The organism is Streptomyces sp. NPDC003456 (assembly GCF_042878735.1).
Taxonomy (GTDB): Bacteria; Actinomycetota; Actinomycetes; order Streptomycetales; family Streptomycetaceae; genus Streptomyces.
Genome location: NZ_JBIAOK010000004.1, coordinates 674,615 through 789,347, shown reverse-complemented (window position 1 = coordinate 789,347; position 114,733 = coordinate 674,615). Strand labels below are relative to the sequence as shown.

The 114,733-nt window shown below is 71.2% G+C and carries 97 protein-coding genes, 1 tRNA gene and 3 pseudogenes (1 of these 101 only partly in view); 37 read left to right on the top strand and 64 right to left on the bottom strand.

What is annotated here, in order from left to right; genetic code table 11:
• The 3 genes from ACFYWG_RS19725 to ACFYWG_RS19715 all read left to right on the top strand — a co-directional run.
• Positions 1-1,522, top strand: partial view of a M4 family metallopeptidase gene (locus ACFYWG_RS19725; protein WP_383503526.1) — the 3' portion only. The gene continues 533 nt to the left of window position 1, outside the view; 1,522 of the gene's 2,055 nt are visible here — the last part of the coding sequence; the start codon falls outside the window, past its left edge; its stop codon occupies positions 1,520-1,522.
• Between the two features lie 208 nt (positions 1,523-1,730).
• On the top strand, positions 1,731-3,371 hold the full coding sequence (locus ACFYWG_RS19720; protein ID WP_385416289.1) for a M4 family metallopeptidase: 1,641 nt from the start codon (positions 1,731-1,733) through the stop codon (positions 3,369-3,371).
• A gap of 69 nt (positions 3,372-3,440) precedes the next feature.
• Positions 3,441-3,971 (top strand): DUF1990 family protein, encoded by a 531-nt coding sequence (locus ACFYWG_RS19715; RefSeq protein WP_376329591.1) that lies wholly within the window; start codon positions 3,441-3,443, stop codon positions 3,969-3,971.
• Positions 3,972-4,048: 77 nt separating this feature from the next.
• Here the strand turns inward: ACFYWG_RS19715 and ACFYWG_RS19710 are convergent, their stop codons facing one another.
• Positions 4,049-6,667, bottom strand: a complete 2,619-nt coding sequence (locus ACFYWG_RS19710; protein ID WP_376329588.1) for a glycosyltransferase family 1 protein — start codon at positions 6,665-6,667, stop codon at positions 4,049-4,051.
• A 787-nt stretch (positions 6,668-7,454) separates the two neighbouring features.
• Here ACFYWG_RS19710 and ACFYWG_RS19705 point away from each other — a divergent pair.
• From ACFYWG_RS19705 to glgB, 4 genes are all read left to right on the top strand, one after another.
• Complete coding sequence (locus ACFYWG_RS19705) at positions 7,455-9,575, top strand: alpha-1,4-glucan--maltose-1-phosphate maltosyltransferase (protein WP_389202488.1); 2,121 nt, start codon at positions 7,455-7,457, stop codon at positions 9,573-9,575.
• Positions 9,572-11,272 (top strand): maltose alpha-D-glucosyltransferase, encoded by a 1,701-nt coding sequence (treS, locus tag ACFYWG_RS19700; protein ID WP_383500245.1) that lies wholly within the window; start codon positions 9,572-9,574, stop codon positions 11,270-11,272. The genes ACFYWG_RS19705 and treS overlap by 4 nt, the downstream gene beginning before the upstream one ends.
• Positions 11,273-11,466: 194 nt before the next feature.
• A complete protein-coding gene (locus ACFYWG_RS19695; protein WP_383500242.1) occupies positions 11,467-12,909 on the top strand; it encodes a maltokinase in 1,443 nt (480 codons plus the stop codon).
• Between the two features lie 29 nt (positions 12,910-12,938).
• Positions 12,939-15,959 (top strand): 1,4-alpha-glucan branching enzyme, encoded by a 3,021-nt coding sequence (gene glgB / locus ACFYWG_RS19690; protein WP_389202485.1) that lies wholly within the window; start codon positions 12,939-12,941, stop codon positions 15,957-15,959.
• A gap of 66 nt (positions 15,960-16,025) precedes the next feature.
• Here the strand turns inward: glgB and ACFYWG_RS19685 are convergent, their stop codons facing one another.
• A complete protein-coding gene (locus tag ACFYWG_RS19685; RefSeq protein WP_389202483.1) occupies positions 16,026-18,257 on the bottom strand; it encodes a HelD family protein in 2,232 nt (743 codons plus the stop codon).
• 208 nt (positions 18,258-18,465) lie between these two features.
• Positions 18,466-20,136: a DHA2 family efflux MFS transporter permease subunit gene (locus tag ACFYWG_RS19680; protein WP_383500233.1), complete on the bottom strand. Its 1,671-nt coding sequence runs from the start codon at positions 20,134-20,136 to the stop codon at positions 18,466-18,468.
• Positions 20,137-20,269: 133 nt separating this feature from the next.
• On the opposite strand from ACFYWG_RS19680, the gene ACFYWG_RS19675 reads away from it, so the two are divergent.
• Positions 20,270-20,908 carry a TetR/AcrR family transcriptional regulator gene (locus ACFYWG_RS19675; RefSeq protein ID WP_389202480.1) on the top strand — a complete coding sequence of 213 codons (639 nt, stop codon included), beginning with the start codon at positions 20,270-20,272 and terminating at the stop codon, positions 20,906-20,908.
• 80 nt (positions 20,909-20,988) lie between these two features.
• Here ACFYWG_RS19675 and ACFYWG_RS19670 read toward each other — a convergent pair whose 3' ends face one another.
• Positions 20,989-22,422 carry a cation:dicarboxylate symporter family transporter gene (locus tag ACFYWG_RS19670; protein ID WP_383500227.1) on the bottom strand — a complete coding sequence of 478 codons (1,434 nt, stop codon included), beginning with the start codon at positions 22,420-22,422 and terminating at the stop codon, positions 20,989-20,991.
• A 186-nt stretch (positions 22,423-22,608) separates the two neighbouring features.
• On the opposite strand from ACFYWG_RS19670, the gene ACFYWG_RS19665 reads away from it, so the two are divergent.
• The 3 genes from ACFYWG_RS19665 to ACFYWG_RS19655 all read left to right on the top strand — a co-directional run bounded on the left by ACFYWG_RS19665 (position 22,609) and on the right by ACFYWG_RS19655 (position 26,238).
• Positions 22,609-24,276, top strand: coding sequence for an ATP-binding protein (locus ACFYWG_RS19665; protein ID WP_376333639.1), 1,668 nt, complete (start codon positions 22,609-22,611; stop codon positions 24,274-24,276).
• Positions 24,273-24,962: a response regulator gene (locus ACFYWG_RS19660; protein WP_383500222.1), complete on the top strand. Its 690-nt coding sequence runs from the start codon at positions 24,273-24,275 to the stop codon at positions 24,960-24,962. The genes ACFYWG_RS19665 and ACFYWG_RS19660 overlap by 4 nt, the downstream gene beginning before the upstream one ends.
• A 541-nt stretch (positions 24,963-25,503) precedes the next feature.
• Positions 25,504-26,238, top strand: coding sequence for a helix-turn-helix domain-containing protein (locus ACFYWG_RS19655; RefSeq protein ID WP_385416312.1), 735 nt, complete (start codon positions 25,504-25,506; stop codon positions 26,236-26,238).
• 73 nt (positions 26,239-26,311) lie between these two features.
• Here ACFYWG_RS19655 and ACFYWG_RS19650 read toward each other — a convergent pair whose 3' ends face one another.
• Entirely contained in the window at positions 26,312-27,337 is a 1,026-nt protein-coding gene (locus tag ACFYWG_RS19650; RefSeq protein WP_376333645.1) for an ATP-dependent 6-phosphofructokinase, read from the bottom strand.
• Positions 27,338-27,587: 250 nt separating this feature from the next.
• Here ACFYWG_RS19650 and pta point away from each other — a divergent pair, with 250 nt between their 5' ends.
• The 4 genes from pta (at position 27,588) to ACFYWG_RS19630 (ending at position 32,900) form a co-directional block, all read left to right on the top strand.
• A complete protein-coding gene (pta, locus tag ACFYWG_RS19645) occupies positions 27,588-29,678 on the top strand; it encodes a phosphate acetyltransferase (RefSeq protein ID WP_383500215.1) in 2,091 nt (696 codons plus the stop codon).
• Complete coding sequence (locus tag ACFYWG_RS19640; protein ID WP_389202476.1) at positions 29,675-30,889, top strand: acetate kinase; 1,215 nt, start codon at positions 29,675-29,677, stop codon at positions 30,887-30,889. Before pta ends, ACFYWG_RS19640 begins: the two co-directional genes overlap by 4 nt.
• Positions 30,890-30,963: 74 nt before the next feature.
• Positions 30,964-32,391 (top strand): pyruvate kinase, encoded by a 1,428-nt coding sequence (pyk, locus tag ACFYWG_RS19635; RefSeq protein ID WP_376333651.1) that lies wholly within the window; start codon positions 30,964-30,966, stop codon positions 32,389-32,391.
• Positions 32,392-32,543: 152 nt separating this feature from the next.
• Entirely contained in the window at positions 32,544-32,900 is a 357-nt protein-coding gene (locus ACFYWG_RS19630) for a hypothetical protein (RefSeq protein ID WP_389202474.1), read from the top strand.
• An 87-nt stretch (positions 32,901-32,987) separates the two neighbouring features.
• Here the strand turns inward: ACFYWG_RS19630 and ACFYWG_RS19625 are convergent, their stop codons facing one another.
• The 4 genes from ACFYWG_RS19625 to ACFYWG_RS19610 form a co-directional block, all read right to left on the bottom strand.
• Complete coding sequence (locus ACFYWG_RS19625; RefSeq protein WP_389202788.1) at positions 32,988-34,283, bottom strand: hypothetical protein; 1,296 nt, start codon at positions 34,281-34,283, stop codon at positions 32,988-32,990.
• Between the two features lie 91 nt (positions 34,284-34,374).
• Complete coding sequence (locus ACFYWG_RS19620) at positions 34,375-34,959, bottom strand: DUF6114 domain-containing protein (RefSeq protein ID WP_383500204.1); 585 nt, start codon at positions 34,957-34,959, stop codon at positions 34,375-34,377.
• A 187-nt stretch (positions 34,960-35,146) separates the two neighbouring features.
• Positions 35,147-35,785: a DUF6230 family protein gene (locus ACFYWG_RS19615; protein WP_376333657.1), complete on the bottom strand. Its 639-nt coding sequence runs from the start codon at positions 35,783-35,785 to the stop codon at positions 35,147-35,149.
• Between the two features lie 621 nt (positions 35,786-36,406).
• A complete protein-coding gene (locus tag ACFYWG_RS19610; protein ID WP_383500201.1) occupies positions 36,407-37,381 on the bottom strand; it encodes a tetratricopeptide repeat protein in 975 nt (324 codons plus the stop codon).
• 237 nt (positions 37,382-37,618) lie between these two features.
• Between ACFYWG_RS19610 and ACFYWG_RS19605 the strand changes: the two genes are divergently transcribed.
• Positions 37,619-38,230 (top strand): TetR/AcrR family transcriptional regulator, encoded by a 612-nt coding sequence (locus ACFYWG_RS19605; RefSeq protein ID WP_383500198.1) that lies wholly within the window; start codon positions 37,619-37,621, stop codon positions 38,228-38,230.
• A gap of 4 nt (positions 38,231-38,234) precedes the next feature.
• Here the strand turns inward: ACFYWG_RS19605 and ACFYWG_RS19600 are convergent, their stop codons facing one another.
• The 5 genes from ACFYWG_RS19600 to ACFYWG_RS19580 all read right to left on the bottom strand — a co-directional run bounded on the left by ACFYWG_RS19600 (position 38,235) and on the right by ACFYWG_RS19580 (position 41,733).
• Positions 38,235-39,935 carry a methylmalonyl-CoA mutase gene (locus ACFYWG_RS19600; protein ID WP_376333663.1) on the bottom strand — a complete coding sequence of 567 codons (1,701 nt, stop codon included), beginning with the start codon at positions 39,933-39,935 and terminating at the stop codon, positions 38,235-38,237.
• Positions 39,936-40,110: 175 nt separating this feature from the next.
• Positions 40,111-40,449, bottom strand: a complete 339-nt coding sequence (locus tag ACFYWG_RS19595; RefSeq protein ID WP_389202470.1) for a DUF3817 domain-containing protein — start codon at positions 40,447-40,449, stop codon at positions 40,111-40,113.
• Between the two features lie 43 nt (positions 40,450-40,492).
• Complete coding sequence (locus ACFYWG_RS19590; RefSeq protein WP_385416326.1) at positions 40,493-41,002, bottom strand: MarR family winged helix-turn-helix transcriptional regulator; 510 nt, start codon at positions 41,000-41,002, stop codon at positions 40,493-40,495.
• Positions 41,003-41,098: 96 nt separating this feature from the next.
• A complete protein-coding gene (locus tag ACFYWG_RS19585) occupies positions 41,099-41,392 on the bottom strand; it encodes an MTH1187 family thiamine-binding protein (RefSeq protein WP_376333667.1) in 294 nt (97 codons plus the stop codon).
• Positions 41,389-41,733, bottom strand: coding sequence for a DUF3817 domain-containing protein (locus ACFYWG_RS19580; RefSeq protein WP_376333669.1), 345 nt, complete (start codon positions 41,731-41,733; stop codon positions 41,389-41,391). The genes ACFYWG_RS19585 and ACFYWG_RS19580 overlap by 4 nt, the downstream gene beginning before the upstream one ends.
• Before the next feature lie 170 nt (positions 41,734-41,903).
• Here ACFYWG_RS19580 and ACFYWG_RS19575 point away from each other — a divergent pair, with 170 nt between their 5' ends.
• The 4 genes from ACFYWG_RS19575 to ACFYWG_RS19560 all read left to right on the top strand — a co-directional run bounded on the left by ACFYWG_RS19575 (position 41,904) and on the right by ACFYWG_RS19560 (position 44,578).
• Positions 41,904-42,536: an AIM24 family protein gene (locus tag ACFYWG_RS19575; RefSeq protein ID WP_376333700.1), complete on the top strand. Its 633-nt coding sequence runs from the start codon at positions 41,904-41,906 to the stop codon at positions 42,534-42,536.
• A 1-nt stretch (position 42,537) separates the two neighbouring features.
• Positions 42,538-43,188, top strand: coding sequence for an AIM24 family protein (locus ACFYWG_RS19570; protein WP_383500190.1), 651 nt, complete (start codon positions 42,538-42,540; stop codon positions 43,186-43,188).
• The gene (locus tag ACFYWG_RS19565) at positions 43,185-43,985 is read left to right on the top strand and encodes an AIM24 family protein (protein ID WP_376333673.1); all 801 of its coding nucleotides are present in this window, start codon (positions 43,185-43,187) and stop codon (positions 43,983-43,985) included. Before ACFYWG_RS19570 ends, ACFYWG_RS19565 begins: the two co-directional genes overlap by 4 nt.
• A gap of 116 nt (positions 43,986-44,101) precedes the next feature.
• Complete coding sequence (locus ACFYWG_RS19560) at positions 44,102-44,578, top strand: MarR family winged helix-turn-helix transcriptional regulator (protein ID WP_376333675.1); 477 nt, start codon at positions 44,102-44,104, stop codon at positions 44,576-44,578.
• On the opposite strand, the gene ACFYWG_RS19555 is transcribed toward ACFYWG_RS19560, so the two are convergent.
• Both ACFYWG_RS19555 and ACFYWG_RS19550 read right to left on the bottom strand, forming a co-directional pair.
• On the bottom strand, positions 44,532-46,010 hold the full coding sequence (locus ACFYWG_RS19555) for a sensor histidine kinase (RefSeq protein WP_389202466.1): 1,479 nt from the start codon (positions 46,008-46,010) through the stop codon (positions 44,532-44,534). The two genes, ACFYWG_RS19560 and ACFYWG_RS19555, sit on opposite strands and share 47 nt — an antisense overlap.
• Entirely contained in the window at positions 46,007-46,675 is a 669-nt protein-coding gene (locus tag ACFYWG_RS19550) for a response regulator transcription factor (protein WP_389202464.1), read from the bottom strand. Before ACFYWG_RS19550 ends, ACFYWG_RS19555 begins: the two co-directional genes overlap by 4 nt.
• 116 nt (positions 46,676-46,791) lie before the next feature.
• Here ACFYWG_RS19550 and ACFYWG_RS19545 point away from each other — a divergent pair, with 116 nt between their 5' ends.
• Positions 46,792-47,472, top strand: coding sequence for a PepSY domain-containing protein (locus tag ACFYWG_RS19545; RefSeq protein ID WP_389202462.1), 681 nt, complete (start codon positions 46,792-46,794; stop codon positions 47,470-47,472).
• A 368-nt stretch (positions 47,473-47,840) separates the two neighbouring features.
• Here ACFYWG_RS19545 and meaB read toward each other — a convergent pair whose 3' ends face one another.
• Complete coding sequence (meaB, locus tag ACFYWG_RS19540; RefSeq protein ID WP_376333683.1) at positions 47,841-48,797, bottom strand: methylmalonyl Co-A mutase-associated GTPase MeaB; 957 nt, start codon at positions 48,795-48,797, stop codon at positions 47,841-47,843.
• A gap of 36 nt (positions 48,798-48,833) precedes the next feature.
• Positions 48,834-50,033, bottom strand: coding sequence for an acetyl-CoA C-acetyltransferase (locus ACFYWG_RS19535; RefSeq protein ID WP_376333685.1), 1,200 nt, complete (start codon positions 50,031-50,033; stop codon positions 48,834-48,836).
• 148 nt (positions 50,034-50,181) lie between these two features.
• Between ACFYWG_RS19535 and mce the strand changes: the two genes are divergently transcribed.
• The 7 genes from mce to ACFYWG_RS19500 all read left to right on the top strand — a co-directional run bounded on the left by mce (position 50,182) and on the right by ACFYWG_RS19500 (position 60,155).
• Complete coding sequence (gene mce / locus ACFYWG_RS19530; RefSeq protein ID WP_376333687.1) at positions 50,182-50,622, top strand: methylmalonyl-CoA epimerase; 441 nt, start codon at positions 50,182-50,184, stop codon at positions 50,620-50,622.
• Between the two features lie 232 nt (positions 50,623-50,854).
• Positions 50,855-54,769, top strand: coding sequence for a polarized growth protein Scy (gene scy / locus ACFYWG_RS19525; protein WP_389202457.1), 3,915 nt, complete (start codon positions 50,855-50,857; stop codon positions 54,767-54,769).
• 209 nt (positions 54,770-54,978) lie between these two features.
• Entirely contained in the window at positions 54,979-55,914 is a 936-nt protein-coding gene (locus tag ACFYWG_RS19520; RefSeq protein WP_376333691.1) for a cellulose-binding protein, read from the top strand.
• An 86-nt stretch (positions 55,915-56,000) separates the two neighbouring features.
• Entirely contained in the window at positions 56,001-56,972 is a 972-nt protein-coding gene (locus ACFYWG_RS19515; RefSeq protein WP_383500170.1) for an ABC transporter ATP-binding protein, read from the top strand.
• A 2-nt stretch (positions 56,973-56,974) separates the two neighbouring features.
• The gene (locus ACFYWG_RS19510) at positions 56,975-57,745 is read left to right on the top strand and encodes an ABC transporter permease subunit (protein WP_383500167.1); all 771 of its coding nucleotides are present in this window, start codon (positions 56,975-56,977) and stop codon (positions 57,743-57,745) included.
• A gap of 122 nt (positions 57,746-57,867) precedes the next feature.
• Entirely contained in the window at positions 57,868-59,271 is a 1,404-nt protein-coding gene (locus ACFYWG_RS19505; protein ID WP_389202455.1) for an ATP-binding cassette domain-containing protein, read from the top strand.
• Positions 59,268-60,155, top strand: coding sequence for an ABC transporter permease (locus ACFYWG_RS19500; RefSeq protein ID WP_383500161.1), 888 nt, complete (start codon positions 59,268-59,270; stop codon positions 60,153-60,155). The genes ACFYWG_RS19505 and ACFYWG_RS19500 overlap by 4 nt, the downstream gene beginning before the upstream one ends.
• A 7-nt stretch (positions 60,156-60,162) precedes the next feature.
• Here ACFYWG_RS19500 and ACFYWG_RS19495 read toward each other — a convergent pair whose 3' ends face one another.
• Positions 60,163-60,492, bottom strand: a complete 330-nt coding sequence (locus tag ACFYWG_RS19495; RefSeq protein ID WP_389202452.1) for an ATP/GTP-binding protein — start codon at positions 60,490-60,492, stop codon at positions 60,163-60,165.
• A 398-nt stretch (positions 60,493-60,890) separates the two neighbouring features.
• Here ACFYWG_RS19495 and ACFYWG_RS19490 point away from each other — a divergent pair, with 398 nt between their 5' ends.
• On the top strand, positions 60,891-61,919 hold the full coding sequence (locus ACFYWG_RS19490; protein WP_385416736.1) for an LLM class flavin-dependent oxidoreductase: 1,029 nt from the start codon (positions 60,891-60,893) through the stop codon (positions 61,917-61,919).
• Between the two features lie 81 nt (positions 61,920-62,000).
• Here the strand turns inward: ACFYWG_RS19490 and ACFYWG_RS19485 are convergent, their stop codons facing one another.
• Positions 62,001-62,393, bottom strand: a complete 393-nt coding sequence (locus tag ACFYWG_RS19485; RefSeq protein ID WP_369193679.1) for an SCO5389 family protein — start codon at positions 62,391-62,393, stop codon at positions 62,001-62,003.
• 251 nt (positions 62,394-62,644) lie between these two features.
• Between ACFYWG_RS19485 and nucS the strand changes: the two genes are divergently transcribed.
• Complete coding sequence (gene nucS / locus ACFYWG_RS19480; RefSeq protein ID WP_376328502.1) at positions 62,645-63,316, top strand: endonuclease NucS; 672 nt, start codon at positions 62,645-62,647, stop codon at positions 63,314-63,316.
• An 89-nt stretch (positions 63,317-63,405) separates the two neighbouring features.
• On the opposite strand, the gene ACFYWG_RS19475 is transcribed toward nucS, so the two are convergent.
• The 3 genes from ACFYWG_RS19475 to ACFYWG_RS19465 all read right to left on the bottom strand — a co-directional run bounded on the left by ACFYWG_RS19475 (position 63,406) and on the right by ACFYWG_RS19465 (position 67,492).
• Positions 63,406-65,907: an ATP-binding protein gene (locus ACFYWG_RS19475; protein WP_389202449.1), complete on the bottom strand. Its 2,502-nt coding sequence runs from the start codon at positions 65,905-65,907 to the stop codon at positions 63,406-63,408.
• A 264-nt stretch (positions 65,908-66,171) separates the two neighbouring features.
• Positions 66,172-66,495 carry an STAS domain-containing protein gene (locus ACFYWG_RS19470; RefSeq protein ID WP_030246483.1) on the bottom strand — a complete coding sequence of 108 codons (324 nt, stop codon included), beginning with the start codon at positions 66,493-66,495 and terminating at the stop codon, positions 66,172-66,174.
• A 148-nt stretch (positions 66,496-66,643) separates the two neighbouring features.
• Positions 66,644-67,492 (bottom strand): 3-hydroxyacyl-CoA dehydrogenase family protein, encoded by an 849-nt coding sequence (locus tag ACFYWG_RS19465; RefSeq protein ID WP_376328507.1) that lies wholly within the window; start codon positions 67,490-67,492, stop codon positions 66,644-66,646.
• Positions 67,493-67,992: 500 nt separating this feature from the next.
• Here ACFYWG_RS19465 and ACFYWG_RS19460 point away from each other — a divergent pair, with 500 nt between their 5' ends.
• Complete coding sequence (locus ACFYWG_RS19460) at positions 67,993-68,565, top strand: cob(I)yrinic acid a,c-diamide adenosyltransferase (RefSeq protein WP_376328510.1); 573 nt, start codon at positions 67,993-67,995, stop codon at positions 68,563-68,565.
• A gap of 43 nt (positions 68,566-68,608) precedes the next feature.
• Here ACFYWG_RS19460 and ACFYWG_RS19455 read toward each other — a convergent pair whose 3' ends face one another.
• Together ACFYWG_RS19455 and ACFYWG_RS19450 are read right to left on the bottom strand one after the other, a co-directional pair.
• The gene (locus ACFYWG_RS19455) at positions 68,609-68,797 is read right to left on the bottom strand and encodes a DUF5708 family protein (RefSeq protein WP_383500150.1); all 189 of its coding nucleotides are present in this window, start codon (positions 68,795-68,797) and stop codon (positions 68,609-68,611) included.
• A complete protein-coding gene (locus tag ACFYWG_RS19450; protein WP_389202445.1) occupies positions 68,794-69,378 on the bottom strand; it encodes a hypothetical protein in 585 nt (194 codons plus the stop codon). The genes ACFYWG_RS19455 and ACFYWG_RS19450 overlap by 4 nt, the downstream gene beginning before the upstream one ends.
• Positions 69,379-69,530: 152 nt before the next feature.
• On the opposite strand from ACFYWG_RS19450, the gene ACFYWG_RS19445 reads away from it, so the two are divergent.
• The 3 genes from ACFYWG_RS19445 to ACFYWG_RS19435 all read left to right on the top strand — a co-directional run bounded on the left by ACFYWG_RS19445 (position 69,531) and on the right by ACFYWG_RS19435 (position 73,310).
• Positions 69,531-70,715: a sensor histidine kinase gene (locus ACFYWG_RS19445; RefSeq protein ID WP_383500144.1), complete on the top strand. Its 1,185-nt coding sequence runs from the start codon at positions 69,531-69,533 to the stop codon at positions 70,713-70,715.
• Positions 70,712-71,353 (top strand): response regulator, encoded by a 642-nt coding sequence (locus ACFYWG_RS19440; protein ID WP_376328519.1) that lies wholly within the window; start codon positions 70,712-70,714, stop codon positions 71,351-71,353. Before ACFYWG_RS19445 ends, ACFYWG_RS19440 begins: the two co-directional genes overlap by 4 nt.
• Before the next feature lie 133 nt (positions 71,354-71,486).
• Positions 71,487-73,310: a glycosyl hydrolase family 18 protein gene (locus ACFYWG_RS19435; protein WP_383500140.1), complete on the top strand. Its 1,824-nt coding sequence runs from the start codon at positions 71,487-71,489 to the stop codon at positions 73,308-73,310.
• Between the two features lie 99 nt (positions 73,311-73,409).
• Here ACFYWG_RS19435 and ACFYWG_RS19430 read toward each other — a convergent pair whose 3' ends face one another.
• The 27 genes from ACFYWG_RS19430 to ACFYWG_RS19300 form a co-directional block, all read right to left on the bottom strand.
• The gene (locus ACFYWG_RS19430) at positions 73,410-73,856 is read right to left on the bottom strand and encodes a DUF2550 domain-containing protein (RefSeq protein ID WP_389202442.1); all 447 of its coding nucleotides are present in this window, start codon (positions 73,854-73,856) and stop codon (positions 73,410-73,412) included.
• A 130-nt stretch (positions 73,857-73,986) separates the two neighbouring features.
• Positions 73,987-74,364 (bottom strand): F0F1 ATP synthase subunit epsilon, encoded by a 378-nt coding sequence (locus tag ACFYWG_RS19425; RefSeq protein ID WP_102908178.1) that lies wholly within the window; start codon positions 74,362-74,364, stop codon positions 73,987-73,989.
• Between the two features lie 130 nt (positions 74,365-74,494).
• Positions 74,495-75,943 (bottom strand): F0F1 ATP synthase subunit beta, encoded by a 1,449-nt coding sequence (gene atpD / locus ACFYWG_RS19420; protein WP_376328526.1) that lies wholly within the window; start codon positions 75,941-75,943, stop codon positions 74,495-74,497.
• Positions 75,944-75,946: 3 nt separating this feature from the next.
• A complete protein-coding gene (locus ACFYWG_RS19415) occupies positions 75,947-76,861 on the bottom strand; it encodes a F0F1 ATP synthase subunit gamma (protein WP_376328528.1) in 915 nt (304 codons plus the stop codon).
• A gap of 20 nt (positions 76,862-76,881) precedes the next feature.
• Positions 76,882-78,471: a F0F1 ATP synthase subunit alpha gene (gene atpA / locus ACFYWG_RS19410; protein WP_376328531.1), complete on the bottom strand. Its 1,590-nt coding sequence runs from the start codon at positions 78,469-78,471 to the stop codon at positions 76,882-76,884.
• A gap of 124 nt (positions 78,472-78,595) precedes the next feature.
• Positions 78,596-79,411, bottom strand: coding sequence for a F0F1 ATP synthase subunit delta (locus ACFYWG_RS19405; RefSeq protein ID WP_376328534.1), 816 nt, complete (start codon positions 79,409-79,411; stop codon positions 78,596-78,598).
• Complete coding sequence (locus tag ACFYWG_RS19400) at positions 79,408-79,950, bottom strand: F0F1 ATP synthase subunit B (protein WP_389202438.1); 543 nt, start codon at positions 79,948-79,950, stop codon at positions 79,408-79,410. The genes ACFYWG_RS19405 and ACFYWG_RS19400 overlap by 4 nt, the downstream gene beginning before the upstream one ends.
• A 41-nt stretch (positions 79,951-79,991) precedes the next feature.
• Positions 79,992-80,222 carry an ATP synthase F0 subunit C gene (gene atpE / locus ACFYWG_RS19395; RefSeq protein ID WP_009321656.1) on the bottom strand — a complete coding sequence of 77 codons (231 nt, stop codon included), beginning with the start codon at positions 80,220-80,222 and terminating at the stop codon, positions 79,992-79,994.
• A 73-nt stretch (positions 80,223-80,295) separates the two neighbouring features.
• On the bottom strand, positions 80,296-81,123 hold the full coding sequence (gene atpB, locus ACFYWG_RS19390) for a F0F1 ATP synthase subunit A (protein WP_389202436.1): 828 nt from the start codon (positions 81,121-81,123) through the stop codon (positions 80,296-80,298).
• 225 nt (positions 81,124-81,348) lie between these two features.
• Positions 81,349-81,786 carry a hypothetical protein gene (locus ACFYWG_RS19385; RefSeq protein ID WP_389202434.1) on the bottom strand — a complete coding sequence of 146 codons (438 nt, stop codon included), beginning with the start codon at positions 81,784-81,786 and terminating at the stop codon, positions 81,349-81,351.
• A 420-nt stretch (positions 81,787-82,206) separates the two neighbouring features.
• Positions 82,207-82,539, bottom strand: coding sequence for a hypothetical protein (locus ACFYWG_RS19380; RefSeq protein WP_389202432.1), 333 nt, complete (start codon positions 82,537-82,539; stop codon positions 82,207-82,209).
• Positions 82,540-82,851: 312 nt separating this feature from the next.
• Positions 82,852-84,237 (bottom strand): MraY family glycosyltransferase, encoded by a 1,386-nt coding sequence (locus ACFYWG_RS19375; protein WP_389202430.1) that lies wholly within the window; start codon positions 84,235-84,237, stop codon positions 82,852-82,854.
• Between the two features lie 129 nt (positions 84,238-84,366).
• A complete protein-coding gene (gene glyA / locus ACFYWG_RS19370) occupies positions 84,367-85,605 on the bottom strand; it encodes a serine hydroxymethyltransferase (RefSeq protein ID WP_389202428.1) in 1,239 nt (412 codons plus the stop codon).
• A 71-nt stretch (positions 85,606-85,676) separates the two neighbouring features.
• Positions 85,677-86,357 carry a protein-tyrosine-phosphatase gene (locus tag ACFYWG_RS19365; RefSeq protein WP_376328545.1) on the bottom strand — a complete coding sequence of 227 codons (681 nt, stop codon included), beginning with the start codon at positions 86,355-86,357 and terminating at the stop codon, positions 85,677-85,679.
• The gene (locus ACFYWG_RS19360; RefSeq protein ID WP_383500125.1) at positions 86,354-87,001 is read right to left on the bottom strand and encodes an L-threonylcarbamoyladenylate synthase; all 648 of its coding nucleotides are present in this window, start codon (positions 86,999-87,001) and stop codon (positions 86,354-86,356) included. Before ACFYWG_RS19360 ends, ACFYWG_RS19365 begins: the two co-directional genes overlap by 4 nt.
• 61 nt (positions 87,002-87,062) lie before the next feature.
• Positions 87,063-87,908, bottom strand: a complete 846-nt coding sequence (prmC, locus tag ACFYWG_RS19355; RefSeq protein ID WP_376328549.1) for a peptide chain release factor N(5)-glutamine methyltransferase — start codon at positions 87,906-87,908, stop codon at positions 87,063-87,065.
• A gap of 49 nt (positions 87,909-87,957) precedes the next feature.
• Positions 87,958-89,034: a peptide chain release factor 1 gene (gene prfA, locus ACFYWG_RS19350; protein ID WP_376328551.1), complete on the bottom strand. Its 1,077-nt coding sequence runs from the start codon at positions 89,032-89,034 to the stop codon at positions 87,958-87,960.
• A 105-nt stretch (positions 89,035-89,139) separates the two neighbouring features.
• Entirely contained in the window at positions 89,140-89,361 is a 222-nt protein-coding gene (gene rpmE, locus ACFYWG_RS19345; protein ID WP_333933958.1) for a 50S ribosomal protein L31, read from the bottom strand.
• 160 nt (positions 89,362-89,521) lie between these two features.
• Positions 89,522-90,658 (bottom strand): LCP family protein, encoded by a 1,137-nt coding sequence (locus ACFYWG_RS19340; protein ID WP_389202424.1) that lies wholly within the window; start codon positions 90,656-90,658, stop codon positions 89,522-89,524.
• Positions 90,659-90,863: 205 nt separating this feature from the next.
• Positions 90,864-92,645 (bottom strand): trypsin-like serine protease, encoded by a 1,782-nt coding sequence (locus ACFYWG_RS19335; protein WP_389202785.1) that lies wholly within the window; start codon positions 92,643-92,645, stop codon positions 90,864-90,866.
• Positions 92,646-92,773: 128 nt separating this feature from the next.
• Positions 92,774-94,816 carry a transcription termination factor Rho gene (rho, locus tag ACFYWG_RS19330; RefSeq protein ID WP_383500117.1) on the bottom strand — a complete coding sequence of 681 codons (2,043 nt, stop codon included), beginning with the start codon at positions 94,814-94,816 and terminating at the stop codon, positions 92,774-92,776.
• 400 nt (positions 94,817-95,216) lie between these two features.
• Positions 95,217-96,146, bottom strand: coding sequence for a homoserine kinase (thrB, locus tag ACFYWG_RS19325; protein ID WP_389202421.1), 930 nt, complete (start codon positions 96,144-96,146; stop codon positions 95,217-95,219).
• Positions 96,147-96,510: 364 nt separating this feature from the next.
• Positions 96,511-97,569, bottom strand: coding sequence for a threonine synthase (gene thrC, locus ACFYWG_RS19320; RefSeq protein ID WP_376328560.1), 1,059 nt, complete (start codon positions 97,567-97,569; stop codon positions 96,511-96,513).
• Between the two features lie 6 nt (positions 97,570-97,575).
• Positions 97,576-98,868: a homoserine dehydrogenase gene (locus ACFYWG_RS19315; RefSeq protein ID WP_333933964.1), complete on the bottom strand. Its 1,293-nt coding sequence runs from the start codon at positions 98,866-98,868 to the stop codon at positions 97,576-97,578.
• A gap of 152 nt (positions 98,869-99,020) precedes the next feature.
• Positions 99,021-100,412 carry a diaminopimelate decarboxylase gene (lysA, locus tag ACFYWG_RS19310; protein ID WP_376328563.1) on the bottom strand — a complete coding sequence of 464 codons (1,392 nt, stop codon included), beginning with the start codon at positions 100,410-100,412 and terminating at the stop codon, positions 99,021-99,023.
• Between the two features lie 25 nt (positions 100,413-100,437).
• Positions 100,438-101,655 (bottom strand): ArgS-related anticodon-binding protein NrtL, encoded by a 1,218-nt coding sequence (gene nrtL / locus ACFYWG_RS19305; protein WP_389202418.1) that lies wholly within the window; start codon positions 101,653-101,655, stop codon positions 100,438-100,440.
• Between the two features lie 223 nt (positions 101,656-101,878).
• Positions 101,879-102,466, bottom strand: coding sequence for a response regulator (locus ACFYWG_RS19300; protein ID WP_389202782.1), 588 nt, complete (start codon positions 102,464-102,466; stop codon positions 101,879-101,881).
• A 133-nt stretch (positions 102,467-102,599) separates the two neighbouring features.
• Between ACFYWG_RS19300 and ACFYWG_RS19295 the strand changes: the two genes are divergently transcribed.
• A tRNA-Arg gene (locus ACFYWG_RS19295) sits at positions 102,600-102,671 on the top strand.
• Between the two features lie 232 nt (positions 102,672-102,903).
• Here ACFYWG_RS19295 and ACFYWG_RS19290 read toward each other — a convergent pair.
• The 8 genes and pseudogenes from ACFYWG_RS19290 to ACFYWG_RS19255 form a co-directional block, all read right to left on the bottom strand.
• On the bottom strand, positions 102,904-104,310 hold the full coding sequence (locus tag ACFYWG_RS19290) for a tyrosine-type recombinase/integrase (RefSeq protein ID WP_389202416.1): 1,407 nt from the start codon (positions 104,308-104,310) through the stop codon (positions 102,904-102,906).
• Positions 104,307-104,501, bottom strand: a complete 195-nt coding sequence (locus ACFYWG_RS19285) for an AlpA family transcriptional regulator (protein ID WP_033314625.1) — start codon at positions 104,499-104,501, stop codon at positions 104,307-104,309. The genes ACFYWG_RS19290 and ACFYWG_RS19285 overlap by 4 nt, the downstream gene beginning before the upstream one ends.
• A pseudogene (locus tag ACFYWG_RS19280) lies at positions 104,477-105,775 on the bottom strand (replication initiator). Before ACFYWG_RS19280 ends, ACFYWG_RS19285 begins: the two are co-directional and overlap by 25 nt.
• A gap of 158 nt (positions 105,776-105,933) precedes the next feature.
• Complete coding sequence (locus tag ACFYWG_RS19275; protein ID WP_389202414.1) at positions 105,934-106,179, bottom strand: SpdD protein; 246 nt, start codon at positions 106,177-106,179, stop codon at positions 105,934-105,936.
• Positions 106,180-106,203: 24 nt separating this feature from the next.
• Positions 106,204-106,398, bottom strand: a complete 195-nt coding sequence (locus ACFYWG_RS19270; protein ID WP_389202412.1) for a hypothetical protein — start codon at positions 106,396-106,398, stop codon at positions 106,204-106,206.
• Between the two features lie 14 nt (positions 106,399-106,412).
• On the bottom strand, positions 106,413-106,604 hold the full coding sequence (locus ACFYWG_RS19265; protein WP_389202410.1) for a mobile element transfer protein: 192 nt from the start codon (positions 106,602-106,604) through the stop codon (positions 106,413-106,415).
• 11 nt (positions 106,605-106,615) lie between these two features.
• Positions 106,616-107,287, bottom strand: coding sequence for a DUF2637 domain-containing protein (locus ACFYWG_RS19260; RefSeq protein WP_389202407.1), 672 nt, complete (start codon positions 107,285-107,287; stop codon positions 106,616-106,618).
• 83 nt (positions 107,288-107,370) lie between these two features.
• Positions 107,371-108,100: pseudogene (locus tag ACFYWG_RS19255) on the bottom strand (FtsK/SpoIIIE domain-containing protein); the annotation flags it as partial.
• Here ACFYWG_RS19255 and ACFYWG_RS19250 point away from each other — a divergent pair.
• Both ACFYWG_RS19250 and ACFYWG_RS19245 read left to right on the top strand, forming a co-directional pair.
• A pseudogene (locus ACFYWG_RS19250) lies at positions 108,093-108,360 on the top strand (transposase); the annotation flags it as partial. The pseudogenes ACFYWG_RS19255 and ACFYWG_RS19250 overlap by 8 nt on opposite strands.
• 118 nt (positions 108,361-108,478) lie before the next feature.
• On the top strand, positions 108,479-109,018 hold the full coding sequence (locus ACFYWG_RS19245) for a hypothetical protein (protein WP_389202405.1): 540 nt from the start codon (positions 108,479-108,481) through the stop codon (positions 109,016-109,018).
• 50 nt (positions 109,019-109,068) lie between these two features.
• Here the strand turns inward: ACFYWG_RS19245 and ACFYWG_RS19240 are convergent, their stop codons facing one another.
• The 4 genes from ACFYWG_RS19240 to ACFYWG_RS19225 all read right to left on the bottom strand — a co-directional run bounded on the left by ACFYWG_RS19240 (position 109,069) and on the right by ACFYWG_RS19225 (position 114,646).
• Positions 109,069-109,215 carry an excalibur calcium-binding domain-containing protein gene (locus ACFYWG_RS19240; protein ID WP_389202403.1) on the bottom strand — a complete coding sequence of 49 codons (147 nt, stop codon included), beginning with the start codon at positions 109,213-109,215 and terminating at the stop codon, positions 109,069-109,071.
• A 571-nt stretch (positions 109,216-109,786) separates the two neighbouring features.
• Positions 109,787-112,612, bottom strand: a complete 2,826-nt coding sequence (locus tag ACFYWG_RS19235) for a hypothetical protein (protein ID WP_389202401.1) — start codon at positions 112,610-112,612, stop codon at positions 109,787-109,789.
• Between the two features lie 83 nt (positions 112,613-112,695).
• Entirely contained in the window at positions 112,696-113,412 is a 717-nt protein-coding gene (locus ACFYWG_RS19230) for a hypothetical protein (RefSeq protein WP_389202399.1), read from the bottom strand.
• Positions 113,413-114,250: 838 nt separating this feature from the next.
• Positions 114,251-114,646 (bottom strand): hypothetical protein, encoded by a 396-nt coding sequence (locus tag ACFYWG_RS19225; protein ID WP_389202397.1) that lies wholly within the window; start codon positions 114,644-114,646, stop codon positions 114,251-114,253.
• Between the last annotated feature and the right edge of the window lie 87 nt (positions 114,647-114,733).

Below are 114,733 nucleotides of genomic sequence, written 5' to 3'. Positions count from 1 at the left end.
CATCAACCGCGAGCCCCGCAAGGTCGTCTGGGCCGCGAGCGGCAAGCCGGTCGTGGCCTACGAGACGGTCGTCGGCGGCTTCCAGCACGACGGCACACCGCAGGAACTGCACGTCGTCACCGACGCCACCACCGGCGAGAAGCTGTACGAGTGGGAGGCGATCGAGACCGGCACCGGCAACACGGTGTACTCCGGCACGGTCGACCTCACCACCACCCAGTCCGGGTCGACGTACAACCTCACCGACGGCGCCCGCGGCGGCCACAAGACGTACAACCTCAACCGCGGCACCTCCGGCACCGGCACCCTCTTCTCCGGCCCGGACGACGTCTGGGGCAACGGCAGCCCCTCCAACCTGGAGTCCGCCGGCGCCGACGCCCACTACGGCGCCGCGCTCACCTGGGACTACTACAAGAACGTGCACGGGCGCTCCGGCATCCGCGGCGACGGCGTGGGCGCGTACTCGCGCGTCCACTACGGCAACAACTACGTCAACGCGTTCTGGTCGGACAGCTGCTTCTGCATGACCTACGGCGACGGCTCCGGCAACGCCAACCCGCTGACGTCGATCGACGTGGCCGCGCACGAGATGACCCACGGCCTCACGTCGAACACGGCCAAGCTCGTCTACTCCGGCGAGTCCGGCGGCCTGAACGAGGCGACCTCCGACATCTTCGGTTCGACCGTCGAGTTCCACGCCAAGAACTCCTCCGACGTCGGTGACTACCTCATCGGCGAGGAGATCAACATCAACGGCGACGGCACGCCGCTGCGCTACATGGACAAGCCCAGCAAGGACGGCTCGTCCAAGGACGCCTGGTACTCGGGCATCGGCTCGATCGACGTGCACTACTCCTCGGGCCCGGCGAACCACTTCTTCTACCTGCTGAGCGAGGGCAGCGGCACCAAGACGATCAACGGTGTCACGTACGACTCGCCCACCTCGGACGGCCTTCCGGTCACCGGCATCGGCCGGGACAAGGCGGAGAAGATCTGGTTCCGCGCGCTCACCACGAAGTTCACCTCGAACACCAACTACGCGGGCGCCCGCACCGGCACCCTCGCGGCCACCGGTGAGCTGTACGGCGCGGACAGCGCCGAGTACAAGGCGGTCCAGGACGCGTGGGCGGGCGTCAACGTCGGCACCCGCTCCGGCGGCGGGGGCGGCGGGGGCACCTCGTTCGAGAACACCGCCGACGTGGCGATACCGGACCGCGGCTCGGCGGTGACCTCCTCGATCACCGTCTCCGGCCGGACGGGCAACGCGCCGTCCAACCTCCAGGTCGCCGTGGACATCGTCCACACCTACATCGGTGACCTCAAGGTCGACCTGGTCGCCCCCGACGGAACGGCGTACACCCTCAAGGGCTACGGCACCGGCGGCAGTGCGGACAACATCAACACCACCTACACGGTGAACGCCTCCTCCGAAGCGGCCGACGGCGTCTGGAAGCTGCGGGTGCAGGACAACGCGGCCGCCGACACCGGCTACATCAACAGCTGGAAGCTGACCTTCCCGTAAAGCGGCAGGTCACCTGCCTCGAGTCAGGGCGTCGCCCCGGTGGGTTCGAATCCCCCGGGGCGGCGCCCGCTTTCCGTGCGGAGGCGATCAGGCGCCGTCGATTTCCGGCCAACATCACCTGTCACTCCTGACATGTACGCGTCTTGAATGCCACTCTTCCCCCACCCACCGCACAGCACCGCAGCTTCCCCCACCACTAGGAGCCTGTGTGTCCACCCCTCGTCCCACCCGTCGCAGGCGCGCCACGCTGGCCATCGCCACCGCCGTCGCCTCCGGCGCCCTCCTCACCACCGGCCTCACCTCGGGCAGCAGCGTCGCGGCCGACTCCCCCGGCACGCCCGCCGCCGCGCCCGTCCTGCTCTCGGCGCCCGCCCGCGCCGCGCTCGTCCAGGAGCAGCAGGCCGGCGCCTCGCGGACCGCCGACGCGATAGGCCTCGGCTCCCAGGAGGAACTCGTCGTCAAGGACGTCGTGAAGGACGCCGACGGCACCGTCCACACCCGCTACGAGCGCACCTACGCGGGCCTGCCGGTCCTCGGCGGCGACCTCGTGGTGCACACCTCGAAGTCCGGCGCCGCCAAGGGCGTCACCCGGGCGACGAAGGCCGCCGTCGAGGTCGCCTCGCTCAAGCCCGCGATCGCCGCCGCCAAGGCCGAGAAGCAGGCCGTGGCCCGCGCCGAGGCGGCCGGCTCGGAGAAGACCGAGCCCGCCTCCGCGCCCCGCAAGGTGATCTGGGCCGCGAGCGGCAAGCCGGTCCTCGCCTACGAGACCGTCGTCGGCGGCCTCCAGGAGGACGGCACCCCCAACGAGCTGCACGTCATCACCGACGCCGCCACCGGCAAGAAGCTGTACGAGTACCAGGCCGTCGAGACCGGCACGGGCAACACCACCTACAGCGGCCAGGTCACCCTGAGCACCACCAGGTCGGGCACCTCGTACAACCTCACCGACGGCACCCGCGGCGGCCACAAGACGTACAACCTCAACCGCGGCACCTCCGGCACCGGCACCCTCTTCTCCGGCTCCGACGACATCTGGGGCAACGGCAGCCCCTCCAACGCGGAGACCGCCGGCGCCGACGCCCACTACGGGGCCCAGGTCACCTGGGACTTCTACAAGAGCGTGTTCGGCCGCAACGGCATCCGCAACGACGGCAGGGCCGCCTACTCCCGCGTCCACTACGGCAACAACTACGTCAACGCGTTCTGGTCCGACAGCTGCTTCTGCATGACCTACGGCGACGGCTCCGGCAACGCCAACCCGCTGACCTCGCTCGACGTGGCGGCCCACGAGATGAGCCACGGCCTGACCTCGGCCACCGCGGGCCTGAACTACAGCGGCGAGTCCGGCGGCCTGAACGAGGCGACCAGCGACATCTTCGGCGCGGGCGCGGAGTTCTTCGCCGGCAACTCCTCCGACGCCGGTGACTACCTCATCGGCGAGGAGATCGACATCAACGGCGACGGCACGCCGCTGCGCTACATGGACAAGCCCAGCAAGGACGGCTCGTCCAAGGACGCCTGGTCCTCCGGCCTGGGCGGCGTGGACGTGCACTACTCGTCCGGTCCCGCCAACCACTTCTTCTACCTGCTGTCCGAGGGCAGCGGCACGAAGACCATCAACGGCGTGACCTACAACTCGCCCACCTCCAACGGCTCCACGGTCACCGGCATCGGCCGCACCAAGGCGCTGCAGATCTGGTACAAGGCGCTGACGACGTACATGACGTCGACGACGAAGTACGCGCAGGCCCGTACGGCGACCCTGAACGCCGCCTCGGCCCTGTACGGCGCGTCCAGCACCGAGTACAAGACGGTCGCGGCCGCCTGGTCCGCCGTGAACGTCAACTGACCGGGGCACGGCCCGAGGGCGGTACCCGGACCCCGGGCGGGTCCGGGTACCGCCCTACTCTTGGGAACCGTGTCTTCTACGGATCCGCAGGACTTCACCTACGCCGATGTCGGCGCCACCCGTGAGCGGGGCTTCTGCCCGCCGGGCTTCCGTTCCCTGCACGTGCGCACCCGGCTCGGCGAGGGCGAGGACGTCTTCCGCCGGGCCTCGCAGGCCGTCCTCACCTGGGAGATGCACCGCGCCCTGGGCGTGGGCCTCGACGCGGGCGCGGAGCGCGCGGCCCCGGGCGTGGACGTCACCGTCACCCTGGCCGGCATGATCAAGGCGCCCTGCCGCGTCGTGTGGGCCGTGGAGGAACCCCGCCGCGCCGGCTGGGCGTACGGCACGCTGCCCGGCCACCCGGAGAGCGGCGAGGAGTCCTTCGTGGTGGACCGCACGGGCGACGGGACCGTCTGGCTGACGGTGAGCGCCTTCAGCCGGCCCGCCAAGTGGTACGCGAAGGCCGGCGGCCCCGCGACGCGGGGCTTCCAGCACGCCTACGCCCGCCGGTGCGGCACCGTCCTGCGCACCCTGGTGGCGCAGGGCGGCACCGAGAGCTGAGGGGCGCGGGACCGGACCACCGCGCGGCGTCCGCCGCCGGGTCCGGTCCCGCGCCCACGCACCCGCGGGCGGCGGGCTCACCGCATCAGCAGCCCTCCGGCGGCCACCAGTTCCTCGGACGGCCCGGCCACCAGGCCCAGCTCCGCGCTCGACGCCAGCAGCCGGTGCGCCGGGAGGATCCGCACGGTGTACCCGAACGGCCCGGTCCGGTCCAGCGACAGGGGCCCCTCGTAGACCCACCGCCCGTCCTGCTCGGCGGAACCCACCGCCTTAAGCGGGACGACCGTCGCGTCGCCGATGCGGTCCTGCTCGTCGACCCGCCCCGACACCACCTGGACCTCGACGTCGTCGGGACCGAGCCCGCCGAGCCCGACCCGCACCCGCAGCCCGAGGGTCGTGCCCAGCTCCGCCAGGGTCTCGGAGGCCGACGTCTCCACGTGGTCGACGGTGACGCCCGGCCAGGCCGCGCGCACCCGGGCCTTCCACTCGGCGAGGTCCCGTGCGGTGTCCGGTCCGAGGGCCCGGTGGGCCACGGCCGCCGGCGTGTAGAGCCGCTCGACGTACTCGCGGACCATCCGCCCGGCCAGCACCTTCGGCCCGAGCGAGCCGAGCGTGTGCCGGACCATCTCGATCCAGCGGTCGGGCAGGCCGCTGCGGCCGCGCTCGTAGAAGCGGGGCGTCACCCGCTGCTCCAGCAGCTCGTACAGCGCCGCGGCCTCTATGTCGTCGCGGTGGTCCGGGTCGGTCCCGGCGCCGTCGGCCGTGGGGATGGCCCAGCCGAAGTCGGGCTGGAACCACTCGTCCCACCAGCCGTCCAGGACGGACAGGTTGAGGCAGCCGTTGAGGGCGGCCTTCATACCGGACGTGCCGCACGCCTCCAGCGGCCTGAGCGGGTTGTTCAGCCAGATGTCGCAGCCCGGGTAGAGCTTCTGCGCCATCGCCATGCCGTAGTCGGGCAGGAACACGATGCGGTGGCGCACCCGCGGGTCGTCCGTGAACCGCACCAGTTCCTGCACCAGCCGCTTGCCGCCGTCGTCGGCGGGGTGCGCCTTGCCGGCGACGACGATCTGGATCGGCCGCTCGGGGTGCAGCAGCAGGTCCATCAGCCGGTCCCGGTCGCGCAGCATCAGCGTCAGCCGCTTGTACGACGGCACGCGCCGGGCGAAGCCGATGGTGAGCACGTCCGGGTCGAGCACGCCGTCGATCCAGCCCAGTTCGGCCGTGCCGGCGCCGCGCTGCCGCCAGGAGGCGCGCAGCCGCTCGCGGACCTCCTCGACGAGCTGCTCGCGCAGGACCCGCCGCAGGTCCCAGATGTCCTGGTCGGGGATGTCGGCCACCGAGTCCCAGCGCTCCGAGCCGCCGACGCTCATCGCGTCCTCTGCGCGCTGGACGCCGATCTGCCGGGCACCGAGCCGGAACACCTCGGGCGCGACCCAGGTGGGGGCGTGCACACCGTTGGTGACGGAGGTGATCGGCACCTCGTCGGCGTCGAACCCGGGCCACAGGCCGGAGAACATCTCGCGGCTGACGTTGCCGTGCAGCAGCGACACCCCGTTGGCGCGCTGGGCCAGGCGCAGGCCCATCACGGCCATGTTGAACAGGTTGGGCTCGCCGCCCGGGTAGGTCTCCATGCCCAGCCGCAGGACGCGGTCCACGTCGATGCGGGGCAGCTCGGCGTCGGGGCCGAAGTGCCGGGCGACCAGCTCCCGGTCGAAGCGGTCGATGCCGGCCGGCACGGGCGTGTGGGTGGTGAAGACGGTGCCGGCCCGGACGGACTCCAGCGCCGAGTCGAAGTCGAGCCCGCCGTCGCACAGTTCGGCGATGCGCTCCAGGCCGAGGAACCCGGCGTGCCCCTCGTTGGTGTGGAACACCTCCGGCTCGGGATGGCCGGTCAGCCGGCAGTACGTCCGTACCGCCCGGACGCCTCCTATGCCGAGGAGCATCTCCTGCAGCAGCCGGTGCTCGCTGCCGCCGCCGTAGAGGCGGTCGGTCACGCCGCGTTCGCCGAGGTCGTTCTCCTCGACGTCGGAGTCCAGCAGGAGCAGCGGGACCCGGCCGACCTGCGCCAGCCAGATCCGGGCGTGCAGCTGGCGGCCGCCGGGCAGGGCGAGGGCGACCTGGGCGGGGGCGCCGCCGGGCTCCTCGAGCTGGGCGACGGGCAGCTCGTTGGGGTCGAGGACCGGGTAGTGCTCCTGCTGCCAGCCGTCCCGGGACAGGGTCTGGCGGAAGTAGCCGTGCCGGTAGAGCAGGCCGACCCCGATCAGCGGGACGCCGAGGTCGCTGGCCGCCTTCAGGTGGTCGCCGGCGAGGATGCCGAGGCCGCCGGAGTACTGCGGCAGGGCGGCCGTGATGCCGAACTCGGGTGAGAAGTAGGCGATGGCGGCGGGCAGGGCCTCGGTCTGGGCCTGGTACCAGCGGTCGCCGGTGGTGTAGTCGTGCAGGTCGCCCGCGACCGCGGCGAGGCGGCGCAGGAAGCGGCGGTCCCCGGCCAGCTCGGCGAGGCGTGCCGGCGGCACGCTCCCCAGCAGGCGGACCGGGTCGCCCCCCGAGGCGGACCAGCGCCCGGGGTCGACGGACTGGAACAGGTCGCGGGTCTCGGCATGCCACGACCAGCGCAGGTTGCGGGCGAGATCGCTGAGCGGCCTGAGGGGTTCGGGGAGCACGGGTCGGACGGTGAACCGACGGATCGCCTTCACTTTCCACCTCGTCACGCTGGGCTTCGACGCAGGGCTTCATCGACGTCGTCTACGACACTACCGGCGTCGGCGCCGCCTCCGCTGAGGCTCCGCGACCCGACCCCCGATCGGCCCGAACGCCGCCGTGCCCGGACCTGGCCGGATTCCTGCGCCCGGGCCTTCCCCCGGGTCGCACACGGCACGGAAGGCCGCTCGCGGCGCTCCGGCCCCCGTCCGCGGCGCGCGCCGCCCCGCGGCGCCCGTGCGCCGGAGCGAAGAGGGGGCGCATACCGTGGGGCGACCGGCCTCGGGGGGTAGGAAACCGGACTTCTCGGAGCCCGGTCCGGCGCCGGCCGTGCGGCCCCCGGGGAGCCCCGCTCCCGCCCCCGCGCTCGTCCTCGGGGACAGCCCGACCGGGTACCGCGACGGCGCGGGTCCATGCCGTGACGTCGGGCGCTCTCCGTCCGCCCGACCCGGCGGCACGGGCTCCGGCCCAGGTCGGGCGGGGTAGGGCCGGCGCGGTGGCGGCCCTCGGGGGGCCGGCCCCGAACGGACGTTGATCGGACAAGTTACTGCGCGGAAGACGGGGGTAGGGCGAAGGAGCGGCCACTCGGAAGGGCCGGTCCCGTCTGCCCCGGAGGAGGCCGGTCTTGTGTGTCGACATACGCGTGAGTAGTTAACAAAGTGCCGGATTGCCCACCCGAACAGGGTGGGAAGGCTCCAGCGGGTACTCCTCTCGGGAACACCACGCAGGACCCACCTCCCCACAGTCATCCGCCCACCCACGTTGACGCGGACAGGAGCGGTCATGCCCGCCAAGCACCATTCGCCAGCACCCCCGAACCGCCGTACCACCGGGGCGCGCGCACCCGGCGGCGCCGCACGCCCCGCGCCCCCGCCGGACGCCGGCTCGCCGGCGCCGGCGCCACCGTCCGGGGACGGGGCGACGGCCGTCGGGCGCATACCCGTCCTCGACGTCCGCCCCGCCGTCCTGAGAGGGCGCCGCCCGGCCAAGGCCGTCACGGGCGAGAGCTTCGAGGTCTCGGCGACCGTGTTCCGGGAGGGGCACGACGCGGTCGCGGCCAATGTCGTCCTGAAGGACCCCGAGGGCCGTCCCGGGCCGTGGACGCCGATGCGGGAGCTGGCGCCCGGCACGGACCGGTGGGGCGCGACGGTCACCGCCGGGGAACCCGGTCTGTGGACGTTCACCGTGGAGGCGTGGGGCGACCCCGTCAGCACCTGGCGCCACCACGCCCGGATCAAGATCCCGGCGGGCATCGACACCGACGTCGTCCTGGAGGAGGGCGCGCGCCTGTACGAGCGGGCGGCCGCCGGGGTGCCCGAGGAGGGACCGCGCGACGTGGTCACGGCCGCTGTCGCCGCCCTGCGGGACGAGACGCGTCCCGCGGCGTCGCGCCTGGCGGCCGCGCTGACGCCGGAGGTCGACGAGGTCCTGGCCCGGTACCCGCTGCGCGACCCGGTGACGAGCAGCGATCCCCTGCCGCTGCTGGTGGAGCGGGAGCGGGCGCTGTACGGGTCGTGGTACGAGTTCTTCCCGCGTTCGGAGGGCACCGAGGAACGGCCGCACGGGACGTTCCGGACGGCGGCGCGGCGGTTGCCGGCGATCGCGGCGATGGGTTTCGACGTGGTCTACCTGCCGCCGATCCACCCGATCGGCACCACGTTCCGCAAGGGCCGCAACAACACCCTCTCCCCCGGCCCGGAGGACGTGGGGGTGCCGTGGGCGATCGGTTCGCCCGAGGGCGGCCACGACGCGGTGCACCCCGATCTGGGCACGATGGACGACTTCGTGTGGTTCGTCGGGCAGGCGCGGGAGCTGGGGCTGGAGATCGCGCTGGACTTCGCGTTGCAGTGCTCGCCGGACCATCCGTGGGTGCACAAGCACCCGGAGTGGTTCCACCACCGTCCCGACGGCACGATCGCCTACGCGGAGAATCCGCCGAAGAAGTACCAGGACATCTACCCCATCGCCTTCGACGCGGACATGGACGGCCTGGTGGCGGAGACGTGCCGGGTGCTGCGGCACTGGATGGACGCGGGCGTGCGGATCTTCCGAGTGGACAATCCGCACACCAAGCCGGTGGTGTTCTGGGAGCGGGTGATCGGGGAGATCAACCGCACCGACCCGGATGTGATCTTCCTGGCGGAGGCGTTCACCCGGCCGGCGATGATGCACACGCTGGCGCAGATCGGCTTCCAGCAGTCGTACACGTACTTCACCTGGCGCAACACCAAGCAGGAGCTGACGGAGTACCTGACGGAGCTGTCGGGTGAGGCGGCCTCCTACATGCGGCCGAACTTCTTCGCCAACACCCCCGACATCCTGCACGCCTATCTGCAGCACGGCGGGCGGCCGGCCTTCGAGGTGCGGGCCGTGCTCGCCGCGACGCTGTCGCCGGCGTGGGGCATCTACTCGGGGTACGAGCTGTGCGAGAACGTGCCGTTGAAGGAGGGCAGCGAGGAGTACCTGGACTCGGAGAAGTACCAGCTGCGCCCCCGCGACTGGGAGGCGGCCGAGCGGCAGGGACGCAGCATCGCCCCACTGATCACCCGCCTCAACACCGTCCGCAGGGAGAATCCGGCCCTGCAGCAGCTGCGCGACCTGCACTTCCACCACGCGGACCAGGACGCGGTGATCGTGTACTCGAAGCGGCAGGGTTCGAACACGGTTCTGGTGGTCGCGAACCTCGATCCCCACCACACCCAGGAGGCCACGGTCTCGTTGGACATGCCGCAACTCGGCCTGGACTGGCACGAGTCGGTGCCGGTGCGCGACGAGCTCACCGGCGAGACATATCACTGGGGCCGGAGCAACTACGTGCGCCTGGAGCCGGGACACCGTCCCGCGCACGTCTTCTCGGTGCTGCGACCGTCCACCCCGCAGATCGGAGGGTCACCCACAACATGATCGTCAACGAACCCGTGCAGGACACGTTCGAGGACACTCCCGCCAGGGACCGCGACCCCGACTGGTTCAAGCGCGCCGTCTTCTACGAGGTGCTGGTCCGCTCGTTCCAGGACAGCAACGGCGACGGCGTCGGCGACCTCAAGGGCCTGACCGCCAAGCTGGACTACCTCCAGTGGCTCGGTGTGGACTGCCTGTGGCTGCCGCCCTTCTTCAAGTCGCCCCTGCGGGACGGCGGCTACGACGTCAGCGACTACACCGCCGTGCTGCCCGAGTTCGGCGACCTCGCCGACTTCGTGGAGTTCGTCGACGCCGCCCACCAGCGGGGCATGCGCGTCATCATCGACTTCGTCATGAACCACACCAGCGACCAGCACCCGTGGTTCCAGGAGTCGAGGAAGGACCCCGACGGGCCCTACGGCGACTACTACGTGTGGGCCGACGACGACAAGCAGTTCCAGGACGCGCGGATCATCTTCGTCGACACCGAGGCCTCCAACTGGACCTACGACCCGGTCCGCAAGCAGTACTTCTGGCACCGCTTCTTCTCCCACCAGCCGGACCTCAACTACGAGAACCCGGCCGTGCAGGAGGAGATGATCTCCGCGCTGAAGTTCTGGCTGGACCTCGGGATCGACGGGTTCCGGCTGGACGCGGTGCCCTACCTGTACCAGGAGGAGGGCACCAACTGCGAGAACCTTCCGGCGACCCATGCCTTCCTCAAGCGGGTCCGCAAGGAGATCGACGCCCAGTACCCGGACACCGTGCTGCTGGCGGAGGCCAACCAGTGGCCCGAGGACGTCGTCGACTACTTCGGCGACTACCCGAGCGGCGGCGACGAGTGCCACATGGCGTTCCACTTCCCGGTCATGCCGCGCATCTTCATGGCCGTGCGGCGCGAGTCCCGCTACCCCGTCTCCGAGATCCTGGCCAAGACCCCGGCCATCCCCGAGCGCTGCCAGTGGGGCATCTTCCTGCGCAACCACGACGAGCTGACGCTCGAGATGGTGACCGACGAAGAGCGCGACTACATGTGGGCCGAGTACGCCAAGGACCCGCGGATGCGGGCCAACATCGGCATCCGCCGCCGGCTCGCCCCGCTGCTGGACAACGACCGCAACCAGATCGAGCTGTTCACGGCCCTGCTGCTGTCGCTGCCCGGCTCGCCGATCCTCTACTACGGCGACGAGATCGGCATGGGCGACAACATCTGGCTCGGCGACCGCGACGCGGTGCGCACGCCGATGCAGTGGACGCCCGACCGCAACGCGGGCTTCTCCTCGTCCGATCCCGGGCGGCTGTTCCTGCCCACGATCATGGACCCGGTCTACGGCTACCAGGTGACCAACGTCGAGGCGTCCATGGCCTCGCCGTCGTCGCTGCTGCACTGGACCCGGCGCATGATCGAGATCCGCAAGCAGAACCCCGCGTTCGGCCTCGGCTCCTACACCGAACTGCCCTCGTCCAACCCGGCCGTGCTGGCCTTCCTGCGGGAGTACGAGGACGACCTGGTGCTGTGCGTGAACAACTTCTCGCGCTTCGCGCAGCCCACGGAGCTGGATCTGAGCGCCTTCGAGGGCCGGCACCCGGTGGAGCTGTTCGGCGGGGTCCGCTTCCCCGCCATCGGCGAACTGCCCTACCTGCTGACCCTCGGCGGGCACGGCTTCTACTGGTTCCGGCTCCGCAAGGACGCCGTGTGAAACCCGAACGACAGGCCCGCTGAGGCCTGATCCGCGCGGCGGGCCGCAAACCCCCGTGGCGGGGCGTTTCCTCCGCCCCGCCCGGGGCACGCACTAGTAACACCCCGCCCACCCGCGTATGCCGGAGGAGCGCCGTCCGGGCCGGTTGCAGGCATCAGGGGGCGCATCAAGAATGGGTGAAAGGACGCGAGGCCATGTCGGAAGCCGCCACACGCACCGTCGCCACCCCGCCCGGCCTTCTCGCATCCCTGGAGCCGCTGCTGCGGGAATGGCTGCCGCGGCAGCGCTGGTTCGCGGGCAAAGGACGGCCGGTCACGGGTTTCACCCTGGTCGCGGCCACCGAGCTGCTCCCGGGCACGGCGAAGCTCGGTCTCTACCACCTGCTCGTGCGTGCCCACCAGCCGCTCGTGCGGTCCCACGGGGCGCCGAACCACCCCGGTGACTGCTACCAGCTGCTCATAGGCGTGCGCGAGGCGCTGCCGCCTCGGCTGGCGCCCGCGCTCATCGGACACGTGCCGACGGGGCCGCTGGCCGGCCGCACGGTCTATGACGCCCTGCACGACACCAGGCCCGCCGAACTCCTCCTGGAGGCGCTGCGCACCCGGGCACGGATCGGCGGGCTCCGCTTCGACCGGGACCCGCAGCAGGAGATCCGCTCCGGGCTGGTGCCGCGCGTGATGACCGCCGAGCAGTCCAACTCGTCGATCGTCTACGGAGATACGTTCATCCTGAAGCTGCTGCGGCGGATCGTGCCGGGGGTCAACCCCGACCTGGAGCTGCCGCTGGCCCTGTCCCGCGAGGGCTGCCCCCGGGTGCCCGCGCCGACGGCCTGGATGGTCGCGGACGTCGACCCCGCGGCCGACCCGGTCGGCACGGGCGGTCCGGCGGACCTCGCCGGGCAGCCGTACGTGCTGGGGGTCCTGCAGCCGTTCCTGCAGGGCGCCTCCGACGGATGGGAGCTGGCCCTGCGCGAACTGGCCAAGGGCGAGGACTTCGCCGCCGAGGCGCGGGCCCTGGGGCGGGCCACCGCCGAGGTCCACACCGCGCTGGCCCGCGCGCTGCCCACCGTCACGCTCGGTCACGCGCAGCTGCGCTTCATGGTCGACGGCATGATCGAGCGCCTGGACGCGGCCGTCCAGGCGGTGCCCGCGCTGCGGCCCTATGCCGGCGGCCTGCGGTCCGCGTTCACGGCGCTGGACGACCTGGCCTCGGAGGGCCGTACCTGGATCGCGCAGCGCGTGCACGGCGATCTCCACCTGGGGCAGTGCCTGCGCTCGCCGTCCGGCGAGTGGTGGCTGATCGACTTCGAGGGCGAACCGGCCCGTCCCCTGCCCGAGCGGCGCATGCCGCAGCCGGCGGTGCGGGACGTCGCCGGGATGCTGCGCTCCTTCGACTACGCCGCGCGCTCGGTGGACCCGGCCCAGCCGGAGTGGGCCGAGACCTGCCGGGCCGCCTTCTGCTCCGGCTATGCCGACGCCTCGGGCCGCGACCCGCGCACCGACCCGGTGCTGCTGCGCGCCTTCGAGACGGACAAGGCGATCTACGAGGTGGTGTACGAGGCCCGGCACCGCCCCGACTGGCTGCCGGTGCCGATGGCCGCCGTGGAGCGGCTGGCCACGTCCGGCCACCTGACCTGACCCACCCCCTCGCCCTGGAGGCTCCGCCCGTGACCCCCCGCCCTGAGTCCAGCGGTCCGCGTCCCAAGGGGACAGCCGGGGAGAAGATCCCCGAGCAGCCCACAGCCGCGCAGCAGAAGAGCGCCGCGAAGAAGACGGCGGTGCCGAAGCAGGCAGCGGCGAAGAAGACGGCGGCCGCGAAGAAGGCAGCCGTCAAGAAGACGGCGAGCGCCGGGAAGGCGGCCCCCGTCAAGGCGGCGGCCGCGAAGAAGGCCGTCACGAAGAAGGCGGCCAGCGCGAAGGCCGCGACCGCGAAGCCGGCGGCGGCGAAACCGGCGGCAGCGGCGAAGAAGACGGCGGCGAAGTCGGCCACGGTGAAGCCGACGGCCGAGAAGGCGGCGGTGACCGGGGCGGCGGGGCGGAAGACCGCCGCCGGCCCGGCGGCGCCCGCCAAGAAGGCCGCCGCGGCGAAGAAGGCCACGACGAAGAAGGCGACGGCCACCGGGGCGGCCGCGGTGAGGACTGCCGCCGAGAAGGCCACCGCGACGAGCACCACGGCCGAGAAGCCCCCTGCCGAGAAGGCCGCCGTCAGGAAGGCCGCGGCCAAGAAGACGGCCGAGGTCGCGACCGCTGCGGTGACGGCCCCCGAGCCGCCCGCGACGACCGCGGCGAAGAAGACCACGGCGAGGAAGGCCGCCACGAAGAAGGCGGCTCCGGTGAAGACCGCGGCCGTGAAGAAGGCCGTCAAGAAGGCCGTCCGGAAGGCACCGGGCTCGAAGGCCCCGGGCGCCGCGGCTCCGGCGCCGAAGGCCGCCGCCGGGACGGCGTCCGCCGGCGGGCAGGGCACCGCAGCCCAGACGGTCCCCCCGGAGATGGAGGTCGCCGTCTCCCCCGCCGTCGGCCCCGAGGACCGCGCCCGGCTGCTCGACGGCGCGCACCACGACCCGCACTCCGTACTCGGCGCCCACCCCGTCCCCGGCGGCATCGCCTTCCGGGCGTTCCGGCCGTACGCGTTGTCGGTGACGGTCGTCGCCGGGGAGGTGCGGGCCGAGCTGCACGACGACGGCGAGGGCTTCTTCTCGGGGCTGCTGCCGCTGACGGAGGTCCCGGCGTACCGGCTGCTGGTGCAGTACGAGGGGACGCTGCTGGAGACGGAGGACGCCTACCGCTTCCTGCCCACGCTCGGCGATCTCGACCTGCACCTGATCGGTGAGGGCCGGCACGAGGAGCTGTGGACGGCGCTGGGCGCCCACCCGACGACCCACGAGGGCGTGACCGGCACCCGGTTCGCGGTGTGGGCGCCGAACGCGCGCGGTGTGCGTGTGGCCGGCACGTTCAACTTCTGGGACGGCACCGGGCACGTCATGCGCTCGCTGGGTTCGTCCGGTGTGTGGGAGCTGTTCCTGCCGGACGTCGGCGAGGGCGAGCTGTACAAGTTCGAGATCACCCGGCCGGACGGCTCGAAGACGATGCGCGCCGACCCGCTGGCCCGCCGTACCGAGGTGCCCCCCGCGACGTCGTCGGTCATCACCTCCTCGCACTACGAGTGGGGCGACGCCGAGTGGCTGGAGCGCCGCGCGCAGGCCCCGGCGCACGAGGCGCCGTTCTCGGTCTACGAGGTGCACCTGCCCTCCTGGCGGCCGGGACTGACCTACCGTCAGCTCGCCGAGCAGCTGCCCGCGTACGTGAAGGACCTGGGGTTCACGCACGTCGAGCTGATGCCGGTCGCCGAGCACCCCTTCGGCGGGTCCTGGGGTTACCAGGTCACCGGCTTCTACGCGCCGACGGCCCGGCTGGGCACCCCGGACGACTTCCGCCACCTGGTCGACAAGCTGCACCAGGCGGGCATCGGCGTCCTCATGGACTGGGTGCCGGCGCACTTCCCGCGCGACGCCTGGGCGCTGGCCGAGTTCGACGGGCGTCCGCTGTACGAGCACGAGGACCCGCTGCGGGCCGCGCACCCCGACTGGGGCACGCTGGAGTTCGACTTCGGGCGCAACGAGGTGCGCAACTTCCTCGTGGCCAACGCCGTCTACTGGTGCGAGGAGTTCCACATCGACGGGCTGCGCGTGGACGCGGTCGCCTCGATGCTCTACCTGGACTACTCGCGCGAGCCGGGCCAGTGGACGCCGAACGAGCACGGCGGCCGGGAGAACCTGGACGCGGTGGCGTTCCTGCAGGAGATGAACGCGACGGTGTACCGCAGGGTGCCCGGCGTGGTGACCGTCGCCGAGGAGTCCACCGCGTGGGACGGCGTCACGCGGGCCACCCACCACAAGGGCCCGAGCGGCTTCGGCGGCCTCGGCTTCGGGCTGAAGTGGAACATGGGCTGGATGCACGACTCGCTGCAGTACATGAGCCACGAGCCGGTGTACCGCAAGTACCACCACGGCGAGATGACCTTCTCCATGGTGTACGCCTACAGCGAGAACTACGTGCTGCCGATCTCGCACGACGAGGTCGTGCACGGCAAGGGCTCCCTGGTGTCGAAGATGCCGGGCGACTGGTGGCAGCAGCGGGCCGGGGTGCGCTCCTACCTCGGCTTCATGTGGGCCCACCCGGGCAAGCAGCTGCTGTTCATGGGCCAGGAGTTCGCGCAGGGCGCCGAGTGGTCCGAGGTGCACGGCCCGGACTGGTGGCTGCTCGACCCCGGCTACGGGGCGGAGGCGGACCACCGGGGCGTGCGCGACCTGGTCCGCGACCTCAACGCCGTCTACCGCGCCACACCGGCGCTGTGGCGGCTGGACACCGACCCGGCGGGCTTCGAGTGGATCGTCGGGGACGCCGCCGACGACAACGTCCTGGCGTTCCTGCGGCTGGACCCGGAGGGCAACCCGCTGCTGGCGGTCTCCAACTTCGCCCCGGTGATCCGCCACGACTACCGCCTCGGCGTCCCCGAGGAGATCCCCGCCTGGCACGAGGTCCTCAACACCGACGCCGCCCGCTACGGCGGCAGCGACGTGACGGCTCCCGACCCGGTCAAGCCGGAGCCCCAGCCCTGGCACGGCCGCCCGGCGAGCATCCGCCTGACCCTGCCCCCGCTGGCCACGGTGTGGCTGCGGCCGGCCTGAGGGGTGTGTGACACGCGGTGAAGGGCCGTACCCGGCCGGGGGTGGCCGGGTACGGCTCCGGGTGCGTCACGCCAGGACGTCGGCGAGCACCTTCGGCAGCGGACCGGTGTGCACCACGCCGAGCCGCTGGGTGGCCCGGGTCAGTGCGACGTACAGGTCGCTGGTGCCGTAGCGGCCGGGTTCGACGACGAGCACGGAGTCGAACTCCAGGCCCTTGGCCTGCCGCGGGTCCAGCAGCACGACGCCGCGCGTGAGGTCGGGTTCCTCGCCCGCCGTGACGCCGTCCAGCCGCGCCGCCAGGGAGCGGTGCAGCTCGCGCGGGGCGATCACCGCGAGCCGCCCCTCGGCGGGGGTGAGTTCCCCGACCGCCTTGGCGACGGCGCCGGGGAGGTCGTCGGCGGCGCGGGCCCAGGGGCGCACACCGGTGGAGCGGACGGAGCTGGGCGGCTCGAACTCCGGGCTGTCCGCCCGCACCACGGCCGCCGCGACGTCCATGATCTCCGCGGGGGTGCGGTAGTTGACGCCCAGCCGGGTGTGCTCCCAGCGGTCCTCCACGTACGGGGCGAGGATGCCGGCCCAGGAGCCGACCCCGGCCGCCTCCGCCGTCTGGGCGGGGTCGCCGACCAGGGTCATGGAGCGGGTGGGGCTGCGACGCATCAGCAGCCGCCACGCCATCGGCGACAGCTCCTGCGCCTCGTCGACGATGATGTGCCCGAACGCCCAGGTGCGGTCGGCCGCCGCGCGCTCGGCGGCGCTGCGGTGGTCGTCCTCCTCGTGCCGCTCGGCGAACCGCTCGGCGTCGATGATGTCGTGCGCCGACAGCACCTCGGAGCTCTCGGGATCGTCCTCCTCCTTGTCCTCGAACTCGTAGGTCCGGGAGGCGTACGACACGTCCAGCACGCCCTGCGCGTAGGCGATCTGCCGCTCCCGTTCGCGCGCGGCGCGGTCCCGGGCGAGCCGGTCGTCCTCGCCGAGGAGTTCGGCGGCCTCGTCCAGCAGCGGCACGTCCGCGACGGTCCAGTGCCGGGTGACGGGCCGGCGTACGGCGTCGGCGTCCTCGGCGGGCAGGAACTCCTCGGGGGCCGCGAGGAGGTCGGCGACGAGCCGCTGCGGGGTCAGCACCGGCCACAACCGGTCGACGGCGGCCCACACTTCGGGGTTCTCGGCGAGGTCGTCGCGGATCTGGGTGATGTCGCTGGGGTCGAGCAGGCTGGAACCGTCGAAGGGGTCGGTGCCGATCCGCTCGGCGTACAGGTCGGTGAGCGCGTTGAGGATGTGGCCCTCGAAGTGCTCGCGGGCCGCGTTGTGCGGCAGCCCGGCGGCCCGGGTGCGCTCGCGGGCGACGTTGACCAGGCCGTCGTCGAGCATGAGGACCTCGCGGTCGTGCTCGATGGTGACGACCGGGTCGGGCAGCGCCTGCCGGGCGCGGACGGCCTCGGCGAGCACGTCGGCCATGTCCGCCCGCCCCTTCACGGCGGCGGCCTCGGGGGTGTCGGCGGCGGTCGCCTTCACGCCCGGGTACAGCTCGCCGACGGTCGCGAGGAGCACGCCGGTCTCGCCGAGGGAGGGCAGCACCTCGCCGATGTAGCCGAGGAACGCCGGGTTGGGTCCGACGATCAGAACGGCCCGCTTGGCGAGCAGCTCCCGGTGCTCGTAGAGCAGGTAGGCGGCGCGGTGCAGGGCGACGGCCGTCTTGCCGGTACCCGGGCCGCCCTCCACGACCAGCACGCCGCGGTGCGGGGCGCGGATGATGCGGTCCTGGTCGGCCTGGATGGTCCGCACGATGTCGCCCATGCGGCCGGTGCGGGCGGAGTCGAGCGCGGCGAGCAGGACGGCGTCGCCGGTGGGGTCCTCGTGGCCGGTGCGCGTCCGGTCGCCGAGGTCGAGGATCTCGTCGTGCAGGTGGGTGACGCGGCGGCCCTCGGTGGCGATGTGCCGCCGGCGCCGGAGCCCCATCGGGGTGTGCCCGGTGGCCAGGTAGAAGGGGCGGGCGACCTCGGCGCGCCAGTCGATCAGGACGGGGGTGCGCTCGGCGTCGTCGGTGCGCAGGCCGATGCGGCCGATGTGGTGGGTGATGCCCGAGGTGAGGTCGATCCGGCCGAAGCACAGGGAGCCGTCCACCGCGTTCAGCGCGGCGAGCAGCCCGGAGCGCTCGGCGACGAGGATGTCCCGCTCGAGTCGCGCCTGCATGGGCGTGTTGCCCTGCGCGAGCGCGTCCGTGACGGAGGTCTCGGCGTCGCCGCGCAGCGCGTCCACGCGCGCGTACAACTCGTCGATGAATTCCTGTTCCTGTCGCAATTCATCGTCCGGAAACTCGGTGTTTGACAATTCCGCTCCCGCCCGGATATACTGTGCTCACTGAACTTCACTGTGACTGCAATGGACTTGAAGTCACGAACAGACAAATATACGCAAGGAAATCCCCCGAGCGCAATTGCTCGGGGGATTTCCCGTTTCCGGGCGGGGCGTCCGCCGGTGCGCTCCAGCACGTCGGCCGGCTCCCGGACTAGCGTGCCCCGGCGGTCTCCGGTTCCCTCTCCTCGGCGGGCTCGGCCTGCGGCTTGCTCCTGCCGGGGAGGAGCAGGGCGACCAGCAGGGTGCCGATGCCCAGGATCACCGCGCCGACCAGGCTGGTGTGCGCGACCGCGTCGGAGAAGGCGGACCCCACGGCGTCGGCCATCTGCCGTGCTCCGCCGCCGAGTTGCCCGGCCTGGGCGCGCAGTCGTTCCGCCTGCTGGGGGTCGCCGGTGTGGGCGGCCTGCTCGGCCAGCTGCCGCGCCTTGTCGCCGATGCCCCGGGCGACGGCGTACCCGGCGCCGACCGAGTCCTGGGCGGCGTCCAGGGCGGAGGCGGGCAGCTTGCTGCCGGACGTGGCGTCGGACAGGTGGCCGGAGTAGGAGGTCGCCAGCAGCGAGCCGAGGACGGCGATGCCCAGGGAGCCGCCCAGCTCCAGCGAGGTGTCGTTGACGGCGCCGCCGACGCCCAGCTCCGACTCCGGGAACGCCCCCATGATCGCGTCGGTGCAGGGCGACAGCGCCAGCCCGATCGCCAGGCCCAGGACGATCAGGGGTGCGACGAAGTCGCCGTACGTGGAGCCCGAGTCGACCCCGGTGAGCAGGGCCAGGGCCGCCGTGCCGCCGGCCATGCCTGCCGTGACGGTCCACTTCATGCCGACCCGGGGCGTGAGGTACCCGGTCAGCGCCGAGCCGGCGAAGACGGCGCCGGCCAGCGGCAGCATGCGCAGCCCGGTGTCCAGCGCGTCGTAGCCGAGCACGAACTGCAGGTGCTGGGTCAGGTAGTAGAAGGCGCCGAAGACGGCCAGGAAGAACAGCGCGACGGCGAGGTTGGAGCCGGCGAAGCCCCGGTCGGTGAAGCGACGGACGTCGAGGACCGGGCGCGGGTGGCGCAGCTCCCACAGGACGAAGGCCACGAGGCCGGCCCCGGCGACGACCGCGGCCGTGACGGCCTTCGCACCCCAGCCGAAGTGGGGGCCCTCGATGATCATGTAGACCAGCGCGGCGATCCACACCACCGACAGCAGCCCGCCGACGTAGTCGATGCGGCCGCGGTGGCCGGCCCGGGACGGCGGGACGAGGACGAAGGCGCCGACCAGGGCGAGGGCCGCGACGGGCACGTTGATGAGGAACGTGGACGACCAGCCGTGCCGCTCCAGCAGGGCCCCGGCGACCAGGGGCCCGGCCGCGATGGCGAGCCCGGCGGTGGCGGTCCACAGGGTGATGGCCCGGGCGCGCTCGGCCCGCGGGAAGGTCGCGGCGAGCAGGGAGAGCGTGGCGGGCATGATCATGGCGGCGCCGGCGCCCATCACGGCCCGGGCGGCGATGACGGTCGCGGCGCTGCCGGCGAGGAAGCCGAAGACGGAGCCGCCCGCGAAGACGGCCAGTCCGAGGACGAGCGCGCCGCGGCGGCTGTACTTGTCGCCGATCGCGCCGAGCAGCAGCATCAGCGCCGCGTAGGGGACGGTGTAGCCGTCGATCACCCATTGCAGGTCGGCGCTGCTCAGGCCGAGATCCTCGGTCATGGCGGGCGCGGCGACGGTCAGGGCCGTGTTCGCCATCACGATGATCAGCAGGCTCAGGCAGAGCACCAGCAGCGCCCACCAGCGGCGCGCGTAGGGCTGGTCCGTCCTGTCGGCCGGTTCGGTCACGACGAGTCGCATGCAGGGGTCGCCTTCCTCCGGGTGTGCGACGGTGATTGCACAGCGCTGTGCAATTGCTCAGAGGTGTGCAATGTACGCCGGTTGCACATCAGTGTGCAAATGGCGGAGGCGCTCCCCGGGCGGGGCGTGCAGAATGGCTGGCATGCCCACCGGTCACTCCGGCCGCGCCCCCGGCCACACCAGCCGCGCCGACGCCAACCGGCGCCGCATCCTCGACGTCGCCCTGGCCGAGCTGCTGCGCGACCCCGACGCGTCCATGGACCAGATCGCCCGCGCCGCCGGTGTCGTCCGGCGGACGGTGTACGGGCACTTCCCCAACCGCGAGGCGCTGATCAGCACGCTCGTCGACGAGGCGGTGCAGGCCCTCTCGGTCGCGCACGCCGCGGGCAGGCAGGGCGTGCGGGAGCCGGCGGAAGCCGTGGCGCGCTCGGTGCTGGCGGTCTGGGAACTGGCCGACCGCTACCGGCTGCTGATCGCGCTCGCCCAGCGCACGGTCACCATGCAGGGCATCAGGGAGCGGCTCGCCCCCGTCCGCGAGGCCGCCACCGAGGTGCTGCGGCACGGGGTCGAGCAGGGCGTCTTCAGCTCCCCGCTGCCTCCGCCGGCCCTGGCGTACGTACACGAGCAGATGCTGGTGGCGCTGATGGAGGCGGTGAACGACGGTCTGGTGGAAGCGCGGGAGGCGGGCCGCTGCGCCGCGGTCACCATCCTGACCGCGGCGGGCGTGCCCGCCTCCGATGCCACCGCGCTGGTGGCGAAGCTGAACGACTGAACTGCGGGGGGTGCGACCGGGCGGCCGAGCGACTGGGGGGGGACACCCGGCCGCCCGGCGTCCGCGGGGTGAAGCGGCCGTCAGGCCTTCGCCAGCTCCTTCTCACCGCCCTGCCCGGGCGCCTCGCCCCGGCCGGGCAGTTCCTCGGCCGGGTCGTCCGCGGCCCGGTCGTCGTGCCCGCCGTGCCCGCCGTGCCCGTCGTCCAGCAGCGTCTTCTCGTCGAAGGGCAGCCGGCCGGAGAGGACCTGCTCGACGCGGTCCCGGTCGATCTCCTTGGTCCAGGTGCCGATCAGCACGGTGGCCACCGCGTTGCCCGCGAAGTTCGTCAGGGCGCGGGCCTCGCTCATGAAGCGGTCGATGCCGACGATGAGGCCGATGCCGTCCACCAGGGCCGGCTTGTGCGACTGCAGACCGCCGGCCAGGGTCGCGAGACCGGCGCCGGTGACACCGGCGGCGCCCTTGGAGGCGACCAGCAGGAACAGCAGCAGCGGGATCTGCTCGCCGACGGACATCGGGGTGCCCATGGCGTCGGCGATGAACAGCGAGGCCATGGTCATGTAGATCATGGTGCCGTCGAGGTTGAAGGAGTAGCCGGTCGGGACGGTGATGCCGACGACCGGCTTGCTGACGCCCAGGTGCTCCATCTTGGCGATGAGCCGCGGCAGCGCGGACTCGGAGGAGGACGTGGACAGGATCAGCAGGAACTCGCGGCCCAGGTACTTGAACAGGGTGAAGACGTTCAGGCCGGACACGACGCGCAGCAGGGCGCCGAGCACCAGGAAGACGAAGAGGAAGCAGGTGACGTAGAAGCCCAGCATCAGCACGGCGAGGCTCTTGAGCGCGTCCACGCCCGCGGAGCCGGTGACGGCGGCGATCGCGCCGAACGCACCGATGGGAGCGGCCCACATCACCATGGCCAGGATGCGGAAGACGAGCCGCTGGATGTGCTCGATCCCGCGCAGGATCGGCCGGCCGGCCGCGCCCATGCCCTGGAGCGCGAAGCCGGCGAGCAGCGCGATCAGCAGGGTCTGCAGCACCGACTCGCTGGTGAAGGCCGACACGATCGTGGTCGGGATGATCCCCAGCAGGAACTCCGTGGTGTCCTTCGCCTCGGAGTCGACCTGCGCGTGCCCGGCGTCCTTGACGGCGTCGGTCACCGCGAGGCCGGTGCCCGGCTCCAGGATGTTGCCGACGACCAGGCCGATGGCCAGCGCCACCAGCGACATGACCATGAAGTAGCCCAGGGCGATGCCGCCGACGGCACCGACCTTGGCGGCCTTGCGGACCGAGCCGATGCCCAGCACGATCGTGCAGAAGATGATCGGCGAGATCATCATCTTGATCAGGGCCACGAACCCGGTGCCGATGGGCTTCAGCTCCTGGGCGAAGTCCGGTGCGGCCAGGCCCACCGCGATACCGGCGGCCACCGCGATGATCACCGCGATGTAGAGATAGTGGGTGCGGTCCCGCTTGACGGGGGGTGCGGCAGGTGCCGTATCGGCTGCGCTGGTCACGGCGGCCCTCCTTGACGACGTCGTCGGCATCACCGGCGTGCGGCTCACGTCCGGGGCACTCCGGGAGAACAGCACGAAGCTCCCGGAGATGCGTTGTGGGGAATGCCGTGACTATGTCGTGCGCTGTGAGCGCGGTCACCCTTCCGTTCATTTAGTTCACAATCGGCCACGGTGCAGACTGACGGCATGCGCCTCACCGTCCCCCGCCCCCGCAGCCTGGCGGGGCAGCTCTTCGCCATGCAGGCCGTGCTGATAGCGGTCGTCGTGGCCGGATACGCGCTGTTCACCTACGTCAGCGACCGCAGCCAGGCCGAGGAGGCCGCGGCGCGCCAGGCCCGGGCGGTGGCCCGGTCCGTCGCGGACTCCCCTTCCGTGCTCGCGGCGGCCCGCACCCCCGATCCGACCGCCGAGCTTCAGCCGTACGCGCTCAAGGTCATGCGGGACACCGAGGTCGACTTCGTCACGATCATGGATCCGCGGGGCATCCGCTGGACCCACCCCGACCCCCGGCAGATCGGCCAGACCTTCCAGGGGCACACCGAGCGCGCCCTGCGGGGCCGGACCTTCACCGAGACCTACACCGGCACCCTCGGCCCGTCGGTCCGCGCGGTCACCCCGATCCGGGACGGCGACGCGGTGGTCGGCCTGGTCAGCGCGGGCATCCGGGTCGAGCAGATCACGCAGCGCGTGCAGGAGCAGCTCACGGCCCTGCTCGGCGTCGCGGCCGGCGCGCTGCTGCTGGGCGCGGTCGGCACCTACGTCGTCAACGCCCGGCTGCGCCGCCACACCCATGGCATGAACGCCACCGAGCTGAGCCGGATGCACGACTACCATCAGGCCGCCCTGCACGCAGTCCGCGAAGGGCTGCTGATGCTGGACGGGCAGTACCGTGTGGCGCTGATCAACGACGGGGGGCGCGAGTTGCTCGGCGTGGCGGGGGACGTGGTGGGCCGGTCGGTGGCGTCCCTGGAGCTGCCCGCGCCGCTCACGGGGGCGCTGCTGGCGTCGGAACCGCGGGTGGACGAGGTGCATCTGACGGCGTCCCGGGTGCTGGTGGTCAACACCTCGCCGGTGTCGGGCGGGGAGCGCCGCGGCACGGTGGTCACCCTGCGCGACGTCACCGAACTGCAGTCCCTGACGGGCGAGCTGGACTCCGAGCGGGGCTTCACCCAGGCCCTGCGCTCCCAGGCGCACGAGGCGGCGAACCGGCTGCACACGGTCGTCTCGCTGATCGAACTGGGCCGGGCGCAGGAGGCGGTGGAGTTCGCCACGGCCGAGCTGGAGCTGGCGCAGGCGCTGACCGACCAGGTCGTGGCGGCGGTGAGCGAGCCGGTGCTGGCGGCGCTGCTGCTGGGCAAGACGGCCCAGGCGAACGAGCGGGGCGTGGAGCTGGTGGTGGCGCAGGACAGCAGCCTGGACGACGGTCTGCTGCCCGACACCCTGCCCGCCCGGGACCTGGTCACCATCCTGGGCAACCTGATCGACAACGCCGTGGACGCGGCCCAGGGCACCGTGCGGGCCCGGGTGACGGTCACGGCCCGCACGCAGTGCCCCGCCACCGGCCCGGAACTGGTGCTGCGGGTCTGCGACACCGGTCCGGGCGTCGACCCCGCGCACGCCGAGGCGGTCTTCGAGCGCGGCTTCTCGACCAAGCCGGCCGGGCCGGGCGGCCGGGGCCTGGGCCTCGCGCTGGTCCGGCAGACGGCCGTGCGGCACGGCGGCTCGCTCTCCGTGGCGGAGGCCGACGGGGGCGGAGCGGAGTTCGAGGTACGGCTGCCGCTGCGGGAGCCGGGAACGGGCGGGGACGTGCCCGCCGCGGCCCCGGCGGTCACAGGCGCCGGAGGCGACGCATGACGAGCAGCGAGCAGGCCATCCGCGTCCTGGTGGTGGAGGACGACCCGGTCGCCGCCGACGCGCACGTCCTCTACGTCGGCCGGGTGCCCGGGTTCGTCGCCGTGGGCAAGGCCCACACGGGCGCGGAGGCCCGCCGGGTGCTGGAACGCACCCCGGTCGACCTGCTCCTGCTGGACCTGCACCTGCCGGACGTGCACGGACTGCAGCTGGCGCGCTCCCTGCGGGCGGCCGGGCACCAGGCCGACGTGATAGCGGTGACGTCGGCCCGCGACCTGGCCGTCGTCCGCGAGGGCGTCTCGCTCGGGGTGGTGCAGTACGTGCTGAAGCCGTTCACCTTCGCCACCCTGCGCGACCGGCTCGTGCGCTACGCCGAGTTCCACGCGGCGGTCGGCGAGGCGAGCGGGCAGGACGAGGTGGACCGGGCGCTCGCGGCCCTGCGCGCACCCGGCCCGGCCGCCCTGCCCAAGGGCCTGAGCGCACCGACCCTGGAGCGGGTGACCCTCGCCCTGCGCGACAGCGCCGAGGGCCTGACGGCCGCCGGGGTCGCCGAGAGCATCGGCATCTCCCGCATCACCGCCCGCCGTTACCTGGAGCACCTGGTCGACGCCGGCCGCGCGGCCCGCCGCCCGCAGTACGGCACGGTGGGACGGCCGGAGCTGCAGTACCGCTGGGTCACCGGCCCGTGACGGCCCCTCAGCCGGGCACGGGTCCTCCTGACCGGACGACTCGGGCCCACCTCGCCCGCCTCGCCTGCCTCGCCAGCATCGCTTCGCCGCGTCCCGGCTGCCGCTCGTTCCGTCCGGGGCGATGAGGGCCCGGCCGGCCACGCCCAGGAGGACCGGGGGCGGTGCAGCGTACGGATCGCGCCGCGGAGTGCGGCCCTCCGTACGCGCACGGGGGGTTGACGGAGACGCACCTGCCTTCGACCACCGCCCGCACGGACGATCCCCTTCCGTCCGCTCCCCCGGCCCGGCGGCACGGGCCGGCCGGGGGCCGGACCGGCACGACGTCCACGCATATGCCCCTTGAGCTTGCCGTTCCCGCGTCCGGGGCGCCCGTGCGCCCGCGCACACCGGCTCGCGCACGCGGCACGGCCGCACACCCGTCCACCCGACAGGCGCTCCCCCGCTTCGTGCGAACCGGCCGGTAGCCGTACGTTCCTACAATCCGTGATCCTGGCCGAACAGACCGTAGTCGGCGCGGTCGCGCGCCCCTAGCTTGTGGCCCGTGCGCCGACCAACACCCCGTCCGAGCGATCCCCCTCCCCCGACCACACCCCCGCCCTTCGACGCCTCCGCCGCCCGCCGCCTGCGTGCCGCCCTCGGCATGGCCCCCGAGCATGTCGCCTACGGCATGCGGGTCTCCTACGGGCACACCCACATCACCCCCGACCACGTCGTCGCCTGGGAGCGCGGTCTGACCGCCCCCGCGGCCTCCGAACTCACCGCTCTCGCGGGCGTGCTGTGGTGCTCCCCCGCCGAACTCATCGGCAGGCCGCGCACGCTGCGCGAACACCGCGTCGCGCGCTGCCTCGCGCCCGAGGACGTGGCCCGCGCCGTGGGACACGACGTGCACGCCTACCTGCGGATGGAGGAGACCGATCACTGGCGCGGCACCGAGCGCCAGTCGACGGCCCTGGCCGAGGTGCTCGGCCTGAGCCTGGCCGACTTCGTCACCGTCACGGGACGCGAGCGCCGGCTCGGGGAACTGCTGCGCAGCGCGGCCACCACCCGCTGGCAGGCGTACGTGCGCCCGGTGGCCCGGCTGGTGCCGCTGACCCGGCGGGCGCTGGAGACGGCCCTGCACGGCCTGCACGAGGACTACCAGGGCCACATGGCCGCCACCCTCAGCTGGGGCGGCGGCAGCGGCGACGCGGGCGGCGCCGGCCAGGACTTCCTGGAGCGGATCGTCGAGCACTTCTGGACGAAGCTCCAGGACGCCGACGCCCGGGAGGCGACCTGACGCCCGCGGCGGGCCGCGCCCCGTCCACCGACAGGGCGACGGCCCGGCGGAGCGACAGGCCCGCAGGCCGGGTCTAGAAGACCGACTCGGCCTCGTCCATGCGGTCCTTCGGGACCGTCTTCAGCTCGGTCACGGCCTCCGCGAGCGGCACCATCACGATGTCCGTCCCGCGCAGCGCCGTCATCCGGCCGAAGCGGCCCTGGTGGGCGGCCTCCACCGCGTGCCACCCGAACCGCGTGGCGAGCACCCGGTCGTAGGCGGTCGGCACACCGCCGCGCTGGACGTGGCCGAGGATGACCGGCTTGGCCTCCTTGCCCAGGCGCCGCTCCAGTTCGTGGGCGAGGGCGGTGCCGATGCCCAGGAAGCGCTCGTGCCCGAACTTGTCTATGGCGCCCTTGCCGTAGTCCATGGAGCCGTCCACGGGGTGCGCGCCCTCGGCCACGCAGACCACGGCGAACTTCTTGCCGCGGGAGAAGCGCTCCTCGACCATCTTCACCAGGTCGGCCGGGTCGAACGGGCGCTCCGGCAGGCAGATGCCGTGCGCACCGGCGGCCATGCCGGACTCCAGGGCGATCCAGCCGGCGTGGCGGCCCATGACCTCGACCACCATCACCCGCTGGTGGGACTCGGCGGTGGTCTTCAGGCGGTCCATCGCCTCGGTGGCGACGCCGACCGCGGTGTCGAAGCCGAAGGTGCGGTCCGTGGAGGAGATGTCGTTGTCGATCGTCTTCGGCACGCCCACGACGGGCAGACCGGCGTCGGACAGCATGCGGGCCGCCGTGAGCGTGCCCTCGCCGCCGATCGGGATGAGCGCGTCGATCCCGAACTGGTGGATCATGTCGGAGGCGTTCTCGCAGGCCTCGCGGAGCCGGTCGCGCTCCAGCCGCGACGAGCCGAGGATCGTCCCGCCGCGGGCGAGGATGCCGCTGACGGACTCCAGGTCGAGGTTGCGGTAGCGCCCGTCCAGCAGCCCCGCGTACCCGTCCTCGAAGCCGATGACCTCGTCGCCGTAGTTGTCGACCGCCCGGTGCACGACCGAGCGGATCACGGCGTTCAGTCCGGGGCAGTCGCCGCCTGCGGTGAGAACTCCGATACGCATCGTGCTGTGTCTCCTGCTCGCTGTTGACGCCGGTGAGCCTCTGCCGATTGTTTCACGCCCCGGACCCCGCTGGGGAACCCCGGTCTGACGGGCGCCTTATATAGCGCCGGAGGTATTGTCAAGAGGGTTCTGCTCACCTCGGTGGGCGATTTTTGTGCCTCTGGCTGGATAGCCGTGGGGCAGGGCCGCCACCCTTGGACCGCACACCCCCCGACCGACACCCCCGACCGAGACGAAACGGAGAGCGCGCGTGACCCGCAGCGTGTACGTGACCGGCATCGACCGCGGCGACGGCCGCCAGGTCGTCGAACTGGGGGTCATGGAACTCCTCACCCGGCAGGTCGACCGGGTCGGCGTCTTCCGGCCCCTGGTGCACGACGGGCCCGACCGACTCTTCGAGCTGCTGCGCGCCCGCTACCGCCTCACCCAGGACCCGGCCACCGTCTACGGCATGGACTACCACGAGGCGTCCGCCCTGCAGGCCGAGGCCGGCACGGACGAGCTGGTCTCCACCCTGGTCGACCGCTTCCACCTGGTCGCCCGCGACTACGACGTGGTCCTCGTCCTGGGCACCGACTACGCCCACACCCAGCTGCCGGACGAACTGTCGCTCAACGCCCGGCTGGCCAACGAGTTCGGCGCCTCCGTGATCCCCGTCGTCGGCGGGCGCGGACAGAGCGTGGAGGGGGTGCTCGCGGAGACGCGCAACGCCTACCGGGCCTACGACACCCTGGGCTGCGACGTCCTGGCGATGGTCACCAACCGGGTGGCCCGCGAGGACCGGGACACGATCGCCGCCCAGCTCGACTCCCGGCTCCCCGCGCCCTGTTACGTCCTGCCCGACGAGCCCGCGCTCTCCGCCCCGACCGTCTCGCAGATCAGTCACGCCCTCGGCGCCCGGGTGGTGCTCGGCGACGACTCGGGGCTCGCCCGGGACGTGCTCGGCTTCGTCTTCGGCGGTGCGATGCTGCCGAACTTCCTCAACGCCCTGACGCCGGGCTGCCTGGTCGTCACCCCGGGCGACCGGGCGGACCTCGTCGTCGGCGCGCTCGCCGCGCACAGCGCCGGGACCCCGCCGATCGCGGGCGTGCTGCTCACCCTGGACGAGGTGCCCGGCCGGGACATCCTGACCCTGGCCGACCGCCTCGCCCCCGGCACCCCGGTGCTGTCGGTGGCCGGCACCAGCTTCCCCACCGCCGAGCAGCTGTTCTCCCTGGAGGGCAAGCTGAACGCGGCCACCCCGCGCAAGGCGGAGCGCGCCCTCGGCCTGTTCGAGCGGTACACCGACACCGCCGCCCTGGCCGGCCGCGTCTCCGCGCCGAGCAGCGACCGCGTCACGCCGATGATGTTCGAGCACAAGCTGCTGGAGCAGGCCCGGTCCGACCTGCGCCGGGTCGTGCTGCCCGAGGGCACCGAGGAGCGGGTGCTGCACGCCGCGGAGGTGCTGCTGCGCCGGGGCGTGTGCGAGCTGACCCTGCTCGGGCCGGTCGACCAGATCCGCAAGAAGGCCGCCGACCTCGGCGTCGACCTCGGCGAGTCCCGGCTGATCGACCCGGCCACCTCCGAGCTGCGCGACTCCTTCGCCGAGAAGTACGCGGCCCTGCGCGCCCACCGGGGCGTGACCGTGGAGCTGGCGTACGACGTCGTCTCGGACGTGAACTACTTCGGCACGCTGATGGTCCAGGAGGGCCTTGCCGACGGCATGGTGTCCGGCTCGGTGCACTCCACGGCCGCGACGATCCGCCCGGCCTTCGAGATCATCAAGACGAAGCCGGACGCGGACATCGTCTCGTCGGTGTTCTTCATGTGCCTGGCCGACAAGGTGCTCGTCTACGGCGACTGCGCGGTCAACCCGGACCCGGATGCCCAGCAGCTGGCCGACATCGCCATCCAGTCGGCCACGACGGCCGCGCAGTTCGGGGTCGAGCCGCGGATCGCCATGCTGTCGTACTCGACGGGCACCTCGGGCTCGGGCGCCGACGTCGACAAGGTGCGCGAGGCCACCGAGCTGGTGCGCGCCCGCCGGCCCGACCTGAAGATCGAGGGCCCGATCCAGTACGACGCCGCCGTGGAGCCGTCGGTCGCGGCGACCAAGCTGCCCGGCTCGGAGGTCGCCGGGCAGGCGAGCGTGCTGATCTTCCCCGACCTGAACACCGGCAACAACACCTACAAGGCCGTGCAGCGCTCGGCCGGCGCGATCGCCGTCGGGCCGGTCCTGCAGGGTCTGCGCAAGCCGGTCAACGACCTGTCCCGGGGTGCCCTGGTGCAGGACATCGTCAACACCGTCGCCATCACGGCGATCCAGGCCCAGTCCCCGAGCGAGAAGGCGACCGCCCCGTGAGTCCCACCCGTGTCCTCGTCCTCAACTCCGGCTCCTCGTCGGTGAAGTACCAGCTGCTCGACATGCGCGACAGCAGCCGGCTGGCGATGGGCCTGGTCGAGCGCATCGGCGAGGGGACCTCCCGGCTCAAGCACACGCCGGCGGGCGGCGGGAGCCGGGAGCGCGGCGGCGCGATCGCCGACCACGACGCCGCCCTGAAGGCCGTCGCGGAGGAACTGGCCAAGGACGGGCTCGGGCTGGACTCGCCCGAACTGGCCGCCATCGGGCACCGGGTGGTGCACGGGGGGAAGTCCTTCACCGAGCCGACCGTGGTCGACGACGCCGTGCTCGCCGAGATCGAGCGGCTCATCCCGGTGGCGCCGCTGCACAACCCGGCCAACCTCACCGGCATCCGCACGGCCCGGGCCCTGCGCCCGGACCTGCCGCAGGTCGCCGTCTTCGACACCGCGTTCCACACGACGATGCCGGAGTCGGCCGCCCGCTACGCGATCGACGTGAAGACCGCCGACGAGCACCGCATCCGCCGCTACGGCTTCCACGGCACCTCGCACGCCTACGTCTCCCGCGCCACCGCCGCGCTGCTGGGCAAGGACCCGTCCGAGACCAACCTGATCGTGCTGCACCTGGGCAACGGGGCGTCGGCCTCGGCCGTGCGGGGCGGCCGCTGCGTGGACACCTCCATGGGGCTGACGCCTTTGGAGGGGCTCGTGATGGGTACGCGCTCGGGAGACATGGACCCGGCCGTCATCTTCCATTTGATGCGCGTCGGCGGAATGTCCGCCGACGAGATCGACACTCTCCTCAACAAGAGGAGCGGGCTGATCGGGCTGTGCGGCGACAACGACATGCGGGAGATCCGCCGTCGTGTCGACGCGGGCGACGAGCAGGCGGAGCTGGCGTTCGACATCTACATTCACCGGCTGAAGAAGTACATCGGCGCCTATTACGCCGTTCTCGGGCGGGTGGACGCGGTCGCCTTCACCGCCGGTGTCGGCGAGAACGCGGCGCCCGTGCGCGAGGCCGCCGTGGCGGGCCTGGAGGAGCTGGGCCTCGCCGTGGACCCCGGGCGCAACGCGGTGCGCTCGGACGAGGCGCGGCTGATCTCGCCCGACAGTGCCCGGGTGGCGGTGGCCGTGGTCCCCACCGACGAGGAAATGGAGATCGCGACCCAGACCTACGCGCTGGTAATTGGTTCGGGGAATCACACCTGAGCGGCAACCCGCCCTTTTGTATTTTCCGCCAGACGGAATATTCCGCTGGGAAACAAACCGATAGGATCGCCCCCATGCGCCGTTCGAAAATCGTCTGTACTCTCGGCCCCGCGGTCGACTCCCACGAGCAGCTTGTCGCGTTGATCGAAGCCGGGATGAACGTGGCCCGCTTCAACTTCAGCCACGGCTCGCACGCCGAGCACCAGGGCCGGTACGACCGGGTCCGGGCCGCCGCCAAGGAGACCGGCCGGGCCATCGGTGTCCTCGCCGACCTCCAGGGCCCGAAGATCCGGCTGGAGACCTTCGCCGAGGGTCCCGTGGAGCTGGTCCGCGGTGACGAGTTCACCATCACCACCGAGGACGTCCCCGGCGACAAGACGATCTGCGGGACCACCTACAAGGGCCTGCCCGGCGACGTCAACAAGGGCGACCAGATCCTCATCAACGACGGCAACGTCGAGCTGAAGGTCACCGAGGTCACCGGCCACCGGGTGAAGACGATCGTCATCGAGGGCGGCGTCATCTCCGACCACAAGGGCATCAACCTGCCCGGCGCGGCCGTCAACGTGCCCGCCCTGTCGGAGAAGGACATCGAGGACCTGCGCTTCGCCCTCCGCATGGGCTGCGACCTGGTCGCGCTGTCCTTCGTCCGCGACGCCAAGGACGTCCAGGACGTGCACCGCGTCATGGACGAGGAGGGGCGCCGCGTCCCGGTCATCGCCAAGGTGGAGAAGCCGCAGGCGGTGCAGAACATGGAGGACGTCGTGATGGCGTTCGACGGCGTGATGGTCGCCCGCGGTGACCTGGCCGTCGAGTACCCGCTCGAGAAGGTCCCCATGGTGCAGAAGCGCCTGATCGAGCTGTGCCGGCGCAACGCCAAGCCGGTGATCGTGGCGACCCAGATGATGGAGTCGATGATCACCAACTCCCGTCCGACCCGCGCCGAGGCCTCCGACGTGGCCAACGCGATCCTGGACGGCGCCGACGCGGTCATGCTGTCCGCCGAGTCGAGCGTGGGCGCGTACCCGATCGAGACCGTCAAGACGATGTCGAAGATCGTCACGGCGGCCGAGCAGGAGCTGATGTCCAAGGGCCTGCAGCCGCTGGTGCCGGGCAAGAAGCCGCGCACGCAGGGCGGTTCGGTCGCCCGCGCGGCCTGCGAGATCGCCGACTTCCTCGGCGGCCGCGGCCTGGTGGCCTTCACGCAGTCCGGCGACACCGCCCGCCGGCTGTCCCGCTACCGCGCCCAGCAGCCGATCATCGCCTTCACCACCGACGAGGGCACCCGCAACCAGATGGCCCTCAGCTGGGGCGTCGAGCCGCACGTCGTGCCGTTCGTGAACAGCACCGACGAGATGGTCGAACTGGTCGAGCAGGAGCTGGTCAAGCTCAACCGCTTCAACGCCGGCGACATCGTGGTGATCACCGCCGGTTCGCCCCCCGGCGTCCCCGGCACGACCAACATGGTCCGCGTCCACCACCTGGGCGGCACGACGGCCTGACCCCGCCCCACCCCACCACACGCCCGAGGGCGCCCCTTGCGAACGGGGGGCGCCCTCACTGGCGTTCACGAGAGGTCGACGGCGCATGCGAGGTCGTCGGGAAGTCTGGCAGGCCAGCGAGCCGCACGTCATCGAGGAGTTGAGGAAGATCTATGGCGCATGATCCTCTGGTTGTCGTGGAAACAGCCGACTTCTCCGTCACCTACATACTCGGCCTGGAGGATGACGCCGACACCGTCGAGGACGTCGACGCGACCATCCGCGCCCGTGACGGCAAGGGTTGGACCGCAAGCTTCATGACCCCTCGGAAGATCGCGGAGGTGATGGACCGCTGGTCCACCACTGGGGAGTGCGCCGACGGCCTGTACCTGCAGATCCCCGACCTCGTGATTGTCCGTGAAGGCGGTCTGGAGGCCATGACCAGAGCCTTGGTCGATCTCTTCGGCGAATACGGCATGGACACCGACGTCCTGCCGCGCATCGCCGACGACGAGGACGAGGACGACTGACCCGGTCGACAAACCGACTGTGCCCCGCCGGACGACTCCGGCGGGGCACAGCTCGTTGCGGCTCCCTGGAAGACCTCGCGGGCGGCGTCAGCCCGTGACGTACTGGCGCAGCCCCGGCACCGTCAGCGTGCCGCCGAACTGGGCGGCCTGGGTGACCTTCACCTTGGTGAAGTAGATGAGCGGGATGTTCAGGGGCGGCGGGTGCTCCGGGTCGAAGGTGACCGGGATCAGCCCGAGCAGGTTGCCGGAGATCCTCTCCGTGTACATCACGGTCTTGCCGTCGTCGATCGTGGAGGTCGACCCCTTGGCGGCCTGGACGTGGTGCGTCTTGCCGGACTGCCGGTCCTTCACCAGCTGGTGCAGGTCCCCGATGTCGGTGCCGTCGTTGATGACGTACTTGAGCACCTTCTTGGTGGCCCCGCTCGCCGTTCTCACCTCGACGATGCCCTGGTAGTCGGCGCCCTTGAGGGTCAGGGAGCTGGCCTCCAGGTACCACGGGTCGTCGGGCACGAGGATCCGGTTGTCGACGCCCCCCTCGGCGTCGGTGGCGGCCGGGCAGTCCTCGGGGTCGACCGAGGGGCTCTCGGAGGGGCTGGGCGAAGCGGTGGCCTCGCCGGCCGCCTCCCCGGCCTCGTCCTCGGCGTCCTCGGCCGCCTCCGACGCCGCGTCGGTGACGTCCTTCGCGGTGTCCTCGACGGCGTCCTTCGCCGTCCCGGTGGCCTTGCCCGCGGTCTTCCCGACGCTGCCGGACGCGTCGGAGGTGTCCGTGCCGGACGGCTCCTGCGTCTTCTCCGGCGTGCTGGCCTGCTCGGACGGCGACGCGGACGCCGACGGCGTGGGGCTCGGGCTCTCGGTGGACTTGCCGCCGGTGAGGATGCCGCCGATCGCGTCGCCGATGTCCTCCAGGAGGCCGCCGCCGCTCTCGGACTCCGACGGGCTGGGCGCCGCCTCGTCCTCCTTCTCCCCCGAGGTGTCCCCGGAGGCGGAGGGCGCGGGCGCGGGCTCGCTCTCGTCGCCCGGGTCGTCGGAACCTGAATCCGACGAACCTGACGAACCGGAGGAGCCCGTCGGGCCCTTGTCCGCGTCCGCGTCCGAACCGCCCGCGGACGCCGACGGGTTGGGCTCGGCCGTGGGGGTGTCCTCGTCACCGTCGTCCGCACTGCTGCTCGCCGAGGGCGAGGGGGAGGGCGAGGCGTCGGCCTTGTCCTTGTCGTCCTTGCCGTCCTTGTCGAGCGCCTCGACGCAGTCCTTGTACTCGTCCGCCTTGAGGCTGTTGGACGTCGCCGGCTGGTCGTCGGCGAGGGCCAGCGTCGGGGTGAAGCCCATGCCCATGAGGACCGCGGTGGGCATCGCCGCCATGGCTATCGCCTTGCCGGCCGGCATCTGGAACCTGGTGAACAGCGGCTTCTTGGGGGCCGCGTGACGGGGACCCGTTCTCGGCCGGTCCTGCGTCCCGGGGAACTGGTCGCGGGCGTCAGCCGACACGGTGCCCCCCGTGGTGAGCCTCGGGCCGCGCGTCGTCGGCCTCGCCGCCGTCACCGGCCTCGGGGGCGGCCTGCGGGTGGCCCGGCTCCGCGGGCTCCGCGGCGGGAGCGGGCTCCCAGGCGGCCTTGTCGGCGGGTCCCTGACCGGCCGGCTGCTGCCCGTTCCCGGTGCCGTCCGCCCTGCCGGGCGCCCAGGCCACCGCCAGCGCGCCGCCGAGCATGGCGAACAGGAAGCCGACGATGAAGCCACCGATGTTGGAGACCACCAGCGACACCAGGGCCAGGATGATCGCCGCCACACCCGCGAAGATGCGCGTCGCCTGCTGGAACCACATGGTCAGGCCCAGCGTCACGAGCAGGACGCCGATGATGAGGGAGCCGGCACCCGCGGTGGTCGCCATGGTGAGCGACATGGTTCCCAGCTTCAGGGTGGCGTAAGGGAAGTAGGCGATCGGCACGCCGCCGAGGATGGTGAACAGCCCTGCCCAGAACGGCCGGTTGCCCCGCCAGTCACGGAATCGCCGACGCAGCCGGGTGAAGGTCCCGGCGCTCTGGACCGGAGTCTCGGCACTCATGGAAAACAGCTCCCTCGGTCCGGTGGAGGTACGTACCGGCTCGGCCGTAGGCGTTCAGTAGCCGGAAGTTGTGAGTCTGTGGAGGTGCCCGGCGTACGGCCGGGCCGGGCGGCGGGGCGGGGAAGCAGCGGCTCCCCCGCCCTTCAGAGGCGTTTCGGCCCTGGGGGTGTCTGTCGGCCGGAGGCCGTCAGAAGCACTCCATGCCCTTGTCCATGCCGAGCTTCATCGACAGACCGTTCAGCGTGAACGTGCCCGCGGACGTCGCCCACGCCGTCTGCTGGACCTTCGTCAGGTCGGCCGACTCGGCCTGCTGGGCGAAGCCGCCCGGCAGGACGTTCTCGCCCTGCTTGACCGCGGGACCGCGGGTCTTGTCCTTGACGGCGACGCCGATGTCGATGTTCTTGAACTTCGCGTCGGCGTCGAGCTGGGCGACGTCGATGTAGAGGTTCTCGGCCGTGACCGGCTTGTCGTTGCCCGCCTCGAGACGGAGGTAGACCGTCTTGCCGAGGAGCGGGATCGGCGTCGCGACCGACTGACACATCTTCTTGATGGTCGCCGAGTCGAACGAGGAGATGGCGACCGGAACCGGCACCTTCTCCTTGCCCTCGGTCGTCTTGTAGACGGTGTCGATGCCGCCGTACTGGGCGAAACCCTCACCGTGCAGATGACCGGCCGACACCTTGAACTGCTGGCCGGAGACGCTGAACGACGCGGCGAGCGCCCCCTGAGCGAGTCCGACACCCACACATGCCGCGGCGGCGACGCTGGGCACCATGACCACAGCGAACCGCTTCCATCTGGTCCCGCCACGCACCTGGGACTCCATATTTCCTCCTTCTCGGACGTACATCTCCTGTCCCGGCTCGCTACGCATCGCGGCTCGGCCGGACAGGGATGGGAGAAGTGCTACGTCCTCGGGAAGGAGAGCGCCTGCACTCGGCGGCGCAACTGCGCCCGAATCACCGGCGATCACCCCCGAGCGACAACCACTGGTCGCGCCTGACACGCATCACGCACAACCCTGCTGGACAGGCTTCACCCGGTGGGTGAAGACCCCCCTGCCCTAGAGCCGGCGCCACTGCCGCCGGCTCTGCTCGGTGGGGACCCAGGACGTCCCGCGACCCAACCGGCTGCCGGGGTGCGGGATTGGACCGAGCGTGGCCGATCGTGGTGCATTCTCGCCGCCCGCACAAGGGGGTTCGTTACTCACTAGTAACGGCGGGATAACCGAACAACGACCCAACGGTCTCGGACGGCGACTCAGGGTGGCGCCGGACGCCGGCACAAAGCTGTTGATCGCTGGACAGAATCCGACAGATCAACGCCCTGAACTTACTGGTAGTAACAGCGGCCGCGATTGCCAAGATTTGGCAAAGCGCGGCCGCAGTGACGCCTTCACAGCAGACTTTTCACGCGGGCACCACAGGCCCGGGCGTTTAACGACTGGTCAGAACAGGGCGCGCGCCAGGGCCCGGCGCGCCGCGATCACCCGCGGGTCCTCGGGTCCGACGACCTCGAACAGCTCCAGCAGCCGCACGCGCACGGCGTCCCGGTCGTCGCCGGCCGTGCGGGCGACCGTCTCGATGAGCCGCCCGAACGCGTCCTCGACGTGACCGCCCACCAGGTCCAGGTCGGCGGCGGCGATCTGCGCCTGCACGTCGGACGGCTTCTCGGCCGCCTCCCGGCGCACGCGCTGCGGGTCGGCACCCTGCACCCGCTGCAGCAACTCGGCCTGGGCGAGGCCCAGTTTGGCCTCCTCGTTGGCCGGGTCCTCGTTCAGCACGTTGCGGTAGGCCTGGACCGCGCCGCCCAGATCGCCCGAGTCCAGCGCCTGCACGGCGGCTTCGAGGAGCGCGTCGTGCGGACCGGCGGGACGCTCGGGGGCCGGGCGGGCGCCGCCCGGCTCGGCCTCCGGGTCGACGGTGAGACCGGTCAGGCCGAAGCGCTGCTCGGCGACCTGCACCAGCTGGTCCAGGGTCTGCCGGATCTGCGCCTCGCCCGCGGCGCCCTGGAAGAGCGGCAGGGCCTGCCCGGCGACCACCGCGAACACCGCGGGGATCCCCTGGACGCCGAACTGCTGCATCAGCATCTGGTTGGCGTCGACGTCGATCTTGGCGAGCAGGAAGCGGCCGTTGTACTCGACGGCCAGCCGCTCCAGGACGGGGCTCAGCTGCTTGCAGGGCTGACACCACTCGGCCCAGAAGTCGATGACGACGGGCACCTCGGCGGACCGCTGCAGAACGTCGCTCTCGAAGCCCGCCTCGTCGACGTCGATGACCAGGTCGGCCGGGGAGATGGCCCCCGTGCCGCCCTCGCGGGCCGACTGGGCCCGCGCCTGCTCCGCCTTCGCCTTGGCCTCCTGGGCCGCCTTCACCGCGGCGAGGTCGACGACTCCGCTCATGGACATGTTCCGTGGCTGCATGCGCCTATCCTCCCCCGTAGTGCGCGCGCGTGTGAAAACGCGGTGTGGAAGCCGGGCCGGTCGGTGCCCTTCGGCGCCGGGTCCCCACCCCACGCCGTGCGTGTCGAGGCCCGTGTACGTCCGGCACGGGCTTTCGCTACGAGTCGTAGCGTAATACCGGACCGGGGCTCTCGGGCACCGTCCCCCCGTGATCTCCCTCACGGGGCCGTGCGGGAACCGCCGGTTTATGGTCAGGACATGCACAGTCGCAGCCCGTCCGGCCGTTCCGGGCGCCCGCGCAGCGCCGCGGCGGACGCCGCGATCCTGGCCGCGACCCGCGAGGCGCTGGTGGAGCTGGGCTGGTCCAAACTCACCCTCGGGGACGTCGCGACGCGCGCCGGGGTGGCGAAGACGACGCTGTACCGCCGCTGGGCGGGCAAGAACGAACTGGTCGTCGACGCGGTGGCCGAGCTGTTCGACGCGCTGGAGCTGCCCGACTGCGGCTCGCTGGCCGCCGACATCGAGGGCGTGGTGCTGCAGTTCGCCGCGATCCTGGCGCTTCCGGAGGCGCGGAGCGGCCTGATGGCGGTGGTCGCGGAGGCCACCCGCGACGAGGCGCTGCGCGAACGCATCCGCGCCTCCGTGGTCGACCGGCAGAAGCGGCTGGTCCTGGAGGGCCGCGCCCGGGCGCAGGCGCGGGGCGAACTCCCGGCGGAGGAGGACCCGGAGTCGGCCGCCCGCACGGTGGACCTGATCTTCGACATGGTGGCGGGCGCGGTGGTGCACCGCACCCTGGTGAGCGCCGAGCCCGCCGACGAGGAGTGGGTCCGCGACTTCACCAGGGTGCTGTTGCAGGGGCTGGGCTCGTAGCCCCTCAGAAGCCGGGCGGCTCCGTGTAGACGCCCCATTCGTCGCGGAGCACCCCGCAGATCTCGCCGAGGGTCGCCTCCGCGCGGACGGCGTCCAGCATCGGCTCGATCATGTTGGCGCCGCTGCGGGCGGCGGCCAGCATGGCGTCCAGGGCGGTGCGCACCGCCGCGTCGTCCCGCGCCGCCTTCCGGCCGGCCAGCACCCGCACCTGCTCGCGCTCCACCTCGTGGCTGACGCGCAGGATCTCCAGGTCCCCGGTCACCGAACCGGTGTGGACGTTGACGCCGACGACCCTCTTGTCGCCCTTCTCCAGCGCCTGCTGGTACCGGAACGCCGACTCGGCGATCTCGCCGGTGAACCAGCCGTCCTCGATGCCGCGCAGGATGCCGGAGGTGATCGGGCCGATCGGGTGCTGCCCGTCGGGGTGCGCCCGCAGGCCGCGCTCCTTGATCTGGTCGAAGATCTTCTCGGCGTCGGCCTCGATGCGGTCGGTGAGCTGCTCGATGTACCAGGAACCGCCCAGCGGGTCGGCGACGTTGGCGACGCCGGTCTCCTCCATCAGCACCTGCTGCGTGCGCAGCGCGATCTCGGCGGCCTGCTCGCTCGGCAGGGCCAGGGTCTCGTCGAGGGCGTTGGTGTGCAGCGAGTTGGTCCCGCCGAGGACGGCGGCCAGGGCCTCGACGGCCGTGCGCACGACGTTGTTGTACGGCTGCTGGGCGGTGAGGGAGACGCCGGCGGTCTGGGTGTGGAAGCGCAGCCACTGGGCCTTGTCGGACGTGGCGCCGTAGACGTCGCGCATCCAGCGGGCCCAGATGCGGCGGGCCGCGCGGAACTTGGCGATCTCCTCGAAGAAGTCGACGTGCGCGTCGAAGAAGAAGGACAGGCCGGGCGCGAAGACGTCGACGTCCAGGCCGCGCGAGAGGCCCAGCTCCACGTAGCCGAAGCCGTCGGCCAGCGTGTAGGCCAGCTCCTGGGCGGCCGTCGCCCCGGCCTCGCGGATGTGGTAGCCGGAGACGGACAGCGGCTTGTACGCCGGGATCCCGCCCGCGCAGTACTCCATGAGGTCGCCGATGAGCCGCAGGTGGGGCTCGGGCTGGAAGAGCCACTCCTTCTGGGCGATGTACTCCTTGAAGATGTCCGTCTGGAGCGTGCCGTTGAGGACGGACGGGTCGACGCCCTGCCGCTCGGCGGCGACCAGGTACATGCAGAACACCGGCACGGCCGGGCCGCTGATGGTCATGGACGTCGTGACGTCGCCCAGCGGGATGTCCTTGAACAGGACCTCCATGTCGGCCGCCGAGTCGATGGCCACACCGCAGTGCCCGACCTCGCCCAGCGAGCGCGGGTCGTCGGAGTCGCGGCCCATCAGGGTCGGCATGTCGAAGGCGACCGAGAGCCCGCCTCCGCCGTTGCGCAGGATCATCTTGTAGCGCTCGTTGGTCTGCTCGGCGTTGCCGAACCCGGCGAACTGCCGGATGGTCCAGGTGCGCCCCCGGTAGCCCGTCGCGTACAGGCCGCGGGTGAAGGGGTACTCCCCGGGCCAGCCGATCCGCTCGAAGCCGTCGTAACGGTCCCCGGGCCGGGGCCCGTACACCGGCTCCACGGCGTCCCCGGAGAGCGTGGTGAAGTCGGCCTCGCGCTTGCGTGCGGCGTCGTACCGGGCCTGCCAGCGACGGCGGCCCTCCTCGATGGCGTCAGCGTCCATACCCCCGAATTTACTTGGACGTCCTAGTAAATGTCGATGGCTGACGGGAGTGACCTGGCGAACGGGTGACGGCGATCGGCCGCCGTAGGCGCGCGTACGGCGGCGGCCGGCGGTCCGGGCCAGGGCCTGTCGTTTGGATCTCCCCGCGTCTGCGTCATGATCCAAACGCCAGGCCCTAGGCCTTGACCGGGGCGGGCGCGTCGTCGGCGAGCCGGCCCTCCAGCTCGTGGCTGATCCGGCGCTCGACGAAGAACGCGGCCGTGGGGATCGTGCCGGCCAGCAGCACCCACAGCTGCTTCTTGACCGGCCACTTCGCCTTGGAGCCCAGGTCGAAGGCGAAAATCAGGTACACGACGTACAGCCAGCCGTGCGCGATGCTGACCACCTGCGTGAAGTCGGCCGCGCCGCCCAGGTCCAGGACGTACTTGCCGATCATTCCCAGGGTCAGCGCGACGAGCAGCACGCCGGTGACGTAGGCCATGACCCGGTAGCGGGTCAGCACGCTCTTCTTCATGCCGTCGAGCGTAACGACCCGTTCCGGGAGATCTTGCCCCGGGTCACTGCTCCTGGAAGTCTCCGGCCGCCACCCGCAGGGGGCGCAGCATCGCGAAGATCTCCGCGCACTCCTCCGCGTCGTACGCGCCGAGGCCGAAGTCCATCGCCATCAGGTCGCGCGTGGCCGACTCGACCACCTCGCGGCCCTTGGCGGTGATGCTGGCCAGGGTGCCGCGGCCGTCGTTGGGGTTGGGCCGCTTGGCGACCAGGCCGGAGCGGACCAGCCGGTCCACGGTGTTCGTCACGGACGTGGGGTGCACCATGAGCCGCTCGCCGATCTTGGACATCGGCAGCTCGCCCGACTTGGAGAAGGTGAGCAGCACCAGGGCCTCGTAGCGGGCGAACGTCAGCCCGTACGGCTTGACCACCGCGTCGACCTCGGCGAGCAGGATCTGCTGGGCGCGCATGATCGAGGTGATCGCGGCCATGGACGGCACGCTCCCCCAGCGCTGCTTCCAGCGTTCGTCGGCGCGCGCGATCGGATCGAAGGAGAGACTGAGCGGCTTCGGCACGGACCAGACCTTACCGGCCGGTCACATGGTGGTCAGCTCTGTCTCGCCCTTCGGTCCGCTCATCGGGAGGCGCCTTGGCGCGCGCCCCGGCGGGCGCTACCGCGCGAGGTGCCGCTCCACCGTCTCCACCTTGGACGTCAGCCCGTCGCTCACGCCGGGGCGGATGTCCGCCTTCAGGACGAGGGAGACCCGCGGCGCCCGCCGCTCGACCGCGGCGACCGCGCGCCGGACGACGTCCATCACCTCGTCCCACTCCCCCTCGACGGAGGTGAACATCGCGTCCGTGCGGTTCGGCAGCCCGGACTCCCGCACCACCCGCACGGCGTCGGCGACGTACTCCCCCACGTCCTCGCCGACGCCCAGCGGCGTCACGGAGAAGGCGACGATCACGCCTTCACCGCGCCTTCCTTGCGCACGCGGAAGGCGATGACCGCGTCCTCGGCCTCACGCCGCAGCCGGCGCTCGGCGAAGAAGCCGCCGGCCGGGAGCACCGAGAGCACGAAGTACAGCGCGGCGGTGCCCAGCGGCCACTTGGCGCGGTTCCAGGCATCCGCCCAGAAGACGACGTAGAGGACGAACAGCGCACCGTGCACCGCTCCCATCACCGGCACGGCGTTGAAGTCCGTGGTCCGCTTCAGCACCGAGCAGACCAGCAGGAGCAGGAACGAGATCGCCTCGGGGGCCGAGACCAGGCGGAGGCGGCGGAGGGCGGTGGCGGTCTTGAGGTCCACGGGTCACCTTCGGTGGGAGAGAAACGGTTTGTGAACGCACGCACAAGCGTCCCGCCCATTGTGGCAAACAGCCCGGGACCCCCGGCCCCTAGGGGTGCGGTCAGGGTCGTTCTCCGTCCACAGGCCCTGTCCGCGGGGCCCGACCTGCGGATACCTTCGCCTACGTGGCGATGTTCCGACTTCAGAGCAGCAAGGTGCTCGCCGTCGACATGACCGGGGACGCCGTGAAGGCGAAGAACGGCTCGATGGTCGCGTACGACGGCGAGATGGCCTTCAAGAAACTCAGCGGCGGCGGCGAGGGCATCCGGGGCATGGTGACCCGGCGGCTGACCGGCGAGCAGATGACGTTGATGGAGGTGAAGGGCCGGGGGACCTGCTGGTTCGCGGACCGCGCCTCCGAGATCAACCTGGTCACCGTGCAGGGCGACAAGCTGTACGTGGAGTCGAGCAACCTGCTCGCCACCGACGGCGGGCTGCGCACCGGGACCGAGTTCACCGGCCTGCGCGGCGCCTCCCAGGGCAACGGGCTGTTCACCACGACCCTGGAGGGGCACGGCCAGGCGGCGATCATGTCGGACGGGCCGGCGGTGGTGCTGCGGGTCAGCCCGCAGTACCCGCTGACGGTGGACCCGGGCGCGTACGTGGCGCACCAGGGGAACCTGCGGCAGTCCTTCCAGTCCGGTGTGACCTTCCGCACGCTGCTCGGGGAGGGCGGCGGCGAGGCGTTCCAGATGCGGTTCGAGGGGGACGGCCTGGTGTACGTGCAGCCGAGCGAGCGGAACACGATCGCGGGAGACGTGTGAGATGGGCTTCCGGGAGATCAACGGGAAGATGGTCGAGGCGACGGTCGCACCGGGTCAGCGGCTGTTCAGCCAGCGCGGCGCGATGCTCGCGTACAAGGGCGAGGTGTCCTTCACGCCCAACACGGCGGGCGGCCAGGGCGGGATCATGTCGATGATCGGCCGCCGGGTCGCCGACGAGGACACCCCGCTGATGACGGTCGAGGGCAGCGGCACGGTCCTGTTCGGGCACGGCGGCCACCACATCCAGGTGATCCAGCTCGCCGGCGACACCCTGTACGTCGAGGCCGACCGCCTGCTGGCCTTCGAGGGCACGCTCCAGCAGGGCACGATGTTCCTGGGCTCGCAGGGCGGCGTGATGGGCATGGTGCGCGGCCAGGTCAGCGGCCAGGGGCTGTTCACGACCACGCTGAAGGGGCACGGGTCCGTGGCGGTCATGGCCCACGGCGGCGTCATCGAGATCCCGATCACCCCGCAGCGCCCGGTGCACGTCGACCCGCAGGCCTACGTCGCCCACCACGGCGAGGTCCGCAACAAGCTGTCCACCGCCCTGGGCTGGCGGGACATGGTGGGCCGCGGCTCGGGCGAGGCGTTCCAGCTGGAGCTGAGCGGCAGCGGTGCGGTGTACGTCCAGGCGTCGGAGGAGAAGCTGTGAGCACCTACGGAACCCCGGGCGCCGGCCCCGCGGTCTTCGACCCGGCGACGCTGCCCCCCGACGACAACGTCAACCCGTACACCTTCTGCGTGGAGCTCAAGGGGAGCCAGTGGTTCCTGCAGAAGGGGAAGATGATCGCCTACTACGGCTCGATCGACTTCAACGGCGTGGGGCACGGCCGGCTGGACCGTCTCGTGCGCACCTCGTTCCATTCGCCACTGCACGCGAGCGACTGGGTCGTGGCCGAGGGGTCGGGGAAGATGCTCCTGGCCGACCGGGCTTTCGACGTCAATTCGTACGACCTCGAGGACGGCAACCTGACCATTCGCTCGGGCAACTTGCTTGCTTTTCAGCCAAGTCTTGCGCTGAAGCAGTCGATCGTGCCGGGTTTCCTGACGCTCATCGGCACGGGCAAGTTCGTGGCCGCGTCCAACGGCCCGGTGGTGTTCATGGAACCCCCCATCCGGGTCGACCCGCAGGCGCTGGTCGGCTGGGCCGACTGCCCGTCGCCCTGCCACCACTACGACCACGGCTACATGAGCGGCGTGATGGGCGGCCTACGTGCGCTGACGGGCCTCGGGGGCGCCTCCGGCGAGGAGCACCAGTTCGAGTTCGTGGGCGCGGGGACGGTGCTGCTGCAGTCGTCCGAGACGTTGATGGCGGAGCAGGCGACAGGGGCGGTCCCGCACCAGGCGGGGGTGCCCGGCGGAGGGGCGCACACGCCGCAAGCAGGGCAGTCCGGCGTACCGCGCCTTCCCGGACAGCTGGGAGACCTCCAGCGTCGCTTCGGGCTGTGAGCGGTAGTCTGCGGAGTGTGACATCGAACGCCTGCGCACGCTTGTTCGCCAGGTGGGGGATGTCACACGCCACCCCTCACTAGTTCGCTATTCAACATTTTAGGTAGACTTCATTCATGGAGACCGAGACGGCCACCCGCTGGCTGACCGATGCGGAGCAGTGCGCTTGGCGCACCCACCTGGAGGTCAACAGGCTGTTGACGTACCAGCTCGAGAAGGACCTGCAGCCGTTCGGCCTGACGATGAACGACTACGAGATCCTCGTGAACCTGTCCGAGTCCGACGACCTGCGGATGCGGATGAGCGACCTCGCCACCGCCACCATGCAGTCCAAGAGCCGCCTGTCGCACCAGATCACGCGTATGGAGAACGCCCACCTGGTCAGGCGCGAGAACTGCGAGTCGGACCGCCGGGGGCTCTACGCGGTCCTCACCGACCACGGCATGGCGACGATGCAGAAGGTCGCGCCCCACCACGTGGCGTCCGTGCGCAGGCACTTCATCGACCTGCTGTCCGCCGAGACCCTCACGGAGCTCGACAAGGCCCTCAAGCCGATCGCGGAGCATCTGCGCGGTCAGCGCGGGCGCCCCTGACCCGTTCGACGAGCGGCAGGCGGAGTTCGAACAGGGCTCCGCCTGCGGGTCCCCGTCCGGCGGTGAGCGTGCCGCCGTGCCGGACGGCGACGTCCCGGGCGATGGCCAGGCCGAGGCCGGCGCCTCCGTCGTCGCGGCTGCGGGCCGCGTCCAGCCGGACGAACCGTTCGAAGATCCGCTCCCGGTCCGCCTCGGGCACTCCGTCGCCGTCGTCCGCCACCGCGACCACGGCCAGGCCGCCCTCGCGCCGCACGCCGACCGTCACGGCCGACCGGGCGTGCCGCTCGGCGTTGTCGAGGAGATTGGCCAGCACCCGCCCCAGCTGCCCCCGCGAGCCGGCCACCTCCACCGGTTCCGCCTCCACGCTCACCCCCGTCCGCCCCTCGGCCTCCTCCCGGGCCAGCGCGGCGAGGTCGACCCGCGCGTCCGCGGGCCGCTCGCCCGCGTCGAGCCGGGCGAGCAGCAGCAGGTCGGCGGCGAGGCGCTGGAGCCGCACGGTGTCCTCCACGGCTCCGTCGAGGTCCAGCAGCTCCGGGTGCGCGGCCGCCACCTCCAGCTGCGTGCGCAGGGAGGCGATCGGGCTGCGCAGCTCGTGCGAGGCGTCCGCGACGAAGCGCCGCTGCCGTTCCACGGAGGTCTCCAGGGCAGCGAGCGTCTCGTTGGTGGTGCTGGCGAGCCGGGCGATCTCGTCGTGCGTGTCCGGCTCGGGCACCCGCCGCGCCAGGTCCTCGGACCGGGTGATGGCGGCCATCTCGCGCCGGATGCCCTCCACGGGGCGCAGGGCCCGGCGGGTCACCAGCCAGGTCACCCCGGCGACGACGGCGAGCAGCAGCGGGAAGCCGATCAGCATCACCGTCAGCGCGGTGCGCACCGCCCCGTGCTCGGCGGCCAGCGGCCAGCCCGCGTGGACCTCGAGGGAGCCGCGGTCCGGCGTTTCCACCTCGACGGCGGCGAACCGGTAGTCCTCCGCGTCCCCGTCGATCGTGGCGGAGCCGTTGCTGAAGACGCTCTCCCCGGAGATCTCGCCTGGTTCGAGGCTCTCGCCCGTGCTCCCGGAGTCGTCCCCGTCGTCCCGGTCGTCCCGGTCGCCCCCGTCGGGCGACGCGGCCGGCCGCGGCTTCACCTGGGTGCTGTCCGTGCCGCTGATCCGCTCCAGGTCCTCGCTGGCCGCGACCAGCCGCCCGTCCTCGTCCAGCACCTGCACGGGGCCGTCGTCCCCGTCGAGCCCGGACAGCTTGTCGTACGGCGTGCCGGCGGCGAGTTCGGAGGCCACCGCGCGGGCGGAGCGCTCGGCCTGGGTGCCGGCCTCGCCGATGAGGTTGGACCGCAGGGACAGCAGCACGGCGGCCCCGGCCGCGACCAGCGCCACCGCGACGACGAGCGTGGCGCCCAGCGTCGCCCGGGCCCGCACCGACCCGAACAGCCGGCTCACGGCGCCGTCTCCAGCCGGTACCCGGCCCCGCGCACGGTCCGGATCAGCCCCGGGCGCAGCTTGCGCCGCAGGCTGCTGACGTACACCTCGACGATGTTGGGGTCGCCGTCGTAGGCGAAGTCCCAGACGTGCTCCAGGATCTCCGCCTTGGACACGACCTCGCCGGGCCGCAGCACGAGCTGCTCCAGCACGGAGAACTCCTTGGCCGTGAGGGCGATCTCGGCCTCGGCGAGGAAGACCCGGCGGGCGGCCGTGTCGACCTTCAGGTCCCCGTGCGCGTGCACGGGCGACGCCCCGCCGCCCTGCCCGCGCCGCCGCAGCAGCGCCTTCACCCGGGCGACCAGCACGACGTAGGAGAACGGCTTGGTCAGGTAGTCGTCCGCGCCGGTGTCGAGGCCCTCGGCCTCGTCGTACTCGCCGTCCTTGGCGGTCAGCATCAGGATCGGCACGTCGTGGCCGGCGGCGCGCAGGGCGGCGCAGACCCGGTAGCCGTTGAGTCCCGGCAGCATGATGTCCAGGATCACCAGGTCGTGGACGCCCTCCGAGGCCCGGTGCAGCCCTTCCAGGCCGTCGTGGACGACGTCCACGGCGTACCCCTCGGCCGTCAGGCCCCTCGCGAGCGACAGGGCAAGCCGCTTCTCGTCCTCCACGATCAACAGGCGCATGCGTCCAGGGTGGCAAAGCGAAGCTGAAGAACCCTTCAGGGGGCTTCAGGTTCCTCTCAGCCTCCGTCGGCCAGAGTCGGAGACATCGCAAACGAAACGACTCGGGAGGAACCCTCATGAAGCGCAACATCGTGATCGCCGCCGTCACCGCCGCCGCGCTGATCGGAGGCGGCACGGCCACGGCTCTCGCGACCACGGGGGACGACGAGGGTCCGGCCCGCCAGACGGCGAACACCCGGGTGGCGGACGACGACGGCCGCGACGACCGCGACGACCGTGACGAGGCAGACGACCGGAACGACCGCGACGACCGGGGCGACGCCGCCGCGCAGGCCGCAGAGGCGGACGTCACGGCGGCCGAGGCCATCGCCTCCGCGCTGCGGCACACCCCGGGCACGGCCGTCTCCGCCGAACTCGACGACGAGGACGACGGCGGCAAGGCGGTGTGGCAGGTCGAGGTGCTGTCCGGCGACGGCACCTGGCGCAGCGTCGGCGTCGACCCGTCGAGCGGCAAGGTCCTCGGCGCGCAGCAGGACGACGAGGACGACACGGCGCAGGTGCGCGCCGCGCTGAAGGGCTCGGCGGTGACGGCCGAGGAGGCGGCGAAGGCCGCGGCCGGCAAGGGCGTGGTGACGTCCGTCGACCTCGACGACGACGGCGACGGCCGGGCCTGGGAGGCCGAGACCCGCAAGCAGGGCGGCCCCGAGCAGGACTGGAGGATCGGCCTCGACAAGGCCGACGTCAGCGCGGACCGCTCGGACGCCCGGGACGACGACACCGACGACGACCAGGACTGACCGCCCACCCCGTACCGCACCCGCCCCGGCGCCCTTAGTCGCGCCGGGGCGCCGTGCGACCCGGTGCCGGACGGGAACCGCCGGCGCCTGAGGCACCGGGTGAGGCACGCCGGGGCGCGGCCGGGCCGACGGCGGGCCTGTCGCGGCCGCCGGACGCACCCGCACCCGCCGCTTACGCAAGGGAACGCGTCGGGTGGTGTCCGCCCGCAGCGGTCGGCGGGTCGACGGACAGCGAGTCGATGTCCGACCCCGTCGCGCCGTTCCGCGGACGGACACACTCCGGCCCGGTCCCGACCCGCGCCCCGGCGTCGAGTGCCACCGCGCCACGCGCACCCGCACCCCCGCAGCGGCCGCCGCGGGCGCCCGGCTCAGCCCTCCGTCAGGCTCGCCACCAGTTCGTCGGCCGCCCGGTAGGGGTCCAGCTCGCCCGCCACGATCCGTTCCGCCAGGGCCCCCAGCCGGCGGTCGCCGTGCAGGTCGCCGATCCGCTCGCGCAGCGCCGTCACGGCGATCGTCTCGACCTCGCGCGAGGCCCGGGCCGTCCGCCGCTCCGCGAGGACACCCCGCTCCTCCATCCAGGCCCGGTGCTTCTCCAGCGCCTCGACGACCTCGTCGACCCCCTCGCCGCGCGCCGCGACGGTCTTCACGATCGGCGGACGCCAGTCCCCCGGGCCCCGCGCCTCCCCCAGGCCCAGCATGTGGTTCAGCTCGCGGGCCGTCGCGTCCGCGCCGTCCCGGTCGGCCTTGTTGACGACGTACACGTCACCGATCTCCAGGATCCCGGCCTTGGCCGCCTGGATGCCGTCGCCCATGCCGGGTGCCAGCAGCACCACGGAGGTGTCGGCCTGCGAGGCGATCTCCACCTCCGACTGCCCGACCCCCACCGTCTCGACGAGGATCACGTCGCACCCGGCCGCGTCCAGGACGCGGATCGCCTGGGGCGCGGCCCAGGCCAGCCCGCCCAGGTGCCCGCGCGTGGCCATCGAGCGGATGTAGACGCCCGGGTCCGACGCGTGCTCCGACATCCGCACCCGGTCGCCGAGCAGCGCTCCCCCGGAGAACGGGGAGGACGGGTCGACGGCGAGCACGCCGACCCGCCTGCCCTGCTTGCGGTAGGCGCTGACCAGCGCCGAGGTCGACGTCGACTTGCCGACGCCCGGCGACCCGGTCAGCCCGACCACGTACGCGCCGCCCGTCAGGGGCGCGAGTGCCTCCATGACCTCCCGCAGCTGCGGGGACGCCCCCTCCACCAGGGAGATCAGCCGGGCCACGGCCCGGGGCCGGCCTTCCCTGGCCTGGGCCACCAGCGTGGAGACGTCCTGCATCACAGCTCCGTTCAGAAGATCAGGGACCTACGGGACTCAGGCCTTGGGCACGCGCACGATCAGCGCGTCGCCCTGGCCGCCGCCGCCGCACAGCGCGGCCGCGCCGACACCGCCGCCGCGCCGCTTCAGCTCCAGCGCGAGGTGCAGCACCAGCCGGGCACCGGACATCCCGATCGGGTGACCCAGCGCGATGGCACCACCGTTGACATTCACCTTTTCGGTGGATACTCCCAGGTCCTTCATGGACTGCACCGCGACCGCCGCGAACGCCTCGTTGATCTCGACGAGGTCGAGGTCGGAGACCTCCAGCCCCTCCTTCTTCAGGGCGTGCAGGATCGCGTTGGACGGCTGCGACTGGAGCGAGTTGTCCGGTCCGGCCACGTTGCCGTGCGCGCCGATCTCGGCGATCCAGTCCAGGCCGAGCTCCTGCGCCTTGGCCTTGCTCATCACCACCACGGCGGCGGCGCCGTCGGAGATCTGCGAGGCGGAGCCGGCCGTGATGGTGCCGTCCTTGGAGAACGCGGGGCGCAGCTTGCCGAGCGACTCGGCGGTCGTGTCGCCGCGGATGCCCTCGTCCTTGCTGAACAGCACCGGGTCGCCCTTGCGCTGCGGGATCTCGACGGGCGTGATCTCGGCTTCGAACAGGCCGTTCTTCTGCGCGGCGGCGGCCCGCTGGTGCGACAGCGCGGCGATCTCGTCCTGCTCGGCCCGGCCGATGCCCAGGCGCGTGTTGTGCTTCTCGGTCGACTCGCCCATGGCGACGCCGTCGAAGGAGTCGGTCAGACCGTCGTGGGCCATGGCGTCGAGCATCTGGACCGCGCCGTACTTGAAGCCCTCGCGGGACTTGGGCAGCAGGTGCGGGGCGTTGGTCATGGACTCCTGGCCGCCGGCGACGACGACGTCGAACTCGCCCGCGCGGATGAGCTGGTCGGCGAGGGCGATCGCGTCGAGGCCGGACAGGCAGACCTTGTTGATGGTCAGGGCCGGCACGTTCATCGGGATGCCGGCCTTGACGGCGGCCTGGCGGGCGGGGATCTGCCCGGCTCCGGCCTGGAGGACCTGCCCCATGATCACGTACTGCACCTGGTCGCCGCCGATCCCCGCACGGTCGAGGGCGGCCTTGATCGCGAAGCCGCCGAGGTCGGCTCCGGAGAAGGACTTCAGGGAGCCCAGCAGCCGTCCCATGGGCGTACGCGCACCCGAGACGATCACCGAGCTGGTCGTTGCAGAAGACATGAGCTGCGATCCCCTTACCGGCTGCACAGCCGAGGAGTGAACGAGGGTTTACTTCGAATGTACTGAGTGGCACTCCGTGCCGTCATCGGGCCGTCGGTGTGATCGCGCGCACGTTGCGTAACCACCTCCGGGGCGCTGCACTGAACTCATGCTGACGCGAATCGACCACATCGGGATCGCCTGTTTCGACCTCGACAAGACCGTCGAGTTCTACCGTGCCACCTACGGCTTCGAGGTGTTCCACTCCGAGATCAACGAGGAGCAGGGGGTGCGCGAGGCCATGCTCAAGATCAACGAGACGTCGGACGGGGGCGCCACCTACCTGCAGCTCCTGGAGCCGACCCGGGAGGACTCCACCGTCGCGAAGTGGCTCGCCAAGAACGGCGAGGGCGTCCACCACATCGCCTTCGGCACCGCCGACGTCGACGCGGACGCCGCGGACATCAAGGACAAGGGCGTGCGCGTGCTGTACGAAGAGCCCCGGCGCGGTTCCATGGGGTCACGGATCACCTTCCTGCACCCCAAGGACTGCCACGGCGTCCTGACAGAACTGGTCACTTCGGCGCCTGTTGAGTCACCTGAGCACTGACCCTCGTACATAGGGGCCGGTAGGGTTGGGTGCGGTCGCCGCTCAGCCAGGGTGACCGCGGTCCCGCCGTGCGACGGCAGGACCACCGGGGTCCGGGTTTCGGGGGACGAGCGTCGGGGCAGCAGCCTCTGCTCCGCCGATGATCTGACACCATTCCCCGGGGGCCCCGTTCGGCGGATGGACGGAGCTCGTACGGAAAGAGTTTCGACCAGGGGACGGATGGGACCGCGCAGTGCGGGGCTACGAGAGCCAGGAGCGAGAGCCGGCGGCTGACGTCGACCACCTCTCTCGGTTCGAAGCCGAGATGAAGCGGCTGAAGACCGAGCGGGAAAAGGCGATCCAGCACGCCGAGGACCTCGGCTACCAGGTCGAGGTACTGCGCGCCAAGCTGCACGAGGCGCGGCGCACCATCATGACCCGGCCCTCCTTCGACGGGGGCGACATCGGCTGGCAGGCCGAGCAGTTGCTGCGCAACGCGCAGATGCAGGCCGACCAGATCCGCACGGACGCCGAGCGGGAGCTGAGCGAGGCCCGGGCGCAGACCCAGCGGATCCTGCAGGAGCACGCCGAGCAGGCGGCCCGCCTCCAGGCGGAGCTGCACCAGGAGGCGGTCACCCGCCGCCAGCAGCTGGATCAGGAGCTGGCCGAGCGCCGCCGCACGGTCGAGTCGCACGTCAACGAGAACGTCGCGTGGGCCGAGCAGCTGCGCGCCCGCACCGAGCAGCAGGCCCGCCGGCTGCTGGAGGAGTCGCGCGCGGAGGCCGAGCAGTCCCTGGCCACCGCCCGCGCGGAGGCCGAGCGGGTGGCCGGGGAGGCCCGGCAGCGGCTGACCAGCGCGGCCGAGGAGGCCCGGGCGGAGGCCGAGCAGATCCTGCGCCGCGCCCGCACCGACGCCGAGCGGCTCCTCAACGCGGCCTCCACGCAGGCCCAGGAGGCCACCGACCACGCCGAGCAGCTGCGCACCTCCACCGTCTCGGAGTCGGAGTCCGCGCGCCGCGAGGCCCAGGAGCTGACCAGGGCCGCCGAGCAGCGGATGGCCGAGGCCGAGGAGGCGCTGCGCAAGGCGCAGTCCGAGTCGGAGAAGCTGGTCGCGCAGGCCAAGGAGGCCGCCGCCAAGGCCCTGGCGAGCGCCGAGTCGGCCAACGAGACGCGCACGCGCACCGCCAAGGAGCAGGTCGCCCGGCTGGTCGAGGAGGCCACGAAGGAGGCCGAGAACACCAAGTCCGAGGCGGAGCAGCTCGTCGCGGACGCCCGGGCCGAGGCCGAGAAGATCGTCGCGGAGGCCTCCGAGAAGGCCCGCACGCTCACCGCCGAGGAGACCGCGACCCAGCTGTCCAAGGCGGCCCGTACGGCCGAGGAGGTCCTCAACAAGGCGTCGGAGGACGCCAAGAAGACCACCAGGGCCGCGGCCGAGGAGGCCGAGCGGATCCGCAAGGAGGCCGAGGCCGAGGCGGACCGGCTGCGCGCCGAGGCGCACGACATCGCCGAGGAGCTCAAGGGCGCGGCGAAGGACGACACCAAGGAGTACCGCGCCAAGACGGTCGAGCTGCAGGAGGAGGCCCGCCGGCTGCGCGGCGAGGCCGAGCAGCTGCGGGCGGACGCCGTCGAGGAGGGCGAGAAGATCCGCGCCGAGGCCCGCAAGGAGGCCGTGGCGCAGATCGAGGAGGCGGCGAAGTCCGCCGAGGAGCTGCTCGCCAAGGCCAAGGCGGACGCGGACGAGCTGCGCACCACGGCCCAGGCCGACAGCGAGAAGGTCCGCACCGAGGCCATCGAGCGGGCCACGACCCTGCGCCGGCAGGCCGAGGAGACCCTCCAGCGCACCCGGCAGGAGGCCGAGCGGCACCGCGAGGAGGTCGTCGAGCAGGCCGAGGCCCTCAAGGCGGAGGCCGAGCGCGCCGCGCTGGAGCTGCACGAGGAGACCGAGCGGGCCGTCCAGGCGCGCCGGGCGGAGGCCGCCGAGGAGCTGGCGCGGCTGCAGCGGGAGGCCGAGGAGCGGCTGACGGCGGCCGAGCAGGCGCTCTCCGATGCCCGCGAGGAGGCCGCGCGGATCCGCCGCGAGGCCGCCGAGGAGAACGAGCGGTTGCGCGCCGAGGCCGCCGAGCGCATCCGCGCCCTGCAGCAGCAGGCCGAGACGGAGGCCGAGCGGCTGCGCGACGAGGCCGCGGCGGACGCGTCCGCGGCGCGTGCCGAGGGCGAGGCCGTGGCCGTGCGGCTGCGCACGGAGGCCGCGAGCGAGGCGGAGCGGCTGAAGTCGGAGGCGCAGGAGAGCGCCGACCGGATGCGCGCCGAGGCCCAGGCCGCCGCCGAGCGGCTGTCCGCGGAGGCGTCCGAGACGCTGGCCGCCGCCCAGGAGGAGGCCAACCGGCGCCGCCGCGAGGCCGAGGAACTCCTCGGCAGCGCCCGGCAGGAGGCCGACCAGGAGCGCGAGCGGGCCCGCGAGCAGAGCGAGGAGCTGCTGGCCTCGGCGCGCAAGCGCGTGGAGGAGGCCCAGACCGAGGCCGTCCGGCTGGTCGAGGAGGCCGACCGGCGCGCCACGGAGATGGTGTCCGCGGCCGAGCAGCACGCCCAGCAGGTGCGCGACTCCGTCGCCGGGCTGCACGAGCAGGCCCAGGAGGAGATCACCGGACTGCGTTCGGCCGCCGAGCACGCGGCGGAGCGCACGCGCCGCGAGGCCCAGGAGGAGGCGGACCGCGTCCGTGCGGACGCCTACGCCGAGCGCGAGCGGGCGAGCGAGGACGCGGGCCGGCTGCGGCGCGAGGCGCACGAGGAGTCCGAGGCCGCCAAGGCGCTCGCCGAGCGGACCATGTCCGAGGCGATCAGCGAGGCGGAGCGGATCCGCGCGGATGTCGCCGAGCACGCCCAGCGGGTGCGCACCGAGGCGTCCGACACGATCGCCGAGGCGGAGCAGAGCGCCTCGCGCACCCGGGCGGACGCCCGCGAGGACGCCAACCGCATCCGCTCGGACGCGGCGACGCAGGCGGACACCCTCATCACCGAGGCCCGCAACGAGGCCGAGCGGCTCACCACGGAGACGGTTCAGGAGACCGACCGGCTGCGGATGGAGACGGTCACCGAGGCGGAGCGGGTCCGCACCGAGGCCCTCGCCGAGGCCGAGCGCGTGCGATCCGAGGCGGCCGGGGAGGCCGACCGGATCGTCGGGGAGGCCACCGGCGAGGCGGAGCGGCTGCGCGCCGAGGCCGCCGAGACGGTCGGCTCGGCGCAGCAGCACGCGGAGCGGATCCGCACCGAGTCCGAGCGCGTCAAGTCGCAGGCCCGGGCGGAGGCGGAGCGCCTGGTCGCCGACGCGCGCGAGGAGGCCGACCGCACGCTGGACGAGGCCCGCAAGGACGCCAACAAGCGGCGCTCCGAGGCGGCCGAGCAGGTCGACAAGCTCATCACGGAGACCACCGCCGAGGCGGACAAGCTGCTCACCGAGGCGCAGGCGCAGGCGCACAAGACGACCGCGGAGGCCGAGGCGCAGGCGGACACGATGGTGGGCGCGGCGCGCACGGAGGCCGACCGGCTGGTGTCCGAGGCGACGGTCGAGGGCAACTCGCTGGTGGAGAAGGCCCGGACGGACGCCGATGAGCTGCTGGTCGGCGCGCGCCGGGACGCGACCCGGATAAGGGAGCGGGCCGAGGAGCTGCGCGACCGCATCACCACGGAGATCGAGCAGCTGCACGAGCGGGCCCGCCGGGAGTCGGCCGAGGCGATGAAGACGGCGGGCGACCGCTGCGACGCCCTGGTCAAGGCGGCCGAGGAGCAGCTGGCGAAGGCGCAGGCGAAGGCCAAGGAGCTCGTGTCGGAGGCCAACTCCGAGGCGGGCAAGGTGCGCATCGCCGCCGTCAAGAAGGCCGAGGGGCTGCTCAAGGAGGCCGAGCAGAAGAAGTCGACGCTGGTCCGGGAGGCCGAGGAGCTGAAGGCCGAGGCGATCCGCGAGGCCAAGCGCACGGTCGAGGAGGGCAAGCGCGAGCTGGAGGTGCTGGTCCGCCGCCGCGAGGACATCAACGCCGAGATCTCCCGTGTCCAGGACGTGCTGGAGGCGTTGGAGTCCTTCGAGGCGCCGGCCGGCCCCAAGGACAGCGGGGTCAAGGCGGGCGCGACGGTCGGCGCGCCCCGATCGGGTGGCAAGTCCGCGGACGGCTAGCGGGCCGGGCCGATCGTCCGGGCCGGGACGGAAGGCCCGATTCCGGGGGCATCGGGGGGCTTTGCCCGGGTTTTGGCAAGCGATCCGCCGCTTAGCCACTCAAAAGGGGTCTCATTTTCCAGATCAAACGCGCATCCGCTCGATGACACACCGTTCCGGCCCCTAGGATTCCACCTATCACCTCACCGGTCTCATTCGACAGGAACCCCATGAGCGACACTTCCCCCTACGGCTTCGAGCTTGTGCGGCGTGGGTACGACCGCGCTCAGGTGGACGAACGTATCTCCAAGCTCGTCTCCGACCGTGACAGCGCTCTCGCCCGCATCACCGCTCTGGAAAAGCGCATCGAGGAGCTCCACCTCGAGACGCAGAACGCCCAGGCCCAGATCACCGACGCCGAGCCGTCGTACGCGGGTCTCGGCGCGCGCGTGGAGAAGATCCTCCGCCTCGCCGAGGAGGAGGCGAAGGACCTGCGCGAGGAGGCCCGGCGCGCGGCCGAGCAGCACCGCGAGCTCGCCGAGTCGGCGGCCCAGCAGGTGCGCAACGACGCCGAGTCCTACTCCGCGGACCGCAAGGCCAAGGCCGAGGACGAGGGCCTGCGGATCGTCGAGAAGGCCAAGAGCGACGCCGCCCAGCTGCGCTCCGAGGCGCAGAAGGACGCGCAGTCCAAGCGCGAGGAGGCGGACGCCCTCTTCGAGGAGACCCGCGCCAAGGCCGCGCAGGCCGCCGCCGACTTCGAGACGAACCTCGCCAAGCGCCGCGAGCAGTCCGAGCGGGACCTGGCGTCGCGTCAGGCCAAGGCCGAGAAGCGCCTCGCCGAGATCGAGCACCGCGCCGAGCAGCTGCGTCTGGAGGCCGAGAAGCTGCGCACGGACGCCGAGCGCCGCGCGCGTCAGACCGTCGAGACGGCCCAGCGCCAGGCCGAGGACATCGTGGCCGACGCCAACGCCAAGGCCGACCGCATCCGCTCGGAATCCGAGCGCGAGCTGGCGGCGCTGACGAACCGTCGCGACTCCATCAACGCGCAGCTGACGAACGTCCGCGAGATGCTCGCGACGCTCACCGGCGCCGCGGTGGCCGCCGCCGGCACGCCGACCGAGGACGAGCCCATCTCCCGCGGGGTGCCGGCTCAGCAGTCCCGGTAACAGCCCGGCATACGGAGTCTGAACCTCCGCAAAGCCCTCTGCCGCTCGGGTGGCAGAGGGCTTTGCCGCCCTCTAGCGTGGCCGTCATGATTGAGCTGGAGGGGCTGACCAAGCGTTACGGCGAGAAGGTGGCGGTCAACAACCTGTCGTTCACCGTGAGACCGGGCATCGTCACCGGCTTCCTCGGACCGAACGGCGCGGGCAAGTCCACGACCATGCGCATGATCCTGGGCCTGGACCACCCGACCGCCGGCGGCGTCCGGATCGACGGCAAGCGCTACCACCAGCTCGAGGACCCGCTGACGTGCATCGGCGCCCTCCTGGAGGCCAAGGCCTGGCACGGCGGGCGCACCGCCTACAACCACCTGCTGTGCCTCGCCCAGAGCAACGGCATCCCGCGCGCCCGGGTCGGCGAGGTGCTCCAGACGGTCGGGCTGACCGGCGTCGCGAAGAAGAAGACCAAGGGCTTCTCCATGGGCATGGGCCAGCGGCTCGGCATCGCCGCCGCGCTGCTCGGCGACCCGCGGATCCTCATGTTCGACGAGCCGGTCAACGGCCTCGACCCGGAGGGCATCCACTGGATCCGCACCCTGATGAAGTCGCTCGCCGCGCAGGGCCGGACCGTGTTCGTCTCCTCGCACCTGATGAGCGAGATGGCCCTGACGGCCGACCACCTCGTCGTCATCGGTCAGGGGCGGCTGCTCGCGGACACCTCCATGGCCGACTTCATCGACCGCAACTCGCGTTCGTACGTCCGGGTGCGCAGCCCGCAGCGGGAGCGGCTGCTGGACGTGCTGCACCAGGCGGGGGTGGTGGCCGTGGAGAGCGGTGAGGGCGTGCTGGAGGTGGACGGCGGCAAGGCCGAGCAGATCGGCGAACTGGCGGCGCAGCACCGCATCACCCTGCACGAACTGAGCCCGCAACAGGCTTCGCTGGAGGAGGCGTTCATGCGGCTGACGGCGGAGTCGGTGGAGTACCACGCGCACAGCGGAGCGAACACCGGGACGCCGCCACCGCAGCAGCAGCAGCAGTGGGGCGACGGCTGGAAGAGGGGCTGAGCATGGCGGTGACACAGGTCGTCCGGTCGGAATGGACCAAGATCCGGTCGGTGGCGTCCACGGTGTGGACGCTGTCGCTGGTGGTGGTCGTGACGGTCGCCCTCGGCATGCTCATCTCGGCCCTGTCGAAGAACGAGTTCGACTCGATGAACGCGCAGGAACGGGCGGAGTTCGACCCGACGTTCATCAGCTTCGCGGGGATGAGCCTCGGGCAGCTGGCGATGATCGTGTTCGGCGTGCTGGTGGTGTCGAACGAGTACAGCACCGGCATGATCCGCATCTCGCTGGCGGCGGTGCCCCGGCGCGGCTCCTTCCTGTTCAGCAAGATCGCCGTGGCCACGGCCCTCGCCCTGCTGGTCGGGCTCGTCACCAGCTTCGCCGCGTTCTTCCTCGGGCAGGCCATGCTGGGCGAGCACCGGGCGCAGATCGGTGACCCCGGGGTGCTGCGGGCGGTGTTCGGCGGCGGGCTGTACATGGCGCTGATCGCGATGTTCTCCATGGGCGTCGCCGCGATGCTGCGCTCGCCGATGCTGTCGCTGGGCATCCTGATGCCGTTCTTCTTCCTGATCTCCAACATCCTCGGCAACGTCGAGGCGACGAAGAAGGTCGGCCGGTTCCTGCCCGACCAGGCCGGCAGCAAGATCCTCCAGGTGGTTCCGCCCATCGGCGACGACACGCCGTACGGGCCCTGGGGCGGGCTCGGGATCATGGCGCTGTGGGTGCTGGCGGCCCTGGCCGGCGGGTACCTGCTGCTGAAGAAGCGCGACGCCTAGCGGGGACGGACGCGGCCGGTCTTTTACCTGCTCTTGAGTGGAACCGTCAGCGCCTCGATATCCTCCTAACCCTTACGGGGGCGTGTGCCCTGCTGTCCTGAACCTTGCGATGGGTGCGGAGCATGATCGAAGCAGTCGGCCTGACGAAGCGCTACGGCGACAAGACCGCTGTGTACAACCTTTCCTTCCAGGTGCGGCCGGGTGCCGTCACCGGCTTCCTGGGCCCGAACGGCTCCGGCAAGTCGACGACCATGCGCATGATCCTCGGTCTGGACAACCCGACGGCCGGGCACGTGACGATCGGCGGCTTCCCCTACCGCAGGCTGCCCAACGCGGCCCGGCACGTCGGCGCGCTGCTGGACGCCAAGGCCGTGCACGGCGGCCGCTCCGCCCGCAACCACCTGCTGTCCCTGGCCCAGCTCTCCGGCATCCCGGCCCGGCGGGTGGACGAGGTGCTCGGCGTGGTCGGCCTGCAGGACGTGGCCAAGCGGCGGTCCAAGGGCTTCTCCCTCGGCATGGGGCAGCGGCTCGGCATCGCCGCGGCGCTGCTCGGCGATCCGCAGGTGCTGCTGTTCGACGAGCCGGTCAACGGCCTCGACCCGGAGGGCATCCTCTGGGTGCGCAACCTGATGAAGGCCCTGGCCGCCGAGGGCCGCACGGTCTTCGTCTCCTCCCACCTGATGAGCGAGATGGCGCTGACCGCCGACCACCTCATCGTCATCGGCCGCGGCCAGCTGCTGGCCGACATGAGCGTCTCGGCCTTCATCTCGGCGAACTCGGCCGACTTCGCCCGGGTGCGCACGCCCGACAGCGAGCCGCAGCAGCGCGAGAAGCTGTCGGCCGCGCTGACCGAGTCGGGCGGCCACGTGCTGCCCGAGCAGGACGGCGCGCTGCGCGTGACCGGTCTGCCGCTCCCCCGCATCAGCGACATCGCCCACGAGCACGAGGTGCGCCTGTGGGAGCTGTCGCCGCACCAGGCGTCCCTGGAGGAGGCGTACATGCGGATGACGCAGGGCGCCGTCGACTACCGCTCGACCATCGACCAGAAGGAAGGGCTCCAGCAGCCGCTGCCGCCCGGCATGCAGCCGCCCATGCCCGTCCCCGGCCAGGGCCAGCCCGGCTGGTACGCCCCGCCGCCGCCCCAGCAGGGCACCCCGCTGCCGCAGGGCGCGCCGGTCCCCTCCGGCCCGTACGGCACGCCGCACGGCGCCGCCCCGGGCACGCCGAACCCGTACGCCCAGCCCGCGCCGCAGGGTTTCGCCCCCGCGGCTCAGCAGGTGCCCGCGGGCGCGCCCGCCGCGCCCCCGACCCCGCCGGGCGCCACGGGCCAGGCTCCCTCGGACGGCCCGTCGGCCGCCCCGGCCGCCGCCTCGCCCGCGCCGCAGGTTCCGGCGGCCCAGCCGTCCGCCGCGCCCGCCGCCGCGGGAGAGCCGGCCGGGCCGCCCGCCGCGGCTCCGTCCGCGCCCGCCTCCGCGCCGGCCGCCGCCCCGACCACCGACCTGACCAAGCCCGAGGACGCCCGATGAGCAGCCCCCAGCCCCAGATGCCGCAGGCCGCGCCCGCCTGGCAGGCGGCGCCCGGCACGCCGTTTTCCGCCGGCCCGGCCGGACCCGGCTACACCTCGCCGATCCCGGTCGTCCGCACGCACCTCGGGCACGCCATCGCCTCCGAGTGGACGAAGATCAGGTCGGTGCGCTCCACGATGTGGACGCTCGGCGTGTTCGTGCTGCTCGTCGTCGGCATCGGCACGCTGACCGGTGTGATCGTGGCCGAGTCCGATCCGGCCCTGAGCGGCGAGAGCCCGCTCGGCCTGGGCTTCTTCGGGGTGCTCCTCGGCAGCATGTGCGTCATCACGCTGGGCGTGCTGACCACGGCCTCGGAGTACGGCACCGGGATGATCCGCACCACGATGGTCGCCTGCCCGAGCCGCGGCCGGGTGCTGGCGGCCAAGGGTGTGGTGTTCTTCGCGGTCGCCTTCGTGGTGACGCTGGTCTCGGCGTCCCTGGTGGCCTTCCTGCACGTGGCGATGCTGGAGGGGAACGGCGCCCGGACTCCCTCCGGCGGCGAGTGGCTCAAGGCCACCGTCGGCATCGCGGCCTACGTCGCCCTGCTGGGCCTGCTCTCGCTGGCCGTCGGGTCGATCATCCGCCACTCGGCCGGTGCCATCACCCTCATGATCGGCGCCGTGCTCGCCCCGCTGGTGATCGCCCTGTTCATGTTCTCGGAGTCGCTCCAGGGAGTGCGCGACGCCCTGTTCGAGTACTCGATCCCGAACCAGCTCAGCGTTTTCTACGCCAACTCCCTCAGCTCGTCCGGCCCGTCCGGCTGGGACCCGCTGTGGATCATGCTGGGCGCCACGGCGGCCGCGTTCGCCGCCGCCTTCGCCCTGCTGGAGAAGCGGGACGTCTGAGCCCGGTTCAGAACCTCGGCGCGTTACGGGACCGCTGCACCCCGGGGGTGCGGCGGTCCCGCGCGTTCCAGCAGGCCTTGTGCCAGTGCCGGCGGTCGTCGACGCCCGCGTGCTCGGACCAGGCCACCAGGTGCGGCACCCCGTCCGGGATCAGCTGGTCGCAGCCCGGGCAGCGGTAGGCCTTGCCCTGCGCGCTCGCGCCGGCCACGTGGCGCACGCTCCAGCTCTCGCCCCGCCAGTCCTCGGAGGACTGCCAGCCGCCGTAGCGGCCGCCGTCGTCCTCGGAGGTCCGGCCGGGCGATCCGGCGCCCTTGGGTCGGTTGCGACGCGGGGACACGGGACACCTCTCGGGGCTGTACAGGGAGCAAAGGCCGCATCCAGCCTACGCGGCGCGACGGCGGGTACGCGTACGGCAGCCGTCACCGCACGCCCTCCGGCGGACGGGGCGCACCGCACTGCGCGATCCGTCGCGCAGCCGCGCCAGGGGTCCGCACGGAGCCGTGTCCGGGTCCCCCCGGCGGAACCGCGCGCGGTCCTCGGGGACGGTGCTCCCGGTCCTCCACGATCCTCCACGGAACCGCTCCCGGTTCCCGCGGAACCGCTCACGGCCCCCGCGGAGCCGCCGATTCGGCAGACAATCCGCAAAATACTCCGCCCGGCCGTGTCCTCGGCACGTGTCGGACGGTTATGCGCTGTGGGGGAGCTCCGCGTCGGAGCCAAGGAAGCAGGAAAGCAATGCGCGTTGGAAGTTTCGTGCTGGGGGCCCGGTTCCCCGGCCAGGGCGAGGGAGAGGCGCTGCACCGCGCGGTCCGCTCGGCCGAGGTGGCCGAGGAGGCCGGGCTCGACACGGTCTGGCTGGCCGAGCACCACTTCGTGCCGTACGGCACGTGCCCGTCGGCCGTCACCCTGGCCGCCCTGCTGCTCGGCCGCACCCGCCGCATCCGGGTCGGCACGGCGGTCAGCGTCCTGCCCACCGCCCACCCGGTGGCCCTGGGCGAGCAGGCGGCGCTGCTGCACCACACGAGCGGCGGCCGCTTCACCCTCGGCGTCGGCCGCGGCGGCCCGTGGGTCGACCTGGAGGTCTTCGGCGCGGGCCTGGAGGCCTACGAGACGGGCTTCCCGGAGTCGCTGGACGTCCTGGTGCGCTGGCTGCGCGAGCCGTCCGTGTCGGCCGACGGAGAGCGTTTCCGCTTCCGCGAGGTCCCGGTCGTGCCCCGGCCGTCGGAGGCCCTGACCGACGTGGCGGGACCGGAGCTGGTCGTCGCGTGCACCTCGCCGACGTCGGTGCGGCTGGCGGCCGAGCGCGGGCTGCCGATGCTGCTCGGCATGCACGTGGGCGACGAGGAGAAGGCCGAGATGGTCGCGCTGTGGCGGCGGCACGCGCGGGACAGCGGCCGGCCGGCCGAGGAGATCCTCGCCGCGCCGCACGTGTCGGCCGGTGTCTGCCAGATCGCGGACCGCCGGGAGGACGCGGCGGAGACGCTGATGAAGGCGATGCCGGGCTGGCTGAAGCAGGGGCTGGAGGCGCACGTGACGGTCGACGGGCGCACGCGCAGGATGCGCGACCCCCTGGCGTACACGGAACTGCTCTGCGGGCTGCACCCGGTGGGCACGCCGCGGCTGTGCGCGGACCGGCTCGCGGCCACCAGTGAGCGGACCGGCATCTCCCGCTTCGCGCTCCTCGTCGAGGGCTCCGGGGACCTGGCCGCGACGGAGGAGAACGTACGGCGGCTGGGGGCCGAGGTGCTCCCCCAACTCGTCTGACAGCACGGTGGATCCCTGGGGCTTGCCGCTCCGGTACATAAAGTGCACCTCCCGCGTACGGAGCGGCAAGCGAACGGTGCGTCAGCAGTCCCGGAACTCGGGAGACTGGTTGAGCACCTGACTGCGGACCGAGGTGAAGCGCGTCAGCTTCTCGTCGACCGAGGAGTCAAGCGGGAACACGGCCACCCGGTGGCAGTTCTGGAAGGCCAGCCGCACACCGAAGTGGCGCTGCAGCGCGCCGCGTATCGCGTCACTCGCCAGCGCACGCAGCAGCTGACCGCGCGCCTGCTCGTCCGGCGGAGGCGTCTGGTTGTCGGCGAACGCACCGCCGTCCACCTTCAGCTGGGCCACCAGGGAGCTGATCATCTCCCACGCATAGGGCAGGGAGGTCCGGACGCAGTCGACGAATTCCGCTTCGTCGACCTCGCCTCGCTCGGCCTGTTCGAGTAGGGCCGGTGAGACGTCGAGCGACATGAGTTCTCCTCTCGCACCCCCAACCAGCGGGGGTTGCCTGACAGATGGGGGAGCCCGCGATCTCGCCACGCTGCGTACACACGTCGCGACCTCCCGCTCATACGGTAAGCACCGAAGAGGAACGGCACCAGGAAAATGCGCAGATGAGACACTCCCAATGAGCACGCCATGCACACAATCGGCCAATACCGAACATGCGTTTTCCAGGGCGAATCGCGTGCACCGGGGCCCGTCGAGTAGCGTTGCGGACCATGCGTCTCGTCATTGCCCGCTGCTCCGTGGACTACGCCGGGCGGCTCACCGCCCACCTTCCCTCGGCCCCGCGCCTGATCCTGGTGAAGGCGGACGGCAGCGTCTCGATCCACGCCGACGACCGGGCCTACAAGCCCCTGAACTGGATGTCGCCGCCCTGCACCCTGAAAGAGGGCACCGGCGAGGAGGAAGGCGTCTGGACCGTCGTCAACAAGGCGGGCGAGAAGCTCATCATCACGATGGAGGAGGTCCTCCACGACTCCTCCCACGAACTGGGCGTGGATCCCGGCCTGATCAAGGACGGCGTGGAAGCACACCTCCAGGAGCTGCTCGCCGACCGTATCGAGACACTCGGCGAGGGCTACACGCTCATCCGCCGCGAGTACCCGACGGCCATCGGCCCGGTCGACATCCTGTGCCGGGACGCCGACGGCGGGACGGTCGCGGTGGAGATCAAGCGGCGCGGCGAGATCGACGGCGTGGAGCAGCTCACGCGGTACCTGGAGCTGCTGAACCGCGACCCCCGTCTCGCCCCCGTGCGCGGCGTGTTCGCCGCCCAGGAGATCAAGCCGCAGGCCCGCGTCCTCGCCACCGACCGGGGCATCGGCTGCCAGGTCCTCGACTACGACGCGCTGCGCGGCATCGAGGACGACAAGCTGCGGCTGTTCTGACCGCACGCCCCCGCGCGCACCCGCACGACGACGGCACAGGGCCGGGTCCGAGGAACGGACCCGGCCCTGTGCCGTGTGCGGGCGGTGTGTCAGATCACCGTCGGGGAGCCGTCCGGCGCGCCGCTGCCGCCCGCCGGTGCGCTCATCGTGCTCGCGGGAGCACTGGAGGCCGGGCCGCTCGCCGAGTCCGAGGTGGAGGGCGAGGACGGCGGCGGGTCGGACGTCGGCGGCTCGGACGTGGGCGGCTCGGAGGTCGGCGGCTTGGACGTCGACGGGGGCTTGGACGTCGTCGGCGGCTTCGACGACGTGGGCGGCCGGGAGGTCGGCGGCTTCGACGAGGCGGGCGGCCGGGAACTGGCAGGCGGCTTCGACGAGGAGGCGGAACGGCTCGGATCCGCCGATCCGCTCGGGCCGCCCGTCGGCGTCGGGTCGTCCGAGGTGCCGAGCGTGCCGTCGGGGCCCGGATCGGTCGGGCGGCTCGCGGCCGGCTCGGTGTCGCCGTTGCCCCCGTCGGCCGGGCGGTCGGCGCCCAGGCTGCCGTCGCCCACGTCCTGGCTGGCGGACGGGTTGACGCCCACCCGGTCCGAGGGGGTGCCGGGGTCGTTGTCGGAGGTGGCGCCGAGCGTCACGACCGTGCCGAGGACGGCGACGAGCAGTGCACCGGCACCGGCGGCCACGAGGTTGCGCCGGGCCAGGCCGCCCAGTCCGCCCCGGGCCTTCGGCGGCGGCACGGGTGTGCTGCGGTGGGTGACGACCGCCGGGGTGGTGGGCGGCTGGAGCGTCGGGAAGGCCGCGGGGGCCGCCCCGGCCGGGGACGCCGACTCCTCCTGCCGGGCCTCGGGCACCTCGTCCGCCACGGCCGGCCCGAGGCTGAGGGGGGTGCCGGAGCGGTCGGCGACCAGGGCGAGGGCCCGGCGTCCGGCGACGGTGCCGCGCTTGTCGGCGAGGGCCCCGCGCAGGCCGATGGAGGCCTCCAACTCGGCGCGGGCGCGGTCGAGCCCGCCCTCGCACAGGGCGAGGATGCCGAGCTCGTGGTGGAAGTAGGCCTCCTCGGCGACGTCCCCGGCGAGCCGGGCCGCTTCGGCGCCGTGGCGCAGGCTGCGCTCCCAGGCGTTCCAGTGCAGTCCCGCGGCGAAGGCGGGGGCGGCGGTGCGGGCCAGGTGCACGGCCGCGCTCCGCTCGTCCCCGGCGGGCGGCCGGGTGGCCGGTCCGAGGATCGCCAGGGCGGCGAGGACCGCGTCGCCCTCGGCGCTCACCCGCTCGGGAGTGACCGAAGGGTGCCCGGCCCACCAGGAGTAGTGCTGGGCGGCGCTGCGGGCGGCGGCCTCGGCCTCGTCGCCGTAGCCGGCGGCCTCCAGCTGCGCCTGCACGCCCGCGGCGAGCCGGTAGCGGGAGCCGACCGGGGAGACCAGGCCGCCGGCGGCCAGTTCGCCGAGGGCGGCGTCGGCGTGGGTGTCGCCGACCAGGGCGGGCAGGTGCGCCTGGTGCGGGATCTCGCCGCCGAGGGCGACGGCGAAGCGCAGGGTGGCGCGGGCGGAGGCGCTCAGCCGGGCGGCGAGCAGCGGCGCGGGCGCGGCGGCCTCGGCGAGCGAGGGCAGCGGGACGTCGTCCCCGTCGGCCGGGTCGGAGGTCTCGGAGGGGGGCGCGTCCTCGAAGACGCCGAACTCGTCGACGGCGCTGGTGCCGGCGCGCAGCCGGTCGCGCTGGCGGAGCAGGGCGCCGGCCTGGGCGAAGCGCAGGGGCAGGCCCTCGGACTCGAACCAGAGGTCGCCCGCCCAGTTGGACTCCTCCTCGGTGAGAGGCCGGCCGACGGCGTGCTCCAGCAGGTCGAGCCCGTCGGCGCGGTCCAGGCCGCCGAGGAGGACCTCCTCGACACCGGAGTCGGCGGAGGGGGCCGGCACGTCCGGGGTGGCGCCGAACAGGAAGGCGCACTCGGGGGTCGCCTCCAGCAGCTCGTCGAGGGCGGCCCCGCCGAACTCCAGGTCGTCCAGGACGACGACGGCGCCGATCTCCCGGACGTGGGCGACCAGTTCGTCCCGGCCCGGGCGGTGCAGGGGGGCGCTGTACACGGCGCGGAAGAGGTCGTGCAGCAGGTCGTCGGCGCCGCGGCCGAAGCCGTTGAGGCGGACGACGCCGTCGGGGGCGAGGTCGGAGCAGTCCTCGGCGACGAGGTCCAGCAGCCGGGTGCGGCCGGAGCCACCGGGGCCGGTGAGCCGGACGGAGCGGCCGCGGGCCAGGAGGCGGACCAGTTGCTCGCGCTCGTCCTGGCGGGCCAGCAGCGGCAGCTCGGGCTGCGCGGGGCCGGGCGGCACGGGCGGCCGGGACGCGCGCTCGGCCTCGGCGCGCTCGGCCGGGGTGAGTTTCACGGGAGCGGCGGGCCGCTCGGCGGGCGGGCAGACCTCTATCTCGCTGCCGTCGACGGGGTTGACGGTCAGCAGGAAGTCGCCGGAGACCAGCTGCACGGTGCGCGCGAGCGCCGGTGCGTGCTGCCCGAAGTCGGAGGTGAGGGATTCCCTGGGAGGGCGCTGACGCGGCGTCTCGCCGTCGCCGTCGTGGCCGTACTCCTCGGGTCCCCGGTTGTCAGGGTCCATAGGTCATGCCCCCCAGAGGCGTGTGTGTGCTCGGAAAAGCCCCTCCCGGCCTTGCTGCACACCGCGCTGTCGCTTCTGGTCCGGGCCCGCTCGAAGGGTGCAGTGAGGCGGGCAGCCAGACCATAAACCTTCGCACAGTATCTACGACAGCCCGGGGTGCTGCTCCGTCCGTAACGTCACGGTGTCGTGAGGATTGTGCGCGGCGCGCGGTGCGGCGCTGCGGGGCCGGGTTCCCCGGTCCCCCGGTTCACACCCGGGCGGGCGTCACACGCGGGGCAGGGTCTCCACCCCGATGCCGCCCTCGATGGCGAGGATGCGGTGCAGGCGGGTGGCGACGAGCAGGCGCTGCATCTGGGGCGGGACGCCCCGCAGCACCAGGCGCCGGCCGCAGCGGCCGGCGCGCCGGTGGGCCCCCATGATCACGCCGAGGCCGGTGGCGTCCCAGGAGTCCAGTTCGGACAGATCGAGCACGAGGTCACCGACTCCGTCGTCGACGGCCGAGTGCAGAACCGTACGGGCGTCCGCCGCGCTGCGGACGTCGAGGCGGCCCCCGACGACCAGCTCGGCGTGGTCGCCCCTGATGTACATATGCGCTCCCCGTGCGTGCGAATCGTGCTCCGCGTTCTGGTTTGGGTATGCAACCTCTGACTGCGTGGAGGAGTCAGAGGTTGCTTCTTGTAAGCGAACCGATACCGAATTCACCCCGAGGGGTGATCCCCTCGGGGCGTGTGCGGTTTCAGTGCTTGTAGAAGCCCTGCCCGCTCTTGCGGCCGATGTCACCGGCGTCAACCATCCGGCGCATCGACTCGGGGGCGGCGAACTTCTCGTCCTGGGACTCGGTGTAGATGTTGTTCGTGGCGTGCAGCAGGATGTCGACGCCCGTCAGGTCCGCCGTGGCCAGCGGGCCCATGGCGTGGCCGAAGCCCAGCTTGCAGGCCAGGTCGATGTCCTCGGCGCTGGCCACGCCGGACTCCTGGAGCTTGGCGGCCTCGACGACCAGGGCGCAGATGAGACGGGTCGTCACGAACCCGGCGACGTCGCGGTTGACGACGATGCAGGTCTTGCCGACCGACTCCGCGAAGGCGCGGGCGGTGGCGAGGGTTTCGTCGCTGGTCTTGTAGCCGCGGACCAGTTCGCACAGCTGCATCATCGGCACCGGCGAGAAGAAGTGCGTGCCGACCACCCGCTCGGGACGCTCCGTGGCGGCCGCGATCTTGGTGATCGGGATGGCGGAGGTGTTGGAGGCGAGGATCGCCTCGTCCTTCACGATCTTGTCGAGCGCGCGGAAGATCTCGTGCTTGACCTCGAGCTTCTCGAACACGGCCTCGACGACGACGTCCGCGTCGGCCGCGGCGTCCAGGTCGGTGGTGGCGGTGATGCGGGCCAGGGCCGCGTCGGCGTCGTGCGCCTCCAGCTTCCCCTTGGCGACGAACTTGTCGTACGACGCCTTGATGCCGTCGGTGCCGCGCTTGAGCGCCTCGTCGGTGACGTCACGCAGGACCACCTCCCAGCCCGCCTGCGCGGAGACCTGAGCGATGCCGGATCCCATGAGGCCGGCTCCGATGACGGCGAGCTTCCGTGCCACTGTGCGACTCCCCTGACGCGCTGTTCATGTCTGCCTCTCCGGCGGACATTAGCGGGCGTGAGGTCCTGTGTGACCAGTAAGTAATGCGCGTCACGTCTCACATGACGGACATCACACCGAGAGGGGTCAGGCGGCGCCCCGGACGGCGTAGTTGAGCCCTTTCCCGCCCAACAGCCCCTCCCTCTCGTCCCGCAGCACCCGTCTCGCGGGACACCTCCGCACGGTCGCGGCCCTCGACCGCCTCGCGGCCGGTGCCGCCCGTCGCGGTGTGGTGCGGCCGGTCCGGCTGAGCTGCGGTCAGGGCGCGCAGCTGGTCTCCGGCGCCGGCCTCCTCGCGCGGGGCGTCCTCGGCGCTCTGCCGGACCTCCCGCCGCCGACCGGTCGGCCGCCGCCGCATCCGGACCTGCGCGCCCCGCTCGCCAGGGTGCCGATCACCGCGCTGTCCGTGACAGTGGGCACACGCGTGTTCCGAACGGCCGGAGCGTAACTACGCTGGCCGCATGGTCAATCTGACGCGCATCTACACCAGGACCGGCGACCGGGGCACGACCGCCCTCGGCGACATGAGCCGGGTCGCCAAGACCGACCTGCGGATCGCCGCGTACGCCGACGCCAACGAGGCGAACGCGGTGATCGGCACGGCGATCGCGCTGGGCGGTCTGGACGAGGAGGTCGTCAAGGTCCTCACCCGCGTGCAGAACGACCTGTTCGACGTGGGCGCGGACCTGTCGACGCCGGTGGTGGAGAACCCCGAGTTCCCGCCACTGCGGGTCGAGCAGTCCTACGTCGACAAGCTGGAGGCGGACTGCGACCGGTTCCTGGAGGGCCTGGAGAAGCTCCGCTCCTTCATCCTCCCCGGCGGCACCCCCGGCGCGGCCCTGCTCCACCAGGCGTGCACGGTGGTCCGCCGGGCGGAGCGCTCCACCTGGGCCGCCCTGGAGGCCCACGGCGACGTGATGAACCCGCTCACCGCCACCTACCTCAACCGCCTCTCCGACCTGCTGTTCATCCTGGCGAGGACGGCGAACAAGGAGATCGGCGACGTCCTGTGGGTTCCGGGCGGGGAGCGCTAGACAGACGGGGCAGGGGCGCGGGGAACCGCACGGCAGGCGGCGCTCAGGTTCTCCGACGCGCCCCCTGCCACGCCCCCGCGACGGCCTGCGCGCCGCCCACGCACATCATCACCACCCCCACCTTCGTGAGGGTCACCCCGGGCACCTCCACGTCTCCGGCGAACAGCCACAGCGCCAGGCCCGCCGCGAAGACGACGGCCCCCTCCCGCAGGTTCCCGCGCGCCCGGCTCACCGGCGCACCCCCTCCCGCTCCTGCTCCGCCGCCACGCCGGTCTCCCCCGCGGGAGCCTTCCGCGGCCAGACCCAGTAGGACAGCGCGATCAGGCCGTGGATGCCCGCGGCGCGCCAGGCGGTGAAGCGCCAGCTCTCCAGGGACGTGACGCGGGCCGGGTCGTCGACGTACCAGATCGCCAGTTGCAGCAGTCCGGTCGCGACGGCGGCACCGATCAGCGTGCCCGTCCAGACCTTGCCCTCGTGACGGGCCCGGGCCGTGCCGTACCGCGGCGGCTTCCGGGGCGGCGGCGCACCGCCGAACCGGTGGGCCGCGTGGCCGTCCAGCCAGGTCACCGTGCGGTGGCCGTGCCCCACCGTGTAGCCGATGTACAGCGCGGCCAGCCCGTGCGTCCAGTTCGGGTCCGCGCCGTTCCTCAGGTCCACCGCGGTGGCCACCAGCAGGACGACCTCCAGCAGCGGCTCGCACAGCAGCAGCGCCAGTCCCGTACGCGGCATGCGCAGCACGTAGCGGAAGGCCAGCCCGGCCGCCAGCAGCACCCAGAAGCCGATCTCACAGGCGGCGATCAAGGCGACGATCACGGTTCGCTCCTCTCGGTCACCCTTCCAGGCTCCCGGCGGACGGGGCCGGAATCGTCGTCGCCACTGACGAGGCCGCGGTACATCGAAAGATGCAGTCGGGGACCCTCCGCGGGGATCAGGCGGCCCGCCACGCGGCCGTGTTGGATGGGGACATGGCCCTGCGACCGACCCGCCCCAGCCGCTTCGACGTGTCCGTCGCGGTGGGCGGCCTGCTCGGCGGGGTGCTGCTGTGGGGGCTCGGCCTGGCCGTCCGCCCGCACACCGAGCCGTACGTGCTGCTTCCGGGACGCTGGCCCGTCCTGCTGCCGCTGGTCGTCATGGCGGGGTGCGAGCTGCTGCGGCGGACCGCTCCGCGCACGGCGCTGCTGATCGGCACGCCCGCGATCGTCCTGGACACCGTCACCCAGGGCAACCTGGTGACGATCCTGATGTACACCGACCTGATGTACGCGGCCGTGCTGTACGGACCGCCCGCCTCGGCGCACCGCATCCCGCGGATCACCGGGCTGCTCGCCGTGGCCGGGGCGGTCGTGCCGTTCGCGCTCTGGCGCGACCCCGAGGCACTGCTGATCGGCGTGGTCACCGGCCTGGTCGCCTTCGGGCCCGCCTCCACCGGGCTGATCGTGCGCAACCACCGCGAGGCCGCCGACGCGGCCCGGCTGCGGGCCGGGCAGACCGCCCTGCTCGCCGAGATGGACCGCGTCCAGGCGGTCACCGCCGAGCGCGCCCGGATGGCCCGCGAACTGCACGACATGGTCGCCAACCACCTCTCCGCGATCGCCATCCACTCCACGGCCGCGCTCTCCCTGGACGACCCGGGGACCTCCCGGGACGCCCTGGCCGTGATCCGCGAGAACAGCGTCGAAGGGCTCGCGGAGATGCGCCGGCTGATCGGCATCCTGCGTGACGCCGGCGGCGACACCGAGCCGGCCGCGGCCCCCACCCTCGACGGACTCGGCGCCCTCGTCGACACCGCCCGCACCAACGGCCTCGACGTCCACCTGGACGCGTCCCCCGGCCCCGTCCCCGCGCCGGTCGAGCTCGCCGCCTACCGCATCGTCCAGGAGTCCCTGACCAACGCCCTCAAGCACGCCGGCCCGGGCCGGGTCGCCGTCCGCCTGGCCCGGCGCGACGGGTCGCTGGCCATCACCGTCACGAGCCCCTACGGCGACCGGGAAGGGCCCGGCGCCCCCGGGTCGGGCGCGGGCCTGGTCGGCATGCGCGAACGCGCCGCCCTGCTGGACGGCACGTTCGAGGCCGGGCCCGAGACCTCCCCCCGGGGCAGGATCTGGGTCGTGCGCGCCGCCCTGCCCGTCGTCGAAGGAGAACCCGAATGATCCGCGTCCTGGTCGCCGAGGACCAGTCCGCCGTCCGCGCGGGCTTGGTGCTCATCCTGCGCAGCGCCCCCGACATCGAGGTGGCCGGCGAGGCGGCGGACGGCGAGCAGGCGGTGGAGCTGGCCCGGGAGCTGCGGCCGGACGTGGTGCTGATGGACGTCCAGATGCCCCGTCTGGACGGGGTGTCGGCGACCCGGCGGATCGTCGCGGACCGGCTCGCGGACGTGCTCGTGCTGACCACCTTCGACCTGGACGCGTACGTCTTCGGGGCGCTGCGCGCCGGCGCCTCCGGCTTCCTGCTGAAGAACACCGAGGCCGGGGACCTGCTGGCGGCGGTGCGGACCGTCGCGCGCGGGGAGGGTCTGATCGCCCCGGCGGTGACGCGGCGGCTCATCGCGGAGTTCGCCGCGAAGCCCGCGCGGGAGCCGGCGGCCGATCCGGCGGTGCTGGAGCGGCTGACCCGGCGCGAGCGCGAGGTGCTGTCCTGCCTCGGTGAGGGCCTGTCGAACGCGGGCATCGCCGAGCGGCTCGACATGGCGGAGGCGACGGTGAAGACGCACGTCAGCCGCCTGCTGGCCAAGCTGGAGCTGCGCAGCCGGGTGCAAGCGGCCGTGCTCGCGCAGGAGTTGGGGATCTGATCGGGCACGGATCGGCACAGGTCGTGGTGGTCCAGACCTATTGACCGGTGGTCCAGACCTTTCTATTCTCACCGCACCACGAGTGGCGTGAGGCTCAGTCACGCCCCCCACAACTCCATCAAGGAGGCGCAGCATGCGCTTCAGACACAGAGCCGCGGCAGGGTTCGCGACCCTGTTGCTCCCCTTCGCCGGCCTCGTCGGCCTGGCGAGCCCGGCCCAGGCAGCCACGTCCGCGACCGCCACCTACGCCAAGACCCAGGACTGGGGCTCCGGCTTCGAGGGCAAGTGGACGGTGAAGAACACCGGCACCACCGCCATCAGCTCCTGGACCGTCGAGTGGGACTTCCCCTCCGGCACGTCCGTCACCTCCGCCTGGGACGCCGACGTCACCTCCTCCGGCACCCACTGGACGGCGAAGAACAAGTCCTGGAACGGCAGCCTCGCCCCCGGCGCCTCCGTCACCTTCGGCTTCAACGGCTCCGGCTCCGGCTCCCCCGCGAACTGCAAGCTCAACGGCGGCAGCTGCGACGGCAGCACCGGCGAGCCCGGGGACAGCGCGCCGAGCGCCCCCGGCACCCCGACCGCCTCCGGCATCACCGACACCTCGGTGAAGCTGACCTGGTCCGCCGCCACCGACGACAAGGGCGTCAAGAACTACGACGTCCTGCGCGACGGCGCCAAGGTCGCCACGGTCACGACGACCTCCTACACGGACACCGGCCTGACCAAGGGCACGGACTACTCCTACTCGATCCAGGCGCGTGACACCGCCGACCAGACCGGCCCGGTCAGCGGCGCCGTACGGGTCCGCACGACCGGTGGCACCACCGAGCCGCCGCCCGGCGACAAGGTCAAGCTCGGCTACTTCACCGAGTGGGGCGTCTACGGCCGCAACTACCACGTCAAGAACCTCGTGACGTCGGGCACCGCGTCGAAGATCACCCACATCAACTACGCGTTCGGCAACGTCAAGAACGGTCAGTGCACCGTCGACGACACCTACGCCGCCTACGACAAGGCGTACACCGCCGACCAGTCCGTCAGCGGCACCGCCGACACCTGGGACCAGCCGCTGCGCGGCAACTTCAACCAGCTGCGCCAGCTGAAGGCCAAGTACCCGCACATCAAGGTGCTGTACTCCTTCGGCGGCTGGACCTACTCCGGCGGCTTCGGCCAGGCCGCGCAGAACGCGGCCGCGTTCGCCAAGTCCTGCAAGGCCGTCGTGGAGGACCCGCGCTGGGCCGACGTCTTCGACGGCATCGACATCGACTGGGAGTACCCGAACGCCTGCGGTCTGACCTGCGACACCTCCGGACCGGCGGCCTTCAAGAACCTCTCCCAGGCCCTGCGCACCGAGTTCGGCCCGAACTACCTGGTCACCGCGGCCATCACCGCCGACGGCTCCTCCGGCGGCAAGATCGACGCGGCCGACTACGGCGGCGCCGCCCAGTACCTCGACTGGTACAACGTGATGACCTACGACTACTTCGGCGCCTGGGACAAGACCGGCCCGACGGCCCCGCACTCCCCGCTGACCTCGTACAGCGGCATTCCGAAGGACGGCTTCAACTCCGCGGCCGCCATCGCCAAGCTCAAGGCCAAGGGCGTCCCGGCGAGCAAGCTCCTGCTCGGCATCGGCTTCTACGGCCGCGGCTGGACCGGTGTCACCCAGGCCGCCCCCGGCGGCACCGCGACCGGCCCCGCGCCCGGCACCTACGAGGCCGGCATCGAGGACTACAAGATCCTCAAGAACTCCTGCCCCGCAACCGGCACCATCGGCGGCACCGCGTACGCCCACTGCGGCAGCAACTGGTGGTCGTACGACACCCCGTCGACCATCGCCTCCAAGATGAGCTGGGCCAAGGGCCAGGGCCTGGGCGGCGCGTTCTTCTGGGAGTTCAGCGGCGACACCGCCAACGGAGAGCTGGCGGCCGCCATCGACAGCGGTCTGAAGTAGGCCGGATCAGAGAGAAGTTCGAAGGGTCATAGACCCTGACCGACACTGACGCTCCCCCGGGATCCCTCCGGGGGAGCGTCACCTTGTCGGTGGGCGCGGCTACGCCACATTCACCCGCTGACCGGGCGGGGCTGCCTCGAGCCACGCGAGGAAACCGGTCAGCGCGTCCTCGCTCATCGCGAGCTCCAGGCGCGTGCCCCGGTGCAGACAGGCCAGGATCACGTGGTCGGAGAGGAGCGCCAGCTCCTCCTCACCCTCCGGGACCCGGCGGCCGACGACCTCGATCGCGGACCGCTCCAGGACGCGGCGGGGGCGCGGCGAGTACGAGAAGACGCGGTACCACTCGACGCGGTCGCCGTTGTACCGCGCCACTCCGTACGCCCAGCCCTTGCCGTTGCTGTCGCCCTCGGTGGGGGCGTCCCAGCGCAGGCTCGCGTCGAAGGTGCCGCCCGAGCGCTGGATCAGCCGGCGGCGCAGACCGAAGACGAACAGGCCCACCACCACGAGGGCCACCACGATTCCGCACACAGTCAGAGCGAGGACCATCGACACCGACCTCCTCGTCTCCTAGGTAACGGAACGTAAAAAACACCCACATCCGCCTCAGCCGCGGCCGGGTCCGGATCTCTCCGGTACCCAGCCGCGGCTGAGTGACGTCATCACACGGCGAGCGCGGTCAGCGCGCCGCCGTCGCAGCCCGCAGACGGACGTCCGCGCGGCGCCGGGCCTCCGCGTCGTCCTCCGCCTTCGCGCGCTCCAGCTCCTGCTCGGCGCGCTGGACGTCGATCTCGTCCGACAGCTCGGCGACTTCGGCCAGCAGGGAGAGCTTGTCGTCCGCGAACGAGATGAATCCGCCGTGGACCGCGGCGACGACCGTCCCGCCCTCGCTCGTGCGGATGGTCACCGGGCCCGACTCCAGCACACCGAGCAGCGGCTGGTGACCGGGCATGACGCCGATGTCGCCGGACGTGGTGCGCGCGACGACCAGGGTGGCCTGGCCGGACCAGACCTCACGGTCGGCCGCGACCAGCGCGACGTGCAGCTCAGCAGCCAAGATGGCTCCTCGGGTCACCACCCGGCGGGAGTGCCGGGTGTGGGTTACAAGTCTAGTAGGCGTGACAGAGGGGGCGGGACGTTCCCCGCCCCCTCCGCCGTGAGCACGAGGCTCACATCGAGCACGAGGCTCAGGAGACGCCGAGCTCCTTCGCGTTCTTCTTCAGGTCCTCGAGACCACCGCACATGAAGAACGCCTGCTCCGGGAAGTGGTCGTACTCGCCGTCGCAGATCGCGTTGAACGCCGCGATCGACTCGTCCAGCGGCACGTCCGAACCGTCCACACCGGTGAACTGCTTGGCGGCGTGGGTGTTCTGGGACAGGAAGCGCTCCACGCGACGGGCACGGTGGACGACGAGCTTGTCCTCCTCGCCGAGCTCGTCGATACCGAGGATCGCGATGATGTCCTGCAGGTCCTTGTACTTCTGCAGGATGTTCTTCACGCGCATCGCGGCGTTGTAGTGGTCCGCCGAGATGTACCGCGGGTCGAGGATGCGGGACGTCGAGTCCAGCGGGTCCACGGCCGGGTAGATGCCCTTCTCGGAGATCGGACGGGACAGCACCGTCGTCGCGTCGAGGTGGGCGAAGGTGGTGGCCGGGGCCGGGTCGGTCAGGTCGTCCGCGGGGACGTAGATCGCCTGCATCGAGGTGATCGAGTGACCACGGGTCGAGGTGATGCGCTCCTGGAGGAGGCCCATCTCGTCGGCCAGGTTCGGCTGGTAGCCCACCGCGGAGGGCATGCGGCCGAGCAGGGTCGACACCTCGGAACCGGCCTGGGTGAAGCGGAAGATGTTGTCGATGAAGAACAGCACGTCCTGCTTCTGGACGTCACGGAAGTACTCCGCCATCGTCAGGCCGGCCAGGGCCACGCGCAGACGGGTGCCCGGGGGCTCGTCCATCTGGCCGAAGACCAGGGCGGTCTTGTCCAGAACGCCGGACTCTTCCATCTCCGCGATGAGGTCGTTGCCCTCACGGGTGCGCTCGCCGACGCCCGCGAAGACGGAGACGCCCTCGTGGAGGTTGGCGACACGCATGATCATTTCCTGGATCAGCACGGTCTTGCCGACACCGGCACCACCGAACAGACCGATCTTGCCGCCCTTGACGTACGGGGTCAGGAGGTCGACGACCTTCAGGCCCGTCTCGAACATCTCGGTCTTCGACTCGAGCTGGTCGAACGCGGGGGCCTTGCGGTGGATGGACCAGCGCTCGCCCGTGTGGACCTCGTCCGTGTTCAGCACCTCACCGAGGGTGTTGAACACCTTGCCCTTGGTGAAGTCGCCGACGGGCACGGTGATGCCCGTACCGGTGTCGGTCACCGGGGCCTGGCGGACCAGACCGTCGGTGGGCTGCATCGAGATGGCGCGGACCAGGCCGTCGCCCAGGTGCTGCGCGACCTCCAGGGTCAGCGTCTTCTTCTCGCCCGCGAGCGCCGGGTCGGCGACCTCGACGTGCAGGGCGTTGTAGATCTCCGGCATCGCGTCGACGGGGAACTCCACGTCGACGACCGGGCCGATGACCCGCGCGACGCGGCCAGTGGCCACGCCAGCAGGAGCGGTCGGCTCAACAGTGGTGGTCATTTGTCAGTCACTCCCCGCGGTCGCGTCGGCCAGGGCACTGGCGCCACCGACGATCTCGCTGATTTCCTGGGTGATTTCGGCCTGGCGGGCCTGGTTGGCAAGCCGGGTGAGCGTCTCGATGAGCTCGCCGGCGTTGTCGGTGGCCGACTTCATCGCGCGCCGCGTGGCGGCGTGCTTGGAGGCGGCCGACTGGAGCAGCGCGTTGTAGATGCGGCTCTCCACGTAGCGCGGCAGCAGGGCGTCCAGGACGTCCTCCGCCGAGGGCTCGAAGTCGAACAGCGGGAGGATCTCGCCCTTGGGCGCGGCCTCCGCCGCCACCTCGTCGAGGCTGAGCGGCAGGAGCCGGTCCTCGATCGCCGTCTGCGTCATCATCGACACGAACTCGGTGTAGACGATGTGGAGCTCGTCCACGCCGCCCTCGGCCGTCTCCGTCTCGATGGCCTCGATCAGCGGGGCCGCGACCTTCTTGGCGTCCGCGTACGACGGCTCGTCGGTGAAGCCCGTGAACGTCTCCGCGATCTTGCGCTCGCGGAAGTTGTAGTGGGCGACACCGCGGCGGCCGACGATGTAGCTGACGACCTCCTTGCCCTCCGACTCCAGCTTCGCCGTGAGCCTTTCCGCCGCCTTGATGGCGTTGGCGTTGAAGGCGCCGGCCAGACCGCGGTCGCTCGTGAGGAGCAGGACCGCGGCACGGGCCGGGTTCTCCGCCTCCGTCGTCAGCGGGTGCTTGGTGTTAGAGCCGGTGGCGACCGCCGTGACCGCGCGGGTGAGCTCGGTCGCGTACGGGGTGGAGGCCGCCACCTTGCGCTGCGCCTTGACGACGCGCGAGGCAGCGATCATCTCCATCGCCTTGGTGATCTTCTTGGTCGCGGAGACGGATCGGATGCGACGCTTGTAGACCCGGAGCTGGGCTCCCATGAGTCAGGTCCCTTCCGTCGTCACTTGCCGGCAGCCGGGGCGTCCTCGCCGAGCAGCTTGCCGTCGGAGGTCTCGAACTGCTTCTTGAACTCCGTGATGGCGTCCGCCACGGCCTGCAGGGTGTCGTCGGACATCTTGCCGCCCTCGCGGATGGAGGTCATCAGACCCTGCTCCTTGCGGTGCAGGTAGTCCAGGAGCTCCGACTCGAAGCGGCGGATGTCGGCGACGGGCACGTCGTCCATCTTGCCGGTGGTGCCGGCCCAGACGGAGACGACCTGGTCCTCGGTGGCCATCGGCTGGTACTGCGGCTGCTTCAGCAGCTCGACCATGCGCTGACCGCGCTCGAGCGAGGCCTTGGAGGCGGCGTCCAGGTCGGAACCGAAGGCGGCGAACGCCTCCAGCTCACGGAACTGGGCCAGGTCCACGCGCAGGCGGCCGGAGACCTGCTTCATCGCCTTGTGCTGCGCGGAACCACCGACTCGGGAGACGGAGATACCGACGTTCAGCGCGGGGCGCTGACCGGCGTTGAACAGGTCCGACTCCAGGAAGCACTGGCCGTCGGTGATGGAGATGACGTTGGTCGGGATGAACGCCGAGACGTCGTTGGCCTTGGTCTCGACGATCGGCAGACCGGTCATCGAACCCGCGCCCATCTCGTCGGAGAGCTTGGCGCAGCGCTCCAGCAGACGGGAGTGCAGGTAGAAGACGTCACCCGGGTAGGCCTCACGGCCCGGCGGGCGGCGCAGCAGCAGCGACACGGCGCGGTAGGCGTCGGCCTGCTTCGACAGGTCGTCGAAGATGATCAGGACGTGCTTGCCCTGGTACATCCAGTGCTGGCCGATGGCCGAACCGGTGTACGGCGCCAGGTACTTGAAGCCGGCCGGGTCGGACGCCGGGGCGGCGACGATGGTCGTGTACTCCAGCGCGCCGGCCTCCTCCAGAGCGCCGCGCACGCCGGCGATGGTGGAGCCCTTCTGGCCGATGGCGACGTAGATGCAGCGGACCTGCTTGTTCGGGTCGCCGGTACGCCAGTTGTCGCGCTGGTTGATGATGGTGTCGACGGCCAGGGCGGTCTTGCCGGTCTGGCGGTCGCCGATGATCAGCTGACGCTGACCGCGGCCGACGGGGGTCATCGCGTCGACGGCCTTGTAGCCCGTCTCCATCGGCTCGTGCACCGACTTGCGCTGCATGACCGTGGGGGCCTGCAGCTCGAGGGCGCGGCGGCCTTCGGACTCGATCTCGCCGAGGCCGTCGATCGGGTTGCCGAGGGGGTCGACCACGCGGCCGAGGTAGCCCTCGCCCACCGCGACGGAGAGAACCTCACCGGTGCGGGAGACCGGCTGACCCTCCTCGATGCCGCTGAACTCACCGAGGACGATGGCACCGATCTCGCGCTCCTCGAGGTTGAGGGCGAGGCCGAGGGTGCCGTCCTCGAACTTCAGCAGCTCGTTGGCCATGGTCGAGGGCAGGCCCTCGACCTTCGCGATGCCGTCGCCGGCAAAGGTGACCGTACCGACCTCCTCGCGCGAGGCCGCGTCCGGCTTGTACGCCTGGACGAAGTTCTCCAGCGCGTCCCGGATCTCCTCCGGCCGGATCGTGAGCTCCGCCATCTGGGTTCCCTGCTCTCCTTGTTGGGCCCGAAGTTTCTTAGGGGGTCTGGGGGCGACCCCCAGGATTCTTCTGCACGGCCCAACCAGGGCCGTCGTAAGTACGTTGTGCCTATTGAGTTGCTGCTCAGCCGGCAAGCCGGCGGCTGGCGTCCTCGATGCGGTCCGCGAGGGAGCCGTTGATCACCTCGTCGCCGACCTGCACCCGGATCCCGCCGAGGACCTCGGGGTCCACGTCCAGGTTGAGGTGCATCTGGCGGCCGTAGAGCTTCGCGAGGGCGGCACCCAGGCGCTGCTTCTGCGGGTCGCTCAGCGGAACCGCCGAGGTCACGATGGCGACCATGCGGTCCCGGCGTCCGGCGGCGAGCTTGGACAGGGACTCGAGTCCCGTCTCCAGGCTACGTCCACGCGGCACGGTCACGAGGCGCGTGACCAGACGCTCGGTGGCCGACTGCGCACGGCCGCCGAGGAGGCTGCGCAGCAGCTCGCTCTTGGCCGAGGTGGTGGCCTTGCGGTCGGTCAGCGCGGCGCGCAGCTCGGTGCTGCCGGAGACGATCCGGCCGAACCGGAACAGCTCGTCCTCGACGTCGTCGAGCTTGCCGGCCTGCTGGGCGGCGGTGAGGTCGGCGGTGTTGGCCAGTTCCTCCAGCGCGTCCACCAGGTCGCGCGAACGCGACCAGCGCGAGCGCACCATGCCGGCCACCAGGTCGGCGGCCGGGCCGCTGACCTGGGTGCCGAGCAGGCGCTGGGCCAGCTCGGCCTTGGCCTGACCGTCCTGCGCCGGGTCGGTCAGGACCCGACGCAGCGACACCTCGCGGTCGAGCAGCGCGGTGACGGCGGCCAGCTCGTCGGCGAGCGAGCCCGCGTTCACGGACGTGGAGTCCGTCAGCGCGTCGAGACGCTCTCGTGCGGCTGCCAGGGCCTCGCGGCTCGCTCCGTTCATCGCCCTGCCTCGGCCTTCTCCTCGAGCTCGTCGAGGAACCGGTCGATGACGCGGCTCTGCCGGGCGTGGTCCTCGAGGGACTCGCCGACGAGCTTGCCGGCCAGGTCGGTGGCGAGCTTGCCGACGTCCTGGCGCAGCGCGGACGCGGCGGCCTTGCGGTCGGCCTCGATCTGGGCGTGACCGGCGGCGACGATCTCCTCGCGCTGCCGCTGGCCCTCGGCCCGCATCTCGGCGATGAGGGTGGCACCCTGCTCCTGCGCCTCCTGGCGCAGACGCGCGGCCTCGTGCCGGGCCTCGGCGAGCTGTGCCTTGTACTGCTCAAGGACGCTCTGGGCCTCGGTCTGGGCGGCCTCGGCCTTCTCGATACCGCCCTCGATGGCCTCACGCCGCTCGTCCAGAACCTTGTTGATGTTCGGGAGGAGCTTCTTGGCGAGGAAGCCGAAGACGATGACGAAGGCGAGCAGGCCGATGACAAGCTCAGGGATCGGCGGGATGAGGGGGTTCTCTCCCTCACTCGCCGCAATGAGCAGCTGGCTCATGTGAGTGCCTTTCGTCTAGTCGGCTGGACTGGTGTCGGTGATCAGTAGCCGTAGACGAACGGCATGACCAGACCGATCAGGGCGAGCGCCTCACAGAAGGCGAAGCCGAGGATCTGGTTGGCACGGATCAGGCCGGCAGCCTCGGGCTGGCGGGCGAGAGCCTGGGTGCCGTTACCGAAGATGATGCCGACGCCGACGCCCGGGCCGATCGCGGCGAGGCCGTAACCGATGGAGCCGAGGGAGCCTTCGACAGCAGCAAGGGTCTGGGACATGCCAGTTCTTCCTTTTCTTTACGGACCGGTGGGGGTTGGCCACCGGACGATTGGGGGTCGGTGGTGCGCCTGATCAGTGGTGCTCGGCGAGAGCGCCCTGAATGTAGGTGCAGGTCAGCAGGACGAACACGTAGGCCTGCAGCGCCTGGATGAACAGCTCGAAGGCGGTCATCACGACGACCATCACGAACGAGACACCCGCGTAGGCGATACCGATGCCGTTCAGCATGTACCAGCTGGCGATGGTGAACAGCAGCAGCAGGGTGTGCCCGGCGAACATGTTCGCGAAGAGTCGCACGGCGTGCGTGAACGGCCGGATCAGCAGGTTCGAGAAGAGCTCGATCAGCATGGCCAGCGGCAGCACCGGGCCGAGCGACTTGTCGTAGCCGGTGACGTTCTTCCAGAAGCCGACGAAGCCCTGTCGCTTGAAGGTCAGCGTGACCCACACGATGTAGACCAGCAGGGCCAGGACCAGCGGGTACGAGATGATCGAGGTGACCGGGAACTGGGCGACCGGGATGATCGACCAGAGGTTCATCATCCAGACGAAGAAGAACAGCGAGACGACCAGCGGGACGTACTTCTCGCCTTCCTTCTTGCCGATGGTCTCGTAGACCACTCCGCGGCGGATGAAGTCGTAGCCCGCCTCGGCGACCATCTGGAGCTTGCCGGGGACGACCTGCGGCTTGCGGAAGGCCGCCCAGAAGAAGCCGACGATGATGATCGAGCCGAGCAGCGCCAGCAGCATCGTCTTGTTGAAGTACACGTTGCTGTCGCCGTCGCCCCACAGGGGCTGGAACAGGAACGAGTGCAGGCCCGGGGACACATCGGCGAAACCACACCCGTCGAAGAGGTGGCAGTTGGTGTCGAAGGCGAGCACCTGCGTCGGGTCAGCACTCACCGCGGGCTCCTTCAGCGTGGCGCATAGGTACGGCAACCTCGTTGTGTCGGCGCGGCGCAGGGCCGCGGTTCGGCACGGGACTGGTGTTACGGATGTGGGGGCGGCAGTGGGGCATCTCGCCTCGCGATAGAGCAGGCGTCAGCTCGGATGCCCGCGCCCGCGATGCCGCAGTTGGCACCGGACGATAGCAGGAGATCTCACGCCTCTTTATCCCGGCCCTACCCCTCACGAGGAGTGCTCCGACTTTTCGGGCTTGGTGCCCGTCGTCGAATCGGGCTCCACGTAAAGGATCTTGGCCTTCATGTGGGCACGCGTCTGCGCGGCGATCCACGCGAGGGTGCCCGCGACGAGCGTGATGGCGAAGGCCCTCGGGTTGAACAGCGTCGTGTTCTTGAAGGCGGCCATGAAGATGAACAGCAGCAGGATCTGCGCGGCGTAGAGCATCAGGCCCATCGCCTGGAAAAGATGCGGAAGCGATTTGGCGGTGCGCTGCAGAACGTAGAGACCGATCCCCATGAAGAGGATCACCACGAAGGTGGCGACGACCGCCCCGATCGCGCCCTTGCCGCCGGCGACCACACCACTGATGACGGCGGCGACAGCACCGACAGCAGCCGTGGGCACGGCAGCCTGGGCCAGGATCCGGACGTCATTGGACGGCATGGCGGCAACTCCGCTTTCGCAGGGGGCAGGGGTGTCGTCATGGACGAGCGTAGTCCCGGGCTGAGTGGAGACCTCACGCCGGTGGACCGTCGCACTACGGTCCTTCGGCTCTATCCGGGGGGTTCTCGTGAACCGTATCACAAACTATTTGATGCAGTCTTTACCTGAAGGTGTGCGTACCGTCACACATGAGAGTGAACACGCGCGTCTGAGCGTGAACAGCGCCGACATGTCTGGTATTGGGACGCTTTGCACCCCCATCACCATCCCACGACTTGGCAATGCTCTAGTCAGATTCTTACCTGCGCCGTGAAGCGTGCCTCATGCGCTCCCCAGACGACCGCGCCCCAGCGGGACAAGTGTCCCACTGGGGCGCGGCGTCAGCCGAGGCGCTTTACGACCCCGGCCTCCTTCTCGGGTTCAGCAAGCGATGTTCTTGATGCCGCTCGCCTTGGTCCAGGCGATCCCGCCGTAGCTGAAGCTGTCCGTCTTGTTGGCGCCGATGGAGAACTCCGGATCCCGGCTCGCTGCCACGGTCACACTGAAGCAGGCTTTGCGGCCACAGGTGTTCTTCACCTTGACGTAGCGGTTGAAGTCCTTGTTGTAGCGGTCGAGCAGCTTCACGCAGCTGGCCTGAGCGGCACGCGCATCCTGCGCGACCTGCGGAGCAGCCACCGCCTGGGTCGAACCCACAAGGCCGAGCGAGCCACTCAAGGCCACCGTCGCCAAGATCCCGCTGACGAACTTACGCATGTTCCCTCCGTTTTCTCTGTTCGCAGGCGACATCGCGTGCTCTGGTCATGAACACGTCGCCTGGACAGAGACCCTAGATCACCCTATTGGAGGACGCAAAAGCATAAGCCCAGCACAGCGCCATGATCACGCCTGGAATGACTCATTCCAGGCTTGTTTGTTCACTGGTCCCTGGAAGCAAGGCGTTCACTTCCGGGAAGGATGCGCGTGACCGCAGGCCTCAGGGGCGCCGCATCGATCGGCTTCAGGAATGACAGCAGGAACGTTTCAGCCAAACCCCGGCGGTGCGAAGGCACCGCCTGCAGGCCTGCGCTACGGGCGACCACTTCGCCGGGCGGTTGAGGACCGGCCCACGAGGTCGGGATCGTCGGTGTCGCCGAGGAGACGCGAACGGGCACCCAGGGCCGTTGCGCCGTTGGCGCCGGCCACTCCCGAGCCGACCGGTGTGCGGTCCGCCGGGTCCGTGAGGGCCGGCTCGTCCGTCGCCGGCGCCGGTGACGCGCCACCGTGCGCGACCACCGCCACCACCCCGCGACGCCGGTAGCGCGGCGGCACGAACCGCTCCATCCAGCGCGGCGTGCGCGGCGTGAACCGCGGCAGCAGGAGCAGGATCAGCCCGATCGCGCTGAGGAAGACCACACCCAGCACGATCCACATGGACGCCGAGTTGACCGAGTAGGCCAGTGCCCCGAAGGCGATCAGCGCGGACCAGAAGTACATGATCAGCACCGCCCGGCTGTGCGAGTGCCCGATCTCCAGCAGCCGGTGGTGCAGGTGCCCGCGGTCGGCGGCGAACGGGGACTGACCCCGCCAGGTCCGGCGCACGATCGCCAGGATCAGGTCCGCGGCCGGCACCGCGATGATCGTCAGCGGCAGCAGCAGCGGGATGTAGACGGGGACCGTCTGGTGCACGGCCTCCTTCTCGGATCCCGCGTACAGGTTCAGCGCGTCCGGGTCGACCTGCCCCGTGATGGAGATCGCACCGGCGGCCAGGACCAGGCCGATCAGCATGGAGCCCGAGTCGCCCATGAAGATCCGCGCCGGGTGCATGTTGTGCGGCAGGAAGCCCAGGCACATGCCCATCAGGATCGCCGAGAACAGCGTGGCCGGGGCGGCGGCCTCGATGCCGTACGAGTACCAGATGCGGTAGGCATACAGGAAGAACGCCGTGGCCGCGATGCAGACCATGCCGGCCGCGAGGCCGTCCAGGCCGTCGACGAAGTTGACCGCGTTGATCGTGATGACGACCAGGGCGACCGTGAGCAGCGTGCCCTGCCACTGGGTGAGCGCGACCGAGCCGACGCCCGGGATCGGCAGCCACAGGATGGTCAGACCCTGCACGACCATCACGCCCGCGGCGATCATCTGGCCGCCCAGCTTGATCAGGGCGTCGATCTCGAACTTGTCGTCCAGCACGCCGATCAGCCAGATCAGGGCCGCACCGGACAGCAGGGCCCGGGGTTCGTTCGACGTCTCGAAGACCTGGTTGAGGTTGGTCAGGTGGTCGGCGACCAGCAGGCCCGCGCACAGCCCGAAGAACATCGCGATCCCGCCGAGCCGCGGCGTGGGTTCCCGGTGCACGTCACGTGCCCGGATCTCCGGCATCGCGCCCGCCACGATCGCGAACTTCCGCACCGGCCCTGTGAGCAGGTACGTCACCGCGGCCGTGATGCAGAGCGTCAGCAGGTATTCACGCACGGGCTTCCCCACAGGTCTCGCTGGCCATCTCAGCCCCACACCCTAGCGATGCGCGCATATGAGTGGGGACTTCCGGGTAGCGACGATGGTTGCACGATCGGCTGTGCGTCCTGGTCCGCCTGCCCCGGCTCAGTAGGGATACGGCGGGAATGCCCCGGCCAGTTCCCGCACTTCTTCACGGGCCGTCGAGGGATCCGTCACGTTCCTCAGCACCGACGCCAGCAGCTGCGCGATCCGCGCCATCTCCGTCTCGCCCATGCCCTGCGTGGTGACGGCGGCGGTGCCCAGGCGCAGCCCCCGGGCGTCGCCGTGCGGCAGCGCGCAGCAGTCCAGGACCAGTCCGGCCGCGGCCAGGCGGCCCCGGGCGGCCCGGCCGTCGACGCCGAGCGGGGCCGGGTCGGCGGTGATGAGGTGGGTGTCCGTGCCGCCCGTGGTGACCGCCAGGCCCTCGGCGGCCAGCCGGGCCGCCAGGACCCGCGCGTTCGCCACCACCTGATGGGCGTACGCGGAGAACGCCGGGGTTGCCGCCTCCCCGAAGGCGACGGCCTTGGCGGCGACCGTGTGCATCTGGGCGCCCCCCTGGGTGAAGGGGAACACGGCCCGGTCGACCCGCTCGGCCAGTTCCGCCCGGCACAGGATCAGCCCGCCGCGCGGACCGCGCAGCACCTTGTGCGTGGTCCCGCACACCACGTCCGCGTACGGCACCGGGTTCGGCGCCGCTCCCCCGGCCACCAGCCCGAGCGGGTGCGCGGCGTCCGCGATGAGGTAGGCGCCCACCTCGTCGGCGACCTCGCGGAAGAAGGCGTGGTCGAAGTGGCGGGGGTAGGCGATGGAGCCGCAGACGATCGCCTTGGGCCGGCGCGTGCGGGCCAGGGTGCGCACCTGCTCGTGGTCGACGAGCCCGGAGTCGGCTTCCAGGCCGTAGCCGACGAAGTCGAACCAGCGGCCCGAGAAGTTGGCGGGCGAGCCGTGCGTGAGATGGCCGCCGTGCGGCAGGCCGAGGGCCAGGACGGTGTCCCCGGGGCGCAGCAGGGCCGCGTAGGCGGCCAGGACGGCCGACGAGCCGGAGTGGGGCTGGACGTTGGCGTGGTCGGCGCCGAACAGGGCCCGGGCCCGTTCGGCGGCGAGGCGCTCGGCGGCGTCGGCGATCTCGCAGCCGCCGTGGTGGCGCGCGCCCGGGTAGCCCTCGGCGTACTTGTTGGCCAGCGGCGAGCCGAGGGCGGCCAGCACGGCCGGTGAGCTGAAGTTCTCCGCGGCGATCAGCTGCAACGTGGTCGCCTGCCGCTCGCGCTCGGCGAGCAGGAGGTCGGCGAGCTCGGGGTCCTGACGGCGCAGGACGTCGGCCTCGATGGCAGGGGTGACCGTCATGGTGGGCTCCGGGCGGCGTCGACGGTGACGTACGTCCAATGTAGGCCCGGGGCCCCCGGGGCGCTCGGCCGCTACGTCCGTGCGGGAACCCCGGTGAGCGCCGTGACGACCGGGTCGAGCGCCTGGTGTATCTCGTCGCCGATGGAGCGGAAGAACGTCAGCGGCGCCCCGTACGGGTCGTAGACCTCGTCCGCCTCGGCGTCCGGGGCCAGGAGCCAGCCGCGCAGCGCGGCCGCGGCGCGCACCAGGGCACGCGCGCGGGTGACCACGCCCTCCTCCAGCGGGGGCAGGGTCGCCGGGTCGATGGCCTTCACCAGGCGGGTGAACTCCTTGAGCGTGAAGGTGCGCAGGCCCGCCGAGTGGCCCATGGAGATGACCTGGGCGCGGTGGTCCCGGGTGGCGGTCAGCACCAGGTCGGCGCGGATCACGTGCTCGTCGAGGAGCTCGCGCCCGGTGAAGCCGGAGGCGTCCGCGCCGAAGTCGGCGAGGACGGTCTCGGCGTGGGCCTCCATGGGCGCGCCCTCGTGGCCCCAGGTGCCGGCGCTCTCCACGATGAGCCCGCCGCCGAGCACACCCAGCCGCTCCGTGACGAAATGGCGGGTCAGCCGCTCGGTGATGGGTGAGCGGCACACGTTTCCGGTGCTGACGTGAAGGATGCGGAAGCTGTCGCGCGGAAGTCCCACGAAGGTCGTCGTGATCTCCGCCGCGCTTTCCCCGTTGCCTATGCCGCGCCCCGTTCCGGGGGACGTCAATTCGCCACCTCGAGGTCGGGTACGACCTTGCGCAGCTCGTCCGCCGAGAGGGCGCCGGCGCGCAGCAGCAGCGGGACCTCGCGGGTGACGTCGACGATGGACGACGGGACGTTGCCGGGGGTCGGGCCGCCGTCGAGGTAGACGGAGACGGAGTCGCCGAGCATCTGCTGCGCGGCGTCGCAGTCCTCCGGCGCCGGGTGGCCGGTGAGGTTCGCCGAGGACACCGCCATGGGGCCGACCTCGGTGAGCAGCTCGATGGCGACCGGGTGCAGCGGCATGCGCACGGCGACGGTGCCCCGGGTGTCCCCGAGGTCCCACTGCAGCGACGGCTGGTGCCGGGCGACCAGCGTCAGGGCGCCGGGCCAGAAGGCGTCGACCAGCTCCCAGGCCAGCTCGGAGAAGTCGGTGACGAGGCCGTGCAGGGTGTTCGGGGAGCCGATGAGGACGGGCGTGGGCATGTTGCGGCCCCGGCCCTTGGCCTCCAGCAGGTCGGCGACCGCCTCCGCGGAGAACGCGTCCGCGCCGATGCCGTACACGGTGTCCGTCGGCAGCACCACGAGCTCGCCTCGGCGGACGGCGGACGCTGCCTCGCGCAGACCGGTCACACGGTCGGTCGCGTCGTTGGTGTCGTATCGCCGTGCCATCTTCAGCTGGCCTCCTCGTACACGTACTGCTGGGTCGAAGTTCGCGGGGACCGCGCCGGGCTCACGGCAGTGCCTTGCGGGCCGTGGCGAAGCGCGGGCGGTTGTTCAGGTCCGGGTGGTCGGCGGCGTCGGTCCAGCCGCGGTCCTCGGCGAAGATCCACGGCACCTGGCCGCCCTGGGTGTCGGCGTGCTCCACGACGACGACGCCGCCGGGGCGCAGCAGCCGGTGCGCGGTGCGCTCCAGGCCCCGGATGAGGTCCAGGCCGTCCTCGCCGGAGAACAGGGCCATGTCGGGGTCGTAGTCGCGCGCCTCGGGAGCCACGTACTCCCACTCGGTGAGCGGGATGTACGGCGGGTTGGTGATGACCAGGTCGACCTGGCCGTCGAGGTCCGGGAAGGCCGTCAGGGCGTTGCCCTGGCGCAGGTCGACCCTGGACCCCTCGACGTTCTTGCGCGTCCACTGCAGGGCGTCCTCGGACAGCTCGACGGCGTGCACGCGCGAGCGCGGGACCTCCTGGGCGAGGGCGAGCGCGATGGCGCCCGAGCCGGTGCACAGGTCGACGATGCACGGCTCGACGACGTCCATGGCGCGTACGGCGTCTATGGCCCAGCCGACCACCGACTCCGTCTCGGGCCGGGGCACGAACACCCCGGGCCCCACCTGGAGTTCCAGGTAGCGGAAGTAGGCGCGCCCGGTGATGTGCTGGAGGGGTTCGCGCGCCTCGCGGCGGGCGATGACCTCCCAGTAGCGGGCGTCGAAGTCGGAGTCCTTGACGGAGTGCAGCTCGCCGCGCTTGACGCCGTGCACGAACGCGGCGAGCTCCTCCGCGTCGGTGCGCGGCGAGGGCACGCCGGCGTCGGCGAGCCGCTGGGTGGCCTGGGCCACCTCCGCGAGCAGCAGGTTCACGCAAGTCCTCCGTAGTGCTCGTCCGTGCTCGTGCGCGCTCGCACGGGTCTTACGCGGCGGCCAGCTTCGCCGCCGAGTCGGCGTCGACGCAGGCCTGGATCACCGCGTCGAGGTCGCCGTCCAGAACCTGGTCCAGGTTGTACGCCTTGAAGCCGACGCGGTGGTCCGAGATGCGGTTCTCCGGGAAGTTGTACGTGCGGATCTTCTCGGAGCGGTCGACGGTGCGGACCTGGCTGCGGCGGGCGTCGGCGGCGTTCTTCTCCGCCTCCTCCTGCGCGGCCGCGAGGAGCCTGGAGCGCAGGATACGCAGGGCCTGCTCCTTGTTCTGCAGCTGGCTCTTCTCGTTCTGGCAGGAGGCGACGACCCCGGTGGGCAGGTGGGTGATGCGCACGGCGGAGTCGGTGGTGTTGACGGACTGCCCGCCCGGGCCGGAGGAGCGGTAGACGTCGATGCGCAGGTCGTTGGGGTTGATCTCGACGTCGATCTCCTCGGCCTCGGGTGTCACGAGGACACCGGCCGCGGAGGTGTGGATCCGGCCCTGGGACTCGGTGGCGGGCACGCGCTGCACGCGGTGCACACCGCCCTCGTACTTCAGCCGCGCCCACACGCCCTGGCCGGGCTCGGTGGCGCCCTGGCCGCCCTTGGTCTTCACGGCGACCTGGACGTCCTTGTAGCCGCCGAGCTCGGACTCGGTGGCGTCGATGATCTCGGTCTTCCAGCCGACGCGCTCGGCGTAGCGCAGGTACATCCGCAGCAGGTCGCCGGCGAACAGGGCCGACTCGTCGCCGCCCGCGCCCGCCTTGATCTCGAGGATGACGTCCTTGTCGTCGCTGGGGTCGCGCGGCACGAGCAGCAGGCGCAGCTTCTCCGTCAGCTCCTCGCGGCGCTGCTCCAGCTCCTTGACCTCGGCCGCGAAGTCGGGGTCGTCGGCGGCGAGTTCGCGCGCGGTCTCGATGTCGTCGCCCGTCTGCGTCCAGGAGCGGTAGGTGGCGACGATGGGGGTGAGCTCGGCGTAACGCTTGTTCAGCTTGCGCGCGTTGGCCTGGTCGGAGTGGACCGACGGGTCGGCGAGCTTCTTCTCCAGGTCGGCGTGCTCGGCGACGAGTTCCTCGACGGCCTCGAACATCTTGGGCTCCTGTGCGGGACGGGGGTGAAGGGCGGGCGACCAAAAACGCCGGTCCCGGAGCGCCCGCTGAGGGGGCGCGTCCGCGGACCGGCGGTTCGGGGCTCGCTACTTCTTGGAGCCGGCGGCCTTGCCGAAGCGGGCCTCGAAGCGGGCCACGCGGCCACCGGTGTCGAGGATCTTCTGCTTGCCCGTGTAGAACGGGTGGCACTCGGAGCAGACATCGGCGCGGATCGTGCCGGACTCGATGGTGCTGCGGGTGGTGAACGACGCGCCGCAGGTGCAGCTGACCTGCGTCTCGACGTACGCGGGGTGGATGTCGCGCTTCAAGGTGTCTCCTAGGTTCCGGGAGGGCACCGGGTCGCCGCCGCGGGCTGCGGGGGCGTGAACCGGGGCCGACGTACCAGTCTGCCAGGACTGGGGCCTACTCCCAAAACCGGGGGTTGCCGTCGTTTGTTCCTCGGGGCGGGGCCCTCGCGGGGCGTGACCCTCAGGAGCTGCTGACGACGCCCTTGGCCTCTCCGGTGGCGTTGCCCTCGGTGGCGCTCCTCGGGATCGGCTTGTCCTCGGCCAGTGCCTTCCAGATCCGGTCGGCCTTCTTCTCCTGGAGGAGCACGCGGTTGGGGTCGGCCGGGTCGTAGGCGACCGGCATCGTCACCATGTGCAGGTGGGAGGGGCTGATGCCCTTGAGGCCGTTCGCGAAGGACGCGAGCCGGTTGACCGAGCCGAGGTCGGAGTCGGTGGTCACCGTCCTGGTCGCGGTCTCGGCGAGGTCGAGCAGCTTCTTGGGGTGGGAGAAGACGCCGATGTCGTTGATCCGGTGGACCAGGGCCTTGAGGAACGCCTGCTGGAGCTGGATGCGGCCGAGGTCGGAGCCGTCGCCGACGCCGTGTCGGGTGCGGACCAGGCCGAGGGCCTGCTCCCCGTCGAGTCTGTGCGTGCCGGCCTCGAGCTTCAGGTGGCTGTCGGGGTCGTCGATGGCCTTGGTCGTGGTGATCTCGACGCCGCCGAGGTCGTCGACGAGCTTCTGGAAGCCGGCGAAGTCGACCTCCAGGTAGTGGTCCATGCGCAGGTCCGTGATCGACTCGACGGTCTTCACGGCGCAGGCGGCCCCGCCGGTGGAGTAGGCGGAGTTGAACATCACGCCGCGTGCGGCGGGGTACTCCTTGCCCTCCGTGTCCGTGCAGGCCGGGCGGTCGATGAGGGTGTCGCGGGGCACGGAGACGACGGTGGCCTTCTTGTGGCCCTTGTAGAGGTGCACGATCATCGCCGTGTCCGAGCGGGCGCTGCCGTCGTCGGTGCCGCCGCCGAGCTTCCTGTTGCCGCCGGCGCGGGTGTCGGAGCCGAGGACGAGGATGTTCTCGGAGCCGTTGTCGGCCTTGTCGGGCCGGTCGGTGCCGAGGGCCTGGTCGATGTCGACGCTCTTGAGGTTGCCGTTGAGCTTGAAGTACAGGTAGCCGGCCCCGGTGCCGCCCAGGACGACCACGCCCGCCGCGGTCCAGGCCGCGATCACCAGCCCCTTGTGGCGCTTGCGGGGCCTGCGGCGGCGCCCCGTAGCGCGGCCGCGCGTTCCGTCGGTGCCGGTCCCGCCCGGTATGTCCGGGCCCGGTGTGCTCTCGGCAGACATGTGCTCCTCAGCTCGTCTACGGTCGATTACCCCCTGCGGTCAGCGCCAGGCGTGGAGACGGACCTCCTCCTCGCACCATCGTCGCTCCGCCCGGTCAGACGGAGAAACCCGGGAAAGGGTTGCACAACGGACTGTGCCCACCGCGTGGGGCGGTGGGCACAGTGCGTGGCCGGGCGTCGCGGGGCGTACCCGCTCACCTGGGATTTCAGCCGAAGATGTCGTACTGCTGGAAACCGGTGCCGACGGACTTGCGTGTGGCGAAGATCTCGCTGGTCCCCTTGCCGGTGCCGGCGTACAGGTAGAGCGTGCCGCCGGGGGTGCGGGCCAGGAAGTCGGCCTTGCCGTCGCCGGTCACGTCGCCGGGCGCGTCGAAGGCGTTGTAGTCGGCCCACGTGCGCACCTTGACGCGGGTGGAGAAGGCGGCGGAGCCGGACTTGCCGGTGCCCTTGTACAGGTAGAGGGCGCTGCCGGTCTTGGCGCGGGCGATGAGGTCGGTCTTGCCGTCGCCGTTGAAGTCGCCCTTGCCGCGCACGGAGTTGTACTGGTTCCAGCCGGAGCCGACCTGCACGCGCGTGGCGAACGTGCCGTTGCCCTTGCCCGGGTAGATCCACAGCACGCCGGCGGAGTCGACCGAGAGCAGGTCGGGCAGGTAGTCGCCGGTGACGTCACCGGGGGTGACGATCCGCGTGCGGGTCGCCCAGTTGTCGAAGATCCGCTGGGTGGTCCAGGTGCCGCTGGAGACGACGAAGTGCGTCCAGAAGACGTCGCCGTCACTGCTGCGCCGGTAGACCAGGTCCTGGTACCCGTCGCGGTCGAGGTCGTTCTGGAGGACGACGTTGACGCCGCTCCAGTCGCCCCAGGACTCGCGGGTGGCGAACGAGGTGCCCTGGGAGTCCTTGGAGTAGCCGGTCTTGGTGGAGGCGTTGCGCACCCACAGGTCGGCCTTGTGGTCGCCGCTGATGTTGGTGTCGTCCAGGCGCGGGTAGGCGGCGCCGACGTAGGTGCTGACCTTGGCGAAGACGCTGTAGGCGCCCTGGGCGACGCAGTCGGTCACGCCCCAGGACACCACGCCCACGATCCGGTTGTTCACGACCAGGGGACCGCCCGAGTCGCCGTTGCAGGCGGTGGTGGTCCCGGTGTCGCTGCCGGTGGCGGGCTTGCCCGCGCAGACCATGTGCCCCTTGACGAAGTCCGCACCGTACGCGCCGGAGCAGGTGGTGTCGGACTGGAGGGGCAGCGTGGCGGTCTTGAGGGTGTCGGAGATGGCGTCGCTGGTGGAGCTGGTGCGGCCCCAGCCGTAGACCTTGGCGCTGGTGCCGGCCTGGTACGACGTGGTGTCGCCGGACGTCGTCATGCGGATCGGGGTGGCCTTGACCGGGACGGGCAGGGTCAGCACCGCGATGTCGTTGTCGATGGTCGTGGCGCTGTAGGAGGGGTGGCTCCACTGGCGCCAGACACCGGTGACCGTGCCGCCGTGCAGGTCGTCGCCGTCGGGCAGCTGGGAGGTGCCGGTGACGACGGCGCCGTTGCCCTTCCAGTCGTAGCCCTTGACGCAGTGCGCGGCGGTGAGGATCTTCGTCGGCGCGACCACCGCGCCGCCGCAGAAGAACCCGATGTCGTCGCCGGTGCTGGAGGTGCCCCGGTCGTCGCTGTAGAGGAGCTGCGCCATCCAGGGGGCCGTGCTGATGGTGGTCTCGGTGCCGCCGATGATCTTCGGGTCGATGTCGCCGGCGACGGTGCCCGCGCTGAGCGAGGACTTGCTCGTCCGGCCGGCGACGTCGTCACCGGCCATGGCGCCGGCGACGCGCTGGTGCAGCTCGGCGAGCGACGGCGACGTGACGGCCGGCTGGACCTTCGGCTGCGGCAGCGGGGTGGCGGCCCCCGCGGACGTCGTCAGCAGCGTGCCGGCCACGGCGGCCGCGATGCCGGCGGCGGCGACGGGCAGCGCGAAACGTATGCGGCGTCTGTGCCGACCGCCCCCGGACATGGGTGTACCCACGTATGTCCCCCCTCGGGATCACAGGTTCGAAGAGAGCGTGATCCTAACGTGTACACGACCATCACGAAGGGCCGCCCCCGTACGGGAGCGGCCCTTCGTGCGTGGTGCCGGCGGCGTCAGTCGCCGTTGCCGGGCGTCGGCGTCGTCTTCTGGATCTGCATCAGGAACTCGACGTTCGACTTGGTCTGCTTCATCTTGTCGAGGAGCAGCTCGATGGCCTGCTGCTGGTCGAGCGCGTGCAGCACCCGGCGCAGCTTCCAGACGACCGCGAGCTCCTCGTTGCCGAGCAGGATCTCCTCCTTGCGGGTGCCGGACGCGTCGACGTCCACCGCCGGGAAGATGCGCTTGTCGGCGAGCTTCCGGTCGAGCTTGAGCTCCATGTTGCCGGTGCCCTTGAACTCCTCGAAGATCACCTCGTCCATGCGGGAGCCGGTGTCGACGAGCGCGGTGGCGAGGATGGTCAGCGAACCGCCGTCCTCGATGTTGCGCGCGGCACCGAAGAACCGCTTCGGCGGGTACAGCGCCGTCGAGTCGACACCACCGGAGAGGATGCGGCCGGAGGCCGGTGCGGCGAGGTTGTACGCACGGCCCAGACGCGTGATCGAGTCGAGCAGCACGACCACGTCGTGACCCAGCTCCACCAGGCGCTTGGCGCGCTCGATGGCCAGCTCGGCGACGGTGGTGTGGTCCTCGGCCGGGCGGTCGAAGGTCGAGGAGATGACCTCGCCCTTGACCGACCGCTGCATGTCGGTGACCTCTTCCGGACGCTCGTCGACGAGGACGACCATCAGGTGGCACTCGGGGTTGTTGTGCGTGATCGCGTTGGCGATCGCCTGCATGATCATGGTCTTGCCGGTCTTCGGCGGGGCCACGATCAGACCGCGCTGGCCCTTGCCGATCGGCGAGACGAGGTCGATGATGCGGGTGGTCAGCACGCCCGGGTCCGTCTCCAGACGGAGGCGGTCCTGCGGGTACAGCGGGGTGAGCTTGTTGAACTCCGGGCGGCCGCGGCCGTGTTCGGGCGCCATGCCGTTGACGGAGTCCAGGCGCACCAGCGCGTTGAACTTCTCGCGCCGCTCGCCTTCCTTGGGCTGGCGGACCGCGCCGGTGATGTGGTCGCCCTTGCGCAGGCCGTTCTTGCGGACCTGGGCGAGGGAGACGTACACGTCGTTGGGGCCGGGCAGGTAGCCGGAGGTCCGGATGAACGCGTAGTTGTCGAGGATGTCGAGGATGCCCGCGACGGGGATCAGGACGTCGTCCTCGTTGATCTGCGGCTCGGCGGCACCCATCTCGTCGCGGCCGCGGCGGCCCCGGCGGTCGCGGTAGCGGCCGCGGCGGCCCCGGCGGCCGCCCTCGAAGTCGTCCCCGTCCTCGTCGGCCCGCTGCTGGCCGCGGTCCTGGCGGCCGCCGCCCTGCTGGTTCTGCTGGCCGCGGTCCTGCCGGCCGCCCTGCTGGTCGTCGCCCTTGCCGCCGCGGCCGCGGTCGCGGTCCCGGCCGCGGTCGCGGTCCCGGTCACGGCGGTCGCGCCGGCGGCCCTCGCCGCCGTCACCGGCGTCGGACTTGGCGTCGTTGGTGTGCTGCGACTGCTGCTGGGCCGGGTTCTCGGCCTTGCCGTCGTTCTTCGCCTCGGCCGCGACCGTCTCGGGGGCGGAAGCAGGGGCTCCGGCGTCGGCGGTGGCGCGGCGGCGACGGCGCTCGGCCGGGGCGTCCTCGCCGCCGGCGGGCTGTCCCGGAATCTCGATCTGCTGCTGGGCCGCGGCCTTGTCGGCCTGGTCCGCGGGGGCCTGCGGGGCCTCCGTCGCGTCCTTCTTCTCGGCCTTGCCGGCACCGTCGGCGTTGTCGCCCGTACGGGTTCGGGACGTCGCGCGGCGCTTGGGCTTGGTCTCCGCACCCGCGTCGGCCTTCGCCGCCGGGGCGGCGCCGCCGGACGCCTGCGCCTCCTTGATGACCTCGATCAGCTGGCTCTTGCGCATACGCGCGGTGCCCCTGATGCCGAGGCCGGATGCGACCTGCTGCAGCTCGGCCAGCACCATGCCCTCGAGGCCGGTACCGCGGCGCCGCCGGGAGCCGGCACCGGTGGCAGGCGCGGAGGCGTCCGTGGCGGGCGCGGCAGCGGTCTCCTCGACACGTGCGCCCATCAGATCGGTGGTGTCGCTCACGAAGGGTCCTTCCCTGGAGCGGACGTCGGCCTGTCTGGCTCGGCGACCGGTTGTGCTGTCCGGCTTCGGTCCGTGTGGTGTGAACCGTGCCGGGGCGGTGGTCCGCCTAAGCGGCGGAGGAATCTGGTGATGGCGCTTCCTTGAGTCGTGGCACCCAGTGTCAGTGTCACGCGGCGTGGGAGCACCGGTTCCGGAGCGTGCCCTGCGCCCCGCTCAGTGTCCGCGTACGGCGTACGGTCCGACGTACGGAACACAGTGCGGCTTGGGGGGCTCCCGGAAGAATGTCTGTCCCGGACGGGGACACGAGGCACCTCGCCATGGTGGGGTCGGGTGCAGACTTGAGATTAACACTACCGGATCCAACAAACATTCCCCCTCTCGAAATCCGGCAACCGTGGCGTCACATGTCGCCGGGGGCTGCCAGTGGCAGCACGCTCGCGCCCTGCGCGTCGAGGGCGAGCCGGTTGGCGGCCCAGTCGGCGCCGGCGAGGGCCTCGACCTTGTCGGCCGTGTCCGCGTCGGCCAGCGCCATGACCGTGGGTCCCGCGCCGGAGATGACCGCGGGGACGCCGTCGCCGCGCAGCCGCTCCACCAGCGCCGCGCTCTCGGGCATAGCCGGGGCGCGGTACTCCTGGTGCAGCCGGTCCTCGGTCGCGGGCAGCAGCAGCTCGGGGCGGCGGGTGAGGGCCTCGACGAGCAGGGCGGCCCGGCCGGCGTTGGCGGCCGCGTCGACATGCGGGACGGTGCGCGGGAGCAGTCCGCGCGCCGTCTCGGTGAGGACCGGCTTTCCGGGGACGAAAACCACCGGAACGATGGAATCGGCCGGGTCCATCCTGATGGCGCGGGCGGCGCCGCCCTCCATCCAGGACAGCGTGAAGCCGCCCAGCAGGCAGGCCGCGACGTTGTCGGGGTGGCCCTCGATCTCGGTGGCCAGTTCCAGCAGCGCGGTGTCGTCGAGCTTGGCCTCGGCGCCTATGGTCACGGCGCGGGCGGCGACGATCCCGGCGCAGATGGCGGCCGAGGAGGAGCCGAGGCCGCGGCCGTGGGGGATGCGGTTGGCGCAGACGATCTCCAGTCCGCGCGGCTGACCGCCCAGCAGGTCGAAGGCGGTGCGCAGGGACCGTACGAGAAGGTGCCGCTCGTCGCGCGGGAGCGTCTCGCTGCCCTCACCCGCGATGTCGATGTGCAGCCCGGAGTCGGCCACCCGGACGACGACGTCGTCGTACAAGCCCAGCGCGAGGCCGAGGGCGTCGAAGCCCGGGCCGAGGTTGGCGCTGGTGGCGGGGACGCGCACCCGGACGGCGGCGGCGCGGAACGCTGGACCGGCCATCGCTCGATGACTCTCCTTGAGCTGCGTGTTTCGTCGCATGACGGTGGATGGACATTCGAGGCCGTACGGGAACCCCGGGGGCCGCCGCCGGCCGGGAGGGCCGGCCGCTGCCCGGCCGCGGAGACGGCGCGGCACCGCGCGCTCCGTGTGGAGGCATATGCGGCGGGCGGGTTCAGTACAGCCTATCGAAGGAAGGTTCTGCGGCGACATAGGGCGCACAGCAGGCGCACGATGCGTGTCGCAAGCCCCCTGTGCACCCCCCGCGAGAACCCTTCCCCGGCGGGCGCCGCCTTACGCCGGACCGTGCCCGGCGGGCACCGGCGCCCGCGGCGTCGGCGCACGTCGCGGGCGGGCCCGGGCGCCCTCAGGCCAGACCCAGGCGCTCCGCCGCGGCGGCCGCGTCGACCGGGACGGTGACCGGCTGCGGGGCGCCGGCGACGGCCCAGTCGGGGTCCTTCAGGCCGTTGCCGGTGACCGTGCAGACGATCCGCTGGCCCGGGTCGACCTTGCCCTGCTCGGCGGCCTTCAGCAGACCGGCGACGGACGCGGCGGACGCCGGCTCGACGAAGACGCCCTCCTGCGCGGCCAACAGCCGGTAGGCGCGCAGAATCTCACGGTCCGTCACCTCGTCGATGAAGCCGCCCGACTCGTCGCGCGCGGCGAGCGCGTAGTTCCACGAGGCGGGGTTGCCGATGCGGATGGCGGTGGCGATGGTCGAGGGGTCCTTGACCACCTCGCCGCGCACGATCGGGGCGCTGCCGGAGGCCTGGAAACCCCACATGCGGGGCTTGCGGGAGGCGATGCCGTCCGCGGCGTACTCCGTGTAGCCCTTCCAGTAGGCGGTGATGTTGCCCGCGTTGCCCACCGGCAGGACGTGGATGTCGGGCGCGTCGCCGAGCATGTCCACGATCTCGAACGCGGCCGTCTTCTGGCCCTCGATCCGCACCGGATTGACCGAATTGACCAGCGCCACCGGGTAGTTGTCGCTGAGGCCGCGGGCGAGGGTGAGGCAGTCGTCGAAGTTGCCGTCGACCTGGAGGATCTTCGCGCCGTGGACCAGCGCCTGGCCCATCTTGCCGAGCGCGATCTTGCCCGTCGGCACGAGCACGGCGCACACCATCCCGGCCCGCACGGCGTACGCGGCGGCCGAGGCGGAGGTGTTGCCCGTGGAGGCGCAGATGACGGCCTGGGCGCCCTCCTCCTTGGCACGCGTGATGGCCATGGTCATGCCGCGGTCCTTGAAGGAACCGGTCGGGTTCGCGCCCTCCACCTTGAGGTGGACCTCGCAGCCCGTGCGCTCGGAGAGCACCTGCGCGGGCACGAGCGGCGTGCCGCCCTCACGGAGCGTCACGACCGGCGTCGTGTCGGAGACCGGCAGCCTGTCCCGGTACTCCTCGATGATTCCGCGCCACTGGTGGGTCATTGCTGGTTACTCTCCTTCAACCCGCATGATGCTGGCGACACCGCGCACGGTGTCGAGCTTGCGCAACGCCTCGACGGTCCCGGTGAGGGCGGCGTCGGACGCGCGGTGCGTGACGACGACGAGGGAGGCCTCGCCGTCCTTCCCCGACTGGCGAACCGTGTCGATCGAGACCCCGTGCTCGGCGAAGACGGTCGCGACCTGGGCGAGGACGCCCGGCTTGTCGGCCACATCGAGGCTGATGTGGTAGCGCGTGACCACGTCGCCCATGGGCGACACCGGCAGCGCGGCGTAGGCGGACTCACCCGGTCCGGTCGCGCCGCCGATCCGGTTGCGGCAGACGGCGACGAGGTCGCCGAGCACGGCCGAGGCCGTGGGGGAACCGCCCGCCCCGGGCCCGTAGAACATGAGCTGCCCGGCGGCGTCGGACTCGACGAACACGGCGTTGTAGGCGCCGCGCACGGAGGCCAGCGGGTGGCTCAGCGGGATCATCGCGGGGTGCACGCGCGCGGTGACGGACGCGCCGTCCCCGGCCCGCTCGCAGATGGCGAGCAGTTTGATGGTGCAGCCCATCTCCTTGGCGGAGGCGAAGTCGGCCGCCGTCACCTCGGTCATGCCCTCGCGGTAGACGTCGTCGAGGCGCACGCGCGTGTGGAAGGCGATCCCCGCCAGGATGGCGGCCTTGGCGGCGGCGTCGAAGCCCTCGACGTCGGCGGTCGGGTCGGCCTCCGCGTACCCCAGGGCGGTGGCCTCGTCCAGGGCCTCCTGGTAGCCCGCGCCCGTGGAGTCCATCTTGTCGAGGATGAAGTTGGTGGTGCCGTTGACGATGCCCATCACGCGGTTGATCTTGTCGCCGGCGAGGGACTCGCGCAGCGGCCGGATCAGCGGGATGGCGCCGGCGACGGCGGCCTCGTAGTAGAGGTCCTTGCCGTGCTGCTCGGCGGCCGCGTGCAGGGCCGCCCCGTCCTGGGCGAGCAGCGCCTTGTTGGCGGAGACGACGGAGGCGCCGTGCTCGAAGGCGGTGGTGATGAGGGCCCGGGCCGGCTCGATGCCGCCGATGACCTCGACGACCACGTCGATGTCGCCGCGTTTGACCAGGGCGGTGGCGTCGGTGGTGATGAGCGCGGGGTCGATGCCCTCGCGGACGCGGTCGGGCCGGCGGACGGCCACGCCCGCGAGCTCCACCGGGGCGCCGATGCGGGCCGCGAGGTCGCCGGCGTGCGTCGTCATGATGCGCGCCACCTCTGAGCCGACCACTCCACAGCCCAGCAGCGCCACCTTCAGCGGACGCGTACGCATCATCCGACCTCGTTTCCTCATTACCGTCATCGGTGGAACCAGTCTCACTCACCGGACTGGAGTTTCTGTCCAGAGTCCGGATCCTGAGACATCTATTTCATTTCCGCGGGGCGGCGGACAGGAGATCCTCCACCGCCCCGGCCCTGCCCGCCCGCTCAGCCGACGTCGAGACGCAGCAGGTCCTCCTCCGTCTCGCGGCGGACGATCACCCGGGCCTCGCCGTCGCGCACGGCGACGACCGGCGGGCGCAGCACGTGGTTGTAGTTGCTGGCCATGGACCGGCAGTACGCGCCCGTCGCGGGCACGGCGACCAGGTCGCCCGGCGCCAGGTCGGCCGGCAGGAACGCGTCCTTGACCACGATGTCCCCGCTCTCGCAGTGCTTGCCCACGACGCGCGCCAGCATCGGCTCGGCGTCGGAGGTGCGGGAGACCAGCGCGACGCTGTACTCGGCGTCGTACAGCGCGGTGCGGATGTTGTCCGACATGCCGCCGTCCACGGAGACGTACGTGCGCAGCCCGTCGAGCGGCTTGACCGTGCCCACCTCGTAGAGCGTGAAGGCGGTCGGCCCGACGATGGCCCGCCCCGGCTCGACGGAGATGCGGGGCGTGCGCAGCTTCGCGGCCTCGCACTCCCGGGTGACGATCTCGGTGAGCGCCTTGGCGATCTCGTGCGGCTCGCGCGGGTCGTCGTCGCTCGTGTACGCGATGCCGAGCCCGCCGCCGAGGTCGATCTCGGGCAGCTCGACGCCGTGCTCGTCGCGGATGTCCTTCAGCAGCCCGACCACCCGGTGGGCGGCGACCTCGAACCCGGACATGTCGAAGATCTGCGACCCGATGTGGCTGTGGATGCCGACCAGCTCCAGGCCGTCGAGCTGCAGCGCCCGCCGTACGGCCTCGGCGGCCTGCCCGCCGGCCAGCGGGATGCCGAACTTCTGGTCCTCATGGGCCGTGGCGATGAACTCGTGGGTGTGCGCCTCGACGCCGACGGTGATGCGGATGAGCACCTTCTGCCGCGTGCCCAGGCCCTGCGCGATGTGGGCGACGCGCACGATCTCCTGGAACGAGTCGAGCACGATGTGCCCCACCCCGGCCTCGACGGCCCGTGTGATCTCCGCGACCGACTTGTTGTTGCCGTGGAAGGCGATGCGCTCGGCGGGCATGCCGGCCGACAGCGCGGTGGCCAGCTCGCCGCCGGAGCAGACGTCCACGTTCAGCCCCTCCTCGTGCAGCCAGCGCACGACGGCCCGGGACAGGAACGCCTTGCCGGCGTAGAACACGTCGGCGCCGGTCCCGAAGGCGGTGCGCCAGGCCCGCGCCCGGGCCCGGAAGTCGGCCTCGTCGAGGACGTACGCCGGGGTGCCGATCTCCTCGGCCAGCCGCGTGACGGGGATCCCGCCGACGGTGACGACACCGTCCTCGTCGCGCGTCACCGTCTCGGCCCACACCTTCGGGTCGAGCGCGTTGAGGTCGGCGGGCGGGGCGGAGTAGTGGCCCTCGGGGAGGACGTCGGCGTGACGGGGCCCGGCGGGGTGTGCGGAACGGCTCATGGTGTCGTGTGCCTCTTCTTGGCTCTCAGAGGTGTTCGGGTGCGTCGATGCCGAGCAGGGACAGGCCGCCGGCCAGCACCGTCCCGGCGGCTTCGGCGAGAGCGAGCCGGGCACGGTGGGCGGCCGAGGGTTTCTCCTCACCCAGGGGCAGCACGGAGTGCAGCACGGGCAGGACGGCGTCGGCGACGGCGACGAGATGCCGGGCGAGCCGGTCGGGCGCGCGGTGCGCGGCGGTGGCGGCGAGGACGCGGGGGTGGTCGCGGAGGGCGGTGAGGAGCGGAGCGGCGGTGGTGGGCGCGTCCACGGGGCCGGGCTCGGGGTGGAAGCCCAGGTCGGCGGCGTTGCGCAGGAGGGCCCGGGTACGGGCGTGGGCGTACCGCACCCGGAACAGGGGGTTGCTCTCCCGCTGCGCGAGGTGCTCACGCGTGATCCGGGGCCGGTCGTGTCCGGCGGGGTACAGCAGCGCCCACCGGGCGGCGTCCCGGCCGAGCGGGAGGGGGTCGGCGGGGGCGGGTACGGGGCGGAGGGGGGTGACGGTGGGGGCGGGCAGGGAGCGGAGGGAGGTGGGGGCTTGGGGGTGGGCGCTTGCTGTGCGGTGGGCGCTCGCTCTGCTGGGGGCGTTGGTCGCGCTCGGGGTGTTGGGTGCGCTCGGGGCGGTCGTGGCGCTGCCGGCGTTCGTGGCGCTGTGGGCGTCGGGGCCGAGCGGGAGGGGGTCGGCGTGCGCGGCGCCGTGGGCGTCGAGGCCGAGGACGGTTGCCCACTGCGGGTCGCCGGGGCCGTCGCATTCGACGCGGACGGCGTACCCCTGGCTCCGCAGCACGCGGGCGAGGGCGTCGCCGACGACGACGGCCCGGGCCTCGGCGGGGCACCGGAGCAGGACGCCGGAGGGACGGGGGTCGACGGCGTGCCCGTACAGCTCCCCGCACCGCAGGACCTCGGCGACGAGGTCGGCGGCGGAGTCGCTGCGCAGGCTGAGATTGAGGAACCCCGGCCCCGTGACGACCACGTCGGTGATCCGGCGTTCGTCGAGCAGCCGCGTACGCAGGATGCCGGCGACGCGCTGCGGGGACTCCCCCGCCGCACCGGCCAGCTGCAGGGCGATGGGGGTGGCGTAGTCGCCGCACCCTCCGGGCCCGGGCGGCGTGACCACAACCCGCTCGGGAACGGTCACGCTGAGCGCACCCTCGTCGACAGCACGACGCACGGCGTGCAGCACGGTGCGCGAGAGCTCGACGGGGGTCACGGGTCAAGCGTATGGGAGGAGGGGGGTGGGTATGCGAGCCGGTTTACCCAGGGTCCCGGGATGTGGACGCGGAGCACACGGGCGGCGGACGGAGGAGGGAGATCACCGCGAGGACGGGCGGACGCACCTGATGTATGCAGGCAAGGCGTTTCCAGCGGACAGGGGGTGGGAGGACCCCCGGAATCACCTGGCGGAATGACCTGACGGACGGGAAGCCCGGCTCCTACGACAGGGCCGACTGATCAACGGCGCGCTCGGCGAAGGACGGACGGCCCATGGCCGACCGATCGACCGTGGCCGACGACTCGACCACCGGCGCATGGACGGAGGCGTCACCCTCCTTGCCGACGCCGGAACCACCACCCCGGTGCTGCCGCCCTCCGGCCCGGGCGCGCTCGACCAACTGCCGCACCAGGACGACCAGCTCGGCGGGCTCGAACGGCTTGGAGAGGAAGGCGTCGACGCCGACTTCGAGGCCGGACTCGATCTCGTGGTGGCTGCAGGCGCTGACGATGGCGAGGGGTACGTCACGGGTGCGCGGGTCGGCCCGGAGCCGGGCGGCGGTCCGGAGCCCGTCGAGGCGGGGCATAACGACATCGAGCGTCACGACATCGGGCCGCACCTGATGAACGACATCCAGACACTCGGCACCGTCGGCAGCGGTCACGACCTCCAGCCCCTCCAGCTCGAGGTTGACCCTGATCAACTGCCGGATGACCTTGTTGTCGTCCACAACAAGCACCCGACCCGACGCGCCTGGCACAACTCGAGAGTAGGTCGACCCCGGCCGTCGCGTCCGGGTTTTCCCCACTTCCACCCCGCAGGAGCGACTGCCACCCCGTGCCGCCGACGCGTCGCCGGCAGCGGAAAGTGGTTCATGACCACCCCAGGGGAGCTGGTAGTGTTCTACCCGTCGCCGCGAGCGAACAGCTCCCGCCCGACACGCCCCCGTAGCTCAGGGGATAGAGCAACGGCCTCCGGAGCCGTGTGCGCAGGTTCGAATCCTGCCGGGGGCACCTTGATTCAGGTGCCCAAAGACCCCGCCATCAGCGCTTTCGCTGGGACGGGGTCTTCGCGTATGTGCAGGCGTGTGCCGCTCGGAGCAGCTGTATGTCGGGGGCCGTGGACTATCCGTGGACTGGCCACAGGCCAGGAATCCGCAGGTCAGGGCCGGAAAACGCCGAGGCCCCCGGACCATAGTCCAGGGGCCATCATGCCTCAGGTGCGCGTGTCCGAGGTGTGCCGGGATCAGGTCCCGTCGCCGGGCTCGTCCTCCTGGCCGTCGCCCTCACCGAGGAGCTCGGCGATCCGGCGGTTGGCAACGTCCTGGCGGCCGTCGAGACACTTCGCGTACCGGCTCAGCAGCACTTCGACGCTGTTGCCCGCGCGCTCCGCGACCTCGGTGGGGTCGACGCCGGCGTTGAGCCAGGAGGAGAGCGCGGCGTGCCTCAGGTCGTACGGTCGAGCGGCCAGCGGCGAAGCCACCTGTTCCGGCGTGAGCGCCAGGTGCCGGGCCTCGTCCCAGACGCGCCAGTACGTAGTGGAGGCGACCACTCCCCCACGTTCGTTGGCAAACAGCCGCCCGTCCTTGGCGGTGCCGAACTCCTCGATGTGGGCGAGGAGCATGCGGACGAGGCGAGGTGGGATCGGGACGATGCGGGTTTCATTCGTGGGGCGATTCTTGAGGCCGCGGTTGTCGTGTACCTCCCCGGTTCCGGTCCAGCGCTTCCCGACGGTCGGGCGGGTCTTCTCCAGGATCAGCGAACCCCACCCGGTCTCCGGCAGCGTGCAGTCCGGACGACGCAGCGCCACAGCTTCCGCCGGCCGCAGCCCACCGAAGTACATGCAGGCGAAGAGCGCGACCAGGCGCCGCCCACGGGCTCTGCGGTAGCCGCCCACGTATGAGACTGCGGCCAGGAGTTCGCGCGCCTGCCGAGGGTTCACCACGACCCTGCGGTCGACTTCCTTGGTCACCTTCGGCGGCTTCCACTTCACGAGCGTGACCGGGTTCTCCGGGAGCTCCCCCAGTTCGACCGCGTACGCGAGGGCGTTGAAGAGGACCGCCCGCTTACGCCGCACCGTCTCGGCGGCCGCTGGAGCGCCCGACAGCTTGAGCTTGAGCGAGTCGAGGACGCGGCGGATGTCTGCCGGGTTCTTGAGCGTCGCCAACGGCAGCGAGGCCTTGGCCACCCAGCGAAGAGCGTTCGCGATGTCGACCGGCGGAGCTTCCTCGTCCGAGGCTTGGACGACGAAAGCCCAGCCCCGCAGCGCACGGCGCAAGACGTCGTCAGCAGGCCGCCCAGGCCGATCACCCAGCAGCTGAGTCGTGACGAGCGTCATCGTCTCGTTCAAGCTGTCACGGGAGTTCGGAGCCGCGTGCGGCCACTTCATGACGACGTACGCCCGCGCGAAGTCGTACCAGGTACGGGACGCTTTGACGGGTGCCATCGAGTCCGGCAGACCAGTTTCCGTGTCGAAGGCCTCGCCCTTCTGCGCAGCCCGAAGAAGCTTGGCGCGGAAGTTGTCGGCGAGTGCCTTGGTCCGGAAGGTCTCGGAGAACGGCGGGGCATCGCCGACCTTCCATCGCACGTCATAGGACGGCGTCTTGTAGGGCCGCTTGCGGATGCCCCACACCCTCACGTCATGCGACTTCACGCCGCCTCCGCGAGCCCATGGAGCCACGCGTCGAAGTCACTGCGCCAAACGCGGAGCTCACCATTCGGAAGCTTGATCGCTTCCGGAGCCTGACCCAGCTCGCGCCAGCGGTAGAAGGTTCGGCGGGACACTCCGCCGAGCTCGGCGAGGATCTGCGGGACAGTCATCAGTTCGTCCCGACGGCGGTCCATGTCGGTTCTCCTTCCGTTCCGGGGGCGGGTTCGAGGGATGCGGCCAGCCAGGCTTCGGTGTCGGACAGGCCGGTTCCGGCGAAGACCCAGTGCGCGAGGACGTAGGTCGTCTCGGGCTCGGGGCCGTTGGGTGTTTCGGCTTGGGCGCGGCGCCACTGGGCGCGGGCGTCGCGGAGGGCGCCGAGGGTGGTGGAGTAGCGGCGGGACTTGGTGGAGAAGTGGCCGCGGAATCCGAGCATGTGGGCCCAGGCGCGCAGGCGGAGGTGTTCGAGGTCCTTGCGTGCGCCGAGGAACCATGCGGTGCGGATGAGGCGGCGGGCGTGGTCGCTGATGTCGAGCTGGGCGAGTTCGGCGGCGAACTTGAGCGGGCGGTCGAGAGCTCCTGTCGCCGTCTCGGCGCCCTTGGTGGCGTACTTGGCGATGTAAGCGGCGACAGCCCGTTCGGTCAGTTCCTGGCCGCCGTCGAAGTCGGCCGAGCGGATGGTGCGTACGTCGAGCTGGCGACCGAAGGTGAAGGTGTGGGCGCGGCCGTCGATGGTCGGGCCGTCCACTCGGACCTTGGCGGTGGCAGCACGGATGGCGTCGGTGAGCAGCTCGGCTGTTGCCCAAGTAGGGGGTGGAGTGTCGCCGCCGCTCGGGCCGTCGATGCGGATGACGGCGTGGAAGTGGACTGCGCCACGCTTCTGGTACTCGGCGACCTTGGCGAAGGACACGCGGGCGTGCTCGCGGAAGCGCCGCTGGGAGAGGCCGGCGCGCTTGGCGACCTCTCGGCGCAGGTAGGTGGAGAAGCGCCGCCAGAGTGGACCGGCGTGGGCGTTCCAGAGCACCGCGGCTTCGCAGTCGTAGGTGTCCGGGTCGAGCGCGGTGCCGAGTGCCTCGTCGTCCTAGTCGTGGTGGGTGCCGCAGCGGCACGGGCGCCCGCTGGAGCGACGGTTGTGGACCGGACCGAAGCTCGGCGCGGTGAAGGTGGCGAACACCCGCGGGTGGGCGGCGACGTGTTCGGGGATGCCCTTGCCGCCACGCAGCCCGGAGGTGATCAGGTGGAAGGTGTCGCGGCGGTAGACCTCTGCGCAGGCGGCGCAGCGGGTCGTGCGGCGGTTGTTGCAGCGGACGAGGAGCTGTCCGGCCGGGAGGCTGGTCGATTCGAGGCGGTGGAGGACGTTGCCGATCTCGCCGGTCGTGGTGTCGACGTCGTACTCGGTGCGGTGGCCGTCGAGGCGGATCGGGTTGGTGCAGCCGCCGAGTCCGGAGAGCTGGCGGAGGATACCCGGCAGTGTGCCCTGCGTGGCCAGGTTCGCGAGTTCCGGGAGTGGGGCCGGAGTGGTGCGGGTGAAGATGGCGATTCCCCTTCTGGCTGGCTCGGTCGGGAGGAACAGGCCCCGGGACGGCGAAATGCTTGGTCGTGTGCCGCCGCCCCAGAGGCCAGCGCGTTTCAGCGGCGGTGGTGGTCGCGGAGCATGGAGCGCAGGACGACGGCGGCCACGGCAACGGAGGGGGCCGTGACGGCGACGGCGGCCAGGAACGCGGTGAGGACGACCCCGCCGACGACCAGGGCGACGACGGTCTTCTGATCGATGGAGACCGAGGGCAGCGAGCGCCGAACGGGTGCTGTCTCGATCGGGGTGTGGGTGTGCGCGGGCGGCGGGGTAGGGCTGTCGGGGTACTCCGGGAGGAACACGGTCAGGACTCCTTATCTACTCGTCTAGGCGCGTGAGCCGTTTATGTCGCTCACGCCGGAGCGCGTGCCGGACTCGATGGCGGGTGCGAGGAAGGTGCGGGAGAGCCAGAAGCCGAAGAGGGCGATCAGGGCGACGATCCAGACGCGGACACCGAGGAACCTGACTGCTCCCCAGGCGAAGAAGCCGAGGCCGACGACCAGCGGCAGGCTGACAGTCATGGGCGGACTCCCTTTCAGCGGACGGGGCAGCGGTGGGTGCGGGCGGCAAGCTCAGCGGCGGCACGGCCGTCGTAGTCGGTGGAGAAGCCGCAGCGGGGGGCGGTGCAGGCGGCGGTGTGCTTCTCCCGGCCCCGGCCGTCGTAGTACGTGCCGACCTGGACGGGGCCGATGCGGACGACGTTGCGGAAGCGGCGGTTGGCGGTCACGCAGGTCCCCTTCAGAGGTGGGTGGCGATGGCTTCGGCCATGGGTGCGGGGACGCCGAGGCGGGCGCGGAGGGCGGAGGTGTCGATGGGGGTGCCGGTGCGGGTGTGGTGTTCGGCGGCGACCTTGCGGGCGTGTGCGACGAGAGCGGCCGGAACGGGCAGGGCGGGACGCTCAGGCGGTTCGGGTTCGTTGGCCGGGCACTGGGGCGGGGTTTGCTCGGGTGCCGGGTGGAGGGGTGGCTCGGGGACGAGTTCTGGTTCCTCCGCCTGGTCGTGGACCTCGTCGTCTGTGTCGGGTTCGGCGGCGTGGTCGATCGTCTTCGGTGCGGAGTGTGCGAGCAGGGTGCCGCCGAGGAAGGCGACCGCAGGCCAGCCCGCCACGAGGATGCGCAGCCAGGCCGGGACGTGGTTCATGTCGAGAAGGCCGGCGGTGGCGACGTTGGCGCCGAGTGAGGCCGTGAGCGCGATGAGGAACCAGCACCACCCGGCCGCTTTCGCTTCCCCGGACCGCAGTCGACGCCAGGCGGCGACGAGCAGCAGGTCGACGCTGATCGGGTAGGCCCAGGCTTTCCATCCGTCCTGCCCGGCCGCCGAGGCGATGTCATGTAGGTGAGCGAAGGACAGTGCGGCAGCGATGACGGCTTGGATGAGCACCGCGTCCACGCGGGCCAATTGGGCGCGCATGATGCGGCTCCTTCCGGATTCAGGCATGCGAAGAGTAGGGACTTGGCGTGAGACGGTCACGCCGACCGGGTTGGTGGAGGAGGTCAGCCGGTTGCCGGGCGAGGTTCGGTGGTTGGGGCCGGGGACTCGACCGGCCGTACCGTCACCTCGGGCTGGAAGGGCTTGAGCACGGGCAGGTCCGGCACCAGGTGCGCGTACTCGCGGCAAGTCTCGGCGGCATTGCCGAGGGACAGGTACGGCGTCCGGATGCGGGACTAGCCGCCCGAGGTGTCACCTGCCACGGCGAGGCCGGGCCGTTAGGGGGCGATGGCACATGCGGCCATGAACGCTTCGGGTGCGATGTCGCCGAGCGCCATCTTCGCGGAGGCTTCGTCGTTCACTCGGTGGCAGACGCGGCCGGTCAACTGGGCCCTCAGCATGGTGGCCCCCTTGCCCTGCTCAGCGCCGAAGCGCTGCCCGCAGACCTCCAGGTAGATGCCGGCCGCGCGGCCGAGTTGAGCGAGCCAGATGAGCTGGGGTGACCATCTCGTCGCGCCGTTCCTCGTCCTTCCTGGTGGCGACGAGGGACAGCTCGGCCACCTCGTCCACGAACAGCACGAGAGGTACGGGCCGTTCGGACTCGGACAGTCCTCAGATATCGGAGGTGATCTCTTCGGCCGGGGTATCCGGGGCGATGCCCTGCCGGGCCTTGATCAGGTCGTAGCGGTCCTCCATTTCCTTCACAAGCACGGGCAGCAGCTCGGCGGCCTGCTGCGGTTCGGTCGCCAGCGCCGAGAGGCGGGCCGCGAACGGCGCCAGTTCCACACCGCGCTTGCTCCACGGCGACAAAGGGCTACGACTACGACCACCTGCGGCGTTGGTTACGCGGCCGCGGCATCACACCACGCATCGCTCGCAAGGGCACGGACTCCGGCCAGCGGCTGGGCCAGCACCGCTGGACCATCGAACGCACCATGGCCTGGCTCGCAGGATGCCGACGTCTACACCGTCGCTACGAGCGCAAAGCCAGTCACTTCCTGACCTTCACCAGCATTGCCTGCACCCTCATCTGCCACCGCAAACTCACCAGATGAGACGGTCTGTAAGACGCAGATCGCGATCAGCCCGCACGACGAGGGCATGAGTAGCATGCCCACCGCCATCTTCTACGGTGAAGTCAAGTAGCCCCCACCACACGGAAAGAGCCCCCGTATGCAGACGCGTACCGTGTGCCTGTCCCTCCTACTCGTGGCAGTCCTGGGCTCGGTGACCGCCTGCGGCCACGGCGCGGGCACCGCATCCAAGGAGACCGACGGCAACGCCAAGGGCAACGAGCAGACCATGGACAGCCGCACCCTGACCGTCGCCCTGGGCCACAAAGCCAAGTGGCCCGACGGTACGACCGCCACCCTGTCCGACTTCACTCGGGGCGTCACGAGCGAGTACGCCTCTGTCAAGCCGCAGCCGTTCGCCGCCTTCAAGGTGACCGTGCACAACGGCGCCAGCGAGATAATGGACCTCACCCGGTTCTCCCTCTCCTGCGCCGACGGCGAGCCGGTCTACGACAGCACTCAGGGACTCGAAGCGGCGGGGTCGGCGACCTGGGGGGCGAAAAGCTACGTGGACCCGGGGGAGGACGCCACCTGGAAGGACGCCTGCCCTCTCCCGAAGGACGCGCACAAGGTGCAGATCAAGGTCACGCCCGAGGCCATCGAGTACCAAACCGCGATTTTCTCGGGCGATGTCAAGTAGTCCCGACCACAACCGCCACAGGCTTGGCACTCAACTCGGGAAACCAGGATTCACCCCCACTCACAGCCAACGCCATCCCCGTCTGCGTCGAGCCACGGTGCATAGCCCTTCTCGCCCGTTCGGACCGGACGTGGCCATGGGGCTCGCGCCTCAGCACAGTTCGCGTACGCGGCGGTCCACTTCTCCTCCGGCGGCACCCACGGCTCCCCCGCCGGCTCCGCTTCCACCTCAACGCGGAATACCCCATTCACCGTCTCGGGGGCCTGCTGCTGACAGCCGAGTTCGATTTCGTCACACTACAACGGAATTCCCTTGCTGCGCTCCAACAGTCGGTTCAACTTCGGCTCGAACTCGTCGGCAATTCGCATGAATTCATGGTTATCCTTGCAGAACCGTCGGCCGACCTCGACGACTGCGAGGATCCTACGAAGAGTGTCATCGACCTGTCCTACGGACAGTGACAACTCGCATGCCTCGACCCACTCGGTCCCCCGTCGTGCGATCACCGAGAAAGAGTGCGGAGAGGCACCACCGTGGTGCCGCGTAACATCCTCCAGCACACCTACGGCCTCGAACGCACGATCACGCAGGCTGCCGTCGGTAGGGTTCTCAGTGGACCGGCGCAGTCGTATCGCACTCCACGCCGTGAGTACGAAGTGATCCGTCGCCCCTCCTTCACATCCCTGGGCAGTTTCTAGGTGGTTCTCGGCTATGCCGAGATCACCCCGTTCGAGCTCGTACTCACCACGCTGCAACCAATAGTGGAAGTTATCCTGGAGTAGTTCGTGCACCGTACTGTAGATGTCCCGGACCTGTGTGGGCGAGCCGGAGCGACACCATGAGGGAGTGATTGAGCAGTCTGATCAGGACTCTGCGATAGGGGTCGTCGTTGTCGCGGACGCCAGCCGCGTACTGCGCGTAGAATCTCAGCAGGTACTCGATGACGCTGGCCAGCTGTTTCGGGTTTTTCTTGAGGACCGTTTCTACCACGGTGTCCGCAATGGTGCGCTGACGGCACCGTACGGTCCCGTCCGGGGCGAGGGCTAGAAAGCGCCTGTCCACGAGCCGGCTGATCGCCCGGTTCAATGATGGTTTTGGGGCACTCCGCCCGGAGACTATCTGGAGCAGGTCCTCTTGCTCGATTCCCCGTTTCTTGAAGACGATGGCAGATTCGAAGACGCACACGGTCGCGTAAACCGAGACGTGCTCGGGATCCAATTCGCGGTACTCACTGGCGACCTTTTCCTCGAAGCGCTTACCTGTGACCACCTGGATCATGGCCACGAGCAGACTGCGGTCGCACAGCTCCCGGAGTTTCTCGATTTTCTCGGGCCGGAGCCTCTGCTTCTTGAGTATCCCCGGCAGACCGTGCGTGTGTAGCACGTCGACGATGTGCCCCAGGTCCTCGTCCTTCAAGGGTTCGTCCGCCGAGACCCGCTGGGATTGGAAGGTGACATCCAGTTCGTCGGAACGGCTCGTACGGATCGCCGCGACAACCAGCGCTTTACCGCCGTTACTGAGCTCTCTGAGTAGGGAGGCACCCAGGCTTCCGAAGATATCGACATCGTCCACGAAAATAGCGTCCGCCGACATGCTGAGGGCCTGCGCCTTCAGATTCGGCAGCGGATCGGTTGCCTCGCGGTCGATCCAGGCCACGGTTCGCCCTGCCTGATGGAGTTCGTATGCGTACTGCATGAGGGCTGTGGTCTTGCCTGAGCCGGCCCGGCCCTCTACCACGAGGATCCGGTGCCTTCCGTCCTCGGCGGGTCGGGCACTGGCACGGATGCGGTCCGTGATCGAGAGCTTCACTGCGAAGCCGTCCTTGATGTCACCCCACGTCGGGTCTTGGCCCTTCAGGAACTCCACACTGCCCGTCGGCGCTTTGTCGACGAGGGACGAGACAAGCTTGATTCCAGAGCCCCGTCGTGCTCCGAGTCGAATGTCTGCCAGTCGTTTCTTGCCCTGTTGGAGTATTTCCAGTCCCGGCCTCAGTTGCTGCTTGGCAAACTCGTGCGGAAGGACCTGAATGTGTGTCAGGCCAGCCCGCCGTATCCGAGCGCGATCCGCCGCAGTCCCTGGTCCTGTGATAAGGAATCGGGGAAACTGCTCCGCCTCGGTCTGCGGCTGAGTCAGGGCGAGGGTGTTCCACAGCGACCAGCTACTAGGGGAGGCAGCCATGAATACCGTGGGATGGGTCAGTAGTTCCGCTTTCAGCCTTCGGAACCACAGAGCGCGTGGCGAAAGGTCGTCGTCCGCGGGAATGGTGAAGTTGAGGGCTTCGTGGCCGGTGGGATTGCCGTGCATGGCCACCGTCTCGACCGTGGCGTTGCCTGCTGCGGGTTTGCGCAGCAAGGCATTGGTGAACGTGTTGGTTTCCGCGATCTGCGGGTCAAGTTCGAGAAGCGACGAGAAGATGTCAGTCGCGGTGAAGTCGTAGATGCGCCACCAAGGGGTCTGCAGGACACGACGTGCGGCCGCCGTCGACTCGAGGTCCGCGCCGCGCAGTTCGGCGACGTGCTGGTCAACCATCTGGGGGCCCAGTTCGGCGAGAGCGGTGTTCCAGATCTCGGAAGTGGTGGGCGCCGGGTCAGGCACCTCGCCGTACACCGCCTGTGTAAGCCGCCGGGTGAGCGTGTCGGTGTCGATGGGGCTACTTTCGCCGTGGACGCCCGAGACAGCTACCAGGATCATTCGGCCAGTGCCGATCTGTTGGTAGAACTCCTCCACCGCGGTCTGCTCGTCGTAAGCCTCCAGTGTGGTCGGGCTGACCTCCGCGACGCGATTTACGGTGCGCCTGGAGCTTGGCAGAGGAACCGGCTGCTCAGCAGGGGGTGCCGCGAGATCACGGATCTTTGGCCGCCCGCCATCCGTAAACTCCACGCGCAAAAGCCTGTGTTGCCGCGTCGTACTGCGGGAAGTGACCAGCCATTGTGCGGCCGAACCGAACTGAGCTGACTCTCCGTCGGGAGCGATCAGCACGGTTTTCGGCAGCACAGGTGTGAGTGACGCCGGAACGACGGCGGAGTGTCCCGCAACCACGAGCGTGAGATCATTCGCGTCGGCCCACTGGAGGTACTCGCCACCGACCGCTCTGTCCAGTTGTCCCAAAGTGCAGGTGGCCAATTCGGCAGTGCTGTCAGGTACCGCCATGCGGAAGATGGTATTGGCGGCAACGATGCCGAGGGCGCCTGCGCTCGTCCCGAGCCTGACGGATCCCTCGCCTGGCAGAGCGCCCGATCGCCATTGCGGAAAGTTCGCGTGGGGTTCGGACCACGCAACGAAGCTAGCCAACGAGACATCGCGAACGGCTTCTACAATGTCTTCCTCATCCCCCCGCCACAGCCCTCGCTCCGTGTCACTCCAATAGCGGGTGAGCGCTTTGGTGAGCATGCCGTGGCCGGGACCGAGCCGGTGAATGTCGTGCCGCCCTGGCACGGTTACCACCGGAGGCAACAGGTCTGCGCCGGCCTCCAGGCACTCCAACATCACTGTGTCGAGAAAGTCATCAGTCTCGGCAGGCGTCACGTGTCGTGGCTCATAGGCGCAGGAACCCAACACGAAGACGCCGTCTATTCGATCACCCTTGGCGTTCACGGATCGCACGGTCTCAAGCGCGGATTCGCGTTGGACAAGCGGCGTAAAGCACAAGAGATGGAAGACCGCACTCATTTCGGTGGTCACTCCCCTGCCACTGCAATTGCTTGGATGGCGGACTTAGGTATCACCAGCTTGGTTTCCTTGTCCGTCTTGCCACCGCATTCCTTAGAGGCGACCGTGATGCTCACGAATGGAGTGCCGAGCGAGGCCTTGTCGATCCGGCCGGTGATTACTAGCTCGCCCTTCTTGGCGCACAACGCCCGGATGCTCTGTGCAGAGGTGGGCGAGACGACAATCGATCCGGAGGCCTTCTCCTCCTTCGGGCCTCCTATGGCCGCGAGTGCGATCGTAAGCACACTTACAGCCAACGCCCCCATGACCACCAAGTTCGCCTCCTTCTGTCGCTTGTCGACCTGGGCGGCTTCGTCGTCAGCCCTCTTCAGTACGGCGTTGAGCAGGTCCAACCGGTCGCGCGCATGGCTCGGCCCCGCCAAGGCCCCGACCGGCTGTGCCACTGCACGCAGATAGAGGACGGCAGCGAACAACCACATGGCCACCGCTCCGACACCGGCTACCTGCGTACTCAACGGCCGGTCAGCGAGCTGGGTGAAAGTCAGTGCCGCAACGATGCCGCCCGCAAACAACGTGACCGTGGACTGGGCCGCCTGCGCCCTGGCTCGCGCTCCGCTGCCTGATCGGACGCGCTCGGCGTAGTACGCCTCGCTGACTGGCCCCCACACTGCGTCCAGCAGCCGTTCGCGCTCATTGGTCCTGTCAGAAGATGATTGCGTCGTCATCAACCCCCATCGCGCTGATCAGACGAGCATCATAGATGGCGAAGAGGCCGGTGTTTGGCCATGCACTGAGATTGAGGCACCCCGGGAAAATACAGAGCGCATACGCCTACCTCGTACCGTCCGTACAGAGAGGCCAGAGGCACTAGCAGCAGCAAGGCTGGAGAGGCCGTCTGCCGCCTACCTCCCGTGCTGGCCGGTCGATCGCAATCCCGATGAGGTTGTATAGGGATAAGAGTAGCGCGCTAAACCGAACTGCGCTCGATGCCTTCGACGCTTGCAGATGCAGGGCCACATCAGTTACCCGCCGTTTGCAAGTGCGAAGTCGCGGCCCGCGTAGCGGCGGGCCTCGGTCCACTCACAGTCCGCTCTCGCGAGCAGGGCTCGCTAGGCCTGTGGACTATCACTATCCGTGGACGGGCCCGCCAAGTCCGCCCTGGACAAGGCTCCTACCTGCTACTCCGCCCAACACGCAACGTGCCTCCGGAGCCGTGTGCGCAGGTTCGAATCCTGCCGGGGGCACCCACCAACAGGTGCCCAAAGACCCCGTCACCAGCGGAAGCGCTGGATGCGGGGTCTTCGCGTATGGGCGGGCGTGTGTCGCTCGGGAGCGGTGTTCGGTGGCTTTGCGGATTCCGGTACTGGCCCAACCCCCAGGGCACGGTCAGCAGACAATCGCCTTATGTTGCCGTGCGTTTGAGCGGAATGACGGCATGACCCTCGGCCCTCTCGAGAGCGGTGCGGGCGCGGCCGGGTCGGCAAGGGTGAGCCGGGCGGCCTGCTCGGGACTGGATGCGAGAGCCGGGCGTCCCGGCCCGCGGCTACTTCGCCGCGTCCTCGCTCAGGCGTACCCCCGCAGTGCCTTGTGGGCTCCGTACGCCTCGAGGAAGGCTTGGAGCGCTTCCAGGTTGTTCGTGAAGCCGGATGAAGTCCATCTCTTCTTGGTGCCGTTGCTGTAGCGCAGGTCCAGCCAGGTGGAGACGAAGGATGACGAGTCCGTCGTGGAGACTCGCAGCTTTACGTCCGTCAGGTCTTCGAAGGCGACGATCGCCAGTGGCTTCGCCTCGCTGATGTACTCGACCGAGCCGGCCGGTGTGATCACCAGGAGTGGGTCCGGGTCGTCCGTCGTGCCGTGGAAGAAGCCGGACAGCTTGCCGCGCCTCTTGGTGAACACGCGCCAGTCCCGCGGTACGGGTCCCTTGCGTGCCTGCCACAGCATGGTGCGGGGGTCCGTCATGGCGCCTCCCTCCAGTCAGAGGAGAAAGTACCCGCGGCGGGTTCTGCACTTTCGCCCCATCTGTCCCTCTGTTCTACCGTGGAAGGG

Excerpts from the sequence above, each read along its gene's own strand:
- ACFYWG_RS19285 (WP_033314625.1), bottom strand. The coding sequence starts at position 104,501 with ATGGACCGCCGTCGGGACGAACTGATGACTGTCCCGCAGATCCTCGCC.
- ACFYWG_RS19490 (WP_385416736.1), top strand. The coding sequence starts at position 60,891 with ATGCGCGTTGGAAGTTTCGTGCTGGGGGCCCGGTTCCCCGGCCAGGGC.
- ACFYWG_RS19430 (WP_389202442.1), bottom strand. The coding sequence starts at position 73,856 with ATGGTCCTCGCTCTGACTGTGTGCGGAATCGTGGTGGCCCTCGTGGTG.
- ACFYWG_RS19665 (WP_376333639.1), top strand. The coding sequence starts at position 22,609 with ATGCGCCTCACCGTCCCCCGCCCCCGCAGCCTGGCGGGGCAGCTCTTC.
- thrB (WP_389202421.1), bottom strand. The coding sequence starts at position 96,146 with ATGGCCGGTCCAGCGTTCCGCGCCGCCGCCGTCCGGGTGCGCGTCCCC.
- pyk (WP_376333651.1), top strand. The coding sequence starts at position 30,964 with ATGCGCCGTTCGAAAATCGTCTGTACTCTCGGCCCCGCGGTCGACTCC.
- ACFYWG_RS19510 (WP_383500167.1), top strand. The coding sequence starts at position 56,975 with ATGGCGGTGACACAGGTCGTCCGGTCGGAATGGACCAAGATCCGGTCG.
- ACFYWG_RS19515 (WP_383500170.1), top strand. The coding sequence starts at position 56,001 with ATGATTGAGCTGGAGGGGCTGACCAAGCGTTACGGCGAGAAGGTGGCG.
- ACFYWG_RS19550 (WP_389202464.1), bottom strand. The coding sequence starts at position 46,675 with ATGCGCCTGTTGATCGTGGAGGACGAGAAGCGGCTTGCCCTGTCGCTC.
- ACFYWG_RS19505 (WP_389202455.1), top strand. The coding sequence starts at position 57,868 with ATGATCGAAGCAGTCGGCCTGACGAAGCGCTACGGCGACAAGACCGCT.
- atpA (WP_376328531.1), bottom strand. The coding sequence starts at position 78,471 with ATGGCGGAGCTCACGATCCGGCCGGAGGAGATCCGGGACGCGCTGGAG.
- ACFYWG_RS19460 (WP_376328510.1), top strand. The coding sequence starts at position 67,993 with ATGGTCAATCTGACGCGCATCTACACCAGGACCGGCGACCGGGGCACG.
- ACFYWG_RS19660 (WP_383500222.1), top strand. The coding sequence starts at position 24,273 with ATGACGAGCAGCGAGCAGGCCATCCGCGTCCTGGTGGTGGAGGACGAC.
- ACFYWG_RS19600 (WP_376333663.1), bottom strand. The coding sequence starts at position 39,935 with ATGGACGCTGACGCCATCGAGGAGGGCCGCCGTCGCTGGCAGGCCCGG.
- ACFYWG_RS19535 (WP_376333685.1), bottom strand. The coding sequence starts at position 50,033 with ATGTCTTCTGCAACGACCAGCTCGGTGATCGTCTCGGGTGCGCGTACG.
- ACFYWG_RS19230 (WP_389202399.1), bottom strand. The coding sequence starts at position 113,412 with ATGACGACGCAATCATCTTCTGACAGGACCAATGAGCGCGAACGGCTG.
- ACFYWG_RS19560 (WP_376333675.1), top strand. The coding sequence starts at position 44,102 with ATGGAGACCGAGACGGCCACCCGCTGGCTGACCGATGCGGAGCAGTGC.
- ACFYWG_RS19380 (WP_389202432.1), bottom strand. The coding sequence starts at position 82,539 with ATGCGTAAGTTCGTCAGCGGGATCTTGGCGACGGTGGCCTTGAGTGGC.
- glyA (WP_389202428.1), bottom strand. The coding sequence starts at position 85,605 with ATGACGGTCACCCCTGCCATCGAGGCCGACGTCCTGCGCCGTCAGGAC.
- ACFYWG_RS19705 (WP_389202488.1), top strand. The coding sequence starts at position 7,455 with ATGCCCGCCAAGCACCATTCGCCAGCACCCCCGAACCGCCGTACCACC.
- ACFYWG_RS19475 (WP_389202449.1), bottom strand. The coding sequence starts at position 65,907 with ATGGACCCTGACAACCGGGGACCCGAGGAGTACGGCCACGACGGCGAC.
- ACFYWG_RS19520 (WP_376333691.1), top strand. The coding sequence starts at position 54,979 with ATGAGCGACACTTCCCCCTACGGCTTCGAGCTTGTGCGGCGTGGGTAC.
- ACFYWG_RS19435 (WP_383500140.1), top strand. The coding sequence starts at position 71,487 with ATGCGCTTCAGACACAGAGCCGCGGCAGGGTTCGCGACCCTGTTGCTC.
- ACFYWG_RS19695 (WP_383500242.1), top strand. The coding sequence starts at position 11,467 with ATGTCGGAAGCCGCCACACGCACCGTCGCCACCCCGCCCGGCCTTCTC.
- ACFYWG_RS19625 (WP_389202788.1), bottom strand. The coding sequence starts at position 34,283 with ATGCCGGCCGGCAAGGCGATAGCCATGGCGGCGATGCCCACCGCGGTC.
- ACFYWG_RS19500 (WP_383500161.1), top strand. The coding sequence starts at position 59,268 with ATGAGCAGCCCCCAGCCCCAGATGCCGCAGGCCGCGCCCGCCTGGCAG.
- ACFYWG_RS19315 (WP_333933964.1), bottom strand. The coding sequence starts at position 98,868 with ATGATGCGTACGCGTCCGCTGAAGGTGGCGCTGCTGGGCTGTGGAGTG.
- ACFYWG_RS19570 (WP_383500190.1), top strand. The coding sequence starts at position 42,538 with ATGGGCTTCCGGGAGATCAACGGGAAGATGGTCGAGGCGACGGTCGCA.
- ACFYWG_RS19445 (WP_383500144.1), top strand. The coding sequence starts at position 69,531 with ATGGCCCTGCGACCGACCCGCCCCAGCCGCTTCGACGTGTCCGTCGCG.
- ACFYWG_RS19620 (WP_383500204.1), bottom strand. The coding sequence starts at position 34,959 with ATGAGTGCCGAGACTCCGGTCCAGAGCGCCGGGACCTTCACCCGGCTG.
- ACFYWG_RS19385 (WP_389202434.1), bottom strand. The coding sequence starts at position 81,786 with ATGCCGTCCAATGACGTCCGGATCCTGGCCCAGGCTGCCGTGCCCACG.
- ACFYWG_RS19440 (WP_376328519.1), top strand. The coding sequence starts at position 70,712 with ATGATCCGCGTCCTGGTCGCCGAGGACCAGTCCGCCGTCCGCGCGGGC.
- mce (WP_376333687.1), top strand. The coding sequence starts at position 50,182 with ATGCTGACGCGAATCGACCACATCGGGATCGCCTGTTTCGACCTCGAC.
- ACFYWG_RS19245 (WP_389202405.1), top strand. The coding sequence starts at position 108,479 with ATGCAGACGCGTACCGTGTGCCTGTCCCTCCTACTCGTGGCAGTCCTG.
- ACFYWG_RS19225 (WP_389202397.1), bottom strand. The coding sequence starts at position 114,646 with ATGACGGACCCCCGCACCATGCTGTGGCAGGCACGCAAGGGACCCGTA.
- lysA (WP_376328563.1), bottom strand. The coding sequence starts at position 100,412 with ATGAGCCGTTCCGCACACCCCGCCGGGCCCCGTCACGCCGACGTCCTC.
- ACFYWG_RS19610 (WP_383500201.1), bottom strand. The coding sequence starts at position 37,381 with ATGCAGCCACGGAACATGTCCATGAGCGGAGTCGTCGACCTCGCCGCG.
- thrC (WP_376328560.1), bottom strand. The coding sequence starts at position 97,569 with ATGACCCACCAGTGGCGCGGAATCATCGAGGAGTACCGGGACAGGCTG.
- ACFYWG_RS19400 (WP_389202438.1), bottom strand. The coding sequence starts at position 79,950 with ATGAGCCAGCTGCTCATTGCGGCGAGTGAGGGAGAGAACCCCCTCATC.
- ACFYWG_RS19680 (WP_383500233.1), bottom strand. The coding sequence starts at position 20,136 with ATGCGACTCGTCGTGACCGAACCGGCCGACAGGACGGACCAGCCCTAC.
- ACFYWG_RS19270 (WP_389202412.1), bottom strand. The coding sequence starts at position 106,398 with ATGACTGTCAGCCTGCCGCTGGTCGTCGGCCTCGGCTTCTTCGCCTGG.
- ACFYWG_RS19335 (WP_389202785.1), bottom strand. The coding sequence starts at position 92,645 with ATGTCCGGGGGCGGTCGGCACAGACGCCGCATACGTTTCGCGCTGCCC.
- ACFYWG_RS19360 (WP_383500125.1), bottom strand. The coding sequence starts at position 87,001 with ATGGCACGGCGATACGACACCAACGACGCGACCGACCGTGTGACCGGT.
- ACFYWG_RS19605 (WP_383500198.1), top strand. The coding sequence starts at position 37,619 with ATGCACAGTCGCAGCCCGTCCGGCCGTTCCGGGCGCCCGCGCAGCGCC.
- ACFYWG_RS19485 (WP_369193679.1), bottom strand. The coding sequence starts at position 62,393 with ATGTCGCTCGACGTCTCACCGGCCCTACTCGAACAGGCCGAGCGAGGC.
- ACFYWG_RS19615 (WP_376333657.1), bottom strand. The coding sequence starts at position 35,785 with ATGGAGTCCCAGGTGCGTGGCGGGACCAGATGGAAGCGGTTCGCTGTG.
- ACFYWG_RS19675 (WP_389202480.1), top strand. The coding sequence starts at position 20,270 with ATGGCTGGCATGCCCACCGGTCACTCCGGCCGCGCCCCCGGCCACACC.
- ACFYWG_RS19545 (WP_389202462.1), top strand. The coding sequence starts at position 46,792 with ATGAAGCGCAACATCGTGATCGCCGCCGTCACCGCCGCCGCGCTGATC.
- ACFYWG_RS19340 (WP_389202424.1), bottom strand. The coding sequence starts at position 90,658 with ATGTCTGCCGAGAGCACACCGGGCCCGGACATACCGGGCGGGACCGGC.
- ACFYWG_RS19260 (WP_389202407.1), bottom strand. The coding sequence starts at position 107,287 with ATGCGCGCCCAATTGGCCCGCGTGGACGCGGTGCTCATCCAAGCCGTC.
- ACFYWG_RS19575 (WP_376333700.1), top strand. The coding sequence starts at position 41,904 with ATGTTCCGACTTCAGAGCAGCAAGGTGCTCGCCGTCGACATGACCGGG.
- ACFYWG_RS19595 (WP_389202470.1), bottom strand. The coding sequence starts at position 40,449 with ATGAAGAAGAGCGTGCTGACCCGCTACCGGGTCATGGCCTACGTCACC.
- ACFYWG_RS19415 (WP_376328528.1), bottom strand. The coding sequence starts at position 76,861 with ATGGGAGCCCAGCTCCGGGTCTACAAGCGTCGCATCCGATCCGTCTCC.
- treS (WP_383500245.1), top strand. The coding sequence starts at position 9,572 with ATGATCGTCAACGAACCCGTGCAGGACACGTTCGAGGACACTCCCGCC.
- ACFYWG_RS19630 (WP_389202474.1), top strand. The coding sequence starts at position 32,544 with ATGGCGCATGATCCTCTGGTTGTCGTGGAAACAGCCGACTTCTCCGTC.
- atpE (WP_009321656.1), bottom strand. The coding sequence starts at position 80,222 with ATGTCCCAGACCCTTGCTGCTGTCGAAGGCTCCCTCGGCTCCATCGGT.
- ACFYWG_RS19470 (WP_030246483.1), bottom strand. The coding sequence starts at position 66,495 with ATGTACATCAGGGGCGACCACGCCGAGCTGGTCGTCGGGGGCCGCCTC.
- meaB (WP_376333683.1), bottom strand. The coding sequence starts at position 48,797 with ATGCAGGACGTCTCCACGCTGGTGGCCCAGGCCAGGGAAGGCCGGCCC.
- ACFYWG_RS19405 (WP_376328534.1), bottom strand. The coding sequence starts at position 79,411 with ATGAACGGAGCGAGCCGCGAGGCCCTGGCAGCCGCACGAGAGCGTCTC.
- nucS (WP_376328502.1), top strand. The coding sequence starts at position 62,645 with ATGCGTCTCGTCATTGCCCGCTGCTCCGTGGACTACGCCGGGCGGCTC.
- atpD (WP_376328526.1), bottom strand. The coding sequence starts at position 75,943 with ATGACCACCACTGTTGAGCCGACCGCTCCTGCTGGCGTGGCCACTGGC.
- prfA (WP_376328551.1), bottom strand. The coding sequence starts at position 89,034 with ATGTTCGAGGCCGTCGAGGAACTCGTCGCCGAGCACGCCGACCTGGAG.
- ACFYWG_RS19650 (WP_376333645.1), bottom strand. The coding sequence starts at position 27,337 with ATGCGTATCGGAGTTCTCACCGCAGGCGGCGACTGCCCCGGACTGAAC.